This is a genomic window from Arthrobacter sp. WCS2018Hpa-7 (genome assembly GCF_031843805.1).
Classification (GTDB): domain Bacteria; phylum Actinomycetota; class Actinomycetes; order Actinomycetales; family Micrococcaceae; genus Arthrobacter.
The window spans coordinates 57,672-173,014 of record NZ_JAVTJB010000007.1; the positions used below are offsets into that span (position 1 = coordinate 57,672).

Annotated in this window: 98 protein-coding genes and 2 tRNA genes (2 of these 100 cut by a window edge); 62 read left to right on the forward strand and 38 right to left on the reverse strand. The window is 63.9% G+C overall.

Annotated features, from left to right (window positions below):
• From RQH14_RS10050 to RQH14_RS10130, 17 genes are all read left to right on the forward strand, one after another.
• Positions 1–594: the 3' portion of an ABC transporter permease gene (locus RQH14_RS10050; protein ID WP_311213117.1), read on the forward strand. Its footprint begins 762 nt before the window's first position; only the last 594 of its 1,356 coding nucleotides appear in the window; its start codon lies off the left edge, out of view; its stop codon occupies positions 592–594.
• On the forward strand, positions 591–1,880 hold the full coding sequence (locus RQH14_RS10055; protein WP_311213118.1) for an ABC transporter permease: 1,290 nt from the start codon (positions 591–593) through the stop codon (positions 1,878–1,880). Before RQH14_RS10050 ends, RQH14_RS10055 begins: the two co-directional genes overlap by 4 nt.
• Positions 1,881–1,882: 2 nt before the next feature.
• Complete coding sequence (locus RQH14_RS10060; RefSeq protein ID WP_311213119.1) at positions 1,883–2,287, forward strand: cytidine deaminase; 405 nt, start codon at positions 1,883–1,885, stop codon at positions 2,285–2,287.
• Positions 2,284–3,594: a thymidine phosphorylase gene (locus RQH14_RS10065; RefSeq protein ID WP_311213120.1), complete on the forward strand. Its 1,311-nt coding sequence runs from the start codon at positions 2,284–2,286 to the stop codon at positions 3,592–3,594. The genes RQH14_RS10060 and RQH14_RS10065 overlap by 4 nt, the downstream gene beginning before the upstream one ends.
• A gap of 88 nt (positions 3,595–3,682) precedes the next feature.
• Positions 3,683–4,333 carry a DedA family protein gene (locus tag RQH14_RS10070; RefSeq protein ID WP_261608898.1) on the forward strand — a complete coding sequence of 217 codons (651 nt, stop codon included), beginning with the start codon at positions 3,683–3,685 and terminating at the stop codon, positions 4,331–4,333.
• 192 nt (positions 4,334–4,525) lie between these two features.
• On the forward strand, positions 4,526–5,209 hold the full coding sequence (locus RQH14_RS10075; RefSeq protein ID WP_311213230.1) for a DedA family protein: 684 nt from the start codon (positions 4,526–4,528) through the stop codon (positions 5,207–5,209).
• Between the two features lie 48 nt (positions 5,210–5,257).
• The gene (locus RQH14_RS10080; protein ID WP_311213121.1) at positions 5,258–6,400 is read left to right on the forward strand and encodes an adenosine deaminase; all 1,143 of its coding nucleotides are present in this window, start codon (positions 5,258–5,260) and stop codon (positions 6,398–6,400) included.
• Positions 6,378–7,103, forward strand: a complete 726-nt coding sequence (locus RQH14_RS10085) for a MazG nucleotide pyrophosphohydrolase domain-containing protein (RefSeq protein WP_311213122.1) — start codon at positions 6,378–6,380, stop codon at positions 7,101–7,103. The genes RQH14_RS10080 and RQH14_RS10085 overlap by 23 nt, the downstream gene beginning before the upstream one ends.
• Positions 7,104–7,219: 116 nt before the next feature.
• Positions 7,220–8,500: a phosphopyruvate hydratase gene (eno, locus tag RQH14_RS10090; RefSeq protein WP_026542844.1), complete on the forward strand. Its 1,281-nt coding sequence runs from the start codon at positions 7,220–7,222 to the stop codon at positions 8,498–8,500.
• A 132-nt stretch (positions 8,501–8,632) separates the two neighbouring features.
• A complete protein-coding gene (locus RQH14_RS10095) occupies positions 8,633–9,451 on the forward strand; it encodes a septum formation initiator family protein (protein WP_311213123.1) in 819 nt (272 codons plus the stop codon).
• Between the two features lie 67 nt (positions 9,452–9,518).
• Positions 9,519–10,202 (forward strand): DUF501 domain-containing protein, encoded by a 684-nt coding sequence (locus tag RQH14_RS10100; RefSeq protein WP_311213124.1) that lies wholly within the window; start codon positions 9,519–9,521, stop codon positions 10,200–10,202.
• Positions 10,199–11,155, forward strand: a complete 957-nt coding sequence (locus tag RQH14_RS10105) for a Ppx/GppA phosphatase family protein (protein WP_311213125.1) — start codon at positions 10,199–10,201, stop codon at positions 11,153–11,155. Before RQH14_RS10100 ends, RQH14_RS10105 begins: the two co-directional genes overlap by 4 nt.
• Entirely contained in the window at positions 11,152–12,543 is a 1,392-nt protein-coding gene (locus RQH14_RS10110) for a S8 family serine peptidase (protein WP_311213126.1), read from the forward strand. The genes RQH14_RS10105 and RQH14_RS10110 overlap by 4 nt, the downstream gene beginning before the upstream one ends.
• 38 nt (positions 12,544–12,581) lie before the next feature.
• Positions 12,582–14,042, forward strand: a complete 1,461-nt coding sequence (locus RQH14_RS10115) for an FAD-dependent oxidoreductase (RefSeq protein WP_311213127.1) — start codon at positions 12,582–12,584, stop codon at positions 14,040–14,042.
• 106 nt (positions 14,043–14,148) lie between these two features.
• On the forward strand, positions 14,149–15,069 hold the full coding sequence (locus RQH14_RS10120) for an N-acetyltransferase (protein ID WP_311213128.1): 921 nt from the start codon (positions 14,149–14,151) through the stop codon (positions 15,067–15,069).
• Positions 15,070–15,090: 21 nt separating this feature from the next.
• A tRNA-Leu gene (locus tag RQH14_RS10125) sits at positions 15,091–15,164 on the forward strand.
• 324 nt (positions 15,165–15,488) lie between these two features.
• The gene (locus RQH14_RS10130; RefSeq protein ID WP_311213129.1) at positions 15,489–16,844 is read left to right on the forward strand and encodes an ABC transporter substrate-binding protein; all 1,356 of its coding nucleotides are present in this window, start codon (positions 15,489–15,491) and stop codon (positions 16,842–16,844) included.
• A 153-nt stretch (positions 16,845–16,997) separates the two neighbouring features.
• Here RQH14_RS10130 and RQH14_RS10135 read toward each other — a convergent pair whose 3' ends face one another.
• From RQH14_RS10135 to RQH14_RS10155, 5 genes are all read right to left on the reverse strand, one after another.
• Complete coding sequence (locus RQH14_RS10135; RefSeq protein WP_311213130.1) at positions 16,998–17,813, reverse strand: aminoglycoside phosphotransferase family protein; 816 nt, start codon at positions 17,811–17,813, stop codon at positions 16,998–17,000.
• A 151-nt stretch (positions 17,814–17,964) separates the two neighbouring features.
• Positions 17,965–18,735: an ABC transporter ATP-binding protein gene (locus tag RQH14_RS10140; protein WP_311213131.1), complete on the reverse strand. Its 771-nt coding sequence runs from the start codon at positions 18,733–18,735 to the stop codon at positions 17,965–17,967.
• On the reverse strand, positions 18,732–19,724 hold the full coding sequence (locus RQH14_RS10145) for an ABC transporter ATP-binding protein (RefSeq protein ID WP_311213132.1): 993 nt from the start codon (positions 19,722–19,724) through the stop codon (positions 18,732–18,734). The genes RQH14_RS10140 and RQH14_RS10145 overlap by 4 nt, the downstream gene beginning before the upstream one ends.
• Positions 19,721–20,689, reverse strand: a complete 969-nt coding sequence (locus RQH14_RS10150; RefSeq protein WP_311213133.1) for a branched-chain amino acid ABC transporter permease — start codon at positions 20,687–20,689, stop codon at positions 19,721–19,723. Before RQH14_RS10150 ends, RQH14_RS10145 begins: the two co-directional genes overlap by 4 nt.
• A gap of 9 nt (positions 20,690–20,698) precedes the next feature.
• Entirely contained in the window at positions 20,699–22,033 is a 1,335-nt protein-coding gene (locus RQH14_RS10155; protein ID WP_311213134.1) for a branched-chain amino acid ABC transporter permease, read from the reverse strand.
• A gap of 418 nt (positions 22,034–22,451) precedes the next feature.
• Between RQH14_RS10155 and RQH14_RS10160 the strand changes: the two genes are divergently transcribed.
• Entirely contained in the window at positions 22,452–23,363 is a 912-nt protein-coding gene (locus tag RQH14_RS10160; RefSeq protein WP_311213135.1) for a Bax inhibitor-1/YccA family protein, read from the forward strand.
• A gap of 155 nt (positions 23,364–23,518) precedes the next feature.
• Here the strand turns inward: RQH14_RS10160 and RQH14_RS10165 are convergent, their stop codons facing one another.
• The 3 genes from RQH14_RS10165 to galT all read right to left on the reverse strand — a co-directional run bounded on the left by RQH14_RS10165 (position 23,519) and on the right by galT (position 27,129).
• Positions 23,519–24,757 carry an acetyl-CoA C-acetyltransferase gene (locus RQH14_RS10165; protein ID WP_311213136.1) on the reverse strand — a complete coding sequence of 413 codons (1,239 nt, stop codon included), beginning with the start codon at positions 24,755–24,757 and terminating at the stop codon, positions 23,519–23,521.
• 63 nt (positions 24,758–24,820) lie between these two features.
• Complete coding sequence (galK, locus tag RQH14_RS10170) at positions 24,821–25,981, reverse strand: galactokinase (RefSeq protein WP_311213137.1); 1,161 nt, start codon at positions 25,979–25,981, stop codon at positions 24,821–24,823.
• Positions 25,978–27,129 (reverse strand): galactose-1-phosphate uridylyltransferase, encoded by a 1,152-nt coding sequence (galT, locus tag RQH14_RS10175; protein ID WP_311213138.1) that lies wholly within the window; start codon positions 27,127–27,129, stop codon positions 25,978–25,980. The genes galK and galT overlap by 4 nt, the downstream gene beginning before the upstream one ends.
• 99 nt (positions 27,130–27,228) lie before the next feature.
• Between galT and RQH14_RS10180 the strand changes: the two genes are divergently transcribed.
• The 4 genes from RQH14_RS10180 (at position 27,229) to RQH14_RS10195 (ending at position 31,419) form a co-directional block, all read left to right on the forward strand.
• The gene (locus RQH14_RS10180; RefSeq protein WP_311213139.1) at positions 27,229–28,179 is read left to right on the forward strand and encodes an aldose 1-epimerase family protein; all 951 of its coding nucleotides are present in this window, start codon (positions 27,229–27,231) and stop codon (positions 28,177–28,179) included.
• 85 nt (positions 28,180–28,264) lie between these two features.
• A complete protein-coding gene (locus RQH14_RS10185; RefSeq protein WP_311213140.1) occupies positions 28,265–29,545 on the forward strand; it encodes an AI-2E family transporter in 1,281 nt (426 codons plus the stop codon).
• Positions 29,546–29,548: 3 nt separating this feature from the next.
• A complete protein-coding gene (gene ilvA, locus RQH14_RS10190; RefSeq protein ID WP_311213141.1) occupies positions 29,549–30,787 on the forward strand; it encodes a threonine ammonia-lyase in 1,239 nt (412 codons plus the stop codon).
• A 14-nt stretch (positions 30,788–30,801) separates the two neighbouring features.
• Positions 30,802–31,419 carry a rhomboid family intramembrane serine protease gene (locus tag RQH14_RS10195; protein ID WP_311213142.1) on the forward strand — a complete coding sequence of 206 codons (618 nt, stop codon included), beginning with the start codon at positions 30,802–30,804 and terminating at the stop codon, positions 31,417–31,419.
• A 159-nt stretch (positions 31,420–31,578) separates the two neighbouring features.
• Here RQH14_RS10195 and greA read toward each other — a convergent pair whose 3' ends face one another.
• Both greA and RQH14_RS10205 read right to left on the reverse strand, forming a co-directional pair.
• A complete protein-coding gene (greA, locus tag RQH14_RS10200; RefSeq protein ID WP_024820099.1) occupies positions 31,579–32,073 on the reverse strand; it encodes a transcription elongation factor GreA in 495 nt (164 codons plus the stop codon).
• A gap of 152 nt (positions 32,074–32,225) precedes the next feature.
• A complete protein-coding gene (locus tag RQH14_RS10205) occupies positions 32,226–32,684 on the reverse strand; it encodes a DUF4307 domain-containing protein (protein WP_311213143.1) in 459 nt (152 codons plus the stop codon).
• 74 nt (positions 32,685–32,758) lie between these two features.
• Here RQH14_RS10205 and mca point away from each other — a divergent pair, with 74 nt between their 5' ends.
• From mca to RQH14_RS10220, 3 genes are all read left to right on the forward strand, one after another.
• The gene (gene mca, locus RQH14_RS10210; protein WP_311213144.1) at positions 32,759–33,664 is read left to right on the forward strand and encodes a mycothiol conjugate amidase Mca; all 906 of its coding nucleotides are present in this window, start codon (positions 32,759–32,761) and stop codon (positions 33,662–33,664) included.
• Between the two features lie 103 nt (positions 33,665–33,767).
• Complete coding sequence (locus RQH14_RS10215) at positions 33,768–34,124, forward strand: hypothetical protein (protein ID WP_311213145.1); 357 nt, start codon at positions 33,768–33,770, stop codon at positions 34,122–34,124.
• A complete protein-coding gene (locus RQH14_RS10220) occupies positions 34,102–36,144 on the forward strand; it encodes a thioredoxin domain-containing protein (protein WP_311213146.1) in 2,043 nt (680 codons plus the stop codon). The genes RQH14_RS10215 and RQH14_RS10220 overlap by 23 nt, the downstream gene beginning before the upstream one ends.
• A gap of 16 nt (positions 36,145–36,160) precedes the next feature.
• Here RQH14_RS10220 and RQH14_RS10225 read toward each other — a convergent pair whose 3' ends face one another.
• Positions 36,161–36,802 (reverse strand): hemolysin III family protein, encoded by a 642-nt coding sequence (locus RQH14_RS10225; RefSeq protein WP_311213147.1) that lies wholly within the window; start codon positions 36,800–36,802, stop codon positions 36,161–36,163.
• 107 nt (positions 36,803–36,909) lie between these two features.
• Here RQH14_RS10225 and RQH14_RS10230 point away from each other — a divergent pair, with 107 nt between their 5' ends.
• Entirely contained in the window at positions 36,910–37,716 is an 807-nt protein-coding gene (locus RQH14_RS10230; protein WP_311213148.1) for an isoprenyl transferase, read from the forward strand.
• Between the two features lie 42 nt (positions 37,717–37,758).
• Positions 37,759–39,348 carry a PhoH family protein gene (locus RQH14_RS10235; RefSeq protein ID WP_396136276.1) on the forward strand — a complete coding sequence of 530 codons (1,590 nt, stop codon included), beginning with the start codon at positions 37,759–37,761 and terminating at the stop codon, positions 39,346–39,348.
• Between the two features lie 104 nt (positions 39,349–39,452).
• Here RQH14_RS10235 and RQH14_RS10240 read toward each other — a convergent pair whose 3' ends face one another.
• A complete protein-coding gene (locus RQH14_RS10240) occupies positions 39,453–40,118 on the reverse strand; it encodes a GNAT family protein (protein WP_311213150.1) in 666 nt (221 codons plus the stop codon).
• 128 nt (positions 40,119–40,246) lie between these two features.
• Entirely contained in the window at positions 40,247–41,008 is a 762-nt protein-coding gene (locus tag RQH14_RS10245; protein WP_311213151.1) for a hypothetical protein, read from the reverse strand.
• Positions 41,009–41,069: 61 nt separating this feature from the next.
• Between RQH14_RS10245 and RQH14_RS10250 the strand changes: the two genes are divergently transcribed.
• From RQH14_RS10250 to RQH14_RS10260, 3 genes are all read left to right on the forward strand, one after another.
• Entirely contained in the window at positions 41,070–41,621 is a 552-nt protein-coding gene (locus RQH14_RS10250; RefSeq protein ID WP_311213152.1) for an A24 family peptidase, read from the forward strand.
• A 122-nt stretch (positions 41,622–41,743) separates the two neighbouring features.
• The gene (locus RQH14_RS10255; RefSeq protein WP_311213153.1) at positions 41,744–42,283 is read left to right on the forward strand and encodes a hypothetical protein; all 540 of its coding nucleotides are present in this window, start codon (positions 41,744–41,746) and stop codon (positions 42,281–42,283) included.
• Between the two features lie 4 nt (positions 42,284–42,287).
• Positions 42,288–42,764, forward strand: a complete 477-nt coding sequence (locus tag RQH14_RS10260) for an NUDIX domain-containing protein (RefSeq protein WP_311213154.1) — start codon at positions 42,288–42,290, stop codon at positions 42,762–42,764.
• 2 nt (positions 42,765–42,766) lie between these two features.
• Here RQH14_RS10260 and RQH14_RS10265 read toward each other — a convergent pair whose 3' ends face one another.
• From RQH14_RS10265 to RQH14_RS10285, 5 genes are all read right to left on the reverse strand, one after another.
• Positions 42,767–44,443 carry an MDR family MFS transporter gene (locus RQH14_RS10265; RefSeq protein WP_311213155.1) on the reverse strand — a complete coding sequence of 559 codons (1,677 nt, stop codon included), beginning with the start codon at positions 44,441–44,443 and terminating at the stop codon, positions 42,767–42,769.
• Positions 44,440–45,126: a TetR/AcrR family transcriptional regulator gene (locus RQH14_RS10270; RefSeq protein ID WP_311213156.1), complete on the reverse strand. Its 687-nt coding sequence runs from the start codon at positions 45,124–45,126 to the stop codon at positions 44,440–44,442. Before RQH14_RS10270 ends, RQH14_RS10265 begins: the two co-directional genes overlap by 4 nt.
• Before the next feature lie 187 nt (positions 45,127–45,313).
• A complete protein-coding gene (locus RQH14_RS10275; RefSeq protein WP_311213157.1) occupies positions 45,314–46,741 on the reverse strand; it encodes a class II fumarate hydratase in 1,428 nt (475 codons plus the stop codon).
• Between the two features lie 87 nt (positions 46,742–46,828).
• Positions 46,829–47,443 (reverse strand): carbonic anhydrase, encoded by a 615-nt coding sequence (locus RQH14_RS10280; protein WP_011774029.1) that lies wholly within the window; start codon positions 47,441–47,443, stop codon positions 46,829–46,831.
• 51 nt (positions 47,444–47,494) lie between these two features.
• Positions 47,495–48,196 (reverse strand): DUF4245 domain-containing protein, encoded by a 702-nt coding sequence (locus RQH14_RS10285; RefSeq protein WP_311213158.1) that lies wholly within the window; start codon positions 48,194–48,196, stop codon positions 47,495–47,497.
• A 200-nt stretch (positions 48,197–48,396) separates the two neighbouring features.
• Between RQH14_RS10285 and glpX the strand changes: the two genes are divergently transcribed.
• Positions 48,397–49,419: a class II fructose-bisphosphatase gene (glpX, locus tag RQH14_RS10290; RefSeq protein WP_017198677.1), complete on the forward strand. Its 1,023-nt coding sequence runs from the start codon at positions 48,397–48,399 to the stop codon at positions 49,417–49,419.
• 300 nt (positions 49,420–49,719) lie between these two features.
• On the opposite strand, the gene RQH14_RS10295 is transcribed toward glpX, so the two are convergent.
• From RQH14_RS10295 to RQH14_RS10315, 5 genes are read right to left on the reverse strand one after another with little or no spacing between them, the layout of a single operon-like run.
• A complete protein-coding gene (locus RQH14_RS10295) occupies positions 49,720–50,655 on the reverse strand; it encodes a peptidoglycan bridge formation glycyltransferase FemA/FemB family protein (RefSeq protein WP_311213159.1) in 936 nt (311 codons plus the stop codon).
• Positions 50,656–50,658: 3 nt separating this feature from the next.
• Positions 50,659–51,909: a mannose-6-phosphate isomerase, class I gene (manA, locus tag RQH14_RS10300; protein WP_311213160.1), complete on the reverse strand. Its 1,251-nt coding sequence runs from the start codon at positions 51,907–51,909 to the stop codon at positions 50,659–50,661.
• A 53-nt stretch (positions 51,910–51,962) separates the two neighbouring features.
• Positions 51,963–53,579 (reverse strand): LCP family protein, encoded by a 1,617-nt coding sequence (locus RQH14_RS10305; protein WP_311213161.1) that lies wholly within the window; start codon positions 53,577–53,579, stop codon positions 51,963–51,965.
• A gap of 20 nt (positions 53,580–53,599) precedes the next feature.
• Positions 53,600–54,163, reverse strand: a complete 564-nt coding sequence (purE, locus tag RQH14_RS10310; protein ID WP_311213162.1) for a 5-(carboxyamino)imidazole ribonucleotide mutase — start codon at positions 54,161–54,163, stop codon at positions 53,600–53,602.
• Complete coding sequence (locus tag RQH14_RS10315) at positions 54,160–55,347, reverse strand: 5-(carboxyamino)imidazole ribonucleotide synthase (RefSeq protein WP_311213163.1); 1,188 nt, start codon at positions 55,345–55,347, stop codon at positions 54,160–54,162. The genes purE and RQH14_RS10315 overlap by 4 nt, the downstream gene beginning before the upstream one ends.
• A 191-nt stretch (positions 55,348–55,538) precedes the next feature.
• Between RQH14_RS10315 and RQH14_RS10320 the strand changes: the two genes are divergently transcribed.
• Entirely contained in the window at positions 55,539–56,102 is a 564-nt protein-coding gene (locus tag RQH14_RS10320; RefSeq protein ID WP_311213164.1) for a GtrA family protein, read from the forward strand.
• Here the strand turns inward: RQH14_RS10320 and RQH14_RS10325 are convergent.
• A complete protein-coding gene (locus tag RQH14_RS10325) occupies positions 56,089–56,784 on the reverse strand; it encodes a TIGR03089 family protein (RefSeq protein ID WP_311213165.1) in 696 nt (231 codons plus the stop codon). The two genes, RQH14_RS10320 and RQH14_RS10325, sit on opposite strands and share 14 nt — an antisense overlap.
• A gap of 378 nt (positions 56,785–57,162) precedes the next feature.
• Between RQH14_RS10325 and RQH14_RS10330 the strand changes: the two genes are divergently transcribed.
• From RQH14_RS10330 to RQH14_RS10340, 3 genes are read left to right on the forward strand one after another with little or no spacing between them, the layout of a single operon-like run.
• A complete protein-coding gene (locus RQH14_RS10330) occupies positions 57,163–57,708 on the forward strand; it encodes a WhiB family transcriptional regulator (RefSeq protein WP_311213166.1) in 546 nt (181 codons plus the stop codon).
• 29 nt (positions 57,709–57,737) lie between these two features.
• Positions 57,738–61,088, forward strand: a complete 3,351-nt coding sequence (locus RQH14_RS10335; protein WP_396136277.1) for a glycosyltransferase — start codon at positions 57,738–57,740, stop codon at positions 61,086–61,088.
• Positions 61,081–62,733: a DUF5719 family protein gene (locus tag RQH14_RS10340; protein ID WP_311213167.1), complete on the forward strand. Its 1,653-nt coding sequence runs from the start codon at positions 61,081–61,083 to the stop codon at positions 62,731–62,733. Before RQH14_RS10335 ends, RQH14_RS10340 begins: the two co-directional genes overlap by 8 nt.
• Positions 62,734–62,739: 6 nt before the next feature.
• Here the strand turns inward: RQH14_RS10340 and RQH14_RS10345 are convergent, their stop codons facing one another.
• Entirely contained in the window at positions 62,740–63,258 is a 519-nt protein-coding gene (locus tag RQH14_RS10345; RefSeq protein ID WP_311213168.1) for a metallopeptidase family protein, read from the reverse strand.
• Between the two features lie 121 nt (positions 63,259–63,379).
• Here RQH14_RS10345 and RQH14_RS10350 point away from each other — a divergent pair, with 121 nt between their 5' ends.
• From RQH14_RS10350 to RQH14_RS10370, 5 genes are all read left to right on the forward strand, one after another.
• A complete protein-coding gene (locus tag RQH14_RS10350) occupies positions 63,380–63,778 on the forward strand; it encodes a DUF3499 domain-containing protein (protein WP_311213169.1) in 399 nt (132 codons plus the stop codon).
• 144 nt (positions 63,779–63,922) lie between these two features.
• On the forward strand, positions 63,923–64,141 hold the full coding sequence (locus RQH14_RS10355) for a Trm112 family protein (protein WP_311213170.1): 219 nt from the start codon (positions 63,923–63,925) through the stop codon (positions 64,139–64,141).
• Positions 64,142–64,186: 45 nt separating this feature from the next.
• A complete protein-coding gene (gene ahcY / locus RQH14_RS10360; protein ID WP_311213171.1) occupies positions 64,187–65,665 on the forward strand; it encodes an adenosylhomocysteinase in 1,479 nt (492 codons plus the stop codon).
• Between the two features lie 119 nt (positions 65,666–65,784).
• Complete coding sequence (locus RQH14_RS10365) at positions 65,785–67,005, forward strand: Ig-like domain-containing protein (protein WP_311213172.1); 1,221 nt, start codon at positions 65,785–65,787, stop codon at positions 67,003–67,005.
• A gap of 198 nt (positions 67,006–67,203) precedes the next feature.
• Entirely contained in the window at positions 67,204–68,049 is an 846-nt protein-coding gene (locus RQH14_RS10370; RefSeq protein WP_311213173.1) for a pentapeptide repeat-containing protein, read from the forward strand.
• Positions 68,050–68,160: 111 nt separating this feature from the next.
• Here the strand turns inward: RQH14_RS10370 and RQH14_RS10375 are convergent, their stop codons facing one another.
• On the reverse strand, positions 68,161–68,964 hold the full coding sequence (locus tag RQH14_RS10375; RefSeq protein ID WP_311213174.1) for an RDD family protein: 804 nt from the start codon (positions 68,962–68,964) through the stop codon (positions 68,161–68,163).
• A gap of 107 nt (positions 68,965–69,071) precedes the next feature.
• Between RQH14_RS10375 and RQH14_RS10380 the strand changes: the two genes are divergently transcribed.
• Both RQH14_RS10380 and RQH14_RS10385 read left to right on the forward strand, forming a co-directional pair.
• Positions 69,072–70,064, forward strand: coding sequence for a stage II sporulation protein M (locus tag RQH14_RS10380; RefSeq protein ID WP_311213175.1), 993 nt, complete (start codon positions 69,072–69,074; stop codon positions 70,062–70,064).
• Positions 70,065–70,203: 139 nt separating this feature from the next.
• Positions 70,204–71,403, forward strand: coding sequence for a TIGR01906 family membrane protein (locus tag RQH14_RS10385; RefSeq protein WP_311213176.1), 1,200 nt, complete (start codon positions 70,204–70,206; stop codon positions 71,401–71,403).
• On the opposite strand, the gene RQH14_RS10390 is transcribed toward RQH14_RS10385, so the two are convergent.
• From RQH14_RS10390 to RQH14_RS10400, 3 genes are all read right to left on the reverse strand, one after another.
• Positions 71,400–71,693, reverse strand: a complete 294-nt coding sequence (locus RQH14_RS10390; protein ID WP_311213177.1) for a hypothetical protein — start codon at positions 71,691–71,693, stop codon at positions 71,400–71,402. The genes RQH14_RS10385 and RQH14_RS10390 overlap by 4 nt on opposite strands.
• Positions 71,694–71,775: 82 nt before the next feature.
• A complete protein-coding gene (locus RQH14_RS10395; protein WP_311213178.1) occupies positions 71,776–73,608 on the reverse strand; it encodes an AMP-dependent synthetase/ligase in 1,833 nt (610 codons plus the stop codon).
• Positions 73,609–73,618: 10 nt separating this feature from the next.
• A complete protein-coding gene (locus RQH14_RS10400; protein WP_311213179.1) occupies positions 73,619–75,436 on the reverse strand; it encodes a phospholipid carrier-dependent glycosyltransferase in 1,818 nt (605 codons plus the stop codon).
• 125 nt (positions 75,437–75,561) lie between these two features.
• On the opposite strand from RQH14_RS10400, the gene rsmI reads away from it, so the two are divergent.
• Entirely contained in the window at positions 75,562–76,437 is an 876-nt protein-coding gene (gene rsmI / locus RQH14_RS10405) for a 16S rRNA (cytidine(1402)-2'-O)-methyltransferase (protein ID WP_311213232.1), read from the forward strand.
• Between the two features lie 160 nt (positions 76,438–76,597).
• Complete coding sequence (locus tag RQH14_RS10410) at positions 76,598–78,079, forward strand: NAD-dependent succinate-semialdehyde dehydrogenase (RefSeq protein WP_311213180.1); 1,482 nt, start codon at positions 76,598–76,600, stop codon at positions 78,077–78,079.
• 107 nt (positions 78,080–78,186) lie between these two features.
• Here RQH14_RS10410 and RQH14_RS10415 read toward each other — a convergent pair whose 3' ends face one another.
• The 3 genes from RQH14_RS10415 to RQH14_RS10425 are packed head-to-tail and all read right to left on the reverse strand — an operon-like array spanning position 78,187 to position 83,210.
• The gene (locus RQH14_RS10415; protein WP_311213181.1) at positions 78,187–80,688 is read right to left on the reverse strand and encodes a DUF3488 and transglutaminase-like domain-containing protein; all 2,502 of its coding nucleotides are present in this window, start codon (positions 80,686–80,688) and stop codon (positions 78,187–78,189) included.
• Positions 80,685–82,112 carry a DUF58 domain-containing protein gene (locus RQH14_RS10420; protein ID WP_311213182.1) on the reverse strand — a complete coding sequence of 476 codons (1,428 nt, stop codon included), beginning with the start codon at positions 82,110–82,112 and terminating at the stop codon, positions 80,685–80,687. The genes RQH14_RS10415 and RQH14_RS10420 overlap by 4 nt, the downstream gene beginning before the upstream one ends.
• Positions 82,113–82,121: 9 nt before the next feature.
• Positions 82,122–83,210 (reverse strand): MoxR family ATPase, encoded by a 1,089-nt coding sequence (locus RQH14_RS10425; protein WP_311213183.1) that lies wholly within the window; start codon positions 83,208–83,210, stop codon positions 82,122–82,124.
• Between the two features lie 197 nt (positions 83,211–83,407).
• Here RQH14_RS10425 and RQH14_RS10430 point away from each other — a divergent pair, with 197 nt between their 5' ends.
• The 5 genes from RQH14_RS10430 (at position 83,408) to RQH14_RS10450 (ending at position 89,500) form a co-directional block, all read left to right on the forward strand.
• Complete coding sequence (locus tag RQH14_RS10430; RefSeq protein ID WP_311213184.1) at positions 83,408–84,295, forward strand: TatD family hydrolase; 888 nt, start codon at positions 83,408–83,410, stop codon at positions 84,293–84,295.
• A gap of 291 nt (positions 84,296–84,586) precedes the next feature.
• Positions 84,587–85,738: a transglycosylase family protein gene (locus RQH14_RS10435; protein ID WP_311213185.1), complete on the forward strand. Its 1,152-nt coding sequence runs from the start codon at positions 84,587–84,589 to the stop codon at positions 85,736–85,738.
• Between the two features lie 26 nt (positions 85,739–85,764).
• Positions 85,765–86,646 (forward strand): 16S rRNA (adenine(1518)-N(6)/adenine(1519)-N(6))-dimethyltransferase RsmA, encoded by an 882-nt coding sequence (gene rsmA / locus RQH14_RS10440; protein ID WP_311213186.1) that lies wholly within the window; start codon positions 85,765–85,767, stop codon positions 86,644–86,646.
• On the forward strand, positions 86,643–87,635 hold the full coding sequence (locus RQH14_RS10445) for a 4-(cytidine 5'-diphospho)-2-C-methyl-D-erythritol kinase (RefSeq protein ID WP_311213187.1): 993 nt from the start codon (positions 86,643–86,645) through the stop codon (positions 87,633–87,635). Before rsmA ends, RQH14_RS10445 begins: the two co-directional genes overlap by 4 nt.
• A 35-nt stretch (positions 87,636–87,670) precedes the next feature.
• Entirely contained in the window at positions 87,671–89,500 is a 1,830-nt protein-coding gene (locus RQH14_RS10450) for an ABC-F family ATP-binding cassette domain-containing protein (protein ID WP_311213188.1), read from the forward strand.
• Between the two features lie 294 nt (positions 89,501–89,794).
• Here the strand turns inward: RQH14_RS10450 and RQH14_RS10455 are convergent, their stop codons facing one another.
• Positions 89,795–90,196 (reverse strand): VOC family protein, encoded by a 402-nt coding sequence (locus tag RQH14_RS10455; protein ID WP_311213189.1) that lies wholly within the window; start codon positions 90,194–90,196, stop codon positions 89,795–89,797.
• A gap of 298 nt (positions 90,197–90,494) precedes the next feature.
• Positions 90,495–91,094: a TetR/AcrR family transcriptional regulator gene (locus tag RQH14_RS10460; RefSeq protein ID WP_311213233.1), complete on the reverse strand. Its 600-nt coding sequence runs from the start codon at positions 91,092–91,094 to the stop codon at positions 90,495–90,497.
• 299 nt (positions 91,095–91,393) lie between these two features.
• Between RQH14_RS10460 and RQH14_RS10465 the strand changes: the two genes are divergently transcribed.
• The 10 genes from RQH14_RS10465 to sufU all read left to right on the forward strand — a co-directional run bounded on the left by RQH14_RS10465 (position 91,394) and on the right by sufU (position 106,103).
• Positions 91,394–91,465, forward strand: a tRNA-Gln gene (locus RQH14_RS10465).
• A 120-nt stretch (positions 91,466–91,585) separates the two neighbouring features.
• The gene (glmU, locus tag RQH14_RS10470) at positions 91,586–93,079 is read left to right on the forward strand and encodes a bifunctional UDP-N-acetylglucosamine diphosphorylase/glucosamine-1-phosphate N-acetyltransferase GlmU (RefSeq protein WP_311213190.1); all 1,494 of its coding nucleotides are present in this window, start codon (positions 91,586–91,588) and stop codon (positions 93,077–93,079) included.
• A 2-nt stretch (positions 93,080–93,081) separates the two neighbouring features.
• Entirely contained in the window at positions 93,082–94,062 is a 981-nt protein-coding gene (locus RQH14_RS10475) for a ribose-phosphate diphosphokinase (RefSeq protein WP_011774071.1), read from the forward strand.
• A 316-nt stretch (positions 94,063–94,378) separates the two neighbouring features.
• Positions 94,379–94,948 carry a 50S ribosomal protein L25/general stress protein Ctc gene (locus tag RQH14_RS10480; protein WP_026542774.1) on the forward strand — a complete coding sequence of 190 codons (570 nt, stop codon included), beginning with the start codon at positions 94,379–94,381 and terminating at the stop codon, positions 94,946–94,948.
• A gap of 149 nt (positions 94,949–95,097) precedes the next feature.
• Positions 95,098–95,682 (forward strand): aminoacyl-tRNA hydrolase, encoded by a 585-nt coding sequence (gene pth / locus RQH14_RS10485; protein WP_311213191.1) that lies wholly within the window; start codon positions 95,098–95,100, stop codon positions 95,680–95,682.
• A gap of 141 nt (positions 95,683–95,823) precedes the next feature.
• Complete coding sequence (locus RQH14_RS10490) at positions 95,824–98,556, forward strand: LuxR C-terminal-related transcriptional regulator (protein ID WP_311213192.1); 2,733 nt, start codon at positions 95,824–95,826, stop codon at positions 98,554–98,556.
• A 32-nt stretch (positions 98,557–98,588) separates the two neighbouring features.
• The gene (locus RQH14_RS10495) at positions 98,589–101,261 is read left to right on the forward strand and encodes an AAA family ATPase (RefSeq protein ID WP_311213193.1); all 2,673 of its coding nucleotides are present in this window, start codon (positions 98,589–98,591) and stop codon (positions 101,259–101,261) included.
• Between the two features lie 472 nt (positions 101,262–101,733).
• On the forward strand, positions 101,734–104,166 hold the full coding sequence (locus RQH14_RS10500) for an ATP-binding protein (RefSeq protein ID WP_311213194.1): 2,433 nt from the start codon (positions 101,734–101,736) through the stop codon (positions 104,164–104,166).
• Between the two features lie 89 nt (positions 104,167–104,255).
• The gene (locus RQH14_RS10505; RefSeq protein WP_311213195.1) at positions 104,256–105,581 is read left to right on the forward strand and encodes a cysteine desulfurase; all 1,326 of its coding nucleotides are present in this window, start codon (positions 104,256–104,258) and stop codon (positions 105,579–105,581) included.
• Between the two features lie 69 nt (positions 105,582–105,650).
• The gene (gene sufU / locus RQH14_RS10510) at positions 105,651–106,103 is read left to right on the forward strand and encodes a Fe-S cluster assembly sulfur transfer protein SufU (protein WP_311213196.1); all 453 of its coding nucleotides are present in this window, start codon (positions 105,651–105,653) and stop codon (positions 106,101–106,103) included.
• A gap of 30 nt (positions 106,104–106,133) precedes the next feature.
• Here the strand turns inward: sufU and nhaA are convergent, their stop codons facing one another.
• From nhaA to RQH14_RS10530, 4 genes are all read right to left on the reverse strand, one after another.
• Positions 106,134–107,453 carry a Na+/H+ antiporter NhaA gene (gene nhaA, locus RQH14_RS10515; protein ID WP_311213197.1) on the reverse strand — a complete coding sequence of 440 codons (1,320 nt, stop codon included), beginning with the start codon at positions 107,451–107,453 and terminating at the stop codon, positions 106,134–106,136.
• 163 nt (positions 107,454–107,616) lie between these two features.
• A complete protein-coding gene (locus tag RQH14_RS10520) occupies positions 107,617–107,838 on the reverse strand; it encodes an SCO4848 family membrane protein (RefSeq protein ID WP_089594213.1) in 222 nt (73 codons plus the stop codon).
• 1 nt (position 107,839) lies between these two features.
• Positions 107,840–108,337 carry a DUF2505 domain-containing protein gene (locus tag RQH14_RS10525; RefSeq protein WP_089594214.1) on the reverse strand — a complete coding sequence of 166 codons (498 nt, stop codon included), beginning with the start codon at positions 108,335–108,337 and terminating at the stop codon, positions 107,840–107,842.
• Between the two features lie 47 nt (positions 108,338–108,384).
• A complete protein-coding gene (locus RQH14_RS10530; RefSeq protein ID WP_311213198.1) occupies positions 108,385–109,926 on the reverse strand; it encodes an SDR family oxidoreductase in 1,542 nt (513 codons plus the stop codon).
• 109 nt (positions 109,927–110,035) lie between these two features.
• On the opposite strand from RQH14_RS10530, the gene mfd reads away from it, so the two are divergent.
• From mfd to RQH14_RS10545, 3 genes are all read left to right on the forward strand, one after another.
• Positions 110,036–113,668 carry a transcription-repair coupling factor gene (gene mfd / locus RQH14_RS10535; protein ID WP_311213199.1) on the forward strand — a complete coding sequence of 1,211 codons (3,633 nt, stop codon included), beginning with the start codon at positions 110,036–110,038 and terminating at the stop codon, positions 113,666–113,668.
• Positions 113,669–113,672: 4 nt separating this feature from the next.
• Positions 113,673–114,482 (forward strand): metal-dependent hydrolase, encoded by an 810-nt coding sequence (locus RQH14_RS10540; RefSeq protein ID WP_311213200.1) that lies wholly within the window; start codon positions 113,673–113,675, stop codon positions 114,480–114,482.
• A gap of 230 nt (positions 114,483–114,712) precedes the next feature.
• Positions 114,713–115,343, forward strand: partial view of a glycosyltransferase gene (locus RQH14_RS10545; protein ID WP_311213201.1) — the 5' portion only. The gene runs 167 nt beyond the window's last position; 631 of the gene's 798 nt are visible here — the first part of the coding sequence; it begins with the start codon at positions 114,713–114,715; its stop codon lies off the right edge, out of view.

The following is a 115,343-nucleotide window of genomic DNA, read 5'->3' on the forward strand; positions in this document are numbered from 1 at the left end:
CCCATCTCGCCACGCCTGGACGAATCGGCAACGTATCCCGTCCTCATCCCCGGCTCCCGTCTCCACCTCGGATTCCTCGTGGCCATAGCGCTGACCTTCGGCGTGTGGTGGCTGCTGAACCGGTCCACCATCGGCTTCGAGTTCCGTGCCGTCGGCGCCAACCCCATCGCCGCCCGGACCGCCGGCGTCAAGGTATCCCGCGCCACCATCCTGGTGATGGCCATGGCCGGTGCCCTCGCCGCCTTCGGTGGTATTGCCCAGGTGGCCGGTACGGAAAAGGTGCTGACGGGCGGGGTCGCTGCCCAGATCGGCTTCGACGCCATCACGGTTGCCTTGCTGGGACGCAGCACGCCGTGGGGGACGTTCTTCGCCGGCCTGCTGTTTGGGGCTTTCCGTGCAGGGGCAGTTCAGATGCAGATCCAGACGGGAACTCCCATCGACATCGTGCTGGTGGTGCAGTCCTTGATCGTGCTCTTCATCGCAGCGCCTCCGCTCATCCGGTCGATTTTCCGGCTTGAGTCCAAGAAGAAGAACAAGACACCAAAAGCGGCTCCCAAGGCTGCCCTCGTCAACGCCTCCGGAGGTGCCAAATGAGCGTGACAACCACCGCTCCGAAGTCGGGTTCTACGGCCCTGCCGGCGTTCCGGCCTTCCATGAAAGTCCCGCTCTCGCTCGGCATCCTTGCCCTCATAGCCTTGGTCTTCTTCGGCTTCCTCGGCCCGGACCAGACCGCCGAGATGAAAATCAGCGACGCCGGTGACGCTGTTGCCGTCCCGGCGCTCATGATTCCGGGGCAGGTGGGCGGGGTGGTCTTCGGCATACTGCTGCTGGCCATGGCCGCCTATTCCATCTACCTCTGGACGCAGGGAGAGCGGTCACCCAAGTGGCTGCCCATCGCGTTTGCCGTGGTGTTCGTGTTCGCGTTGCTCGTCTGGATCGTGGCCGGCGCACGGCAGCCGTCCATTTCGCTGGCCGGCCTTGTGGCGGGGTCGGTAACACTGGCCGTGCCGCTGGTGTTCGGTTCATTGTCAGGCGTGCTCTGTGAGCGCGTGGGCGTGGTCAACATCGCTATTGAGGGACAACTTCTGGGCGGTGCCTTCACCGCTGCGCTGGTCGCCACCATGACGGGCAGCCCCTACATTGGCCTGATCGCAGCAGCTGCCGCAGGTGCCGCTGTCTCCATGGTCCTGGCGGTCTTCAGCATCAAATACCTCGTCAACCAGATCATTGTGGGCGTTGTCCTCAACGTGCTGGTCTCCGGCCTCACGGGCTTCCTTTACGGCACGCTGATGGTCCCCAACAAGGAGCAGTTCAACACCCCGGGGCGCCTGGACATCCTGCCGATCCCGCTGCTCTCGGACATCCCCATCATCGGGCCCATCCTGTTTGAGCAGTCCATTGCCGGCTACCTCATGTACATTGCCGTGGCCGTGGTGTGGTTCGGCTTGTTCAAGACCCGGTGGGGCCTGCGGGTCCGCGCCGTCGGCGAGCACCCGCAGGCTGCCGACACCCTGGGCATCAACGTCAACGCCACCCGCTTCTGGAACGTCACCCTGGGTGGTGCCATCGCAGGTATCGGTGGCGCCGTCTTCACCCTGGTGACCATCGACTCCTTCACCAAGGACATCTCCGGCGGCCGCGGCTTCATCGCCTTGGCAGCGTTGATCTTTGGCCGGTGGAACCCGATCGGCGCGTTCCTGGCATCGCTCCTGTTCGGCTTCGCGTACAACCTGCAATCCATCCTGGGCATCATCGGTACCCCGGTGCCCAGCCAGTTCATGGCCATGCTGCCGTACTTGGTGACCATCTTCGCCGTCGCCGGTTTGGTGGGTAAGTCGCGGCCACCGGCCGCAAGCGGCATACCGTACGTGAAGGGTTGACGATGCCGGCGAATGACATCGATTGGCAGGCACTGGAAGAGGCAGCACAGCAGGCCATGCGCCATGCCTACGCGCCGTACTCCAAGTTCCCGGTGGGGGCTGCGGCCCTCACCGAGGACGGCCGGATCGTTACTGGCTGCAATGTGGAGAACGCCAGCTACGGACTCACCCTCTGCGCCGAATGCGCACTTGTTGGCCAGCTCCATATGACCGGCGGTGGCCGGCTCGCCGCGTTCTACTGCGTGGACGGCCAGGGCAACATCCTCATGCCGTGCGGGCGTTGCCGCCAGTTGCTCTACGAGTTCCGGGCGCCCGGCATGCAGCTCATGACCACGCAGGGAATCAAAACCATGGACCAGGTGCTGCCTGATGCCTTCGGTCCCGAAAACCTGGAGGAAACCACGTGACCACCACTGAAGCGTTCGACGCCGTCCAGATTATTTCCATCAAGCGGGACAAAGGCACCCTCACTCCCGAGCAGATTGACTGGACCATCGATGCCTACACCCGGGGTGTCATTGCCGAGGAACAAATGGCCGCGCTGAACATGGCCATCCTGCTCAACGGAATGGACCGCGCCGAGATTTCGCGGTGGACCTCCGCCATGATCGCCTCGGGCGAGCGGATGGACTTTTCGTCCCTGACAAGGCCCGACGGCGGCATGAAGGCTACCAGCGACAAACACTCCACCGGTGGGGTCGGGGACAAGATCACGCTCCCTCTGGCGCCGCTCGTTGCCGTGTTCGGCGTCGCGGTTCCACAGCTGTCAGGCCGCGGCCTGGGCCACACGGGTGGAACGTTGGACAAGCTCGAAGCCATCCCCGGGTGGCGCGCCAACTTGAGCAACGACGAGATCATGTCCCAGCTCCAGGACGTGGGCGCCGTCATCTGCGCGGCAGGTTCCGGGCTGGCTCCTGCCGACAAGAAGCTCTACGCACTGCGTGATGTCACGGGCACCGTGGAGGCGATCCCGTTGATTGCATCCTCGATCATGAGCAAGAAGATCGCCGAAGGCACGGGCTCGTTGGTGCTGGACGTCAAGGTGGGTTCCGGCGCCTTCATGAAGGATGAGGCCCGTGCCCGCGAGCTGGCCGAGACCATGGTGGCCCTGGGCAAGGATGCCGGAGTGCACACCGTCGCCCTGATCACCGATATGTCCACGCCGTTGGGTTTGACCGCCGGAAACGCGATCGAAGTTGAGGAATCCGTGGAGGTCCTTGCCGGCGGCGGTCCGGAAGACGTCGTCGAACTGACCGTCCGCCTGGCTGAGGAGATGCTGGCCGGTGCCGGCATCCACGACGCCGACCCCGCGGCCGCCTTGAAGGACGGCCGGGCCATGGACGTCTGGAACCGGATGATCACAGCACAGGGTGGCGACCCGCGTGCTGCGCTTCCGGTGGCAAAGGAATCCGAAGTTATCTACGCTCCCGCGGACGGTGTCTTGGTGGAACTGGATGCGCTTTCTGTGGGCGTAGCTGCCTGGCGCCTTGGCGCCGGGCGGGCCCGTAAGGAGGACCAGGTCCAGGCCGGTGCAGGTGTCCGCATGCACGCCAAACCGGGCGCGTTGGTCCGTGCAGGGGAGCCCCTGATGACGCTCCTGACGGACACTCCCGAGAAGTTCGAGCGGGCCAAGGAAGCGCTCCAGGATGCTGTGGTGATCGCCCCCGAGGGTTCACGCCCGGCGCATCAGCTCATCATCGACCGCATCGCCTAGGCTTAAGTGTTCCGGGCCGTTCGCCAAGGACGGCCCGGAACACCAGTCATCCGGCGCCTGTGGGGGAGCCGGCTACCGTAAGGAAACCGTGCAGGGCATCAACGATTTCATCCTCGCCGCGGCGGAGCAGCCATGGGTGTTGTTCCTGGTGCTGGCCTGCTGCGTGATAGATGGCTTCTTCCCACCGATTCCGAGCGAATCGGTGGTGGTGGGCCTGAGCGCCGTGTCCGGGAGCAGCGGCTCGCCCAATGTATGGCTGCTCGGCGTGATGGCAGCCCTGGGGGCGTTCTCGGGGGACAACATCGCCTACATCATCGGCCGCCGCATCGGGATCCAGCGGTGGCGGTGGATGCGCACGCAGCGGATGCAGGGCGCCTTCCGCTGGGCAGGCAAGGAACTTCGACGCCGGTCGGCCTCGCTCATCATGGTGGCCCGCTTCATCCCCATTGGCAGGGTGGCCGTCAACCTGACGGCCGGCGCCACGCACTTCCACCACCGACGCTTCGTGGCCCTTACAGCCATGTCCGCCGTCCTGTGGGCCACGTATTCGGTGATCCTGGGCTACTTCTTTGGTGTCTGGTTCGAGGACAACCATCTCCTGGGTGCTGTCATCGCGATCGTGGTTGCCGTGATCCTGGGAATCATCATCGATCGGATCATCAGCAAAGTCCGTGGATCCGTGCCGCTGGACGGCAAGAACATCCCTGAGGAAGACGCCCCGACTCCACCCACGGTATGACGCTTCAGGCCCCGGAAGATCAGCCCGGCGGTTGACGACGGCACCTTATCAGCACCTATAGCGTTAAGCGTGTGATCCCAAGGCTGGGACGTAGCGAACGACGTCCCGGCCGTGGGACACTAGAGCGACTTCCGTCACACCGTCAAGTCATATTCGTCTAGGAGCTACCGCCGCGTGGAGTTTTTGAACCAAATGCTCGAGCATGCAGCCGGGCAGCCCTGGATATACCCGGTCCTGCTGGTCTTCTTCTTCATTGACGGATTTGCCACCATCCTTCCCAGCGAAACAGCCATCGTTGGCCTCTCGGCGCTGTCCCTTCACAGCGGAGAGCCCAACCTGTGGATCCTGGGAGCCACTGCACTGGTAGGTGCCATGGCAGGCGACAACATGGCCTATATGCTGGGCCGGAAAATCGGCCTCACCCGCTGGAAGTGGATGCGACGGCCCAAGGTCCAGAAGATGTTCGCCTGGGCGCAGTACGAGCTGGACAAGCGCGGCGCAGTCCTCATCTTCACGGCCCGCTACATTCCATGGGGCCGCGTGGCCGTGAACTACGTGGCCGGACAAACCGGCTTCCGCCACCGTACATTCTTCTGGTTGGACGCCTTCGCCTGCATCACGTGGGTAGGTTACTCCATCGGTATCGGCCTCCTCGCGGGCCAGTGGGTGCATCACAACCCGCTCCTGGGAGTCGGCATCGCGGTTGCCTTCGCCGTGGTCCTGGGCATTGTGGTGGATCACGCCCTCCGTTGGTGGCACAAATACCTGGAAAAGAAGGACCTCGCCAAGGAAGCTGCTGCCAGCACCGAAACGGCAGCCGTTGATCCCGCGGAAAAGGCGATCGCCGGCGTCGACCTCTCCAAGCCCGCCAGCTAGGCCACCAGCAGTATCAGCCAGATTGGCTGTGGGGACTAGTCTTAGTACGTGACTGAGCCCATACTTGACGCCGCCCCTGCCCTCGACTTCGATCTGAAGAGCCTCCCCAAGGTTTCCCTCCACGACCACCTGGACGGAGGCCTCCGCCCCGCCACCATCATCGAGCTCGCTGAGGCGGTCGGCCACACGCTGCCGTCCACCGACCCCGTTGCGCTGGGTGAATGGTTCCGCGAATCAGCCGACTCCGGCTCTCTGGTCCGCTACCTCGAAACGTTCGACCACACCATTGCTGTCATGCAGACCAAGGAAGGCCTCTTCAGGGTCGCCAAGGAATTCGTGGAAGACCTCGCCGAGGACGGCGTGGTGTACGGCGAAGTCCGCTGGGCACCGGAACAGCACTTGCAGAAGGGCCTCACCCTGGACGAGGTTGTTGAGGCCGTCCAGACCGGCCTTGAAGCCGGCGTCGACGCTGCCGACGAGCGTGGCCAGCAGATCCAGGTGGGCCAGCTCATCACCGCCATGCGCCACGCCGATCGTGGCCAGGAGATCGCAGAGCTCGCTGTCCGCCACCGTGCCAACGGCGCTGTGGGCTTTGACATTGCCGGCGCGGAAGACGGCTTCCTCCCGTCCCGTTTCAAGGACGCCTTCACGTACCTTGCCGAAAACAACTTCCCGGCCACCGTCCACGCCGGTGAAGCAGCGGGCCTGGAAAGCATCCAGTCAGCCCTGGTCGATGGCCGCGCCCTGCGCCTTGGTCACGGCGTCCGGATCGCCGAGGACATCTCGGTGGAGTTCGAGGACAATTCCGACGACGACGGCGAGGACACCATTGGCATGGTGACCATCGGCAGCGTGGCAGCCTGGGTCCGCGACCGCGGCATCGCCCTGGAAATCTGCCCTTCCTCCAACCTTCAGACCGGTGCCATTTCCGGCTTTGGCGATGGGATCGAAAGCCACCCGGTGGACATGCTCTTCCAGCTCGGCTTCAACGTCACCATCAACACGGACAACCGCCTCATGAGTGGCGTCACTCTGACGGATGAGTTCGAGCTGCTGGTGGAAACCTTCGACTACGACCTCGATGACCTCCTCGAACTGACGCTCAACGCCGCCGAGGCAGCCTTCCTGCCGCTGGACGAGCGCGAAGCCTTGGTTGAGTACATCAACGATGCCTACGCCAACCTCGACTAAGGACTCCAAAGAGCTCGAAAAGCTCATCCGGACGATCGCAGCCCTGCGTGAGCACTGCCCCTGGATGGGTGGGCTGACGCACGAAGCGCTGGTGGAATACCTGATCGAGGAAGCCTACGAAGTGGTGGATTCGATCGAAGCAGGCGACTCCCCGGAAAGAGACAGCGAGCTCCTCGGCGAGCTGGGTGATGTATTGCTTCAAGTAGTGCTTCACGCCCGGCTCGCCGAGGAGCGCGGCAGCTTTGATTTTGCTGACGTAGCCCGGGGCATCAACGCCAAAATGGTCCGGCGAAACCAGCACGTCTTCAAGGCGGACGGTTCCCTCCGGGAGAGTTTTCCGGCCAGCGTCGAGGAAATCATCGTCAAGTGGGATGCCGCCAAACGTGCCGAGAAGCCGGAACGGAAGGATCCCTTTGAGGGCATCCCGCCGCACCTTCCTGCCTTGGCAGCAGCACAGAAGTCCCTGGACAGGGCAGCCCGCGCAGGGTTGGACGTTTCAGGGCTTGATGGTGATGCACGGTTGGTCGATCCACAAGGTGCGCCGGCCGCCGTCGGACTTCCCGTCATCCCGGCCTCGGAAGAGGCGCTCGGTGAGCTGCTGCTCGCCGTCGTGGCCGGTGCCCGGGAGCAAGGACTCGACGCCGAACGGGCCCTCCGTTCCGCAGTTCGATCGTTTCAGAACAGCCGGGCCCAGCCTTCATGACGTGAGTCTTTGGAAGTTGTTCCGTAACCTAAGCCACTCTCGACTACGCTAGTAGCGACGAGGACGTTGAGAATTTCCCTCCTCATTCCTGTAATTTGCCCATAAGGAGCACATCCATGGCGCTTATCGATGCCATCCACGCACGCGAGATCCTTGATTCCCGCGGAAACCCGACCGTAGAAGTTGAGGTCCTGCTCTCCGACGGCCAGATCGGCCGTGCAGCAGTTCCCTCCGGTGCTTCCACCGGCGAGCACGAGGCCGTTGAGCTTCGCGACGGCGACAAAGGCCGTTACCTCGGCAAGGGTGTCCAGAAGGCCGTTGACGCCGTCATCGACGAGATCTCCCCGGCCCTGATTGGTTTCGACGCCACTGACCAGCGCAGCATCGACCAGGCCATGATCGACCTCGACGGTACGCCCAACAAGGGCAAGCTCGGCGCCAACGCCATCCTGGGTGTTTCCCTGGCCGTTGCCAACGCTGCCGCAGCTTCCGCTGACCTGCCGCTCTACAAGTACTTGGGTGGCCCGAACGCCCACGTCCTGCCCGTTCCCCTGATGAACATCCTCAACGGTGGCTCCCACGCCGACTCCGATGTGGACATCCAGGAATTCATGATCGCCCCGATTGGTGCCGAGACCTTCTCCGAGGGCCTGCGCTGGGGCGTTGAGGTCTACCACAACCTCAAGGCTGTCCTCCAGGAAAAGGGCCTCTCCACTGGCCTCGGCGACGAAGGTGGCTTCGCCCCCAACCTGCCGTCCAACCGCGCTGCACTGGACCTGATCCAGGAAGCCATCAAGAACGCCGGCTACACCCCGGGTACGGACATCGCCCTGGCACTGGACGTTGCCTCTTCCGAGTTCTACAAGGACGGTGCTTACCAGTTCGAGGGCAAGGCACTTTCCGCCACCGAGATGAGCGCCTACTACGCTGAGCTCGTTGCCGACTACCCGCTGGTTTCCATTGAAGACCCGCTGGACGAGAACGACTGGGAAGGCTGGAAGACCCTCACCGACACCATCGGTGACAAGGTCCAGCTGGTGGGCGACGACCTCTTCGTCACCAACCCGGTCCGCCTGCAGCAGGGCATCGAGACGGCCACGGCCAACTCCCTGCTGGTCAAGGTCAACCAGATCGGTTCCCTGACCGAGACGCTGGACGCCGTTTCCCTGGCCCAGCGCTCCGGTTACACCACCATCACCTCGCACCGCTCCGGCGAAACCGAGGACACCACTATTGCTGACATCGCCGTTGCCACCAACGCGGGCCAGATCAAGACCGGTGCCCCGGCCCGCTCCGAGCGCGTTGCCAAGTACAACCAGCTGCTGCGCATCGAAGAAGAACTCGACGACGCCGCACGCTACGCCGGCCGCAGCGCGTTCCCGCGTTTCAAGGGCTAGCCTTCAGCGAAAACACGTAACCGGTGGCTATGGTGGAAAGACCATGGCCACCGGTTCTGTTTAACGCGGGCCAGGTCAACAACAGCAAGCGCAGCAACCCGCCAGGCAAGCACCGGGCATTACAGGAGTGTCATGGCCACCCGTCGTCCAAAGGTCCCCAGGGCGGACGCACTGGGCCCCTCCAGTGCAGGCCGTTCCTCCGGTGCGGGCCGCCCCGCCGGCGAAACCAGGGCTACCGGCGCCAGTCCGCGGACTGCTGCCAAAGGCACCGCGGGTGCAGGGACGACTGGTTCAGCTTCCGGTAGCGGCGATGTCATCAAAGCCGAGTTTGGTGGCCCACAGATTACCGCCAAAACCTCGACGCCGGCAGGCGGCACCAAAGCACCCGCCGCCGGCAGGGAAGCCGCTGGTCTGAAGACTCCCACGGCGGGCAAAACCACCGGCAGTACGGCAACTGGCAAGACCACCGGCAAGAAGCCAACCGTGGGCCCATCGAAGCCCGTGGACAAGACTTCCGGCAAGCCGGGCGCCAAGGCCAATGCTGAACATGATGTGGATCCAGTACCGGCCAAAGCGTTCTCCGGCAGGATGCTGGCGCTGGCAGTGGTCATGATTGCGATCACCATTATGCTGGCCCCCACCGTGAAGATTTTCCTGGAGAAGCGCGCCGAAATTTCGGCCTTGGAGGCCGAAATTGCAGGACGGAAAGCAGAGCAGACCGAGCTCAACAAGCAGCTTTCCCGGTGGCAGGACCCCAACTACGTGAAACAACAGGCCCGCGACCGCATTAACATGGTTATGCCGGGTGAAACGGGTTACTGGGTGTTTGGGGGAGAAGAAGCCGCCGGCACGCCGGGTGGCCGCACCGGCTCCGGATCGTCTGCAAACCCGGAGAATCTGCCCTGGGTGGATGCTCTTTGGGAGTCAATCAGACGATCGGCAACTGACTAGACGCGGTGCCCACCGCCGTCGTGTCCGCAGTGGACACGGCAACAAGGGCAGGAAGGGTGGCAGCGAAGTGGAAGAGAACACGGCAGCCGTGCCGCAGGAATCCCGCCAGCCATCAGCACATGATCTTGAGGTCCTCAGCCGCCAGCTCGGCCGGCCGGTTCGGGATGTCGTTGAGATCCCTGCACGGTGTGTCTGCGGCAATCCGCTGGTGGCGGCTACTGCACCGCGGCTCAGCAACGGAACACCGTTTCCCACCACGTTCTACCTGACCCACCCCGTTATCACCTCCGCGGTGTCGCGGTTGGAAGCGGGCGGGCTCATGAACGAGATGAATCACCGCCTCACGGCCGAACCGGACCTGGCGGGCGCCTACCACAGCGCCCACGAGGCCTACCTCCAGGCCCGCAATGACATCGCCGGCCGTTCCGGAACCGGGGCTGTCCCTGAAATCGACGGCATCTCCGCCGGCGGCATGCCAACACGGGTGAAGTGCCTCCATGTACTGGTAGGGCATTCCCTGGCTGCAGGGCCGGGGGTCAACCCGTTGGGAGACGAAGCCCTGGACGCCATCACGGAGTGGTGGACCAAGGACCGTTGCTACTGCGATGGCGCGTGGGACACTTCCGGTGAGGCACCCTCCCGGGACCTGAGCCGGCACGGGCCGCAGGGGCTGCCGGAGATGGTGGGCCGCCCGGCACCGGTTCGCAAACCGAAGACGGATACCCCGGTCCATGAGGAAGGCACTGCATGAGCCGCGTTGCAGCGATCGACTGCGGAACCAACTCCATCCGCCTCCTCATCGCCGATGTTTCAGCACACGGCGCACCGGGCCCGCTGGCCGACGTCGTGCGTGAAATGCGCGTGGTTCGGCTCGGCCAAGGTGTCGATGCCACCGGCGAGCTTGCACCTGAGGCTTTGGAACGCACGTTCGCAGCAACACGCGACTACGCCGAACTCATCAAGGTGCACGGCGCCGGGCGAGTCCGTTTCGCGGCGACGTCCGCCACCCGTGACGCCCGCAACCGGCAGGTTTTCGTGGACGGCATCCGGGATCTCCTGGGTGTTGAGCCTGAGGTCATTTCCGGGGACGAGGAAGCCGCGCTGTCCTTCGTCGGGGCCAGCAGCGTCCTGCCGGCCATGGGGGAGGACCCCATCCTGGTGGTGGACCTCGGTGGCGGCAGCACTGAGTTCGTCCTGGGCGACTCCACTGGCGTCATCGCAGCACGCTCGGTGGACATCGGCTGCGTGCGGCTCACGGAACGCCACCTTCGCAGCGATCCGCCCACCGCTGCGCAAATCGCGGCGGCAGAGGCCGACGTCGACGCCGCACTTGATCTTGCCGCGCAGACGGTACCGCTGGACCGCGCCACGGCCGTGGTGGGCGTTGCGGGTTCCATCACCACCATCACCGCGCACGCGCTGGGACTGAGTGAATACCAGCCGAACCGGATCCACGGTGCGTCACTGGATCTCGAAACCATCACCGACGCATGCACCAACCTGCTGGAAATGACGCGGGACGAGCGCGCAGCGCTTCCGTACATGCATCCGGGCCGCGTGGACGTTATCGGCGCCGGCGCCTTGGTGTGGCGCCGGATCCTGGACCGCCTGGCCAATGTCAGCAGTGGCAGGATCGCCACCGCCGTCTCCAGCGAGCATGACATCCTGGACGGCATTGCCCTCAGCATCCGGGACGCCGAATGACGTTGCGTTTTCGCCGTACCCTCTCCGCTGCCCTTGCCACAGTCTTGGCAGGCGGGGCGCTGGCGGGTGCGTTGGTGACGGCTCCTGCCGCCACTGCAGACGCGTGGCGCGACAAAGAGTTCTGGCTCAAGGATTCGGGTGTCACCAACGCCTGGCAGGTATCCAAGGGTGCCGGCGTCAAGGTGGCGATCATCGACAGCGGCATTGACGGAAACCACCCGGACCTCAAAGGCGTAGTGGTGGGCGGGACGGACGTGTCGGGAGCGGGAGCACCCAACGGGCAAAAGAGTATTGGTGCCAAGACCGAACACGGGACCCTGGTTGCCACGATGCTCGCCGGGCGCGGCCACACCACCCCCACGGCCTCGCCTTCACCAACAGCGTCAGCGACCCCTCCGGGGCCACCCACGGTCCCTCCCGCCGGGGGCCCGGACGGGATCACCGGTGTAGCTCCCGAAGCGCAAATCCTGGCAGTCTCCACCTGGCTCGGATCACCCAACCCGGGCGGCAAAACGGATCAGGAGCAGATTCCGGACGCCGTGCGCTGGGCCGTGGACAACGGCGCCAAGGTCATCAACATCTCCTTGGGCAGTACCTCGCCGGACTGGCCGCAGAGCTGGGACGCGGCGTTCCTTTATGCAGAGCAGAAGGACGTGGTGATCGTCGCCGCCGCCGGTAACCGCGTGGGCGGCAACGTGCAGGTCGGAGCCCCGGCGACCATTCCCGGTGTCCTGACCGTCGCCGGACTCGACGGTGAGGGGCGCGCCAGCGTCGATTCCTCGTCACAGGGCATCAGCATCGGCGTCGCCGCGCCGGCCGAGAAGCTGGTAGGCGGCATCCCCGGCGGCGGATACGCCGAATGGGCGGGAACGTCCGGTGCTGCCCCCATCGTTTCCGGTGTGGCCGCCCTCATCCGTTCCAAATGGCCGGAGATGAGTGCCAACCAGGTCATCAACAGAATAGTGAGCACGGCCAAGGACGCGGGAGCTCCGGGCAAGGATCCCCTCTACGGCTACGGCATCCTTAACGCCGAGGCTGCCCTTAAGGACGATGTGGCTGCCACCAGCAGCAACCCGCTGGGTTCCATCGCTGACTGGATCCGCGTCCACCGCCGGGGAGATTTCAGCGAGCCGTCGCAGGCTCCGGTGGCGAGCCCCACCAGCGCAGCACCCACGCTCGCCGATCCGACTGTCCCGGCAGCGAAGACGCCGGCGACCGTCGACGACGCCCTGCCGGCCGCCGTCGTGCTTGGTTTTGGAGCCTTGTTCCTTGCCCTGGTGACGGGCGCCGCGATCCAGTTGCGGAGGGTCTCCAAAAACGCGCCAGCGGTGGCCGAGGAGGCCGAAACGGGCGCGCTCCTCAAAGTGGATCCGCCCGCCCGGACGTAGTTAGTGAAGATTTTCACAAAGTACTGTACTCTGGACTCATGGCAACCACCCCAGAGCTCATTGACCGTCCCCGGGTTCTCGTCGTCGGCGGCGGCTACGTCGGCCTGTACGTAGCCCTCAAACTGCAGAAGAAGATCGCGAACGCCGGCGGCATCGTCACCGTCGTTGATCCACTGCCGTACATGACCTACCAGCCCTTCCTCCCGGAAGTAGCCGGTGGCAACATTGAGGCACGCCACGCCGTCGTCTCCCACCGTCAGCACCTGAAGCAGACTGAGCTCATCCAGGGCCGCGTCACCAGCATTGACCACGCCAACCGGACCGCGGTCATCGCCCCGTCCGACGGCGGCGACAACTTCGAAATCCCGTACTTCGATGTCGTCATCGCAGCAGGCGCCATTACCCGTACCTTCCCCATCAAGGGCCTCGCGGACAAGGGCATTGGCCTGAAGACCATCGAGGAAGCCGTTGCACTGCGCAACAAGGTGCTGGAGCGCATTGAAGCTGCTTCCACCATGACCGACCCCGCAGAGCGCGCCAAGGCACTGACCTTCGTAGTGGTCGGTGGCGGCTTCGCCGGCATCGAGTGCCTCACCGAAATGGAAGACCTCGCCCGCGCCGCGGTCCGCAACAACCCGCGCATCCGCCAGGAAGAAGTCCGCTTCATCCTGGTCGAAGCCATGGGCCGCATCATGCCCGAGGTCACTGCCTCGCAGGCCGAGTGGGTTGTGGAGCACCTCCGCAGCCGTGGCATCGAAGTACTCCTCAACACTTCCCTTGACAGCGCCGAAGGCAACCTCAAGCTGATCAACCTCCCGGACAAGACCCCGGCTCAGGAAGTTGAAGCAGACACCCTGGTATGGGCTGCCGGCGTGCAGGCCAACCCGATGATCCGCTCCACGGACTTCCCGCTGGAACCCCGTGGCCGTGTGCGCGTCCTCCCGGACCTGCGCATCGCAGGCGACGAAGGCATCGTGGAGAACGCCTGGGCTGCCGGCGACATCGCTGCTGTTCCGGACCTCACGGGCAAGGGCCTGCCGGACGGCACCTGCGTCCCCAACGCCCAGCACGCCCTTCGCCAGGCCAAGAAGCTTGCCAAGAACCTGTGGGCTTCCCGCTGGGACAAGCCGCTGCACGACTACAAGCACAAGAACCTTGGTGCTGTGGCCGGCTTCGGCGAGTGGAAGGGTGTTGCCAACATCAACCTGCTCGGCCGCATCGGCCTCAAGGGCGGCCTCGCCTGGCTGGCGCACCGTGGTTACCACGGCATGGCCATGCCCACGGTGGAGCGCAAGTTCCGCGTGGTCTTCGGCTGGATCCTGGCCTTCTTCGCCGGCCGCGACACCACTCAGCTGATCGACCTCGACAACCCGCGCGGCGCGTTCGTAGCCGCTGCGACGCCGGCTCCCAAGCCCGCAGCTGCTCCGGCACCTGCTCCGGTGGAAGCCAAGCCGGTTGCCGAGGAAGTCAAGACTCCGGTAACTGCTGACGCCAAGTAGTCCACGCACGACGGCGGTCGCTCCCTGTGAGGGGAGTGGCCGCCGTCGACGTTTAAGCAGGTGTGCTCACCTCGGTGCCGGGTTGCTGGGCCCCTAGACTGTTGCCATGTCCGGCGAAACCGATCTGAAGACACTCCTGGAATCCCTTCACCCCGTAGCCCGCGATGGCGACTACGTCTACGCCCTATGGCCGCACGGCAAACCGCTGGAGGGCGGGATCGAGGCGGCTGTCCGCGAGGCGGAGGGCCTTACGGTAGTCCTCCGCCGGGACGAGGCTGACTCGCTGGGTCTCAGCTATGACTTCGTGGCCACGTGGATCACGCTCCAGGTCCACTCGGCGCTCGAAGCGGTGGGTCTCACAGCTGCCGTGAGCGCCGCGCTGACCCACGCGGGAATCAGCTGCAACGTCCTGGCGGGCTTCCATCACGACCACCTCCTGGTGCCTTCCGCCGACGCGGGCCGGGCCATGGATGTGCTCCGGCTTTTGGGTAAAGGTCTGGTGCTCAGAAGTGAGCGTCCCGAGGACCGCGCCGAGATCCTGGACCTGACGGCCCAGGCCTTCTCCATCTCGCCGGTAACCGGTGAGCCCGTGGAAGGCGTGCCGATTGAAGTAGGCCTGTTGCGCAAGCTTTTTGGGTGCCCTGAGTATCTTCCGGAGTTCAGTATCGTCGCCGAAATGGGTGGGGAGATTGTGGGTCATGCCATCAGCACCCGGGGTTGGATCGGTGACCTGGAACTCATAGCCCTTGGCCCCATCGGCGTGCTTCCCCATTTTCAGAAGCGCGGGGTCGGTTCAGCCTTGATGCGCGAGACCGCGGCCCGTGCCACAGCCGCAGGGGAGCCCGGCATTGCCCTGCTCGGCAGCCCCCTGTACTACCCGCGCTTCGGTTACGTGCCGGCAACCTCTGTGGGTGTGCAACCGCCGGAGGCGATGTGGGGCGATCACTTCCAGTTGTTGGCGCTTCCCGGATGGCCCGACGACGTCCGCGGCACCTTCCGCTACGCCGGGCCATTCAATGAGCTATAGCTGGGATACCATGGTGCGGGCGCCCCAGTAGCCCAATTGGCAGAGGCAGCGGACTTAAAATCCGCGTGTTGTGGGTTCGAGTCCCACCTGGGGCACACACGAAAAAGCCTCCGAAATCCCTTGCGAACCAAGGGGATTCGGGGGCTTTGCCGGTGCCTCGGGTTCGGCGCGCCAAGAGGGCCTTGGTGGCCTGTCTGGTGGTTGGCTGCCCCGCCGGAATCGCTTCCGCTGTGCCCAAGAGGATCCTCCGCGGAAATTCCCAGCCGGCTCGTAGATTCCCCACAGGCAACGAGTGTTATAGGGATGTGACCTGAATCACTTATGTTCGCCGCCCAATTGCATTAGTTTGAGTCTTAATCAGGAACACCTGAGTAATCGCATCAAAGGCAGTTCGCACCTTTCGATCGAGGAGACAACGCATGTTTGATCTTTCCCCAGCGGCGCCCCGAGCCGCCAAGCTAACAGCGCTTGGCATTGGGGTCGCTCTCTTGGCCACGGCTTGTGGTGGGTCTTCGACCCCTACCCAGACCGGGTCTTCCTCCGCCGCGGCCGCAGGCATTTCCTGCCCGGCTCCCAGCGGCGGGGCGGGAGCCGGCAACAGCCAGGCTGCCACCAACACGGGACCAGTACCTCCCTCGACCACCACCACTGACGCCCCACTGAAACTTGGATCGCTCCTGCCGACGACGGGGTCGCTGGCGTTCCTTGGCCCGCCCGAAATTGCCGGCGTCAACCTCGGCATCAAGGAAGTCAACGACGCCGGTGGCGTGCTCGGCGCGCCTGTCTCCGTTGTCCACCGCGACTCCGGTGATACCAAGACGGACATCGCCACCCAGTCCACCACCGCCCTCCTGGGCCAGGGCGTGAGCGCCGTCATCGGTGCTGCATCCTCCGGCGTTTCCAAGACGGTCATCAACCAGATCACGGGCGCCGGTGTCATCCACTTCTCGCCCGCCAACACCTCGCCTGACTTCACCACGTGGGACGACAAGGGCCTCTACTGGCGAACTGCACCGTCCGACGTCCTGCAGGGCAAGGTCCTTGGCAACTACATGGCTACCTGTGGAGCACAGACCGTTGGCATGATCGTTCTGAACGACGCTTACGGAACCGGTCTCCAGAAGAACGTCAAGGAAGCCTTCGAGGCAGCCGGCGGCAAGGTTGTTGCTGAGGAACTCTTCAACGAGGGCGACTCCCAGTTCAGCAGCCAGGTGGACAAGGTCCTCGCAGCCAAGCCGGATGCGATCGCACTGATCACCTTCGACCAAGCCAAGAGCATCGTCCCCCTGATCACCGGCAAGGGCATCAAGCCCACGCAGCTGTTCATGGTTGACGGCAACACCTCCGATTACAGCAAGGACTTCCAGGCCGGCACCATGAAGGGCGCACAGGGAACCATTCCCGGTACGTTCGCCAAGGACGACTTCAAGAAGAAGCTCCTCGCCATCGATCCCGCCCTGAAGGATTACAGCTACGCAGGCGAGTCCTACGACGCCGTGAACCTGATCTCGCTGGCCTCCGAGGCCGCCAAGAGCACCAAGGGCACGGAAATCGCAGCCAAGCTGAAGGAAGTCTCTGAAGGCGGCGAGAAATGCACCACCTTCGCAGCCTGTGTCACGTTGCTCCGCGAAGGCAAGGACATCGACTACGACGGCCAGTCCGGTCCGGTCACGTTCTCCGACGCTGGTGACCCCACCGAGGCATACATCGGCATCTACGAATACCAGGATGACAACACCTACAAGCCGGTCCGTGAAGAGTTCGGCAAGCTCTAAGCCGCAGCTGATCTGAACCGCAGTCGGTAACAGGCCCCCTTCCTCATCTGGAAGGGGGCCTGTTCTGTGCTTGGCCTGTTCTCTGCTGGGCTGCGATCGCTATCCGCCGCGATCGTTACCCGCCGAAGGGGAGGAACCCTTCAAGGACCCGGGTCACCATTTCCACGCCCTGACGCTCAAAGACTGCGTCACCCACGTGGTGTGCCCACACCACTGTGCCCACTGACTGGTTGAGGTTCTCCAGCGTCCACAGGTGGTGCTCCTGCTCAGTGGTGACAACCTTGCCCAAACCCTCATGGCAGCGGCAAGCTTTGGCTGAGCGAGCAGCTGCTGGTGGCTGAGCCGGACCAGGTCATGAACCCAGGGGCGAAGCTCAGCACGGCCAAAATCGATCACCTTGATCAGTCCGTCGTCGTCCAGCCAATTCCTGGGCTGGTAATCGCCATGGGTTGTCACGAGCGCGGCAGGTCCCGGCTCCAGCGCATCAAGGGTATCTTGCAGCCTTCTCTGCGTCTCCGCGGGCAGGAGGCCGTGGGCGCGTTGAATGAGGGAGCCCGTCCTGGCAGCCAGTGCCCTTGCGTAGCTGCGTGAGGATCCCGCCGGCAGGTGCATCCTGGAGAGCAGCACGCCTGCGTCGCGGTACGTCCTGGGATCGGACTCGGAAGAGGTTCCGGCCACCAGGGTCCCGGGCAAGTACCCGGTGACCAGGAGGCCTGCCTCAGGCGCCGCGTGCCTCAGGGTGGGTACCCTGCCGTGCAGCCCTGGCAGGCCCCGCGAGTAGGCTGCAATTTCCCGCCGGATGTGGTGGCTCGTGGTGCTGGCTTTGACGATGTACTCCTGGCCATCCGGGGCAGCGACCTGAAGGACGGTGGTGTCCTGGAGGGGCCATGAGTGGTCACGAACCACGGTGAAGCTACCAAGCCATGACGAGAGGAGGTTTTGCTGCAGTTCCGTGATGGTTGCCGTCATCAGTCCAGCATGCCATTGGGTGTCATTCCGCATTGGCTGAAGTGTCCAACCGGTCTATCCAAGGTCCCGAGCACTTGGTAGGAGTATGTCTTAAACAGCGGAAGACCCCGGGTGTTGTCCCGGGGCCTTCCGTGGTGTGTGGATGCGGTGCTTAGACCTCGTCCGCCAGGGTGCCCAGATAGAGCTGAATGACCTTGGGGTCCTTCATGAGCTCACGGCCGGTACCCGTGTACGCGTCCTTGCCCTGGTCCAGCACGTAGCCGCGGTCGCAGATCTGCAGGCAGCGGCGGGCGTTCTGTTCCACCATGATGACCGAGACACCAGCACGGTTGATCTCATGGACCCTGAGGAAGGTTTCGTCCTGTTTGACGGGGGAGAGGCCTGCCGACGGCTCGTCGAGTAGCAGGACGGCCGGGTCCATCATGAGCGCCCGGCCCATGGCCACCATCTGGCGTTCACCGCCGGAGAGTGACCCCGCCCGCTGGGCGCGACGCTTTGCCAGTTCCGGGAAAAGGCTGGTCACAAAGTCAAAGCGCTCAGCGAAGGCCTTGGGACGCTGGAACATGCCCATCTGGAGGTTCTCTTCGATGGTCAGTGCAGCGAACACGTTGTTGGTCTGCGGGACGAAGCCGACGCCCTGGGTGACCAGCTTGTTGGCTTTCAAGCCCGTGAGATCCTGGCCCCGGACCACCACGGTGCCGGAGTGGACCTTCACCAGGCCGAACATGGCCTTCAGCAAGGTGGACTTGCCGGCGCCGTTGGGGCCGATGATGCCGATCAACTCACCCTTGCGGGCCTCGATGCTGCAGCCGTTAAGGATGTTGACGCCGGGAATGTACCCGGCTACGAGGTTGGTGACTTTGACGACGGAATCGCCTGCCGGAGCATCTGCTGAGGCGGGCATTGCGGCGGGGCTGCTCATTTCCCATCCTCCTTCTTGGTTTCAACGATGTCGGACAGGATGCCGGCGTCCTCAGTACCCACCACCGACTCTTCGTCGGCCTCGAGCTCTGCCTCAAGCACCTTAATACCCTCTGCGTCTCCGAGGTCGACGTCGTGGTGGGCGCCAAGGTAGGCGTCGATGACGGCAGGGTTCTTCATGACTTCGCCCGGAGGGCCTTCAGCCACCACCTTGCCTTCGGCCATGACCACAACCCAGTCCGCGATATGCCGGACCATGTTCATGTCGTGTTCTACGAAGAGCACGGTCATGCCTTCAGCCTTCAGGTTCTTGATGTGGTCCAGCAGTGACTGCGTCAGCGCCGGGTTCACGCCGGCCATGGGCTCATCGAGCATCACCAGCTTGGGCCGCACCATCAGGGAACGTGCCATTTCCAGCAGCTTCCGCTGGCCACCCGAGAGGGACGCAGCGTAGTCGTCCTTCTTGGAATCCAGCTTGAACTTCTCCAACAGCACGTTGGCCTGGGCCGTGATTTCCTTCTCGCGGCCTCCCCACATGCCCTTGAACAGGGCCTTGGAGAGTCGTTCGCCGGGCTGGTCCGCTGCGCCGAGCCGCATGTTCTCCATGACGGTCAGCTTGCCCATCACCTTGGTCAGCTGGAACGTGCGCACCATGCCCATGCGTGCCACCTTGTAGGAGGAAACGCCTGCCAGGCTGTTGCCCTCGAACTGCCACTTGCCCGTATTGGGAGTGTCAAAGCCCGTGAGCAGGTTGAACAGGGTGGTCTTGCCGGCGCCATTGGGACCGATCAAAGCGGTAATCTTGTGGCGCGGAATCTCGAGGTACTCGACGTCCACTGCGTTGATGCCGCCAAAGGACCGGGTGACGTCCTCTGCCACCACAATGGGATCGCGCTTCTTGCAGCCGGGGGTGTTTTCCCCGACGGCGATGGGCCGCGAATCGGTCATGTAGTCGATATTTTCGGTATTGCGTTCGTTGGTCTCACTCATGCGAAAGCAAGCTCCTTCTTATTGCCGAAGACGCCTTGCGGGCGGAAGATCATCAGGAGCATCAGCGCGACACCCACCAGGATGTAGCGCAACTGGCCGGCCTGGACGGTGGTCAGCCAGGTGACTGCCCCTGATTCGATAAGGCCGTAGAGCAGGCTCTGGGTCAGGGACAGGACAACCCAGAAGATCATGGCTCCGATGACCGGCCCCAGGACAGTGGCCATGCCACCGAGGAGGAGGCAGGTCCACAGGAAGAACGTCAGTTCCGTGCCGTAGTTGGACGGCTGGACAGCGCCGCGGGGGAGCGTGAAGATCATGCCCGCCAAAGCGCCCAGCACACCACCGATGATCAGCGCCTGCATCTTGTAGGCGTAGACGTTCTTACCGAGCGAGCGGACAGCATTCTCGTCTTCGCGGATGCCCTTCAGGACACGGCCCCACGGGCTGCGCATGAGGAGCCACACCAGCACGCAGCACACGATCACGAGTCCCCAGCCGGCTACGCGGATGAAGAAGTCTCGGTTGTTCATGCCCATGTAGGACCCCTCGGGGAAGGGATTCATGGCGTAGAACGTGTTCTCGAATGCTGCCAAACCGTTGGCCGAGCCCGTGACGCTGGTGAGCTGGTTGGTGGTGACTACGTAGCGGACAATTTCCGCCGCTGCGATGGTGACAATAGCCAGGTAGTCGGCGCGTAGCCGGAGGGTGGGAATACCGAGGATGAAGGCGAAAACCACCGAGCAGAGAATGGAAATGATCAGTGCAAGGAAGAACGGAGCGTCGAAGCTCAGGGTAGAGATGGCGAAACCGTAGGCACCAACCGCCATAAAGCCGGCCTGGCCGAAGTTCAGCAGGCCTGAGTAGCCGAAGTGAACCGCAAGGCCCAAAGCGGCAAGTGCGTACGCCGCCGTCGTCGGACTGAATAATTCGCCAAGGGCGCTGGAGAAAATGAATCCGAAGTCCATGGCCCGCTCCTAACCCACACGCTCACGCCGGCCGAGGATACCCTGCGGTCGGAACAGAAGAACAACAATCATGATGAACAGTGCACCGACGTACTTGAGGTCGGCGGGAAGGCCGAACACAGTAGTCAGTTCCACGAAGATGCCGACGACGATCGAGCCGATCAAGGCGCCGAAGACGGTTCCCAAACCACCGAGTGTCACGCCGGCGAAGATGAGAAGCAGGATCTGCGAGCCCATGTCGAAGGTGACGCCCGGACGGTAGTACGCCCACAGGATGCCACCGAGGGAGGCGAGGACGCCGCCAACGATCCAGACGATGCGGATGACTGAGTCGACGTCGATGCCGGAGGCAGCTGCCAGTGCCGGGTTGTCCGCTACAGCGCGGGTTGCCTTGCCCAAACGGGTCTTCAGCAGGACGATGCCGATCAAGGCGATGACCACGGCGCTGATGACCAGCGACCACAGGTTGTTCGGGGAGATGGATACAGGCCCTATCTGGATTTCCGCGCTTTGCGCGCCGGGCAGCTGCTGGGTTGCTCCACCGAAGAAGAACTGGATGACGTAGCGGATGGCCAAGGCCAGGCCAATGCTGACGATCATCATGGGAACGAGGCCGGAGCCGCGCTTCCGCAGTGGACGCCAGAGTCCGGCGTCCTGGACGTAGCCGAAGAGCCCGCCACCTATCAATGCCAGCAGGATCGCCAGCCAGAAGGGGAGTCCGAATCCGTTGAACATGAAGACGAGGACGGCGCCCAACGTCACCATCTCGCCGTGGGCGAAGTTGGTCAGGCCCGTGGTTCCGAAGATCAGGGACAGGCCCACGGAGGCAAGGGCAAGAAGGAGGCCAAAGCTCAGGCCCGCTACCAGGCGGTTGAGGAGGTTCTGGCCAAAGTCCTGCTGTTGGACCACGATGCCCTCACCGAAGGCGAAGATCACCGACAGGTTGGAGGTCTGGCTGAACGTGACATCGCGGGGATTGTCCTGGCCCTCGGCCAGTGCGATGCCCTCCGGCAAGGTGGAGGTGTCCAGCTCGATGGTGTAAGTACCTTGGACGGGGACACCGATGGTCCACGCGCCATTGGCTCCGGAGGTGGCGTCACCTTCGAACCCGTTGCCTGAGGCTTTGATTTTGACGCCGGGTATGGGTGCCCGGGCATCATCGCGGAGGAACCCGCTGATGTTGTTTTGGAATGTCGTCGGTGACGGCGAAGGCGATGGGGTGGTTGCCTGTGCCGAGGGGGCGGCGATCAACAGAGTGGCGATGAGGGCTGCGAACAGCGCCCCCACAACTCTCTGTAGTCCCTTGGACCGTCTGATGGACGGGTCGCGCAGTGTGCTTCTCAAAATGGAAACCTCCACAGTGGGGGTGGTCCCGGCTGCGCCATTGCAGCCGGTGCGAACGGTAAATGGGGCTTGTGAACAGTTCTTGCCTAGCTGCCTCGATTGTGATCTAAGTCACCCATGTGTGGCCTATGTTACCGCTCAGTGGGCTGAATAAATGCCCAGTTCGGGGGTGCAAACATCGCGATCGGATAACAACTGTGAAGCTATAGGCAACTTATGATGTAGCTGTACTTAAGTAAACCTTTGTTGAGTAAGGGTGCTTCTAAACGTTCCGGCGGGTCCCCGCCGCTGCCACTCTGCCGCTTTCGTGTCACGGTTGCGTTTCGTCTGGGTGAACAAGGGAACTTTCCCTGCCACGCGCGCGTGGTAATTGGTACCGTGAATTATCACTTAGCCCTTTTTCAGGAGGACACCCGCAATGGCACTTGGCGGAAACCCAGTCTTCAACGGAAAGAATTTCCGTGGAGCAAAGCAGGCCCCGCCTGTACCGCAGAACCCGTACGGCCAGCAGTTTAACCAGGCACCCGGTCGGGCGCCTGCCCAGGTGATGGATGGCCAGGCCGCGTGGTCTGCCCAGCAGCAGAACATGACCAATGAACAGCTGCAGCAGATGTACAACCAGCCGGCTGCCGGCCCCGCCGACACCGGCCGCATGACCTATGACGACGTCATCATGAAGACTGTCGCCTGCCTCGTGGTCCTGGTGATCGGCGCCGGTGTGACGCTCTTCGTAGCTCCCGCCCTCTCCACCATGCTCATGATCGTTGGCGCACTGGGCGGCTTCGTCCTGGCACTGGTCAACACCTTCAAGAAGCAGCCTTCACCGGCACTGATCCTTGCTTACGCCGGTCTGGAAGGCCTGTTCCTGGGCGGCCTCACCCGCATCCTCGACGGCATGTACCCCGGCGTCGGCCTCCAGGCTGTCATCGGTACGCTGGCAGTCTTCGGCGTCACCCTGGTGCTCTTCAAGAGCGGCAAGGTCCGCGCCACCCCCAAGATGGTGCGTTTCTTCATGATCGCCACTATTGGTTACGCGGTCTTCGCGCTGATCAACATGGTCATGATGTGGACCGGCGCTGTCCAGGAGCCGTTCGGCCTCCGGACCAGCATGGAAATCGCAGGCATCCCGCTGGGTGTCTTCATCGGCATCCTGGCCATCGGCCTGGCAGCTTTCTCGCTGATCATGGACTTCACCAGCATCGAAGAAGGCGTCCGCGCCGGCGCCCCGGAGCGTTACTCCTGGGTTGCAGCCTTCGGCCTCACGGTCACGCTGGTTTGGCTCTACGTCGAAATCATCCGCCTCCTGGCTATCCTGCGAGGCGACGACTAACTGCTGCAGGCCCAACCTGCAAAGTAAGCCAACGCGAAATGCCCCCGATGACTCTTCGGGGGCATTTTTGTGTCCGTGAGGGGCGAGGTCTCGGCTGTAAGCGAAGGCTCAAAGAGGCGAGAGCCAACCCCTCGCGGTCAGCCAACCCCTCGCGGTCAGCTCAGGCGCTCGAAAACCACGGCCATTCCCTGCCCGCCACCAACGCACAGCGTGGCAAGCCCCAGGGTTCCGTCGCGCTCCTTGAGCCCGTTCAGGAGCGTACTGGTCATCCGTGCACCGGTCATGCCAAAGGGGTGTCCCAAGGCGATGGCGCCACCGTGGACGTTGAGCTTGGCAGGGTCGATGCCCAGCTCACGTGCACTTGCCACCACCTGCACGGCGAAGGCTTCGTTAAGCTCCACAAGATCAATGTCGTCCATGGTCAGCCCGGCCAGTGCCAGGGCCCGCCGGGTGGACTCAACGGGGCCCATGCCCATGAGCTCTGGGGAGAGGGCGCTCACTCCGGTGGACACCACCCTGGCCAGTGGTTGCAGGCCAAGCTCGCGGGCCCGGGTATCGCTCATGACCACCACGGCTGCGGCGCCGTCGTTGAGGGGGCACGCGTTTCCGGCGGTGACCGTCCCATTGGAACGGAAGACGGGCTGCAGGGCGGACACTGCTTCAAGGGTCACTCCCGCCCGCGGAGAATCGTCCCGATTCACCACGGTGCCGTCTTTGCGGGTGTAGGGGGTGATGTCGCGGGAGTAGAAGCCGGAGGAGATGGCCGCCTCGGCGCGGTTCTGGCTCAGGACGCCCCACTCATCCTGCTCGGCCCTGCTGATGCCATGGCTGGTGGCAACGTTCTCTGCTGTCTGGCCCATGGAGATGTAGATGTCCGGCAAACGGCCTCCCAATCGGGGATCAGTCCACGGGATATTGGATGCGGCGCGGGACGCCGTGCGTTGGGCCGCCGACTCGAAAAGAGGGTTGTGGTTGGCGGTGTCCGTTTCGCCGGCACCTGCCCAGTTCTGGTAGCGGGATACGCTCTCCACCCCGGCGGAAACGATCGCGTTGGCTTCCCCGGCTTTAATGGCGTGGAAGGCCATCCGCAGCGTCTGCAGACTTGATGCGCAGAAGCGGTTGATGGTGGCTGCCGGTACCCGGTCCATTCCGGCCAGGACGGCCACCACGCGTGCCATGTTGGAGCCGGCTTCCCCGCTGGGTTCGGCGCAGCCCAGAAGGAGGTCGTCCAGCCCCCGACCATCCTCGGCGCCTGGCTCAAACGCCGGAATTTTAGCGAGGGCGGCCTGCACCATGGCGGTGGCGAGATCATCGGGGCGCTCGTCCCTCAGGGCACCTTTGAAGGCGCGGCCAATGGGGCTTCTGGCAGTGGAAACAATGACAGCCTCAGTCATGGCCACAGCTTACGCCCGGCGCCTGCACCAGCGCCGGGCGGTTACTGGAAAAACACCGAAGTGTCAGGCCAAACGGCGGGCGCCTGCCGCCGGAGTCACCGTGAAGATGTCCGGCGCGGTGTAACCGGCCTCAGCGAAGGAACGCACGACGGCGTCGCGCACCTGCTGCTCCTGGCCCACCGGTGTCAGCGCGATGGCCGAGCCACCGAACCCGCCGCCGGTCATGCGGGCACCGATGGCGCCGTTGGCGCGCGAGGTGTCCACGGCGAGATCCAGTTCAGGGCAGGAGATCTCAAAGTCGTCGCGCATGGAAACGTGGCTCGCATCCAACAGGGGACCAATGCTGGCGGGTCCTTGGCTGCCGAGAGCGTCCACGGTTTGCAGCACGCGGTCGTTCTCGGTAACCACGTGGCGCACGCGCTTCATGGTGGTCTCATCCAGCAGTCCGGAGGCTTCCTCCAAACGTTCCACACCGACGTCGCGCAGTGCTTTGACGCCCAGGATCTCGGCACCCAACTCGCAGGACGCGCGTCGGGATGCGTAACCGCCGTCGGCATGTGAGTGCGAGACCTTGGTGTCGATGACCAACAGGACCAGGCCGGAGGCTTCGGCGTCGAACGGGACCAGGTCCACGTGCTGGTCGCGGCAGTCCAGGAAGACAGCCTGTCCCTTGGCGCCACGCAGGGACGCCGATTGGTCCATGATTCCGGTGGGTGCGCCAACGTACACGTTTTCGGCCCGCTGGGTGGCCAGTACAAGGTCCTCGGCGGCGAGTCCGGCTCCGGTCAGCTCATTCAGGGCGCTGATGACGGCGCACTCAATAGCGTGGGAGGAAGAAAGGCCGGCGCCAGACGGAACGTCAGAGTCGAGCAGGAGGTCGAACCCGGGCACCGTGATTCCACGCTCCGTGAGGGCCCAGGCGACACCCAGCGGGTAGCGGGACCAGCCTTCGCCCGAGCCCGGCTCCAGCTCTGAAAGGTCGGCCTCCACCAGTCCGTGACCGCCGAACGTGGACAGCATGCGCACCCTTGAGTCGTCGCGGACGCGCAAGGCCACTTTTGCTGTCTTGTCGATGGCGAAGGGCAGCACGAAGCCCTCGTTGTAGTCGGTATGCTCGCCGATCAGGTTGACGCGTCCCGGTGCCTGCCACACGCCGTCGGGGGCTGCTCCGAACGTTTCCTGGAAGCGGGCGGCGAGGACGCTGGTATCGGTAGTGGTGGTCATGCTCGGGTGCCTTCCAGGGTCTTGGGGGATGCCGGTGCTGCGGCAACGTTGCGGAGACGCTCCGCCACGGCTTCGGGGGTGGTGTCGTTAATGAACGCTCCCATCGCGGCCTCCGAGCCGGCCAAGTACTTGAGCTTATCGGCTGCGCGACGGGGCGACGTCAACTGCAGGTGGAGCTGGCCCGCAGGCCGCAGGGACGGCTCCAGCGGTGCCTGGTGCCATGCGGAGATATACGGCATGGGGGTTGGGTAGAGGGAGTCGAGGCGCTTGAGCAGGTCAAGGTAGACGTGCGAAAGTTCATCGCGTTCTGCACCCGTGAGCGCTGCGAGGTCCGGGACACTGCGGTGGGGGACCAGGTGGATTTCCAGGGGCCAGCGCGCGGCGAAGGGGACGTAGGCGCTGAAGTGTTCGGCCTCCAGCACCATGCGGCTGCCGTCTTGGCGTTCAGCCTTGAGGAGCGACGCCGCCAGCGTTTCCTTCCCGTCGACGTCGTCGTAGTACTTCCGGGCGACAGCACCGAGCTGGGCGGCGCGCGGCGTGACGTACGGGTACGCGTATATCTGTCCATGCGGGTGATGCAGGGTGACGCCGATGTCCGCGCCGCGGTTCTCGAACGGGAAGACCTGCTGGATGCCCGGCAAGGCACTGAGCGCTTCGGTCCGCTGCGCCCACGCCTCAATGACCGTGCGTGCGCGGGTCTCGCCGAGTTCTGCGAAGGAGCCGGTGTGCTGCGGGGTGAAGGCGACTACTTCGCATCGGCCGAATGCCGGCCCGGTGGTCCCGTGGCCACTGGCGCCCGGTGCGGGCAGCGGGGGAATGTCACCCAGGGCAGGGCCCAGGGAGGGGAAGCGGTTCTCGAACACCACAACGTCGTAATCCGATGCCGGGATTTCCGAGGGGTTCGCCGCCGTAGTGGGGCAGATAGGGCACTGGTCCGCAGGCGGCAGATGCGTGCGGGCCTGGCGGTGCGCAGCGACGGCGACCCAGTCACCCGACAGGGCGTCGTACCGGACTTCGCCGGGCTCGCCACGGGCTGGAAGCTCGCGGTGGTCCACCAGTGATTCCGGTGTTCGCTCCGGAGTGCCGGGGTCGTCGAAGTAGATCAGCTCGCGGCTGTCCGCAAGGCGGGTGCTGGTGATGCGACTCATGGGTTTATTATTCCACAAGTGACCAAAAACGCATAGTTTCTAACAAAAGCTAACATTTGACGTTGAGCTCCGGATTTCGGAATGAAGTACGGTATTGCCATGTCTGCCTCGCCTTCACCCGCCGATAACCCGCTCACGTCCGAATCCCGCCGCTTCGCCACGGGCAGGCAGTTCGAGCTTCGCAGGGGCGATGCGCTCGCCGTCATCACCGAACTTGCTGCCGGGCTGCGCCTCTACTCCCGTGGCGGCGTGCAACTGACGGAAAGCTACGATGACCACCAGATCCCCCCGGGCGCCACGGGCATCACCCTGGCGCCATGGGCCAACCGCGTGGAGGACGGGGTCTGGTACCTCGAGGGCAAGAAGCAGCAACTCGATATCACCGAGGTCTCCCGCAACAACGCCAGCCACGGGTTGCTGCGGAACGCCGCTTACACCCTGGTGGACGAATCAGAGTTCAGCGTGACGCTCGAAGCCAGCGTCTTCCCGCAGCACGGCTACCCTTTCCTGGTCCGGCACCTGGTCCGCTATGAGCTGGACGAGGCACTGGACCTCCGCGTCCGACAGACCTTGGTTAACGATTCCGAGGACAGGGCGCCCTTTGTGCTCGGGGCGCACCCCTACCTGCGCCTGGGCGACGTCGCTACCGAGGACCTGGTCCTGACGGTGCACGCCCGTACCCGGCTGGTGGCCGATGAGCGGCTGATTCCCCGCAGCACAGCTGCGGCTGACGGCCTGTACGATCTTTCCGCCGGCACTGCGGTGAATGACCTGTTGATTGATGTCGCCTTGACCGACCTGGCGTACGACGGCGGCGTGGCCCGCCATACGCTGACAGCGCCTGATGGCCGCAGCGTCAGTCTCGAACAGGACGAGCTGTCTCCGTACGTCCACGTTTTTGTCACAGATACCTTCCCCGGCCGCTCCAAAGCAGTGGCCATTGAGCCCATGACGGGCCCTGCCAACGCCTTCAACAGCGGTGACGGCCTGCGATGGCTGGTCCCCGGCGAGGCGTTCACCATGAGCTGGGGTGTTACCGCATCCCTCTAGGCATTTGGTACGTGCTGCCTCATCGTTTGCTGCCGGCTGCGCGGGCCGGTTTCCCATACGGCGTGGCCTACGGAATTATGGGTTCATGACGCCAACACCGGACGCCAAATCCCGCTCTGACCGCCAAATTGCCGAAGACATCCCCTACGGGGTGCGAATTGCTGCTGCCTGGTCGTGGCGGGCAGGGCTGATCCTGCTCATGATCGGTGCCCTGGTCTGGCTCCTGGGCAAGGTCAGCTTCCTCATCATCCCGGTCATGGTGGCTGCCCTTCTGGCCGGCCTGCTGTATCCGGTGGTGGCCTGGCTCCGCGGCCGCAAGGTGCCTAACGGGGCTGCCGTCGCCATCACCGTGGTGGCCTTCATCGGCGTCATCGCCGGCGCCCTCGCCCTGGTGGGACGGCAGCTTGCCTCCGGCTTCGGCGAGCTCTGGCAGGAGGCTTTGGCCGGCATCCAACAGATCCAGACGTGGCTGGCAGATGGTCCCCTCCACCTGACGGCAGACCAGATAGACCAGTACATTGCCGATGGTGCCAACGCGCTGCAAAACAACAGCAGCAGCATCCTCAGTGGCGCCTTGTCCTTTGGCAGCACCGCCGGACACTTTGCCGCGGGACTCGTCCTGGCACTCTTCATCCTCATCTTCTTCCTGCTCGAGGGCAGCCGCATTTGGGCCTTCCTGGTCCGTCTCCTGCCCAAGACCGCGCGAAAGGCCACTGACGGCGCCGGGCGTCGTGGGTGGACGTCCATGGTCAGCTACGTGCGCATCCAGATGTTCGTGGCGTTCGTGGATGCTGTGGGCATCGGTGTGGGCGCTGCCATCATCCAGGTTCCCCTGGCACTTCCCTTGGCGGTCCTGGTGTTCATCGGCTCGTTCATCCCGGTAGTGGGTGCCCTTGTTACGGGAGCCATTGCGGTGCTTCTTGCGCTCGTAGCCAACGGGCCCATCAACGCCCTCATCATGCTGGCAATCGTCCTGCTGGTCCAGCAGCTCGAAAGCCACATCCTGCAGCCGCTGGTGATGGGCAAGGCCGTGTCGCTGCACCCCGTAGCCGTGATCCTCTCGGTGGCAGCAGGCTCCTACCTCGCAGGCATCCCCGGAGCGCTGTTCGCGGTCCCGTTGCTCGCCGTAGTAAATACGGCGGTTCGGTACATTGCCGGGCGGACGTGGGAACATGATGAAGGATTGGGCGGTTTGGAGCTTCAACCGGCTACCGCTTCTGCGGGGCCGGGCGGAGACGCCAATTTCAAGGAGGTTCACCTCCCCAAGCCCGAATCCCGCCTCGGAAGAGGCATCGCAGGCAAGAACAAGGCCGCAGGACGCCCCTCTGCTGAGGACCCTGCCGCCGACACCACTAAAGGAGAATAGTCAGTGAATACCCTCGAAACCCTGCCCGTCACGCTGGACGATGTCCTCAAGGCGCAGGAGCTGCTCGAGGGCATTATTACCAAGACTCCGGTGGAGTCGTCCCGTGCTCTTGGCAGCCTCGTGGGCGGCAACGTCTTTTTCAAGTGTGAGAATCTGCAGCGTGCAGGGTCCTTCAAAGTCCGCGGCGCCTACGTCCGCATGGCCCGGCTGACGGAGGAAGAAAAGAAGCGCGGCGTGGTGGCCGCCTCCGCAGGCAACCATGCCCAGGGCGTGGCGGTGGCCGCAAAGAGCCTGGGCATCAACGCCCGCATCTACATGCCCCTCGGTGTGGCCCTTCCCAAGCTGGCAGCTACCCGCAGCCACGGCGCGGAAGTCATCCTCCACGGCCACAACGTGGACGAAGCACTCGCCGAAGCGCAGCGCTACGCCGACGAGACCGGCGCTGTGTTCGTCCACCCCTTTGACAATGTGGACGTCGTTGCAGGCCAGGGAACCATCGGACTGGAGATCCTGGACCAGATCCCCAACGTGGACACCATTCTCATGGGCGTCGGCGGCGGTGGACTCCTGGCCGGAGTGGCAGTGGCCATCAAGGCCAGGGCCAAGGAGCTCGGCCGTGAGATCCGGGTGATCGGCGTCCAGGCGGAAAATGCCGCCGCCTACCCGCCGTCGCTGGCCGCTGACGCACTGGTACCGCTCAAGAAGGTCACCACCATGGCTGACGGCATCGCCGTGGGCCGTCCGGGGCAGCTGCCTTTCAGCATCATCCGCGAACTGGTGGACGATGTTGTCACTGTCAGTGAAGACTCCCTGGCGCGGGCGCTGATCTTCCTCCTGGAGCGGGCCAAGATGGTGGTCGAGCCTGCCGGTGCCGTCGGAGTAGCCGCGCTGATGGATGGCAAGATCGAAAACCCGGGGAACACCGCCGTCGTGCTTTCGGGTGGCAACATCGATCCCATGCTCATGCTCAAAGTCATCCAGCGCGGCCTGTCGGCCGCAGGGCGGTTCATGACCGTCCGCATGATGCTGGATGACCGCCCCGGCTCCTTGGCCACGATCGCGCGGATCATCGCCGAAAACGACGCCAACGTCACCGGGCTGGATCACACCCGCTTGGGTGGTTCCATCAGCATGGGCGACGTCTCCATCACCATCAACCTGGAAACCAAAGGCCACGAACATGGGGAGCAGGTTCTCGGCGCACTGCGGGCCGAGGGCTTCCAGCCGATCGTGGTGCACTGACGGGAGGAGCACCCATGGTGCTGGGAACGCCTGAAGGATCCAAAGAAGCGGACCGGGAGTCGCTGGCCGGCCGGGCGAAGGGTGGCCTGCTCTTCATGGGCGGCTTCGTCGTCCTGCTCTATGTCATCGAGATTCTCAACACGCTGATGCGCCACGGCCTGAACTCCACCTTTGGCCTGCGCTCCCGTTCCATGGACGGTGTGCTGGACATCCTGACGTTCCCGCTGTTGCACGCGAACTTCAACCACCTGCTCTCCAACACTCTGCCTCTGATCATCTTCGGCTTCCTGGTGTTCCTGTCCGGCCTCCGTGTCTTTATCACCGCGCTGGCCTTCAGCTGGCTGGGCTCCGGGCTTGCTGTGTGGCTGATCGGCGGGGGAGGGGTGACGGTGGGAGCGTCCGGACTGGTGTTCGGATTCTTCGCGTTCTTGCTGGTCCGCGGTTTCTTCAACCGGAACTGGTGGCAGATCCTGCTCTCTGTGGTGCTGTTCATGGCCTACGGCAGCATTCTCTTTGGCGTGCTGCCCACGGTGATGGGTTACGTATCCTGGCAGGCGCACCTCGGCGGAGCTATTGGCGGCATCATCGCAGCCGTCCTGTTACGTCCCAAGTCCACGCCCGCCGCCCTCTGACCCAACTGAGGGACAGCACCTGCTCTATTGAGTGCTCATTGGAGCATGTGCTGTCCCCTAGTTGGGTGAATGCGCGCCTGGGTGCCCGCACGAAAAACGCCGGCCCGCCCCGCTAAGGGGTGGGCCGGCGTCGTGTGTTTCGGGCCGGTGAGCCGCTGATCAGGCGACGTAAGGCTTGGCGGAGACGATCTCCACCGGAATTTCCTTGCCGTTGGGGGCGACGTAGCTCAGGCTGTCGCCTTCCTTGTGGCCGATGATGGCAGCACCCAGGGGAGACTTCTCGCTGAAGACGTCCAGGTCGGAGTCCCCGGCGATTTCGCGGGAGCCCAGCAGGAACGTCTCTTCGTCACCGGCGATGCGGGCAACGACCAGCATGCCGGGCTCGACGATTCCGTCATCGGCAGGGGCCTCGCCAACATGGGCGTCGCGAAGCAGGGCTGTGAGCTGGCGGATGCGGGCCTCGATCTTGCCCTGCTCTTCCTTGGCTGCGTGGTAGCCGCCGTTTTCCTTCAGGTCGCCTTCCTGGCGGGCAGCTTCGATCTTCTGGACGATTTCCGCCCGGCCAGCGCCGGAAAGGTGGTCCAGCTCAGCCTGCAAGCGGTCGAAAGCTTCCTGGGTGAGCCAAGCCGCAGTGGCGCTATTGGTGGTAGACACGGATTTCTCCTCTAGATCTGACAATGCAAAAGACCCCGCCGAGGTGGCCACTAGTGGAACTCAGTAACCAACTTAACGGGGTGAAGGTTTCATCCATTGTAGTAAATCCTTTGGACGAACCCAAACCGGTTGAGGCATGGGTCACATGAATGTTATTTACCGCTGTCCGTGATCCAGCAGTTGTCCACCACTCCTGAAACAGCCGGTGACTCGGTACGCAGGACCGTGCGCTGAACGGTAGTGCTGCCGCCGTCGGGGTCGTCCTGGGGATCGTTCGGACCGATTTCCACGACCTTCCAGCCCACTACCGCGAACTTGGAATCCAGCGCTTTAATGGCGCATTGGGCCGTGGCTCCGGGATATTTAGTGACCTGGTAGTCCACCTCCGCCTGGGTTCCGTCCACGGTGCTGTACCCAATGTCCTTGAAGGTGACAGGGGCTTGCGCGGAACCGGTGGCCACATAGGCGGCGAACCCAATCCCGATGACCAGGGCACCGATGACGATGTTCCGCTTGGTTTTGCGGGTCATGGCGCGCTTTTGACCGCCGTAGCGATTGGCTAGGCTGGTGCTTGCCGGTACTTGGGTGGCCGATAGGTCCTCTGAAGTCACCCGTCCAGTTTAGTGCCGATCCCGGCGCCCCATCACCGCCCACACAGCTTGATCCACGAAAGAGGAGCCGTCACGTGACAGCGTCCAGCAGTTCCGACCAGCAGCTGCGGCTGCTCGCCGTCCACGCCCACCCGGATGATGAGTCCAGCAAGGGCGCGGCAACCATGGCAATGTACGCCGCCGCGGGAGTGGACGTGATGGTCGCTACGTGCACTGATGGCTCACGCGGTGACATCCAGAACCCCGCCATGGAAGACGCACCCCACCCCAAAAGGGATATGGCCGGTGCCCGGCGTCTGGAGATGGCCAACGCCGCTGCCGTCCTGGGAATCCAGCAACGGTGGCTCGGTTTTGTGGATTCGGGCCTTCCGGAGGGGGATCCGCTGCCGCCGCTGCCGCCGGAATGCTTCGCGCTCCAGCCCCTGGAACGGGCCACGGCGCCCCTGGTCCGGCTGGTCCGCAGTTTCAAGCCACACGTGATTCTGAGCTACGACGAAAACGGGGGCTACCCGCACCCGGACCACATCATGGCCCACAAGGTGGCGGTGGAAGCCTTTGATGCGGCCGGCGACCCGGACCGCTATCCGGGCATGGGGGAGCCGTGGGCCCCGAGCAAGCTTTACTACGACCGTGCCTTCAGTCCGGAACGTTTCCGCGCGCTGCACTTTGCGCTGGAAGAGGCCGGATTGCAGTCTCCCTACGCCGAGCGACTGGCCGCGTGGCTGGAAGCCGATGCCGAGGGGCATACTCCCGTTCCCCCGGGACACCAGACCACCACCCAGGTGGACTGCGGCGATTTCTTCGAGGCGCGCGACGACGCTCTCCGGGCGCACCGGACGCAGATCGATCCTCTCGGGTTCTTCTTCGCAGTATCGCCGGATCTGCAGCGCACTGCGTGGCCGTGGGAGGACTACACCCTCATCAAGTCCACCGTCCCGTCCGAGCTGCCGGAGAAGGACCTGTTCGCGGGGATAAGATAGACACTCCGGCAGTTTCTATCGCCCGTAGAAATTGCCGCCAGGCCAACCAGCTTCCGGCTACGCTGCCTGTCGGCATGCATCAGCTCCCATAGAAGGTTTGAACGTGCACCACTTGATTCTCGCCCTGACCGTCACTCCGTCGCCCAACCCCTCGGGCACGCTGCGGCCCGGCCTGTCCGAGGACCAGGTGACGCCCGGTACGTGGGGCTTTGTCCTCACGGCCTTCATCGTCATCCTGACCACGTTCCTCATCGTGGACATGGTTCGACGCATCCGACGCGTCCGGTACCGGGCACAGGTGGAGGAAGCACGCATGGCGGCCGAGGAAGGCCCGGCTGCGGAGGACCAGGTTGCGGAGGCCGGCAATCAGGCCGACGACGGCATTCTCGGAGCGCCTGGCGCATCGTCTGTCGGCCGCGCCTCGGATGAGAACGACGATGCCGGTCCCCGGACCCGCTGAATCCTCCGGTAGCGGTTCGCCCTGGGCCAGCAACACCCTGGGCTCGGAACCTTCTGCCAATTTGCGGCAGCACGCGGACAACCCCGTGCACTGGCGCCCGTTCGGCGACGAAGCTTTTGCTATCGCCGCCGAACGTGATGTCCCGGTTTTCCTTTCCATTGGCTATGCGGCATGCCATTGGTGCCACGTCATGGCCCACGAGTCCTTTGAAGACACGAAAACTGCCGGCTACCTCAATGCCCACTTCGTCCCGGTGAAGGTGGACCGGGAGGAGCGCCCGGACGTCGATTCCGTCTACATGGCCGCAACGCAGGCCATCAGCGGTGAGGGCGGCTGGCCGATGTCCGTCTTCCTCACGCCTGACGGACTCGCCTTTCATGTGGGAACCTATTTCCCGCCCGTTCCGCTGCCCGGCAGGCCGTCCTTCCGCAACGTCCTCGAGGCCGTCCATGAAGCCTGGATGGAGCGTCGTGATGGAGTGGAACAGAACGCCCGCGGACTGGCAGCCAGCATGGCCGATGGGCACGTGTCCGCGGCGGTGCGGCTCGACGACCCACCCGGGTTGCTGGATGCTTCCCTCCTTCCGGATGCCGTGGCGCTGCTGGCCCGCTCTGAAGACCCCGACGCCGGTGGGTTCGGCAACGCGCCCAAGTTCCCGCCGTCGGCCGTTATGGAATTCCTCATCAGGCACGCGGTTGTGCTTTCCGATACCGCTGACGCCGCCAGGGATATGGCTGGACGAGCCTTGGCGGGCATGGCGCGCTCGGCCCTGCGCGACCAGCTCGACGCCGGATTTGCCCGCTACTCGGTGACGGCGGACTGGTCCGTCCCGCACTTCGAGAAGATGCTTTACGACAATGCCCAACTGCTCCGTGTCTATGCGCACTGGGTGCGGTTGGGTGGCAACGAGGTCTATTCAGCCGACGAAGCGGCGGCTGTGGCGTCACGATGCGCAGACTGGATGCTGGAGTCGCTGAGGCTGCCGGGCGGCGCTTTGGCTTCCTCCCTGGACGCCGACACGGTTTTTGACGGCGTTCATCACGAGGGCGCCACGTATCTGTGGACGCTGGAATCCTTGACCGACGTCCTGGGCGCCGATGACGCCGTGCAGGTGGCGCGCATGATGAACATTGGACCTGAAGGGACAGTCTCGGAGTTTGGCTCGCCGCTTCACCCGGCACGGAAGCTGTCCGACGCCGATCGGCGGCTTTGGGAGCGTGTGGCGCCCGTATTGCTTTCGGCGCGCAACCTCAGGAACCAGCCAGCCAGGGATGAGAAGGTGGTGGCCGGCTGGAACGGGCTCGCGGTAGCCGGACTCGCCGAGGCGGGGGCCGTACGTGGAATTGGCGGTCTGTTGGAGGACTACGCGTTCTGCGCTGATGGCTTCCTTGCCCTCTATGCGGTGACGGGCAATACACGCTGGTACCTGCTGGCGGAGAAGTTGGTGCTCGCTGCGTGCGCGCGGTTCGTGGAGAACGGACAGCTTGCCGACTCGACAGGGGAGTCCGCGCAGGTCTTCAACGCCCAGGGTCAGCACGTGGGCCTGGACCCATTCGACAACGCCACGCCCAGCGGTGCCGCGGGGCTTGCCGGTGTTCTCCTGTCCTATGCCGCCTATTCCGGATCCCACGGGCATCGGCTCATGGCAGGCAGCATCCTGGGCCTGCTCCCGGCCCTCGCAATCCGTGCACCGCGCGTTGCCGGATGGCTCCTGGCCACCGCGCAAGCCGCGCTCGCAGGGCCGGTGGAGGCCGCCGTCGCAGGCCCTGATTCGCCGCTGAAGCGCCAACTGCACCGCACGCTGTTGACGTCTCCCAGCCCCGGGCTGGTGGTCGCCGTGCAGGCGGACGACGGCGGGGTACCGGCACGGGATCCCAGCGTGCCGCTGCTTCTCCACCGGGCGGGCACGCCGGACGGCTTCCCGCAGGTCTACCTGTGCCGGGACATGGTGTGCGAACGGCCGCTGGGGGACGCAGCTGCTGTCCGGGCCCGCTTGGCGGCCATGGGAGCAGGCGACTGAGTCGGTCGATGTCGGCCTAGCTCAGCACTGCCATCATGATGGCGATGAAGTGGGCCGCGAAGGCCAATACGGTGAAGGCGTGGAAGAGTTCGTGGAAGCCGAAGTGCTTGACGCTGAAGTTGGGCTTCTTGGTGGCGTAGAACACCGCGCCTGCGATGTACAGGGCGCCGCCCACGCAGATCAGGATCGCGGCAGGGGCGTTGGCAGTGAAGAACTGCGGCAAGTAGAACAACGCTCCGCAGCCAAGGGCGATATAGACGGGAACGTAGAGCCAGCGCGGTGCGTGCGTCCATAGGATCCGGAAGAGCACTCCCACGATCGCCCCGGACCAGACAAGCCACAGCAGAGTGACAGCCTCGGAACGTTCCAGCAGGGACCAGGCCAGCGGGGTGTAACTGCCGGCAATGACCAACATGATGTTCGTGTGGTCCAGCCGCTTCAGGACCATGCGGACCTTGGGGGACCAGTTTCCCCGGTGGTACACGGCGCTGACTCCGAACAGGAGGAAGCCGGTCAACGCGTAGATGGCGGAGGTGATTTTGCGGTCCGGTGTAGGTGCCACTGTGATCAGGGCGATCCCCGCAGCGAGGGCAAAAGGAGCCGCAACAGCATGGATCCACCCGCGCCAGACGGGCTTGGTTTCGAGGAGCTCAGCCATGGTTAAACCATAACTTACGTTCCGGTAAGTTACTGCACGGTAACAACGGGTGGGGGGAATTTGACCCCCGGCTGCACCAGCTCGCCAGCTGGGGACGGTAGCCTAGGATGTGCGTCGTCGTCGTACAAGCAAGGAAGTCAGGTGAGAGTCCGGTGGAGCTGCCCGGTTTCCTCTATGGCTTCTATGAGCGCAAGCTCCTGCGCTCCCTCAAACAGGACCAGATCCCGCGGCACATCGGTGTCATGGTGGACGGCAACCGCCGGTGGGCACGCCAGTTCAACGCACCCACCAGCCAGGGACATCAGGCCGGAGCGGACAAAATCCACGAATTCCTCGGCTGGTGCCAGGAGCTTGGCGTCAAAGTAGTGACGCTCTACATGCTTTCCACAGACAACATGAACCGCTCCGGTGAAGAGCTGGACCTCCTCATGGGCATCATTGCCAACACCATGGACCGTCTCGATGAGGACTCGGACGTCTCTGTCCACGCCATGGGTGCTCCCGAGCTCCTGCCTGACTATCTCGCCGAACGCCTCAACAAACTGACGGCCCGCACGCCGGTCCACGAAAAAATCCACGTCAACGTTGCCGTGGGCTACGGCGGCCGCCGCGAAATTGTCGACGCCGTACGGGAACTCCTGCACGACGCCGCCGCCAAGGGGCGGAAAATGACCGACGTCGCAGATGAACTTTCGGTGGACGACATCTCCCGGTTCCTCTACACCCGCGGCCAGCCTGATCCTGACCTGGTCATCCGCACGTCCGGCGAGCAAAGGCTCTCCGGCTTCCTGATGTGGCAAAGCGCTTACAGCGAGTTCTACTTCTGCGAGGCTCTCTGGCCGGCGTTCCGTAAGGTCGATTTCCTTCGCGCGCTCAGGGATTATGCCGGGCGCCAGCGCCGCTACGGAGCCTAGGGCTTTCCGGTTCATCAAAAATTAGCGAGCCGGACATGCGACTTGCCGGGCGTGGGTTGTGGAAATGAATGTGTCCGGGATTACGTTAATCACATCAGCAGGCAAAACCGCCCGCTGATCGGGGAGGCCAGTACATGGAGCGGATCATCGCACCAGTTACATGGGAGGCCACGCCCGGCCTTCCGGCCGAGCCGCTTCACCATTAGGCCGGGCGAACTGCCCGGGGCTGGAGTCGATGTGGCTATTTCTGAGCAACTGCCCGCAATGGTTTCCGACGGGGAAAGTGCAGCTACCTCTCGCGCCAAGAGGGTCCCACAAACAGCGCGGACCAAAAAGTCCGTCACAGGCCGGAGCTACGTGATCGATACGTCCGTCCTGCTGTCCGACCCCCATGCCTTGCTGCGATTCGCTGAACACGAAGTCATCGTCCCCATCGTGGTCATCAGCGAACTGGAAGGAAAACGCCACGATCCCGAGCTCGGATATTTCGCCCGCAAAGCATTGCGGCTCCTGGACGATCTGAGGATCGAACACGGCGGCCTTGACCATTCCATTCCCATCGGGAAGGACGGCGGAATGCTGCGGGTGGAAATGAACCATATTTCCCCCGAGGTGCTGCCGGCAGGATTCCGTGGAGGCGACAACGACAGCCGCATCCTGGCTGTGGCCAAGAACCTGGCCAACGAAGGCCACAACGTTACCGTGGTCTCCAAAGACCTCCCCATGCGCGTCAAGGCATCCGCCATGGGACTTCAAGCCGACGAGTACCGCAACGAACTCGTCAAGGACTCCGGCTGGACCGGGATGGCTGAGGTGGAGGCCAACGACGACGAAATCACCACCCTTTACGGCCACGAACCGGTGTTCATCCCCGCTGCCGCAGAACTCCCCGTCAACACCGGACTGGTCCTTCTCTCCAATCGCGGATCCGCGCTGGGCAGGGTAGGGGCGGACAAACAAGTCCGCCTCGTCAAGGGCGACCGCGATGTCTTCGGCCTCCACGGACGCTCGGCCGAGCAGCGGCTCGCCATTGACATGCTCATGGACCCCGCCGTCGGCATTGTGTCCATCGGTGGGCGAGCGGGCACGGGCAAGTCCGCGCTGGCCCTCTGTGCGGGCCTGGAAGCCGTCCTGGAACGCCGTGAGCACCGCAAAGTGGTGGTCTTCCGCCCCCTGTACGCCGTAGGCGGCCAGGAGCTCGGCTACCTCCCCGGATCCGAGTCCGAAAAGATGAACCCCTGGGCCCAGGCCGTGTTCGACACCCTTGGCGCCTTGGTGAGCCAGGAAGTCGTTGAGGAAGTCATGGACCGGGGCATGCTCGAAGTCCTGCCCCTGACCCACATCCGCGGACGTTCCTTGCACGACGCCTTCGTGATCGTGGACGAAGCACAATCACTCGAGAAGAACGTCCTCCTCACTGTCATGAGCCGTATCGGGCAGAACTCCAAGATCGTCCTCACCCACGACGTCGCCCAGCGCGACAACCTCCGGGTAGGGCGGCACGACGGTGTTGCGGCCGTCGTCGAGACGCTCAAGGGCCACCCGCTGTTCGGACACATCACGCTGACCCGTTCGGAGCGGTCGCCGATTGCAGCGCTGGTGACGGAGCTGCTCGAAGGGGCTGAAATCTAACCCCATCGACGCCGTGCCCGCCTAAGGCGAAGGCCAGACATCCTCTGCGTGCTAGCTCGTTCCTCGCTTCTGACGCACGCTGCCGGATGCCTGGCCTTCGCCTTTCAGCCACCCCCCGGACGTTGTCCGATTCCGAGGTAGGAGGAGAAGGCTTCGTGGCCTTGGACTTTGAGGGTCCAGTCCGGGCGTTTGAAGGTGCTTGGCGTGAGGCGGACTTTGTGGACTTCCTGGACTGAGTCTCCCCAGCCATCGCGGAAGATGCCGTTGGGTTCGTAACCAAGGCTGGTGGAGACGCCCAGCGACTGTTGATTCCAGGAGGCAGCCTCGGACTCGGCTACTTCGGCGCCCAGGTAATCAAAGGCATAGCTGACGACGGCGGCCCGCATCTCCTTGCCGAACCCTTGCCCTTGGGCGGACTGCTTGAGCCAGGAGCCAGTGCCGACTGTTTTCAAGGTGTTGAAGTTCTTGGCGCCGATGTCCTGGACGCCGAGGAACTCGTTGTCATTCCAGACCGCCAGGAGGAGGGTCCAGGATTCCTTGGTGAAGTTGGCGCGGCAGCGCCAGTACCACTGGGCCATATTGGGAGCGAGTTCATTGTCCGGGAGATCGGTCCACGGGGTGCTGAACGGGCTCTTGCCGGGCTCGTGGACACCTGAACGCGCCGCGGCGACGGCGGCCGGGATGTCGTCGTCGAAAACTGGGCGGATGATCAACCTCGGGGTGGTGAGGGTAAGTCCGAACGGGGGCCAGATGTCTGCCAGCGATGTCATCGCCGTAGCTTAGCCCGGCGGCGGGAGCCATGCGAGTCACGTCGCAAGAAGCTCGTCGAGGGGTTGGGTCTCGGGACTTTGGAGCTTCGATACTGCCGAGAGCTCGCTCCTCGGCGAGGGGCGGGCGCTCAGGCGGCCGGGCCGATGTCCCACGGGATGTGGCGTCGAACGTCCGTGAGGTTCATGGACTCAGCCAGGAAAAGGTCGTCCAGCATGTACTCGTCCACGGCCAGGATCTTCAGCCAATGTCCTTTTCCCGACGAGTCCCCGTCGAGGCTTTGGCTGGCAACGCAAACCCCTGTGCCGGCGTCGATCCTGATCAACGTTCGTCCGGTGTGGGCCAAAGGCTCGGCAGGATCCGAGGGAACATAGGTCCTGCTGCGGGTGACGATGGTTTCCAACGCGAGGCGGCCTTCGTGGTCCACTTCCCGGGGTTCCTCCAGGAAGACGCGGTTCGTGTCCGGGAATTCGAGGGGAACCGGCGCGTTGCCGGCTAGTTCCACGGGATCCAGGGCAGCGGCAAGTCGGCCGTTGCCGAAGGAGGGCTCACCGTAGGCAGCCTCTGGACGCCGCCTGACCAAACCGGCGTCGTCGTAAACGGGTGTCACCAGATGGGCCGGAAGCAACCATGAGCGGCGTGTTGAGGACACGTACAGATCATCCCGGGAGTCGTTGATGCCCGTGGTGCTGTGCAGCAATTGGCCGTCCGGTGTTTCCAGGCGAAGAGCGCCCGGCCGCCTCAGCCATGCGCGGACCATGGTGGCGCCCGTCCCGGGCCGTTCCAGGTATTCGAAGCGGAGGCTCGTCCATTTCCACGGCGAAGAACGGCAAAGATTCCGGAATGTGGAGGACAAGTCGAATCCCTGTCCTCTTGCGCTGTAGCTCCCCATATCCACAGTTTACCTAGCCATTCAAGCGTGCCCTGCGGCCAAAGCGGGATAGCATCCGAGGGTGATCCGACGACTCTCCGACCTCTGGGACGCCAGCCCGCTGGGCTTCTGGCTGGTGATGGCCGCGTGCCTGTACTTCGTGGTGATGGCTGTTCGGCTCACGGTGATAGACGTGCGGAGCCACCTGTTGCCCAACCGCATTGTGTTTCCGTCGTACGCCGTGGCAGGGGCGTTGTTGCTGGCGGCATCGCTCCTGACATTCTTCGCCGATGCCGGTCCGGACCGTCACCTGTTTGCGGACCTGTTCGCTGTGCCCGGACTCAGGGTCCTCGCGGGAGGCGCTGTGCTATGGCTCTTCTACTTCGTGTTGAGGCTCATCCACCCGCCCGGCATGGGCTTTGGTGACGTCAAGTTGGCGGGTGTCCTGGGCCTCTACTTGGGGTACCTGGGGTGGAGCCACGTGTTCGCGGGGACATTCGCCGCTTTCATTCTGGGCGGACTGTGGAGCCTGGCCATCCTGATGTCTCGCCGCGGTACCCTGCGTTCGGCCATTCCTTTTGGTCCGTTCATGTTGGCGGGGGCGGCAGCTGCCATGGTGCTGATACCCGCATGAGTCTTCCCACCGCGCCAACTGCGGCCGAACTGCAACCGTGCCCGTATTTTCGCGTTCACCGTGCTGCGGCATGCTTAGCCCAGCGAGTGTTTGGATGTGCTTGAAGGCAGCAGGAGGGCGCTGTGGGACGGATCAGGTTGAAGCTCATGCTGGGAGCCTGCCTTTTCTTTGCGCTGCTGCTGACCGGATGCGGGCAGGCCATCCACAGTCCTGACCAAGCGGCCCTGTCCAGCAGCCAGCAGGGTACTACGCATCAGCCCGGCACTACCGAACAGCCCTACCCCACGCGAGGGCAGGAAACTCCCTGCGAAGGAGGACCGTTGGGCTGTTCCGAGTTCACGTCCCTGCGGGGAACCGACGACACGGGAGACGTGGCGTGGCTCGGAACGGAACCGCTGGAGATCAGTTCGTCGCAGGTGAATGGTGAATGGATCTTGTACGTTACGACACCATGCAACTGGCTGCAGGTGACAGTTTCGGTAGGCGATGATGTCCTGACACCGCTTTGGAGGGTCGCCACTGACAAAGGCTGCGAGGGGTCAACCGCCAGCTATCAGGCCTGGACAGAGGAGCTCTTTGAGCAGCCCGTGCAGTGGAAGCTCGACGGCGACACCCTCACCTTGAAGAACTCACATGCCACGATCGAATTGAAGGAAAGCTGACACCATGGGTGCACCAGAGTTCGTGCTGAAACTGCGGGAAAAGATCGGCAACGATCCTCTCTGGCTGCCGGCCGTGCGGGGAGTGGTCCTAGACGACGAAGGCAGGGTGTTGTTGGGCCAGCGTGCCGACAACGGTCATTGGGCACTGATCACCGGCATGTTGGAACCGGGGGAGCATCCAGCACCTGGGCTCGTACGGGAAATCTTCGAAGAAACGGCGGTGGTGGCCGAGACTGAACGGATCATCGGCGTCGGGGTTGTGGGGCCGGTGACCTTCCCCAACGGCGACGTCTGCGACTTCCTGGACATCACCTTCCGGTGCCGCTACGTCTCCGGGGAAGCCCAGGTCAACGACGACGAATCGCTCGCCGTGGGATGGTTCGGGTTGGATGACCTTCCGGAGATGAGCGCCGGAAACCTTGAAGCCATCAGGCTTGCCACGGAGCCCGAAGGCCCCGTGGCGTACCAAGTGGAGGACTAGCGTTACCGACGTCCCGCATCGGCTGTTGGGCGGTCCTTGTCAACGCCATCCGAAGCTTCAAGTTCCGCTTCCAAACGCGCGGTCTCGAGTCGCTCGGCCTCAAGGCGGTCAGCTTCCTCACCGCCCACAGCCTCACCGCGTGCCACCATTCCTGCAGTGTCGGAGAGAGGGATCTGCTTGAGCGTGATGGCCAGGATCAGAGCGATGGCAATGAACGGCACCAAGTACCAGAACACGGGCGCGAGGGAATTGGCGTAAGCGTTGACGATCGCGTCCCGCAACTGCTCAGGGAGCTGTGACAATGCCTGCGGATCCAACGTGCTGGTGGACTGCGAAGCCTGCTCGGCAGACGCGCCGGCGCCGGTGAAGGCCTCGGTCAACGATTCGGACAAGCGGTTGGTGAAGATCGCACCGAAGACTGCGACGCCCAGCGATGCACCTACCTCACGGAAGTAGTTGTTGGTGCTGGTGGCCGTGCCGATCTGGTCAGCCGGAACAGAGTTCTGCACAACCAGGACGATGACCTGCATGATCAGGCCCAGGCCTGCGCCGAAGATGAAGAGCTGGACACAGATCACCCAGATGGGCGTGGAGGCTGCGAGAGTGGTCAGCCACAACATCGCCGCGATGGTCAGGGCCGCACCGAGGATGGGGTACATCTTGTACTTACCGGTCTTGGAAATCCGGATACCGGAGTAGATGGACGTACCCATCAGGCCAACCATCATGGGGAGCATCAGCAGGCCCGACTCAGCCGCCGAGGTGCCCGAGGACATCTGCAGGAACGTCGGGACAAAAGCGATGGCAGCGAACATGCCCAGGCCCAGCGTGAAGCCGATAGCCGTTGCGTTGATGAAGATGGGGTTCTTGAACAGGCTCAGGGGAATGATGGGATCCTCGGCCCGGCGTTCAACCATCACAAAGGCGAAGGCAGCCAGGACCATGCCGGCGCCGAACGCCCAGGTAAGCGGCGAGTCCCAGCCCTCATCCTTCTTGCCACCGAAGTCGGTGAAGAAGATGAGGCACGTGGTGGCTGCGGAGAGGAACAGGACACCCAGGATGTCGATCTTTTTTTCGGCCTTCTTGTTGGGCAGGGTCAGGGTGAACCACGCGGTGATGAACGCCGCGATGCCAATGGGGATGTTGATGTAGAAAGCCCACTCCCACGTGAGGTGGTCCACGAAGAACCCGCCCAGCAGCGGTCCGGCCACAGCGGAGAGACCGAAGATGGCGCCCAGCGGGCCCATGTACTTGCCGCGTTCCTTGGCCGGAACGATGTCCGCGATGATGGCCTGCGACAGGATCATGAGGCCACCGCCGCCCAAGCCCTGGATGGCACGGAAGATGACGAAGCCCCAGAAATCGGTGGCGAAGGCGCAGCCCACGGACGCGAGCGTGAACAGGGCAATGGCAATGAGGAACAGGTTGCGGCGCCCCAGGATGTCACCAAACTTGCCGTAGATGGGCATCACGATGGTGGTGGCAAGGAGGTAGGCCGTGGTGATCCAGGCCTGGTGCTCCACCCCGCCGAGCTTGCCCACGATGGTGGGCATGGCGGTGGAGACGATGGTCTGGTCGAGGCTGGACAGGAGCATGCCTGCGATCAGCGCCGAGAAGATGATCCAGATGCGTTTCTGGGTCAGCAACAGCGGTTCTGCTGCCTTCGAGAGTGTACTCATGCGGGGTCCTTCGAGGTTTCAAGGGGGTTGGGGCCCAATTGCTGGTTCGTGGCCAGTGGCTGGGCAAAGAGTTTCCGTGCGGCGTTGAGGTTCTGTTCGAGGATCCCGCGGTACGGGCGGGTGTTCTGCTCCGAGAAAAACTGCTGGGCTGCCTTCTTCGAGACCGCCCCGAACAACGCCGTCGCAGTCATGACTTCGGGATGCTCAGGATCCAGCCCTTCGCGGGCGGCCACCAGAGCAGCGAATTGCCGTTCCCGGGCTTCCCCTTCCAGCGTCAGGCGTGCCAGAAGTTGCGGTTCAGCTGTGATGGCGGCGATGAACTGTTGGACCTCGGTGCGGCTGATGGACGAACGCTCCATCAGGGTCACGGTGAGTACATGCAGAGCTGCCAGAAGAGTCCCGGAGATGCTGTCCGGCGTGCGTGCAGAGTTCTGGTTGAACGACTCCAAGGCGTCTGCGGGCAACTCATCCGAGAAGGAGCCGATCACAGCGTCTTCTTTGGAATGGAAGTAGTTGAAGAACGTTCGGCGCGAAATCCCCGCCGCTTCGCAGACTTCCTCAACAGTGAAACCGCTGAGGCCATGCTCAGCGGTCAGGGAACGCGCGACGGCGGTGATTGCCGTCCGCGTGGCAGCCCGCTTGCGCTCGCGGAGGCCGCCGTCGATATTTGCACTATTGCTCACAAAGTAAAGTTTTGCACTCTAAGCTGTAAAGTGCAAAAAGAGTAGGAAGTTCTTGTACAGCAGATGCCCTTGAGGGAGGGTCTTAGGGGCATCTGCTGTGCAAAAACTCCGGGGGACGACGACGGCCGGCACCTTTTCGAAAAAAGGTACCGGCCGTCGTCGTGCTGTTGAGTTTTTAGACCAGGAGTCAGGCCTTGTGTGCCGGTGCCGTCATGGTGGTGACGTCCAGGGCTTTGTCGAGCTCGGCCTCAGTGACCTTGCCTTCGCCCTCGCCGACGAAGCCGAGCTTCTCGGTGGCCTGGCGGATGGTCAGGCCTTCCTTGACAGCGATCTTGGCGATCTTGGCAGCGTTTTCGTACCCGATGAACTTGTTCAGCGGGGTGACGATGGACGGGGAAGCCTCGGCCAGGAAGCGTGCACGCTCCACGTTGGCGGTGATGCCGTCGATCATCTTGTCAGCCATGACGCGGCTGGTGTTGGCCAGCAGGCGGATGGACTCCAGGAGGTTGGCGGCCATGACGGGGATGCCGACGTTGAGCTCGAAGGCGCCGTTGGTGCCGGACCAGGCGATGGCGGTGTCGTTGCCGATGACCTGGGCGCAGACCATGATGGACGCTTCGCAGATAACCGGGTTGACCTTGCCAGGCATGATCGAGGAGCCGGGCTGAAGGTCCGGAATGGCGATTTCGCCGAGACCGGTGTTGGGGCCAGAACCCATCCAGCGGAGGTCGTTGTTGATCTTCATGAAGGAGATCGCAATGTTGCGGAGCTGGCTGGAACCCTCGATGAGGCCGTCGCGGTTAGCCTGTGCTTCGAAGTGGTCGCGGGCCTCGGTCAGCGGCAGGCCGGTGTCGGCTGCGAGCAGTTCAATGACGCGCTCCGGGAAGCCGGCAGGGGTGTTGATGCCGGTGCCCACGGCGGTGCCGCCCAGGGGAACCTCGGCAACGCGGGGGAGTGCTGCGTTGATGCGCTCGATGCCGTAACGTACCTGCGCAGCGTAGCCGCCGAACTCCTGGCCCAGCATGACAGGTGTTGCATCCATGAGGTGGGTACGGCCGGACTTGACGACGTCCTTGAACTCCACGGCCTTGCGGTCAAGGGAAGCAGCCAGGTACTCGAGGGCCGGGATCAGGTCGTTGATCAAGGCCGACGTAGCGGCGACGTGCACGGACGTCGGGAAGACGTCGTTGGAGGACTGCGAAGCGTTCACGTGATCGTTCGGGTGGACAACTTTGTCACTCCCGGCGGTTGCGAGGGCGCGCGATGCCAGCTCGGCAATGACCTCGTTGGTGTTCATGTTGGAGGAAGTGCCCGAACCGGTCTGGAAGACGTCGATGGGGAAGTCGCCGTCGTACTTGCCGGTGGCTACCTCATCGGCGGCAGCGGCGATAGCCTCGGCGAGCTCACCATCGAGCACCCCCAGTTCGGCGTTCGCCAGTGCAGCGGCCTTCTTGACGCGGGCCAGGGCTTCGATGTGGGTGCGCTCAAGCGTCTTGCCGGAGATCGGGAAGTTCTCCACAGCACGCTGCGTCTGGGCGCGGTACAGGGCGTTCACGGGGACGCGAACTTCGCCCATCGTGTCATGTTCAATACGGAACTCAGTGGTGGAAGTCATGGGGCTAGCTTAGGGCGATTGGACGCCGCACAAAAAACCCGGAGGGGAGTGCTACGTGCTCCGGCGCCGAGGCCGGAGCACGCGCTCCTAGAGCTTGCCGATCCCGGAAACGAGGGCCGCACGGCCCTCATCGAGCTTGTAGGACAGGCCAATGACAGCCACCCGGCCGTCGTCGATGGCGTCGGAAATCACACGGGAGCTGTCAGCCAGGCGGGCGGCGGTCTGCTTGACGTGCTCCACCACCATGTCGTTGACGTCTTCCTGGCTGTTGCGCTTGGCCGTCAGTACCGAGGGCGTGATGCGCTCCACAAGGTCACGGATGAAGCCGGGAGGCATCTCGCCCGTTTCCACCGCAGCCTTGGTGGCCTTCACTGCGCCACAGCTGTCATGGCCCAGGATCACAATCAGCGGAACCCGGAGTTCGCTGATGCTGTACTCGAGGGAGCCAAGCACGGCATCGTCAATGACCTGGCCGGCGGTGCGGACCACGAAGGCGTCACCGAGGCCCAAGTCAAAGATGATTTCGGCGGCCAGCCGTGAATCCGAGCAGCCGAAGATGACAGCAAACGGATTCTGGTTCTCAATGAGTGAGGATCGTCGCGAAGCATCCTGGTTGGGGTGCAGGGATTCGCCGGAAACAAAACGTTCGTTGCCCTCGCGGAGACGGCGCCACGCCAGGGCTGGGGTCAGGTAAGTAGGCACGAGCCTTACTTTACGACGCAGACAGGGCAGTCCGTGAAACTGTTGCGAGGGTTAAGCGGACGGTTGCGTCGAAGCAGGGGCCGAGGCGGGCGCACTTGCCGGCGCCGCCTGCTCTGCAGACTTCACGACGGCGGCAGCGAGCGTTGCGAACTCGTCCAGGCTCGCGGTGCCGCTCAAGATGATGGTGGTACCCCGGTACTCCAGGACCATGCTGCGCTTCTCCTTGCCGGAGTCCCGCAGCTCCCAGTCCTGGCCGCCGGCGTTGCGAGTGCCGGTGACGGGCAGGTTCTCCGTCTGCTGCAAAACCCAGGTGGGGTTGGCCTGGGTGGTCTGGGTGAGGCCAATAAAGGCCTCCTTGGGGGTCAGGAACCCAATTTCCCAAGTGGGGACGCCACTTCCCGTGCCTGATTCCCACCGGGCGTAGTTGGGCTTGAATGTGTCGCCCGTATCCGGGGTCACCGGTGTGAATCCTGCCACACCTGTGGCGTTGCGGGCGACGGCTGCCACGTCGACATCGGGCCTGAAGCCCTCGCCCTTGGGAGCCGGGTTCATCAAAACGATGGGGAGGAAAGCCAACACGCAGACGAGCAGCGCAATGACCATGCCAATGACCGACGCATTGGCCCGCTTGGCAGCTTTCGCCGCAATGACGGGTTTGTAGGGGGCATCCGGGATGGCCTGGGCATCGTTTTGGCTGGCCGCTGCAGCGTCCGATTGGTTCTCGGCTGCGGGCTTGTCCTGCGTTTCACTCACCTGTCCATGATCCCTTATCCCGACGGGGAACACACATCCGGGAACCTCACCACCGGTATCGGGGGCTGTGGTCATCCAACGACTCCGGGACCACGTGGCGACTATGATCGTTGATAGAGGAACCCCGGGTTGCCCAGCGCAACCATGTCCGGTCCCGTGAATCGTCACTCGAAGAAGAGGTTCAAGTGTCTCCTGCACCAATGACCCAGCAGTATTCCACGATTTCGCCGTCGCTCGCCGTCGGCCTCGACGAACCCGACCGCAACCTTGCGCTTGAACTCGTCCGTGTCACCGAGGCCGCGGCAATTGCCGGTGGCCACTGGGTAGGATTCGGTGACAAGAATAAGGCAGACGGCGCCGCCGTCGATGCCATGCGTTCGTTCCTTCACACTGTCCACTTCAACGGCGTTGTGGTCATCGGTGAAGGCGAAAAAGATGAAGCCCCCATGCTGTTCAACGGCGAGCAGGTAGGTGACGGCACCGGTCCCGAGTGCGACGTCGCCGTCGACCCCATCGACGGAACCCGCCTGACCGCCCTCGGCATCAACAACGCCCTCGCGGTGCTGGCAGTTGCTGAGCGCGGATCCATGTTCGACCCCTCCGCCGTGTTCTACATGGAGAAGCTCGTTACCGGTCCTGAAGCTGCCGACATGGTGGACCTTCGCCTGCCGGTCAAGCAGAACCTGCACCTCATTGCCAAGGCCAAGGGCGTCAAGGTCAACCAGCTCAACGTCATGATCCTGGACCGCGACCGCCACCGCCCCCTCGTGGAGGAAATCCGCGAAGCCGGTGCACGCACCAAGTTCATCATGGACGGCGACGTCGCCGGGGCCATCGCCGCAGCCCGCTCCGGCACCGGTGTTGACGCCCTCATGGGTATCGGTGGCACCCCGGAAGGCATCGTTGCAGCGTGTGCCATCAAGTCGCTCGGTGGCGTCATCCAGGGCCGCCTGTGGCCGACGTCGGACGAAGAGAAGCAGAAAGCCATCGACGCCGGACACGACCTCGACCGCGTCCTGTCCACCAACGACCTCGTCACCTCGGACAACTGCTACTTCGCAGCCACCGGCATCACCGACGGCGACCTCCTCCACGGCGTGCGCTACCAGAAGGACCGCGTTATGACGCAGTCCATCGTGATGCGCTCCAAGTCTGGGACGGTCCGCTTTGTTGAGGCCGAGCACCACGCATCCAAGTGGGAGACGTACGCGCGCAAGCCGTAGCCCCCCGTTGCTGTCGCGTCTTTGACGCGAAAAGCGCCCTATCGCTCTGCGGCTATCTCCTCGTACCTCGTCGATTTGATGCCGCTGACGCGACAGGGCGCTTTTCGCTGTCCGGGCACGTTTGCTTACGCGGCTCCGGTTGGCGCGATTTAGATGGGGTGGGGCATTAAGCCGGGGTGTTCCTTCGCCACCTACTTTGATTGCGCAGTCCTCGGGGCGCGCCGGGAAGCAGGGTGTGCCGGGGGCCGGACGGGCTCAAAGTGGGTGGTGGCGGTACGCGACGATTTGAGCGCGAACGGCTTAGCGGAGCTTGTCCCGGAGGCTTCTCGCTAGTTGGTAGGCACCGTAGCGGAGTTTGTTGACCGGTAGGTCCCAGGTGCCGGGGTAGGAGACTTCTCGGCCGCCGAAGGACTTCTTGAACGCCGTGAACCCGGCCCACTTGTGGTCCGGCCGGTCCTCGGGCGCCACGCCCCAGAGGTCCACATGCTTCAAACCCTTCTCCTTGGCATCAGCCATGAGTGTCACCAGGAGGGGGATGCCCGCGCTGAGCTTGCGATGGGTGTCGTCCAAGGCCGCATGGGCGTAGACACGGGTGTCATCGGAGTCGTAGGCGAAGGCAGCAGCGATGGGTTCCCCTTCCAACTCCGCTATGAACAGTGTTCCGGCGCCGGAGGGCAGCAATGACGCAGCCACCTGTGTGAGGTACTCATCGCTTTGGGGTTTGAAGCCATTGCGGGCGGCGGTCAGGTGGAGGAAGTGCAGGAGGACCGAGATGTCGGCGGGATCCTGCGAAGCCCTGAAGGTCACACCCTTTTTGTGGATGTTCCGGTACAGGTTCCGGTTGGTCGGCTTCATGCCTGCCAGGACGTCCTTGAAATCACCGTCGAGGTCCACGATCCAGCTGAGCTCAGGCTGCTGGTTGACCGGCGCGGGCCGCAAGCCGCGCGCGCGAAGGAGGGGGCCGGCGTCGGAAGCTGAAAAACCGGCCGCTGCAGGTTCCATCCGGACGAAGACTGCATGTTCCTTCGTGGCCAAAACCACCAGGGCAGCAGTGGCGGCATCGAACGCTTCAACGGATTCTGCCACAGGACCGTAGGGGGCGTAGATGACCTTGCCGGCGGGGTTCTTCTCCTCAATGGCGAGGAAGCTCCAGCCCGGACCGGACTGTTCGTGGACACGGCGGCCCAGGGAACGCTGGACAGCAGCCCACGCAGGGGTTTGCAGGAAAAACTCCATGGATCAGTTCCCCAGCCCTGTGGTGACGGCAAAGGCGATGCTGGTTTCGGTGGCTCCCTGGACAGGATGGACGTTCACGGGTGCCTCGAGATCGGGGATGAAGGCGGCCGCGCCGCGCTGGAGGCGGAGGTCGCTCTTGGGCGAGTCAAGCAGCACCGAACCGGATACGACCACGACGACGGCCGGTCCGGTTTGCGCCAGGGGAACCGGCTCGGCACCCGGGCGAAGTTCAATGCGCTGCAGCTGGAATTCCTTGAAGGGCGGCCGGTAGAGCTCCTGCCCGAATTCGGTGCCACTCGCTTCGACGCGCGGCACGCCGAGGGCTTCGAACCGGACCGTCTTCAGCAATTCCGGAACGTCCACATGCTTGGGGGTGAGCCCGCCTCGAAGCACGTTGTCGGAAGAAGCCATGACTTCCACGCCCAGCCCATGAAGGTAGGCGTGAATGTTTCCCGCAGGCAGGTACACCACCTCGCCGGGCTCCAGGGTGAGGTGGTTGAGGAGAAGTGAGTTGAGGACGCCGGGATCGCCCGGGAAGGCCTCGTTGATGTCCAGCATTGCCGTCAGTGCTTCCCGATGCGGCTCCAGCGGAGCACCGGCGGACAGGACGGCCACTACCTCGTTGATAGCGTCGGAGATGTCGCTGCCACCTTTAATCAGGCGGCTGAAAGCAGCCTTGAGGGCAGTAGTTTCGTCCTTGTCGGTGAGATCGGAGATGACGTCCTGGATGATGGCCGGGATTTCCACCGCCGCTGAATCGAGGACCTGTGCCAGGTGCTTAAAGATGCTTCGCGAATCAGCAGGGGAGCGGAAACCACACAGCGCCCTGAACGGAGTGAGCGGAAAGATCATCTCCGGTTTGTGGTTGTTGTCGCGGTAGTTGCGATCCGCCGCGTCGGGGGAGATGCCGGCTGCGTTCTCCCGGGCAAAGCCTTCCTGTGCCTGTTCCAGGCTGGGGTGCACCTGCAGCGACAACGGCTGTTCCGCTGCCAGCAACTTGGTGAGGAACGGCAGCCGCGGTCCGAACTCGGCCAGGCTCTCCGATCCCAGGAACCGCTGGGGATCGGACTCGATCAATGCGTTCAGGGGCTGGGTTACGCCGTTGGGGTGAAGGGCTGTGGAGGGGGAGTCCGGGTGGGCGCCGATCCACAGTTCGGCTTCGGGGCCACCTGAGGCCGGCCGCCCCAGCAAGTCTGCGATCGCCGTCGTCGAACCCCACGCGTAGGGTCGCAAAACATTCTCAATCTGGTACACGAAAGAAAGTCCTTATCGTTGCGCTGGACGTGGGGTGGAGGGGACCTGCACGCTTACAGCGGTGCGCACTGTCCGTTGGTGGCTACGAGATCCCGGATGCCTTGCTCATCGCCCTGGGCCTTGAGGCCGTTCAGGAGTTCGATGGTGATGGGAGTACCGTCCGGTGTGGTGGTCACCGGGGTGAAATCGGCCGACGGCGAGGGAAGCTGGCTTGCGGGAAGGCCCCCTGCAACTGGCCCAGCCGCCACGATGGTGCCGGCGGCAGCGCCGTTGGGGGTCACGACGGCGTCATCCGCCTTGGGCGCGTTGGACGACGCCAGGACTTCCTGGACCTTGGAGTGGATGAGGTCGAAGTCCGGCACCGTGGAGAAGGATGCGTCGAAGTCCGGAGGGCCGATGGTGAGCCGCTTGACGGGCTGGTTCTTGGACTTCAGGGCGAGGTCCACGAAGCTGCCCAGCTGGTTGGAAGAAATATTGGAATCAACAACCTTGGTGCCGGCGTTGGCGATGTCCTCGAACTTGGTCAGGAGGGTGGCCGGATCCAGTTGCTTGAGCATGGCCTGCTGAACGCACTGCTGGCGGGCAATGCGGGCGTAGTCGTCCACGAATTCGCGGGAGCGGCCGTACCAGAGGGCATGGAAGCCATCCAGGTGCTGGTCACCGGCCGGGATCCAGCCGTCCGGCATGCCGTGGATCCCGTTGGCTTCATCAGTCACGGGACCACTGATGGGAACCCAGCCGCCGGCCTTGATGCGGATGCCGCCCATGGCGTCGATGAGTTTGGCGAAGCCATCCATATCCACCAGGACGTAGGCCTGGACGGTGATTCCGAGCGTGCCGGAGACCGCCTCCAAGGTAGCCTGGGCGCCAGGATCGGCAACGCCCGGGTAGAGGTTCTGGTAGTTGTTGGTGACCTCGGTATTGACGGCGTTGATAAGGCATTCGTCACCGCAGTTGTAGCCCTCAGGGTAGATCTCACGCATGGGTGAGCCTTCGCTGAACTGGGCGTTCTGAAGGTTGCGGGGGACGGAGATGATGGCGCTCTCGCCAGTCTTGGCGTCGACACTGATAACGGAGAGGCTGTCCGGGCGGCGCCCCGTCCTGTCATCCCCGGCGTCGCCACCCATCATGAGGAAGTTGTAACGGCCGTCCACGGGATCGATCGCAGGGCCGGCATTGAAGATACTGCCGATGGCGTTCCGGCTGACGTTCAGGACGTAGGCGATGTAACCCAGCGAGCCACTGGCAAGCACCGTTGAGGCTGCCAGGACCACGGCAATGATGGGCCGCATCCCTGGAGCCAGCAGGGCCGGCCTGATGATCCGCAAGGTGTTGAGGAACAGATAGGCCCATCCCAGCGCCAAGGCCACGAGGACCACGATGATGAAGAGTGAACCAACCGGATGGGTGAAAATACTGAGCAACAGAGTGCGGTTCACCAACGCGATGAACAGGGTCACCAGCGCCAGGGCCCAGACGGTGAGCGTGACGCGCAGTGCCACCCGGCCAAGTTTCCGGTCACCGGCAACAATCTGGGCGCTGCCGGGGATAAAGAGCGTGAGGAGCACCAGCACGAAGGCGCGTTTGGTCCGCACCGGGGCGCTGGCCCCGGACGGATGGCGGACGGGATCAGTCAGGGCGGAACCGGGCTGATTCGAAGTCTTGTGCATGGTAGTCAACCGCTGCCTTCCTAGCGGGAGCTCCGGCCTGAAGCGTTGGCAGGGGAAAAGACTTCCTCTACTTTGCGGCGCAGGTTATCGCCCTTCTTGGTGGCGACGTCATTGAGCTCCTGGGCAAAATCGAGCAGATCGGCGCGGAGCTTGGCGGCGAGTTCGTCCGTTCCCGAGGCCAGCATGCGGACAGCAAGGAGTCCGGCGTTGCGTGCCCCGGCAATGGAGACCGTGGCCACGGGGACACCGGCAGGCATCTGGACGATGGACAGCAGGGAATCCATGCCGTCCAGGGTCTTGAGGGGCACGGGGACTCCGATGACGGGGAGCGGTGTCACCGAGGCCAGCATGCCGGGAAGGTGGGCGGCGCCGCCTGCACCGGCGATGATGACCCGAAGTCCACGCTCGTGGGCAGTCTGGCCGTAACGGATCATTTCCGTTGGCATGCGGTGCGCAGAAACCACGTCCGCTTCAAAGGGGATACCGAATTCTGCCAGGGCGTCCGCTGCAGCTTCCATGACGGGCCAGTCTGAATCGGAACCCATCACGAGCCCTACCAACGGGGCTGTTGCTTCTGACGTCATGCGGTCTCCTCAAGGGTGGTCTGCTCGGGCTTGCGGCCGTCGCGGATGATGTTGGCCACGACAGTGGCGCGCTGGCGGACAGAGTCGACGTCGGAGACTGAACTGCCTACGAGGTTCACGTGGCCGATCTTGCGGCCGGGGCGAACGGACTTGCCGTAGGAGTGGACCTTGGCCGCGGGCTCATAGGCCAAGGCCATGGGGAAGGCCTTGAACAGGTCCTGGTTCTCGCCGCCGAGGAAATTCTTCATGACCACTACGGGCGCCAACGCGTCGGTAGCGCCAAGCGGCAGGTCCAGCACAGCCCGAAGGTGCTGTTCGAACTGGCTGGTGATGGATCCATCCTGCGTCCAGTGGCCCGTATTGTGCGGGCGCATGGCAAGTTCGTTGATGAGGAAGCCTGCTCCGACACCCGGCGTTTCAAAAAGCTCTGCAGCCATGACGCCGGTGACGCCAAGCTCGTTGGCGATGCGCAGCGCAGCTTCCTCGGCGGCAGCGGCCACCTCAACGGGGATGTTCTGGGCCGGTGCGATGACTTCGTCGCAGACACCGTCCACCTGGATGGTGTGGACCACGGGCCAGGCCCGCGATTCGCCGCTGGGGGTGCGGGCGACCAGTGCCGAGAGTTCGCGGCTGAAGTCCACCTTGGCCTCTGCCAGCAAAGGGCTCATGGCCTGGAACCAATCGGCGGTGTCCGCGGCGTCCTCTGCTGAGTGGACAATCCTGACACCCTTGCCGTCGTAACCGCCGCGCGGTGTCTTCAGGACAACGGGCCAGCCGATGCGGTCGCCAAAAGCCACCAGCTCTTCAACGTTGTTGACTGCCGACCACTCAGGGTTGGGAAGGCCGAGGCGGTCAATGGCAGCCCGCATCACCAGCTTGTCCTGGGCGTTGACCAGCGCGTCGGGACCCGGCTGGACGTTGACGCCGGCATCCAGAAGGGCCTGCAAATGTTCAGTGGGAACATGCTCGTGGTCAAACGTCAGCACGTCCAGGCCCTTGGAGAACTCAAGGAGAGCGTCCAGGTCCTTGTAATCGCCGATCGGGGCTGTGGCCACCGCGGCAACAGCCGAAACGTCCTCACCCTCAGCCAAAACACGGAGTTCGAAGCCCAGGGCGGTAGCGGGCGGAGCCATCATTCGTGCGAGCTGGCCGCCGCCAACAACGCCAATTACTGGAAAAGTCACAAGGTTCAGCCTACCGAACCGGCGGCGGGATCACTGATTCTGCCGCTCTCGCGATTGCTTTTCCACAGGTTCCGGCGGCCTCAGGGGGCCAGTATCGGCGTTCTCACAGTCACCTCAAAGGCAGCGCGGGGAAATCGGCGCTAAAATGGACTTGGCCCATCGGCCCACCTTTTCAACGGCCATGGAGGGTCATGATCACCACACTTGCAGATCGCATCCGCGGACTCGCCTCGCTTTTTTGGCGCGAAGTAGCGAAGTTCGGCGCCGTCGGCGGTGTTGCTTTTGTCATTGACTCGGCCGTTTTCATCTGGCTTTTCTCCGGACCGATGCACGGCAGCGAAGTGTGGGCCAAGGCCATTGCAACCATCGTTGCAAGTGTTTTCTCGTGGGTCGCAAACCGTTTTTGGACCTTCCGCCACCGCAAGCAGGCGAATGTGGTCCGTGAGGCCGTGCTGTTCGCGATCATGAACCTGGTAGGGCTCCTGATTGCTTCGGGTTGTGTGTGGTTCGCCAAGTACATCCTGGACCTGAATGACAAGCCCTCGCTGTTCATCGCCGGGAGCGTAGTAGGCCTTGTCCTGGGCACCATCTTCCGCTTCTTTGCGTACCGCTTCTGGGTGTTCAACGAAGAACTGGACGCCGAGCCCGAATTCTCGCATGACCACGAGATCATCGAACTCCACCACAAAGCCAAGAGCGAGGCCGGAGCTGCCGGGCCCGCCACCGGCGAGTTGCCGTCCGCTAAGAACGGCTGACCCGCTCGTTCTCCAGCAGGTGCTCGGTTACCTCGAGATCAGGGTGCACCAGCACTACCGAACCATCGCCGTGCCAGGCGCCCAGTGAAGCGGCCAGGCAAGTTTCCAGGCCGTCTGTTGCGCGTACCAGCAGGCGGACGCCGGGTTCCTGGCCAGCGGCAAATTCCTCAATGAGTGCTTCGTGTGCGAGTTCCGAGGTGCCCCGCACTGCGGGCAAATCTGGGGCGGGCTCGTTGTGCGCCATAAAAACGTCGCCGTGGGAGCGGACTTCCGCCGCGTAATCCACGACCCCGGATGGCAGCTCACCGGGCCAACGCATCGCGAGTGCCGCGAGCGGTACGGCTACCACGGCGTCGAAGCCGGACGCGTCACCGTCGTCGGGACCGTCGGTCACCAGGAAATCCGCGGGGGTGCGGTCAAAGACCACCTCCATGCCCAGCTGCCATGCCGCCAACGCCCAGACGAATGACTTCCAGTGCGCGGGGAGGTCAAGCCGGATGGTCATGCCGGGTTCCGCGTCCAACTCGTCCTGCAGGAGATTGCTGGTCTTGGCCACCCAGTTGTCCAGGACGCGGCCCGAAAGCTCCACCCGTTCAGAGTCAGGCCCGTACCACGTGAGCCGTGGTGAGGTTGAATGGCCGGACCGCAGGGCGGTCATCAGGTTCGCTGCCGGGATGCTCATGCGTCAATCTTGCCACGGTGGCCCCGCGCCGTCCGTGGGATTATCGCCGGGATTGTGAATTGCGACACATGCCATTTTCTCCAATCGGTGGGCCCTTCGCGTCCCAAGGCTTAATTTTCCGCGGAAATTCAATGAAAGTTCACGTAAATCGATCCGGGCCTCCCGTTTTCCGCGGAGACGCGCAGCGGCACGGGCAAAATGTTGGGCGTGGCGCATCCCACGTTTCTACGGATTCTTGATTATTATCCCGGCGCAGCTTGACTGACGGGTAGTTACACGCGTGTAATTAGTAATCAAACGCCGCTGCACAGATGACCGGAACGTCGCCGGGAATCGGAAACACATCCACGCAGCAGCTGCAAAATCAGGAGGGACGCCATGGGGCAAGCGTTGCGTATCCAGGAAGATGCAGTCGTCGCAGAAAATGCGTCGGTGAAATACCGTTCGCGGGAAGTACCGGGGGATTGGTACGTCGACCCAGCGGATCCGGAAGCGGCAGACCGCTACAACCAGAATGTGCAGGACGCTTTGGAGGATCAGGCAACTGCCCTCTTGGCTGCACATGAGGCGCTGATCGGCGATCTGCCTGCAGGGCCGGAAGAAGACCTGGACGACCCTCCCATGGAGGTGCGTCGTCCGCTGGAGACACCGGGGCAGCCCGTATGGATCGGCCTTCCGGGCCAAGGCGACTTCGATGACGAAGGCGAACTTGGTTGGCAGACTGATGCGCTGTGCGCACAAACCGATCCGGAAGCTTTTTTCCCGGAAAAGGGTGGATCCACCAGGGACGCCAAGAAAGTTTGCGGGGCGTGCAACGTCCGTTCGCAGTGCTTGGAATATGCCCTGGCCAATGATGAGCGGTTCGGTATTTGGGGCGGACTCTCTGAGCGGGAGCGTCGTCGGCTAAGGAAGCGAGCGGTCTAATTCTCAAGGAAGTTCACGTTACCGCTGTTGTGGTTTCCCACAACGGCGGCAACTATCTCCCCAGGACACTGGCGGCACTGTCGGACCAAACACGTCCGGCAGATGCCGCCATTGGCATTGATGCAGGTTCCACGGACAATTCGCTGGACATGCTCCGCGAAGCTTTCGGCCAAGGCAATGTCACCACCTTCCAGCAGGCGAAATCCGGCTTTGGCGCAGCAATTCAGGCAGGCCTCCATGAGTTGGCCCCGGACAAAGGTGCAGCTGGCGAGGACCAGGTAAACCGAGCCGGCCCTGTTGACTGGATCTGGCTCCTTCATGACGACGCCGCTCCGGCGCCCGACGCCTTGGCGGAACTTCTGCACGCCGTGGAACGGGCCCCTTCGGTAACGGTGGCCGGTTGCAAGCAACTCGGCTGGGACAACGAGCGGCACTTGGTGGACGTAGGACTCTCCACGAGCCGTTGGGCCGAGCGCCTGACCCTGATCGATGCCGACGAAGTAGACCAAGGGCAATACGACGCCCGGACGGACACCTTCGCCGTGAACTCTGCCGGAATGTTGATCCGCCGCGATGTTTGGGAGTTGCTGCAGGGCTTTGATCCCGCGCTGCCCGGAAGCGGCGATGACGTGGACTTCTGCTGGCGCAACTGGCTGGCAGGCAATCGCGTGGTGGTGGTTCCCAGCGCCAGGATGTTCCACGTGGAGCACCGACCCCATGGGTTGGGCACCTCCTCAGCCGCGCGCAAAGCCCAGATCCATCTGCGGCTCAAGCACACTCCCTGGTGGAAGGTTCCGTTCCAGGCCGTGGGAGCCCTGTTTGGTGCCGTCGTTCGACTCATGCTGAGCATTTTGGTCAAGGAGCCGGGCTACGGCTTCTCGCAGTTCACAGCAACCGTTGCTGCCTTGGTTCGACCGGTCGCCGTTGCCCGGGGACGCCGCGTTGCCGCCAAGACACGCCGTGTGCACCGTTCCGTGGTCCGCGGCCTGCAAACATCAACCCGTGAAGTCCGCGCCAACAGGCGGTCTTTGCTGGAGGCGATCCGCCCCAGTGACGACGCCGCCGCGGTTTCGGACCTTCTGGCACCCGAACCCAGCGGAGATGCCGCGGACGACTTCGCCGCTTTGGCAACCAATGAACGCGGTTGGGTAGGAACAGGCGCCGTCGCGGCGGCCTTGTTGGCCCTTGCCGCAGCGTTTGTTGGATTGCTTGGGCTGCTCCGATCCGGCGTTGTGGCCGGTGGCGGCCTCATCCCTCTCTCTGCAGCGCCCGGGGACATCTGGGCCAACGCCTCCACGTGGTGGATTTCCCTCGGCGCAGGATTGCCGGGCCACGGGGATCCTTTCGGCTACGTGCTGTGGCTTCTCTCGCTCTTTGGCGGGGGAGACGGCAACTCGGCCATGGCTTGGCTGCTGATCCTTGCCATGCCGCTCTCCGCCGTTGGCGCATGGTTCGCCGCGGGCGCGTTGACCACAAAGCGTCGATTCCGGACTGTTGCCGCCTTGGCCTGGTCTGCCGCCCCCGCTCTGCTGGTCGCGATCAATGAGGGCCGCGCCGGGGCCTTGATTGCCCATGTGATGATGCCGCTGTTGCTGCTGGCAGTGCTGCGCGCCTCAGGATCCGCGGTGGGACATGGGCGTTCACACCCGGCCACTTCACTGAGCCGGCGCCCTGCTCCGATTCTCGGAAAGCCGGGCATCAACGGAACACCATCGTGGACCGCTGCCGCGGCCGGAGGGCTGGCCATGGCCATCGTCACCGCCTCGGCACCATCTCTTTTGGGACCGATCGTTGTTTCTGTGATCCTGGCGGCCGTCATCCTGGGGCAGCGCGGCAAGACATTGTGGTGGTCACTCCTGCCCACGGCTGCCTTGTTCGTGCCGTATGGAATTTCGGTGCTGGACAGGCCGCGCGCCCTGCTGGCCGACCCCGGACTGCCGTTGACCTTCGAAGCCGCGCCGCTCTGGCAGCAATTGCTCGGACAGCCGTTGGCCTTCGACCTCGACGGCGGCCTGACCGGCTTGGTCTTCTTCGGACCGGGCGCCGTGCCCTGGGCTTTGCTGCTGGCGCTGTTGCTCAGCGCGCCGGTCCTGGTGCTGGCAGTGACTGCACTGTTCCTCCCCGGCAAGCGAACGGCCTTGGCAAGGGTGTTCTGGTTGGCAGCACTGGCCACCTTGGCGAGTGGTTGGTTGGTGGGACATGTAGCCACCGGTGTCAACAACAACGTCATCGTTGGACCCTTCACCGGCCCCGCAGTGTCAGCGGCGGGAATCTTGTTGCTCGGAGCTGCGGTGATTGGCGCGGACAAGATTTTCCCGGCTCCCCGCCGCATGACCGATTCCAGTCGTCAAAAGCTGCCCTTGCGGCGCGTGGCTTCCGGGCTGGTCCTGACATTCCTCGTGGCTGGACCCCTTGCGGGGATGGGAGCCTGGGCAGCTCAGAACGTCCTTCAACCTTCGCCCGCGCCAGGGACGACGTCACCCAATGCGGCCGAGCCGTTGGTGTCCCTTGGTGCTAAGCGCCAGGTATGGCCAGTGGACTTCGGCACCTTGCCGGCCACCGCCGTCGATCGCGGACAGGGACCGGAACGGACCCGGACGCTGGTCATTACCAGCGGCGAACAGGGCGCGTTTACGTCCTCGTTGATGCGCGGCGCCGGCACCACCTTGGACAGTTTGTCCACCATCGCGTCGGCCCGCACCATCATCGGTGCACCGGGTCGCGAAGAAATAGTGGATGACGATGCCGCCACCGCCTCGCTTCGACGGGCAGTGGCCACCATCGTGGCCAGTAGTGGAGTGGACCCGCGCGGTGACTTGGAACAGCTGGGGGCCGGCTTCGTGGTCCTCAAGGCCGCGGATAACGCAGCCCAGTTGACGGCGAGCAGGATCGACGCCGTCCCGGGCCTGGTTGCCGTTGGACAGACCGACGCCGGCTGGCTGTGGCGTGTCTCGCCACGGAACCAGCCTGCCGCTACGGCTGCTGAGACCGCGCACCGCGTCAGGATCATTGATTCCGAAGGCAACACTGTGGCCAACCTTCCGGCAGAAGAAGTGTCCGTGGACGCTGCCGTCCCTGCGGGCGGGGAGGGCCGCAAGCTTGTCCTTGCTGAACGGTCCGATCCCGGCTGGACGGCCTGGATGGATGGCAAGCAGCTCAAAGCTGCCACGTCCGGATGGTCGCAGGCCTTTGAACTCCCGGCCACCGCCGGCGAGCTGGAAATCCGCTATACCAACCCCTGGGCCTTGTGGTTCGGCATCATGCAGGCCGTGGTGATCGGGCTGACGCTCCTGTTGGCCATACCGATGCCGGCGCGCCGCACCCGAACCGGCATGTCGAGGGATGAAGTCTCCCTCCGTAAGGAGTACAGCAGTGTCTGAGGACCAGAAGCAGGCTGTCGACGGAAAACCGTCGCGCAGTTCCGGTAAAGGCAGTTCCGGTAAAGGTTCGCGAAGTTCCAACCGGGGCGTCGTCACGGGTGTGCTCTCCGCAGTGGTCATCCTGGCCGCCGGCGGTGGTGCTGTGGCGGCGACGTCGATGATGCCGGAACCATCCGGCGGGACCACCATGGACATCCAGCAAGCCGATGTTCCGGCAGGTCGAGCACTGGGTGTGTGCCCGGAACCTGCGAGGCTGGTCAATGGAACGGTGGTGGGAACGGACGCAGATTTCAGCCCTGTCTCCACTACGGCCGTCAGCGCCCTCAACGCAGTGGTGCTGAGTAATCCGGCCGGTACGGTTCCTGGAAGCAAGGTGACGTCGCTGGAAGGTGACGCAGTAGCTGAGATCGCCAAAACGCCGTCCAGTACTCCCACGCCAACGGCCGGACCTCCGGTGTTGTCTGCCGGTGTGGCCTCCATCTCCCCGGTGACGGCTCCAGCCGTGGTGGGGGCAGAACCCTTGGGGAATGAGCAGGCCTCCCTCGCTGCCAATCTCAGCTACGCCGCCACCGACGGAGACCTCCGAGGCCTGGCTTCGGCACAATGCCAATCGCCCGGAAACGACGCCTGGCTGTTGGGGGCCAACACGGCGGTGGGTCGAACGGCAGTCCTGAACCTGAGTAACGCCTCGGAGACTCCGGCCACGGTGAACCTGGACCTCTTTGGGGAGAAGGGCCAGATCCAGGCGCCGGGAGCACGCGGACTCCTGGTAGCTCCCGGAACCACCCGCTCGGTGAACCTCGCCGGCCTGGCCCCCAGCGAATCCGAACTTGCCGTCCACGTCCGCAGCACGGGCGGCCCGGTGGCTGCGACCATTCAGCAAAGCGTATTGCGCGGCCTCGCTCCCGGCGGCGTCGAATACCTTTCGCCGGGCTCAGGGGCTTCGAACCTGCAGGTCATGTCCGGCGTCGACATCCAGGATCCGGCGGCCACCAAGGCGCTCGCCACCAAATCCGGTTTCGCCGACGCAGCACCCGCCCTGCAGATCGCCGTTCCCGGCTCCACCGATGCCGTAGTGCAGGTCAGCCTGTACGGGGCCAACGGCGAACGCAAGATTCCCAGCGGCGGAGTGGTGACAGTCAAAGGCGGATCCGTAGCCACCGTGAACCTGGAAGGCGTCCCGGCCGGCACCTACACCGTCAGGGCCAGCTCCGACGTTGCCTTCGTGGCCTCGGCCAGGGTTACGCGGGGAGCCAAGGCGGAGGAGGCCACTGACTTCGCGTGGTCTCCCTCCTCGGCCCGTCTCGGCAGCCAGCACCTAGTGGCCGTTCCGCGCAACGGGCAGCGGTACCTGAGTTTCGGCGTCCCCGAGGGGCGCGGCACGGTCACCTATGCCCCCGTCACCGCAGACGGCTCAGTGGGCAAATCCGTAGACGTAGACATGTCCGGAGGCACCACCTCGTTGATCGAACTTCCCTCTAAGTCCGGCGATTCGGTGGTAGCCGGGTATGTAGTGTCAGCCTCCGGAGACCCCATCTATGGTGCACTGGTCCTCGGCACGCAAGGCCGCCCGGACATCTCAGTGGTGGCCATCCAGGACGCGGCCGCCGGACTTGAGAAGGTCCCGGTCTCGGTTGGCTACTAGCGGGCGTTACTGATATCTGCGGCGGTATACGGGATCCAGTGTCTCCGGGGGTACGCCCAGCATTTCAGCGGTGTACTCCACTACGACGTCATGCACCAGGTCCTGCAGTTCCTCGCGGGTGTTGCAGCCTTGCTCCACCACCCTGCGGTACACCGTGATCATGGGGGCTTCGCCGCGGCCACCGGGCGTATACGAGCCCAGGGGAGCCGTGCTTCCCATGGCGACAAGTTGTTCCAAATTGGGCGGGATCTCGTCGACGGCAAAAAGGACGCCGTCGAGCTGCTTGCCCCACATGTCCTGAAGCCGCTCTGCGGAGTCCAGCACCATGTCATCGAAGCGTTCTGCCCGGGTGCGGAAGCCGGGAAGGCTGGGGAGCATCAGTTCTCCGCGCAGTCCCCGCCCATGCCGGTTGCGCCGGCGCCGCCGGAAACCGCGCACACCCGAACCGGCGTGTTGCTCTGCCTGATCGCCATCGGCGTCAGTCCACCGGATGCTGAATCCGGGAACATGTGGCTGTGACTGCATATATCGACTTTAGTCCCGAGGAACCGCCAGCGCGACATCATGGCCTGCACCGCGCCGGAGTTGGTGACCAGCCGCCGGGTTCAGGGAGGCACGGGCAGCCAATGCGCAACACTGGTGCCAAATGGCGCTAATCTGGGATGTTGTGGGTGCTATTCGTCAATGTTCAAGATCAGCCTGCCGCCAGTCCGCGGTGGCCACTTTGACGTACGTGTACGCCGAATCGACCGCCGTCCTTGGTCCCTTGGCCACGTATGCCGAACCGCACGCCTATGATCTTTGCTCGCAGCACGCAGCGAGCCTGACGGTTCCGCGTGGCTGGGAAGTCCTGCGCCTGGCGATGCCAGCCACGCCGCCTGAACCAGGGCCCGACGACCTGCTGGCCCTTGCCAATGCCGTCCGCGAGGCGGCGTCAGCGGCTCCCGAAACACCTGCCCGGCAGAGCCACGGTCAGATGGAGCCGCCTGCAGCAATCGAGGGAACCCGGCGCGGCCACCTGCGCATCCTCCGCGAACCGTCCTGACCCGGCCCACTGTGGTGTCCCATTTCTGCTTCGGACGCAATTCGTCGCCCTGCTCCAAACAGGCTGATCTTGCGCGGTAGTCTGGAATCTGCAGATAACATCCGCCACCTGCGCCATGACGGCGCCACCCAGGGAGCATCATTCATGCCAAAGGTCAGTCCTGAACTGTTGTCCATCCTGCGCTGCCCCGTGACGGGTTCACCGCTGGTCCAGGAGGGCGAGGAGCTGGTCTCCACCGCTGAAGACTCAACCGGTAAAAAGCTCCGCTACGCAATCGAGGACGGTATCCCGCTGCTCTTGCCGCCGGAGCTCCTCGCTGCGGCCCATGCAGCCACCTCCGGCCAGCACGATTCCAAGGCCTGACCCACACTTCTTCTTTCAATCCGCACGGCACCCCTAAGGACTTCCATGACTTTCGACTTCAAAGTGGCTGACATCACCCTTGCGGAGGCTGGTCGCCACCAGATCCGCCTTGCCGAGCACGAGATGCCGGGCCTGATGTCCCTCCGCGCCGAATTCGGTGCTTCGCAGCCGCTCAAGGGCGCCCGCATTGCCGGCTCCCTGCACATGACCGTACAGACGGCGGTCCTCATCGAGACCCTCACGGCCCTGGGCGCTGAGGTCCGTTGGGCTTCCTGCAACATCTTCTCCACCCAGGACGAAGCCGCTGCCGCCGTCGTGGTCGGTAAGGGAACCCCGGAAGATCCGCAGGGTGTTCCGGTTTTCGCCTGGAAGGGCGAGACGTTGGAGGAATACTGGTGGACCGCGGAGCAGATCCTCACCTGGCCTGGCGCTGACACCAACCCGGAGTTGGGTCCCAACATGATTCTCGACGACGGCGGCGACGCCACGCTGCTGCTGCACAAGGGCGTGGATTTCGAGGCCGCTGGCGCCGTTCCTACCGCCACTGAGGAAGACCCGGAAGAATACGTCCTCATCCTGGACCTCCTCCGCAGGACGCTGGCAGCTGATCCGCAGAAGTGGACCCGCCTGGCTGCCCGCATCGAGGGTGTCACGGAAGAAACCACCACTGGTGTCCACCGCCTCTACCAGCTGGCCGAACAGGGCAAGCTGCTGTTCCCGGCCATCAACGTCAACGACTCCGTTACCAAGAGCAAGTTCGACAACAAGTACGGCATCCGCCACTCCCTTCCCGATGGCATCAACCGTGCTACTGACGTCCTCATGGGTGGCAAGGTGGCTGTCGTCTGTGGCTACGGCGACGTCGGCAAGGGCGCTGCAGAGGCCCTGCGTGGCCAGGGTTCCCGCGTCATCGTCACCGAAATCGATCCCATTTGCGCCTTGCAGGCCGCCATGGACGGCTACCAGGTGGCCAAACTGGAGACGGTTCTGGCCCAGGGTGACATCTTCATCACCACCACTGGCAACAAGGACGTCATCATGGCCGAGCACATGCTGGGCATGAAGAACAAGGCGATCGTTGGGAACATCGGCCACTTTGACAATGAGATCGACATCGCCGGGCTGGCGAAGATCCCCGGTGTCAAGAAAGTGGAGATCAAGCCCCAGGTCCACGAATGGGTGTTTGAAGAGGGTACGGATTCCGAGCGGTCCATCATCGTGCTGTCCGAGGGCCGCCTGCTCAACCTGGGCAACGCCCCGGGACACCCGTCCTTCGTGATGAGCAACTCCTTCGCCAACCAGACCATCGCGCAGATTGAGCTGTGGACCAAGAAGGACCAGCCCGCCGGCGAACGCGAGTACGGCAAGCAGGTTTACGTGCTTCCCAAGATTCTCGACGAGAAGGTGGCGCGGCTCCACCTGGACGCCCTGGGCGTAGAGCTGACAGAACTCAGCAAGGACCAGGCCGATTATCTGGACCTGGATGTTGCCGGTCCTTACAAGCCGGAGCACTACCGCTACTAAGCGGGCCAGCACTACCCAAATCGATGGCGAAAGGCCGGACACGCGACCAGCGTGGCCCGGCCTTTCGGCTAGAATTGGGTGTTCAGTATTGCTTGCCGGGGGACAGGAAGACGGAAACCATGACGGAAGTCGCCAAACGGAAGACGGGCAAGATCCTTGCCATCGCAGGGATCTGCGCCGCTATTGCCGTGGGCGGAATCGGCGTAGTTACCGTGCCTGGACTGCTGGCCGGCTCCTCGCAGGACGGCGGTGCTGCGGCCTCTCCCACGCCCACGGTGGAAGCCAAGCCCGTGGAGTTGGGCATCACCCCGCTGGACGGTGCCATCGAGTGGAATCCTGTGGTGGGCCCTCAGATCAAAGCAGTCAACGGCAAGGTTAAAGACGTCGTCCTGGCTCCTGCGGCCGGCGGCACGGCCGTCCAGGGCAAGACCAGCCCGGATGGAAGCACCTGGACCACCTCGGAAGTACTGAAGTTCAAGACCCAGTACAACTATTCCTTCACAGTGGTGGATACCGCCGGGAAGGAAACCAAGAAAACCCAGACCTTCACCACCGTTTCCGCGGCCTATGAGGCGGACGCTTCCATCTACCCCCGCAACGGAACCACTGCCGGTTCAGGCCAGCCGATCGAGATCAACTTCAGCGAGCCCGTGGTGGACAAAGCAGCCATGGAGAAGCGCGTGGCCATCACGGTGTCCTCCGGCCAACCAGTGGCGTGGCATTGGTATTCGGACACGAAGGTCCGGATCCGTCCCGAAGCTTTCTGGGCTTCGGGGACCACTGTCACGGTGGACATGAAACTCCTGGGCGTCGACTTCGGCAACAAGATGATCGGCAACGCTGATGTGGTGTCGACGTTCACTACCGGCCCTCAGCGCGTGGCCGTGGTGGATGACAACACCAAGACCATGAACGTGTACTCGGACGGGCAGTTGGTGCACACTGCGCCTGTGTCGCTCGGCGGCGAAGACTGGTTGTCTCCTACCGGCTACGCCGTGATCATGGAGCAGGAACGCCACTCCAACTTCAACGCGGGGACCATTGGCCTGAAGCCGGGTGACAAAGGCTACTACCCGCCGCTGGTGGTGGAGTACGCCAACCGGCTGACCTGGTCCGGCGTCTATGTCCATCAGGCCCTTGAAGCGGCCTGGAGCTCCATCGGGGTTGCCAACGTTTCGCACGGTTGCGTGGGACTGCTGCCAGCGGATGCTGCCTGGTTCTTCAACAATATGAAGACCGGCGACGTCGTGCAGATCCTCAACACCGGAGCCCCCGCAGTTGAGCCACTGGAGGGCTTCGGGGACTGGAATATCCCTTGGGCGAGCTACGCCCAGCGCTAGTCCAGCGCTAGTCCAGCGGTTACGATGATGGCAGTGATTATTTCCTGCGCTCTTTGACCCACATTTCCTGTGCCGACCACGTGTTGGCCCTTCACTTTGTGCTGCCCTCCGCGGTGATTCCGGGTGTCCCTGAGGGGAACCCGCCAGCGGGTTCCCCGGCTCTTCCCACCGGACCCTCTTTCATCACCTGGAGCACACATGACTCTTCAACCAACCCTTCGCCCGGACTGCGGCAACTGCTTTGCCCTCTGCTGTACAGCCCTGGGATTCGCCCGCTCGGCTGACTTCGCCATCGACAAACCAGCGGCGACGCCATGCCCGAACATGTCCGCCGATTTTTCCTGCGCCATCCATGAACGTCTCCGGCCGCGCGGATTCCGCGGCTGCACCGTTTTCGATTGCTTCGGCGCAGGCCAAGTGGTCTCCCAGCACACCTTTGGCGGTACCAGCTGGATGGACAACCCCTCGTCCACATCCTCGATGTTCGCCGCGTTCAAGGTGGTGAGGCAACTCCACGAAATGCTCTGGTACCTGGCCGAAGCCCAACAACGGACGTTCGACCCCCATCTCGCTTCAGCGGCAGGCCATCTGTCCGGGCGCATAGCGTCCATCGCCCAAGGCGACGCAACCGCGATCCTGAACACCGACGTCGAAACCCTGCATGAAGCAGCGCGGGCCCTCCTGATGGACGTCAGCGAGGAACTACGGGCTTCCTACGGAGCCGAGGACACGCAAACGCCCGACGACGGCCCTCACCTGGACGGTGAACACAGCGGCGCCGACCTGATGGGCGCGAACCTGGCGAACCAACGCCTCTGCGGATTCAACTTCCGCAGTGCTTACCTGATAGGAGCAAGTCTCAGGAACAGCGACCTCACGGCAGCCGACCTCCTGGGAGCCGATCTCCGAGGAACCCACCTCCACGGCGCGGACCTCTCAAAGGCCCTGTACCTGACCCAACCCCAAATCACCGCCGCCGAAGGCGATCTCACCACCCTCCTGCCACAAAGACTCACAAAACCGGAACACTGGAGATTTGGCTGATGCAGCGGTAATCGGCTGGTGGGCGGTATCCGGCAGCGTGCGTCTAAGCGAGGAACGAGCGAGCACGCCGAGGATGCCGGCCACCGGCCGTGGCCAACTGGGGCACCAACACTAACCTTCAGTGAACGGCAGCTTTTGTAGTCGCTCGCCTACGGTCGCGTTCCGCTTCTCCGCCTGGCGCAGGCGCACAAGTTCGCGGTTGCGCCGTTCCCCGAGGACTGCCCCGATGTAGTCTTCGGGGATGGTTCCGGAGGGCGGGGGAGGGGCCACGTATTTGGCCAGTTCGGAGGCGATGGCCGTGGCCATGTTGACCCGGGATGCCGGGGCCATGAGGTAGGCCTGCTGCACGAAGGTACCGGCCCTTCGTGCAGTGGCGTCCGGGACCCTGCCGATGTCCGCCATGGCGGCCCAGGCCTGGAGGTAGTGCGGTGCCACGGGCATGATGCGCGGTTTTGAGGGTACCCTCTGGCGGAGCGAATAGGTGCCGGCCACGATGTCGCCGAGGCGCTTGGATTTGTCGTTGAACAGTGCCACGCCGATCGCGAGGCCGCCGAAGGTCAGATAGATCTCAAGGACACCAAGCAGCCCCCGGATGACGGCGTGCCGGAAGCGGATGGAACCGCCGTCGTCGCGCACTATGCGAAGTCCTGTTGCGAGCTTTCCCAGGGATCGTCCGCGGGTGAGGGTTTCCACGGCAACGGGAACAATGACGATGGAGAACACAACGCTGCTGAGGATCAGTGCACGGATCGCGGCGTCGTCGAGGTCCTCCGAAGCCATGCTGATGAGGATGATCAGGAGTATCGCGAGGGCTACCTGGGAGATGACGTCGAGGATGAGGCCCAGCGCGCGGGCAGCAAAGGATGCCGGTCGCAGCTCGAGGACCACTGCCTCGCCTGTAATGATTGAACTCATGCCAGCCCCCATGCCTCGCAAACGCTGCGGGCGCTTGGCGTGCCCGCATCACCGAGTCTAGCGGCGGGACCCACCCCGTGCGTGGACTCAGGCGCTAGGGTGGTGCCGTGGACATCGACGCCTTCTCGGCCGTACATGGGGACAAATGGTCCAGGCTTCATTTTCTTGCGCATAAGCGCCGTCTCACGGGAGCCGAAGCCGATGAGCTGTTGCGGCTCTATCAGACGGTGTCAGGGCATTTGTCCCTGATCCGCTCAGTGGCTCCGGAGACAGCGTTGTCCGCCACGCTGTCCGCAGGGCTGGCGCAGGCCCGGACCCGGTTCACCGGGGCGCGCTCGAATTTCATGGAGGACCTGGCCCGGTTCTTCGTCATCGCCTTGCCCGCGGCGTTCTACCGGATCCGCTGGTTGACCGTATGGTGCGGACTGGCTTTCGTGGTGGTGGCAGGGGCGTACGCCCTGTGGATTGGAACGTCGGCGGAGGCTCTGAGGGCCGTGGGCAGTGATGCCAGGATCCAGCAGTACGTGGACGAAGACTTCATTGATTACTACTCGGAGAACCCGGCTGCCTCGTTTGCCGGCGCCGTGTGGACCAACAACGCCTGGATTTCTGCCCAGGCCGTGGCATTCGGAGTCACCGGATTCTGGGTGCCGTACATCCTGTTCATGAACGCCCAAGGCCTGGGCATCGCCGCGGGCCTCTTCCTGGCGACGGGGAAGATGGACGTCTTCTTCAGCTACATCCTTCCGCACGGTCTGATGGAACTGACTGCAGTGTTCATCGCCTGCGCAGCGGGCCTCAAAATCTTCTGGGCCATGGTGCGGCCCGGGCCCCGCACACGGCTGCAGGCTGTGGCTGACGAGGGGCGTTCCCTGATCACGATTGCGCTTGGGTTGGTATTGGTCCTGCTGGTTTCCGGCATGGTGGAAGGATTCGTGACGCCCAGTCCGCTGCCCGTGTGGGCGAAGATCACCATCGGTGCCTTGGTTCTGGCCGCGTATTGGGTCTACACGTTGGTGCTCGGTGGCAGGGCGGCCCGGACCGGTGTTACCGGGGACCTGGACGCGAACGACGCCGGATATCGCAGCATCGCTGCGTAGACCTTACAGTTACGTTTCGATCTGGGCGCAGCCGGGGTGGCACAGCGTGTCGGCGGAAGGCCGGGCGGTAGGCTCGAATGCAGACAAGAGAGCCGGCAGTACGCATTCGCCGGTGGATGCCTACGGAAGTGAAACCGCTGTGAGCGACAAGAGCCCAAAACCACAAGAACCGGACACGGACGTCCACGAGGACCCCAACGAACCGGCCTTCGACTGGATGAAGCCGAAGACCTCCGGTGGTGCCTCTGCGGCGGCTCCCGCCACGACGGCTACGCCTACGCCAACGCCGGGTAAAGCGGAGCCGGCATCAGCGACGACGCCTTCCACCACGGGGGCTGCTCCCACTACCGTGACGCCGGCAGGCGGTCAGCCTGAAAGCCGCGCCGACCGGAAAGCTGCAGAAGCGGCCGACGTCGAGCCCGAACCCCCGCTGTTCGCTGACACTCTTGCGGGCAACTCCGCTGAGAAGCAGGCGTCGCACTATTCGGAACCTTTGCCGACGTCGGCCCTTCAGGTCCGACCCCCGGAGGACGAAGTAGCGCGACGCAACGCGGAACGCGAGCAAGCCGCAAAGGTAAAGCCAATCGGACCGCGCGTTTTCCAGGTCCTGTTGGCCGTCTTCTACCCGGTGATCCTCCTGGTGCTCGCCGTCCGGGCGGTCACCAGCCCCCTGTTCCTGTGGGTGGAGTACAACCGGCCGGGTTTCCCGGGTGACGGCTACGGGTTCAGCACCGATGACCGTATGACGTACGGCTCGTACGCCGTGGACTACCTCAGCAACTGGGCGGGTCCCCGTTACCTGGGTGGCTTGGTCCACCAAGACGGTGCCAAGCTCTTCAAGGACAGCGAAGTGGCGCACATGGCTGACGTCAAGCTGGTCATCCTGTCGTCCTTCGGTGCAGGGCTGCTGCTCATCATCCTGAGCATCATCGCCATCCTGTACCTGCGAAAGCGCAGCAACGGCGGAATCCGTCGAGGCCTCTTTGCCGGATCCATCGTCACGCTGGTCATCATCATTGGCCTCGCTGTCCTGGCGGCACTGAGCTGGCAGCAGTTCTTCACCGAGTTCCACCGGATCTTCTTCGCCAACGGCACTTGGACGTTCTCGTTGGAAGACACCCTCATCCGGCTCTTCCCGGGACAGTTCTGGGTAGACGCAGGCATCGTCATCGGCGCCTTGGTGTTCCTAGTAGCTACAGTGACGTTCATCTTCACGTGGCCCACCAAGCGGCGTCGGGGTGCTGACACAACGGTTGATCAAGCCCAGGTCTCGGACAATGACGCTGCCACAGATGATGCCGACAACCTCGGCAGAGAATCAGCTGACTCCAAGCGCTAGCGGAGTTGGCTCCCCGGCGTACTCCGGGGCGTCAGAACACGAACGAGCTGCTCAGGGCGGTCTGTGCTGGCGACGACGACCCTCCCGTTCTTCATTTCAATGTTGATTTCGGGCCCTCCGACCAAATAGCCGACCATTCCAGGACCCATGATGCGATATCCATATCCGCTGGCCCCGGCAGTGTTGTCGGTGGTGACAGCGGCAATATCAGCCCTGGACAGTGTCCGTTTGAAAACGTCGCAGAAGACGATCACGACGCGGTGTTCGTCCACCCTGACGGTGACGCTCATGAACGCGATGAATGAACCAGCCGCGGTGGTCAGCGGTGCCGGTTGTACTAGGTGGTGATTCGAGCCGGCCTAGGTGGTGCCGTTACTTCGCGTAGAGCTTCTCCACGAGAGCCGGGAAGTCGTTGACCACGGCGGCCCGCTTCAGTTTGAGCGACGGCGTCAAGTGCCCGGAATCGACGCTGAGCTCGGCGGTGATGAACGCGAACTTCCGGATGGACTCGGCCGCGGAGACGAGCTTGTTGGCCTCATCCACTGCGGACTGAACGGCCGCTTTCACACGGTCGTCGCCGGCCGCTTCGGCAGGTGACAAATCACCGATCTTGTTCTCGGCGCACCAGTCGGCAAGTCCCTCGGGGTCCAGGCTCACCAGTGCAGCGACGAAGGGACGGCCGTCCCCCACCACCACGGCCTGGCCCACCAGAGGGTGCTCGCGGAGCTTCTCCTCAAGAGGTGCGGGGGCCACGTTCTTGCCACCGGCAGTGACCAGGAGGTCCTTCTTCCTGCCCGTGATGGTGAGGAAGCCGTCGGCGTCGAGTTCGCCGAGGTCGCCGGTACGGAAAAAGCCATCAACAAACGCAGCCTCGGTGGCCGCTTCATTGGCGTGGTACCCCTTGAAAACACCGATGCCTTTGACCAGTACCTCGCCGTCCCGGGCCACCCGGATGGTGGTGCCGGGAAGGGGAATCCCGACCGTACCGATACGGGTCATGCTGGGAGTGTTGACGGTGCAAGGCGCAGTGGTCTCCGTCAGCCCGTAGCCCTCCAGTACAGGAACGCCGGCACCATGGAAGAAATGGTTGTCACGGAGGCTCAGGGGACTGGCACCGGAAACCGTGTAGCCCACATCGCCGCCGAAAACCTCGCGCACCTTGGGATAGAGAAGCTTGTTGAACGCGGCGTGCTTCATGCCCAAAAGCCACCCCGGACCGGGTCCCTGCCCACGCGCGGCGAGGTCCACCGCCGTCGAATATTCCACAGCGGTTGCTGACGCTGCGGAGAAGAGCGCCGACTTTCCGCTCATGGCGGCTTTGTGGCCGGCACCGGCGTAGACCTTTTCAAAGATGCGCGGCACGGCGAGCAGGAAGGTGGGCTTGAAAGTACTGAGGTCTGCAATCAGTCCACTGGCGCCCGCGCTGTGACCGAGCGTGATCCCCGCGGTGAGGCACACCACTTGGACGGCCCTGGCGAGGACGTGAGCCAACGGCAGGAACATCAGCGTCCGCGCCCCCTGCTGCATCAGCAGCTCGGGGAGGAACGGGATGACGTTCAGTGCCACCAGGACAAAGTTGCCGTGGGTGATTTCGCAGCCTTTGGGCTTGCCGGTGGTTCCGGAGGTGTAGACGATCGAGGCGATGTCGGAGAGATTCGCTGCGCTGCGCTGGCGCTCCAGCTCGGCGTCCATGATGCCGACCCCGACGGCGGAGACGCTGGTCAGGTTGGGGGCGTCGCCGTCGTGCTCCATCCGCATGATCGCCACGGGATCGTCCCCGAGTGCGTTGGACCGGTTCACCAAGGCGTGCACCAGGTCGGCTTTGGCCGTGTCTTCCACGAAGATGCGCCGGGCGCCCGAATCGGCCAGGATCCACTCGATTTGGCTCGGGGACGACGTCTCGTAGATGGGCACTGTCACGCCGCCGGCCATCCAAATGGCGAAGTCCACCAACGTCCACTCGAAACTGGACCGGGAGAGGACCGCTACGGGGTCGCCAGGGTTGAGGCCTCCAGCGATCAGTCCCTTGGCGAGGGCAGTGACATCTGCAAGGAACCTGGCCGCGGAAACATTCAGCCAACCGTTCGCCGTCTTGTGGGCGTACAGGATGCCGAACGGATCCTTGGCGCAGCGTTCCAGGAGGAGGTCGGTCACGTTGGTGTCAGGGTGGGCCTCGACCAGAAGCTCCGTGCTGGCTTCCCTCACTGCTTGCCTCCTAGATCCACGATGGCATCCACATTCTCATCCGCCACTCCTGGTAGCTGATCACATCCGCGGTCAGGACCGGATAGAAGAACGCTGTTGCCAGGACCGCCAGGACAAGGATCAGGCCCACTACATACAGCCCGGACCGTCGCCGCCAGGGAGGATCAGTGCTGCGGCCGAGCACCAAGCCCAGGACGTAGGTCAGGCCAAGCACCAGGAACGGTTCGAAGGACACAGCGTAGAAGATGAACATGGTGCGTTCCGGATACATGAACCACGGAAGGTAGCCGGCGGCGACTCCGGCGAGGATGGCACCTGCCCGCCAATCCCGCCTGCCGGCCCACCAGAACAACAGGATGACCAAGGCGATGGTCCCGCCCCACCACACCACCGGATTACCCACCGGCAGGATGGCCGAGGAACAGGTCTCCACCACGCAGCCCGGAGTGCCCTGCTTTGGTGTTTGGTAGTAGAACGAGGTAGGCCGGCCCATGAGGAGCCAGGTCCACGGGCTGGACTCATACGGGTGGTCCGAGCTGAGGCCTTGATGGAATTTGTATGCCTCGAGGTGGTAGTGCGCCAGGGACCGCACGGAGTTGGGCAGCCAATCCCAACCCGCGGAGGGGTTCGTGGCGGCCCATTGGCGATAGTAGGCGTCCTTGGACAGGAACCACCCCGTCCACGTAGCCGCATAGGTCAAAGCCGCCACCGGAATGATGGTGACGAAGGCCAAGAGGCCGTCCTTGAGAATGCCGGCGCTGAACCAGCTGCGGATGCCGGCAATGCGCCGGGCGTTCAGGTCCCACAGGACCGTCATCAGGCCGAAGGCGGCCACGAAGAACAACGCTGACCATTTGGTTCCCACAGCCAGACCAAGGCAGATCCCGGCAACCAGGCGCCACCAGCGCATTCCGAGCCAGGGGCCGGCCACCAGTTGCGTGGGGGATGGTCGGCCCCGCGGCGAAGCAGCCGCCTGCGCGGCGAGGCGGGAAGCCAGACGACGGCGGCCGTCGTCGCGGTCCAACAGCAGGGCGCCGAAGGCGGCGAGGATCCAGAATGCGAGGAAGACGTCCAGCAAAGCCGTCCTGGAGAGCACCAGGTGGTGGCCGTCAATGGCGAGCAGGAGCCCGGCAACGGCGCCGAGGGTGTGCGAACGGAAGAGCTTCAAAGCGATGAGGGAGACGAGGAAAACGGTCAGGGTCCCCGTCAGTGCTGCACCGAAGCGCCAACCGAAAGGATTGTCACCGCCGAACAGCCACATGCCAAAGGTGATCATCCACTTGCCCACAGGCGGATGCACAACGTACTCCGGGGTGTTGAGCAGGACGTTCGGGTTGCCGGCATTGAAGGAGTCATTGGCGTTGGCGGGCCAGCTGCGCTCGTAGCCGCTCAGCAAATAGGAATAGGCGTCCTTGACGTAGTACGTCTCATCGAACACCAGGCTGTGCGGAGCATCCAACCGGAAGAACCGGAGAATGCCGCCCAGCACGGCAGTGATGGTGGGAATCAGCCAAAACCAGAGTCGCAACGAGGCCGGGTAGTCACGCCAGCTCTGGATCCCGCCGATCAGGCGCTCCCTGAGAGCCTGCGCTGTGTAAGCCTCGGTTGGCCGGGCGATCCACCGGTGGTGTTCAATCCCTCGGCCAGGGAGGGGCGTTGCCCCGGTGTCGTCCAATGCTGTGGTCCGCCGCGATCGCGTCACGTCCCCCGTGGGCGGGGCAGATGGTTGCCCGCCGCTGCCTGCGGCAGCTGGCGCATCGGATCCACCGGTTGCAGGGGACGCCACAGGGGTTCCGGAAGCGGTGGCAGGAACGGGCGACTGGTTCACCCGCCCATGCTACCTTTCCATCCTTGCCGCAGCGTTGAGGTGCGGTGTTGGAGGCACCGCGGCATTAGGCTTGGCAGGTGGACGAACAGCGCAGCACCCCGGATGAGGCTCCCTTCAGCGACGACCTGGACGAGGCAGTTCCTGCTGCCGGTGCCGGCGCAACTCCGGGTGTAGGCAGGATTGTGCTGGCAGCCACCCCGATCGGCAACGTGGGCGATGCATCGTCCCGGCTGATTGAGCTTCTGGCCACCGCGGACATTGTTGCCGCTGAGGACACCCGGCGTTTGCACCGGCTGGTGACGTCCCTGGGCGTTGAGGTCTCCGGACGGGTCATCAGCTACCACGAGCACAACGAGGTGGCCAAGACCGGCGAACTGCTGGACCATGTTCGCGCCGGAAAGACCATCCTCATGGTCAGCGACGCTGGAATGCCCGCCGTCTCGGACCCCGGGTTCCGCTTGGTGGAGGGCGCTGTTGCTGCGGGCCTGACCGTCACGGCCGTCCCGGGCCCGTCTGCCGTGCTGACAGCCCTGGCACTCTCCGGGCTTCCCACCGACCGTTTCTGTTTTGAAGGATTCCTGCCACGTAAATCGGGGGAGCGGAACTCACGCCTCGCCGACCTCGCAGACGAGCGCCGCACCATGGTCTTCTTCGAGGCCCCGCACCGGCTTGAAGTGATGCTCCGGGCACTGCGCGAGCGGTTTGGAGCCGAGCGCCGTGTGGCTGTGTGCCGTGAACTGACCAAGACGTACGAGGAAGTCATTCGCGGAACGCTGCGCGAACTGCTGGAGTGGGCAGAGAACAACGAAGTCCGCGGCGAAATTGCGGTGGTGGTGGGTGGTGCGCCTGAACAGGAGCCCGGTAAACCCGAGGACCACGTGGCAGCGGTGAACGAACTCATTTCCCAAGGCATCCGCCTGAAGGAAGCCGTGGCAGCAGTGGCTGACGATGCCCGCGTCAGCAAGCGGGAGCTGTACTCGGCGGTACTCGCAGCCCGCTGATCCGCGCTGTGCAGCTGCACAATTTGGCGCCTGCATGGCAGTGCGTGAAGGCGTAGACACTCCTTCTCGCGGGGCAGTACCGTGGCAGTAATTCACGCCACTTCCGGCAACGAACCCCCGTGGTGCAATTCTCCAAAGCACCCAAGACGAAGGAGTCGCCATGACTGTCACGGTTGAACGCGAAAGCGAACTGCTGGCTTCCGTCCCCACCGGCCTGCTGATCAACGGTCAGTGGCGCCCGGCCGGATCCGGAAAGACCTTTGATGTTGAGGACCCGGCCACCGGCAAGGTCCTGCTCAGCATCTCCGACGCCGGCGCTGAAGACGGCGCTGCCGCCCTCGACGCCGCTGCTGCAGCCCAGGCCGATTGGGCACGCACTGCACCGCGCGAACGCGGCGAGATCCTGCGCCGGGCCTTTGAACTGGTCACCGAACGCGCCGAAGATTTCGCGCTGTTGATGACCCTGGAAATGGGCAAGCCCCTGGCCGAAGCCCGCGGTGAAGTTACCTACGGCGCCGAGTTCCTGCGCTGGTTCTCCGAAGAAGCGGTCCGCGTCTCCGGCCGCTACTCCGCAGCACCTGACGGCAAGAACCGCCTCCTCGTTCAGAAGAAGCCGGTGGGCCCCTGCCTGCTGATCACCCCGTGGAACTTCCCGCTGGCCATGGCCACCCGCAAGGTAGCCCCCGCCGTCGCGGCCGGCTGCACCATGGTGCTCAAGCCCGCCAACCTGACCCCGCTGACCAGCCTGCTCTTTGCACAGGTTATGCAGGAAGCCGGCCTCCCCGCAGGTGTCCTGAACGTCATCCAGACCTCCACCGCCGGTGCTGTCACCGGCCCGCTGATCAAGGATGACCGTCTCCGCAAGATCTCCTTCACCGGCTCCACCCCGGTGGGCCAGGCCCTGATCCGCGAAGCCGCAGACAAGGTCCTGCGTACCTCCATGGAACTGGGCGGCAACGCCCCGTTCGTCGTCTTCGAAGACGCCGACCTGGACAAGGCCGTTGAGGGCGCTATCGCCGCGAAGATGCGCAACATGGGCGAGGCCTGCACCGCAGCGAACCGCTTCATTGTGCACGAGTCCATCGCCGACTCCTTCGCGGAGAAGTTCGCCGCCAAGATCGGTTCCCTCACCACTGCCCGCGGCACTGAGCCCGAGTCCAAGGTGGGCCCGCTCATCGACGGCAAGGCCCGCGACGGCGTTCACGCCCTGGTATCCGAAGCCGTAGCAGGAGGTGCCACAGCCGTCACCGGTGGTGCCGCCGTCGAGGGTCCCGGCTACTTCTACCAGCCCACCGTGCTGAAAAACGTCGCAGCCGATGCCCGCATCCTCCAGGAAGAAATCTTCGGACCGGTAGCGCCGATCATCACCTTCTCCACCGAAGACGACGCCGTCCGGCTGGCCAACAACACCGAATACGGCCTGGTTGCCTACGTCTTCACCAAGGACCTCAACCGTGGCCTGCGCATCAGCGAACGCATCGAGACCGGCATGCTCGGCCTCAACGCCGGCGTCATCTCCAACGCAGCCGCACCGTTCGGTGGCGTCAAGCAGTCCGGCCTGGGCCGCGAAGGCGGATCCGAAGGCATCGAAGAGTACCTCTACACCCAGTACGTAGGTATCGCGGACCCGTACGCCGTCTAGGCCGTACTGGATCCCGTCCGCCGCTCTCGCAACAAGAACGGCTGAGACACGCAAGGGCCCGGCTCCTGGAACCACAAGTTCCGGGGGCCGGGCCCTTTGCTGTCGCGCTAGCGCCGTTGGGGAAGCACGCCGCGGAGCGTCCTCCACCACCGCGCGAGCCCGCGCCCAACAGCCGTAGCGAGCGACCCCACCGCCCGGAACGGCGCTCCGAGCGCGTGGACCCACCGGCGCATCATCGACGGCGGCAGCCAGTCCGCGCGGAAGCGCACCAGCCAGCGGGCGTTGTTCCGCAACGTTTCACGCACGACGGCGATACGCGTCGCCGCTGCTGGTGTCGCCACTGGTCCCACCTGGCGGCCATAACGCTGCCGTTCGAAGTCCGAGGTGAGCGAGGCAACCGCCACGTGGGCGGCGTCGTCCATTCCACCCGCTTCTCCGAGGGCGGCACTGGAGCGAAGCCTGGTGGAGAAGTGCCGCGGCGTTTCGCTGGGCGTCGAGGATAAACCGTAGTCCGTCGCCAGGTCCTGCAGTTCCGCCCAGGCCAGCTCCGGGGCCGGATCCTTGTAGCCGGGCTGCAAGGCGTCGGCCTCATCCGGGGGCTTTTGGTTCAGGCGACGCCGCCGCAGGATGGACCTGCTCAGCCGCGGAGACCACAGGAAGGCAAGCAACAACGCCACGGCGGCGGCGGCCCCGCCGATGACCGGCAGCGGGTTCACACTGGTGGAACCCGTCGCCGGGGTTTCCACGCCAGGAAGTGGAACAGGGGCCGGAGTGGCCGGGGCTGGTGTGGTCAGGACTTCTTTCTCGTCCGCATTGGTGCTGAGGTTGCTGGGAACAGAGGATTCCGTGGCGTACTCGGGAACCACGCCGCGCGAAGGAGTGGGCTCAAACGGAACCCAACCGAGTCCTTCGAAGTACAACTCGGGCCACGCGTGCGCATCCCGGGCGTCTACCTCGTACTCAGGGAAAGAACCTTGGCCGACCAACGCCACGGACTCGCCCGTGAGCCGGCCTGGTGCGTAGCCCACGGCGATGCGGCTCGGAATACCTTCAGCCCGGGCCATGACGGCCATCGCGGAGGAGAAATGGACACAGTAGCCGCTCTTCACGGCCAGGAAATCGGCCAGGACGGAGAGCCCATTGCCGTCATACCCGTTCTGCACGGGCGCCTGCAGCGAGTAGGTGAACTCCCCGGAGCGCAGGTACTTCTGGATGGCCAAGGCCTTGCCGTAATTGCTCCCCGCGGACGCCGTGACGGAATCGGCCGTTTGCCGCACGATGTCAGGCAGGTTGCCCGGAATCCGGAGGAAGTCCTCTGAAATGCCCTGCGGAGTTGCTGTGGCCTGGGACAGGGAGTCTGCCGTGATCTTTGGGGCGCCGGAAAACACCACATACCGTTGCGCGCGGGTAGTGGTCTCGGTGCTCATGATGCTCAAGGTCGCCGGATCCCAGGTCCAGCGCCCATTGAGGCCGTTCACCGATGCAGGCGCAAACGGGGCAGGGAGGTAGGGGCTGGTGAACAGGCCGGCATTCACGGACGTCACCGTGTTCACTACTTCGGCCTGGACGGAGTATCCGGTTTCAATCCTGTCGGCCCCCGCGCGCCGCTGGGCCGAGCGGTCGTCCGGGGCCCAGGTTTCGCCGTCGAAGTGGTCAATGGTGACGGACCTCAGGTACAGCGGCCCGCTGGCGCTCGTGGCGTAAGTAATGCGGCCCGATCCTGTGGGGCTCCGGAGGCTGTTGCCCAGGGTGATCATGGGATTGAGCCCGTTTGAAGTGCCCCACGGACTGAGCCGGGATCCTTGGGGGAAGGTCCCTGTCTCGAATCCCGGGATGGCCAGCGGAACCACCATGGTCAGGGCCAGCGCCAGGCCGCCTGTGACCAGTGAACGCCTGAACTGGCCGGCACCCCGCCCGGAACCGGACTGAAGCCTGGCGTCAGGGGCGAACCAGTGGCTGCATCCGAGAATCAGCAGATATCCCAGAGCAGCGCCGACGAAGCCTGCCATCCCCACGCTCTGGGGTTTGATGGTGGCTGGAACCACCATGACCGCGAGGAGCCCGATGCCGCTGGCCGCGGGCATCGCCAAGGGAACTGCCAACGCGTCGATCAAGATCACCAGGAGTCCCAGGCAGGCGCAAACGACGAACACGATTCCGGCGTTGGGCGCCACAGGGGCGCTTTCGGAGACCACCGTCTCGGCAGCACGCTTGATCAGGCGTCCGACGGCGGTGAAGGTCCCGGCCGTGGGGATGAAACCCGCCAGGCTTTCCTGCCGGAAGAACGTGAAGCTGAGAATCCCCGCGAGTGAGGCAAAGGAACCAAAGGTGGCCAACAGTGGCTGGGCCCGGAGTGCCCGAAGAAGAGCCAAGGTCAGCGCGACAACCAGCACCGTGGTGATCAGGGGCATGAACCAGGCCCAGCCCCTGAGGACGCCGTTCAAGGACAAGGCAGCGCCCAGAACGGCAACAACGATCGAGCCCGCCATGACCCAGGGGTAAGGCCCGGGCCCCGGGGTTTGCGGCCGCGAGGACCCGGAGGGCTTTTGGCCGGACGTTCCGCCGGGTTGGACCGGGGCAGGGGATCCGCGGTGGGAGGTGGCAGTCATCGGGGCACCGCCGCCCCACGACGGACGTCCATGGCTGATCCTGCCGCGGCCACGATTCCCCCTTCGTCAAAGGAGGACCAAGCAGCCGCCAGTTGGGTCCTGGACGTCACCACGGCCACGCGCCAACCGGCCAGGCGCAGGATCTCCAGGACGTCGTCATTGTTCCGGGCGGCGTCAGTGACCATCAGGGCGAAAGCATTGGCTCCGTAGGCTGCCGCGGGGGCCAGGGACTTGGCTTCAGCGGGAGTCAGCGTGCCCAGCAGCGCAAGAAGGGGGCCGCGAAGGCGGTGGGCAGCGAGCTTATCCATGAGCCGGTCATCGAAAACAGCATCGGCGGATTCCGAGGTAGCTGGACCCGTAGCGGTGTCTGCCCTGTGATGCTCCGCCCGGACATGCCGGGGACCGCTGAGTTCAATTGCGGCCAGTCCTTCAGCGATGGCCTGCAAGCCTCCGATGCCCGAGAACTCTTCGGTATCCGGCTCCGGCGCCGATCGCGAACGGATGAACGCCGGGCTCCCGAAAACATCCAGCACCCGCAACGAGTAATTCCACTCCGCCAGATGTGCCGCAATGGACATCGCTGCAGTCACCACCCATTCAAAGCCGGGGCTGGTGACCAAGTCGGAGTCCTCGTCATGGGCTCCGAACATGGAACCTGTTCCTGCGGCAAAAGCTGTGAAGCGCTGGTCCAGGATGAGGGTGGCTTCCGGGGTAGTCACCGATTCCTCCTGGCGGACCATCAGCTGTCCGTGGCGTGCCGTAGCCGCCCAATGCACGCGGCGCATGGGATCCCCGTGCCGGTACTCACGGGTCATGATGTCGTCGTCGCTGGGGTTGGCCCTGATGCGCGTGGCCGTCACGCCATCGTTGCCGCGCGCACCTGCAAGCCCGGTGACGGGAAGTTCTACGGCGGCCGGCGTCACGGTGAGGATGTCGCCGTCGTCGATGGCATGCCGCCGCAGCGACAAGCCGAACGGGTCACTGAACTCTGCCGTGACCGGGCCGATGCGGAACTGTCCGCGCTTGCCGGAGCGAAGATGGTATTCGTAACGGCTGGTGCCTCCGGACGCTGAGCGGGCCGGAAAACGGAACGCCGGTGGTTCGCCGAAGCGGGGAGGCAACTGCTCCTCCATGATCACGTGCCCCGTGGAAAACGAGGATCGGGCTACGGCCAAACGAACGGTGGTGGTGCTGGCAGTTTCCACGGTGGAAGGATTGAACTCCCGGTACACCTGGAATTTTGGCTTCAACACCCGGACCCCGGCGAGGGCCACCAGCGGCAGGACAAGCAACAAGACCGCGAGCGTCAGGAGATCCCGCCTGCCCATGACCCAGGCACACCCGAGCGAGACGGCTCCGGCCGCCAGCAATCCCCAGCCACGGTTGGTAAACAAGTGCTTGGGGAGCCGATCCACGAGCGCCATTCCTGCCTCCTAGGCGGTGTGCCTGTCCCTGCGCCACGCGTTGGGCGGTTCCTGGGCAACCGGCAGGGCCGCCAGGATGCCCCGAAGGATGCTCTGCGGCGTATCACCTGAGCTTGCCGCTTTGCGGTCCAGGATGATTCGGTGCGCAAGCACCGATTCGGCCACGTCCACGACGTCGTCCGGCAGCACAAAGTCCCGGCCGTCCAACGCCGCGGTTGCCTTGGCAGCACGCAACAGCTGCAACAGGGACCGTGGGCTGGCACCGAGGCGGAGGCGTGCGCTGTCGCGGGTAGCCCGCCCAATGGCCACTGTGTACTCCTTGATGGCCGTGGACACATACACCTGCTGGACGGCGGCGATCATGGCTGCCACGTCCGCGGCAGTGACCACGGGGGTCACTTTGGCCAGGGGAGAGGACGCCTGGTGCGTCTCCAGCATTTCGATCTCGGCTTCCTTGTCCGGATAGCCCATGGAAATCCTTGCCATGAAACGGTCGCGCTGGGCTTCGGGCAACGGGTAGGTGCCCTCCATCTCAATGGGGTTCTGGGTGGCGACCACCATGAAGGGCAGTCCCAGTTGATACGAATGCCCGTCAACGGTGACTTGATGCTCTTCCATGCACTCAAGAAGTGCGGACTGGGTCTTGGCCGAAGCCCGGTTGATTTCGTCGCCAATCACGATGTTCGCGAACACTGCGCCAGGCCGGAACTCAAATTGCCGGGACGACTGATTGTAGATGGAGACACCGGTGACATCGGAGGGCAGGAGATCCGGCGTGAACTGGATGCGTGAGACAGTACAGTCCACGGTCCGCGCGAGCGTCTTTGCCAGCAGGGTCTTGCCGACGCCGGGAACATCTTCCAGCAGGAGGTGGCCTTGGGCCAGTAGAACCGTCAACGCGAGTTTCGCGGCGTCGGCCTTGCCATCAATAACCTTGTTGATGGACCCCAGGATGCGTTCGCTGGCATCGTGGAACCGCTCCGCGTCCATGACCTGCGGCCTGTGTCCATTGAGTGCTGCACCATCCCGCGGCAGCGTACTGTAAGCCTCGCCCTGGAGCGGGGTAGGTTCAACGGATACTTGTCGCTTGGACTCCATGGATTGCCCTTCAGCCGTGGCCACTGCATCAGCAATCCTGATGATGTGTTGCTGTTGTTGACCGTCTGTCCGTTCCAGACTACCCAGACATTGGCCGCCGCTGACATAGTGCTCAGGAATTTATGTGCCGAGTGGAATTTATCTCTGCCGACCCGGCCGCTGCCTCAGGGGGACCGTGGTCCGATTAAGGTGGGAACATGTGTAATTCGCTCGCCCCTGCTGCGTACCGCGCGTCCTCCGAGGAAACAGAGTCCCGCAAGGAGTACCCGCCGGCACCGGAAGCCCTTCCCGTTCCCGTCATGGACAACCACACGCATCTGGATTTCCGGCACGGACTGATCGAGGTCTCGGTCCGGGACGCGATGGACTCGGCTGAGGCCGTCGGCGTGCACGGCGCTGTGCAGGTGGGCTGCGACCTGGAGTCGTCCCGCTTCACCGTGCAAGCAGTAGACGCGGATCCGCGCCTTCTCGGTGCCGTAGCAATCCATCCCAACGATGCCCCGGTGTACGCCGGTCGCGGCGAACTGGAGTCAGCGCTCGCCGAGATCGAAGAGCTGGCAGCCCACCCGCGGATCCGCGCCATCGGTGAAACAGGACTGGATTTCTTCCGGACCCACGGGGAAGGGTTGGTGGCCCAGCGGTACTCTTTCCGGCGCCACATCGACATCGCGAAACGGCTGGGACTGACCTTGCAGATCCACGACCGCGATGCCCACGACGACGTGGTGCAGGTGTTGATGGAGGAAGGAGCCCCGGAGCGTGTGGTGTTCCACTGTTTCTCCGGAGACGAAGAATTGGCCCGGATCTGCAACCAGAACGGGTGGTACATGTCATTTGCGGGCACCATGACGTTCAAGAATGCGGGAAACCTTCGCGCAGCGCTGGCCATCGCCGAGCCACAGCGGATCCTGGTGGAAACCGATTCGCCATTCTTGACGCCCCACCCGTACCGTGGCCGGCCGAACGCGAGCTACATGGTTCCCTACACGGTGCGGTCCATGGCGGAAGTGACAGGAGATGACCTCTCCGAGCTCTGTTCGCGCTTGGCGGAAAACACGCTTGAGGCCTACGGCTCGTGGGCCTAGGGTGCTCCTTCGATGGGCCTTTGACGTCCCCGGCATGAATACCCGGTATGCAGAAGTCTTGGTTGGTTTATAACGGATCGGTTACTGTGTTAAACAAGTAGCCGGGGTCGGGGAAGGCCTTCGGACAGCTGGGCCGGTTCATTCCGGCCTCCATCAGTTGAATGTAATTGGCGGCGCAGATGCCGGCAGCAAGTGTGGGACCAGGCTTTGTGCCTGGCCCCTCCGTTTTGCGGCTGGCATTATTTCTGTGCTTTTCCCCGTGCCCGGATGGTCTGAGAGTTATGGGCAATCGTGATCAAGTTCTTCACAACGGATGGCAAGTTCAGCTTCCTCAAAGTCGGTGCCCAGTTGCTGGTTGTTGCAGCACTGGTGGTCGGAGTTGTCGCCTTTGTGGGCAACAACAAGACAGTCACCCTCAACGTGGACGGCAAGGTAAGTTCCATCCAGACCTTCGGCGGCACTGTTGACCAGGTGGTCAAGGCAGCCAAGGTTGAGTTGAAGGACGCGGACCGGGTTTCGCCCGCCCTCGACGCCCGTGTGGATAACGGCTCCGTGGTCAACATCAACCTCGCGAAGGCGGTGTCCATTGAATTGGACGGCGCGCGCAAGACGGTGAACACGAACGCCCCCGACGTCGCCGCACTGGTGAGCGAACTTGGAGTGGCAAGCTCCTCCGAGGTCTCCCAGCCGAAGGAAGCATCGCTGGAAGTCACCGGTTCCTTCGTCTCCATCTCGACTCCCAAGACCATCAGTGTTGTAGCCGACGGCAAGGACACCAGCACCACCACGACGGCGGCAGACGTCGCCACCGTACTCAAGGACACCGGCATTACCGTCGGCGCCAACGACCGCATCTCCCAGCCTGGCAACGCGCCCATCGTCCAGGACATGGTGATCAAGGTCTCCCGCGTGGACACCAGCAAGACCGCCGAAGCCACTGAGGAAGTGCCCTTCGAAAGCGTGAAGACCGAAACCGCCGAACTGTTCAAGGGCGAAGAGAAGGTCACCCAGGAAGGCGTAGCCGGTTCCCTGGTCAAGAAGTTCAAGCTGGTCATGGTCGACGGACGCGAAGCATCACGCGCCCTCGTCTCAAGCGATGTCACCACCAAACCGGTCACCGAAAAGGTCAGCGTTGGCACCAAAGCCCGCCCCGTAGCAACTCCGGCCAAGGCAGCAGCAACGTCCAGCGGCCCCACCGGTGCCCCGAACGAAGGCATGTGGGACAGGATTGCCCAGTGTGAGTCCGGTGGAAACTGGTCCATCAACAGCGGCAACGGCTACTACGGCGGCCTTCAGTTCTCCAGCCCCACGTGGCTTGCCAACGGTGGCGGAGCCTACGCTCCCAACGCCAGCCTTGCCACCAAGGCGCAGCAGATTGATATCGCCAACCGCCTCTACGCCAAGAACGGCCTCCGCGACTGGGGCTGCGCCCACGCGGCCTGAGCCTCCACAGGCGATACGATACCTAGGTGACTGAACCGAATTCCGAACCCGCCGCCGTCGCGCCTTTGCTGGGCGCCACTGACATCCGACGGCTTGCCGAGGAAATCGGTGTACGCCCTACAAAGACCCTGGGGCAGAACTTTGTGATCGATGGCAACACCATCCGCAGGATTGTGGCGGCCGCCAATATCGACTCCAACGAAACCGTGCTGGAAGTCGGCCCTGGGCTTGGCTCGCTGACCCTTGGCTTGCTTGACGCAGCCAAGACTGTTGTGGCGGTGGAGATCGACCCCGTGTTGGCGGAGAAACTGCCGGCGACTGTGCGCGCCTGGCGGCCCGGAGCGGAAGACAACTTCCACTTGGTGCTTTCCGACGCCATGAAGGTCACCGAACTGCCCGTGCCTCCCACGGCCCTGGTAGCCAACCTGCCCTATAACGTCGCCGTACCAGTGGTGCTTCACCTCCTGCAACACTTCCCGAGCCTGCAGCACGGCCTGGTCATGGTCCAGGACGAGGTAGCTGACAGGCTTGCCGCGACGCCCGGGTCCAAGATCTACGGTGTTCCGTCGGTGAAGGCCGCTTGGTATGGCCACATGCGCAAGGCCGGTGTCATCGGCATGAACGTGTTCTGGCCTGCACCCAAGATCCATTCGGGACTCGTGGCTTTCACTCGCCACGATCCGCCCCAAACGCATGCCACCCGTGAGCAGGTCTTTGCCGTCATCGATGCCGCGTTTGCCCAACGCAGGAAGACCCTCCGGGCTGCACTGGCCGGCTGGGCCGGGAGCGCTGCCGAGGCCGAACGTTGCCTGGTTGCGGCCGGCGTTGACCCGACCGCGCGCGGCGAAGTCCTGGACATCTCCGCCTACGTTAAGATCGCCGAAGCCCGCCACCCCGTGGACGCATGAACCCGGGCACCCGCAAACCCAGCAGCCTCCCGTTCGTGGGGGACCGCTTCCATGCCCGGACCGTCCGGGTCAAAGCGCCCGGGAAGGTTAACGTCTCCCTGAGCGTCGGCCCGCTGCGGCCGGATGGCTATCATTCGGTGGCCAGCGTCTACCTTGCCGTTTCGCTCTATGAGGAAGTAGCGGCCACCAGTACCGAGACTGAGGGAATCACTGTCAGCATCAGCCCCGACAGCACGCTTGACCTTGACGGTGTGGACATTCCGCTGGATGAGCGGAATCTTGCCTACAAGGCCGCGGCCATCATGGCCGAAATGTCCGAGAAACCCACCGGCGTGCACCTTGAGATCACCAAGCGCGTGCCGGTGGCCGGTGGCATGGGCGGAGGGTCAGCGGACGCAGCGGCAACCCTGCTGGCCTGCGACGCCCTGTGGAACAGCGGGCTGTCCCGCGAGGAACTCGCGCATCTGGCGGCCGAATTGGGCGCAGACGTACCGTTCTCGCTCCTGGGAGGCACCGCCGTCGGGCTTGGCGTGGGCGACAAACTCTCCCCGGCCTTGGCGAAAGCCCAGATGGACTGGGTGCTGGTCTTTGCTGATTACGGGCTCTCGACACCTGACGTTTTCCGTACCCTTGACGGACTGCGCGATTCCGAGGGCGCGGACATCCCGGAACCCGTGGCCGTGGACCCCACCATTCTCCAAGCGCTCCGCCATGGAGACCCTGAGACCCTGAGCCGGGTGCTGATCAACGACCTCCAGAGGGCTTCCATCGCGTTGGCGCCACAACTCCGCGACACCATCGGACTGGGTGAAGCACGCGGTGCCTTGGCCGGAATGGTCTCCGGCTCCGGCCCCACCATCGCGCTGCTTGCCCGCGACTCCGTTTCAGCCAGGGTCCTCGCCGACGAGTTGACCCACCGCGGCCACACCGCCTTGGCAGTCCACGGCCCGGTGCCCGGCGCCCGGATCATCTCCGATACCCTCCTTTAGTACCTCCGCATTCCAGCAGTAGAAAGTAGTACCCATTGGCCCACCTGCTTGGCGGCGAAAACCTCACCGTTTCGTTCGCGACCCGCACTGTCCTCGACGGCGTCACCCTCGGTTTGGAGGATGGCGACCGCATCGGCATGGTGGGCCGTAATGGCGACGGCAAATCGACCCTTATGCGCCTGCTTGCCCTGCGCTCGACGCCGGACTCCGGACGAGTCACCAAACGGGGCGATGTCAACGTCGGCTACCTGGACCAAGGGGACGTGCTCGACGGCGACCTGACAGTGGGCGCCGCGATCGTCGGCGACCGTGCGGACCACGAATGGGCCGCCAACGCCAAGATCCGCGAAGTCATGGGCGGACTGGTGGGCGACGTCGACTGGCACGCCAACGTCCACGCCCTTTCTGGTGGGCAAAAGCGCCGTGTCGCGCTGGCTAAACTCCTCATCGAAGACCACGACGTCATCATGCTGGACGAACCCACCAACCACCTCGACGTCGAAGGCGTCGCCTGGCTGGCCCGGCACCTGAAGACGCGCTGGCGCGCCAACCAGGGCGCCTTCCTGGTGGTGACCCACGACCGCTGGTTCCTCGACGAAGTCTGCAATTACACCTGGGAAGTCCACGACGCCATGGTGGACATGTTCGACGGCGGATACGCCGCCTACGTTCTGGCCCGCGCCGAGCGTGACCGCATGGCATCCGTCGTCGAAGGTAAACGCCAGCAGCTCGTCAAAAAGGAACTGGCCTGGCTCAGGCGCGGCGCTCCTGCCCGAACGGCCAAGCCCAAATTCCGCATCGAAGCTGCCAACGACCTCATTGCCGACGTGCCCGATCCCCGCGACTCGGTGGCCCTCAGCAAGATGGCCACTGCCCGACTGGGCAAGGATGTGCTGGACCTTGAGAACATCACCCTTGACTTCTTGGGCGGCGAGACCGGGCAGAAGCTCTTTGACAACATCACGCTGCGGCTCGCACCGGGCGAACGACTCGGCCTGGTGGGTGTCAACGGTGCTGGGAAGTCCACGCTGCTGAAACTGCTCAACGGTGAAGTCCAGCCGAGCTCGGGCAAAGTCAAACGCGGGAAGACCGTGGTCACCGCCGTGCTCACCCAGGACGTCAAAGAGCTCGACGACGTCTCCGACCTGCGCGTCATTGAGGTCATCGAACGCGAAAAGCGGTCCTTCAGTGTGGGCGGCAAGGAATTCACCGCCGGCCAGCTGGTGGAACAACTGGGGTTCACCAAGGAAAAGCAATGGACACCCGTCAGCGACCTCTCCGGTGGTGAGCGCCGCAGGCTCCAACTCCTGCGTCTGCTGGTAGGGGAGCCCAACGTCCTCATGCTCGACGAACCCACCAACGACCTCGATACCGACACCCTGGCCGCCGTCGAAGACGTCCTGGACGGCTGGCCCGGAACGCTGGTGGTTGTCAGCCACGACCGTTACCTGCTGGAACGCGTCACCGACAACCAAATGGCGTTGCTCGGCGACGGCAAACTCCGCGGCCTGCCCGGCGGCGTAGACCAGTACCTCGAGCTGCGTGAAGCCGCACTGGCGTCCGGCGCCATTGGTGGGGGCTCCGGCGCACCTACCACTGCCAGCGGCTCTTCTTCCGCTGCTGCTCCGTCCGGTGCCAGCGAAGCGGAAAAACGCGAAGCCCGAAAGGACCTCAACAGGATCGACCGCCAACTCGGCAAGATCTCCCAGCAGGAGGAGAAGCTCCACACCCAGATGGCAGCGAAGTCCGAATCCGGCGACTTCGATGCCCTGGGCGAGCTCAACGCCAAGCTGCAGGAGTTGCTCGAGGAAAAGGAAGGGCTGGAGCTGGAGTGGTTGGAGGCCGCTGAAATCCTCGGAGAGTAGGGCGGGCCGCTGCTTTCGTGGTCCTTTAGCAGCGGCAGAGCGGCAGAGCGGCACAGCGGCACAGCGGCAGAGCGGCAGAGCGGCACGCATCCTCCGGGCGCTGGCTCGTTCCTCACCTTAACGCACGCTTCCGGATGCCTGCCGCTGACCGCCAATCACCAACGCTCTCTCACATCCCTCAGGTTTGTGGGCGACCGTCTCTCACATCCCTCGGGGTTTGTGGACGACCGTCTCTCACATCCCTCGGGGTTTGTGGGCGACCCTCCTGCACGTCCCTCGGGTTTGGGGTGGAAACTAATGCGCTGGTTCGTAGCCGATGAGCCAGCGGAGGCCGTGGCGGTCCACTACTTGACCGTCTGATGCACCCCAAGGCTTCGGTGCCAGTGGGTCCAGGATGCGGCCTCCGTCCGCCAGTTTGTCGAACCATGCGTGTAGAACTTCGGGTTCGGCAGCTCCGAGCAGCGAGAGCATGGCACCTTGAATTTTGACTGTCTTTTCACCGGTGGCAGCGTCAGAACCGAACAGAGAGACCGCACCACTGAGGACCCCATGGGCGATGGCGTCCGAAGGGCCGTCCGTGCGGTTGAATTCCTCAAAGCTGTACAAGGAAAGCTCCCCGCCGAAGATCTTCGCGTAGAAGCCCAGCGCCTCGCGGGCTGTCCCGGGAAAAGTGATGTAGAGCTGGGGTGCAGTCATGAGCTCATCCTACAAACTGGCCACCTGGGCACATGGCGCTGACGCGTCGACAACCCGCCTTCCCGTTGCAGCCCAACCACGACAGAGCCTTGACGGCCGAACCCGAGCCCACCTGGGAGGTGAGAGAGGGCTGGTTTTAAGGGCGTGGGAGGTGAGAGAGGGTTCGGTTCGAGGGCGTGGGAGGTGAGAGAGGGGTCGGTTTAGGGGCGTGGGATGTGAGAGAGCGTGCCCAAGCGACGGCGACGAGTGCTGGCGCCGCGGAGGTGACCACGGGCGGGACCTAGGCCTCGGAATGCGGCTAGGCCTCGGAACGCAGTCCGGGTTCCTTCTGCAACCCGGTGAGGCCGTTCCAGGCCAGGTTCACCAGGTGGGCGGCGACGGCGCGCTTGTCCGGTGTGCGGCTGTCGAGCCACCACTGGCCGGTCATCGCCACCATCCCCACCAGCATCTGCGCGTACATGGCACCGTCTGCGGCGCTGAACCCGCGGCGGGCGAATTCATCGGACAGCAGGTGCTCCACCCGGGCAGTGACGTGGGAGAGCAGCGTGGAGAAGGCACCTTCGGGTTGTGACGGCGGGGCATCCCGCATGAGAATCCTGAAACCGTCGGTGCGGTCTTCGATGTAGCCAAGGAGGGCCAGGGCTGCGCGTTCCACCAGTACCCGGGGTTTGGCTTCGGTGCTGAGCGCCTCGGTGATGGAGTCCAGAAGGATCCGGAATTCGGTCTCCACAACCTGCCGGTAGAGCCCCTCCTTGGAGCCGAAGTGCTCGTAGATGACGGGCTTGGAAACTCCCGCGGTGGCAGCGATCTCCTCGATGGTGGTGCCGTCCAGGCCGCGGGCAGCGAAGAGCGCGCGGCCAATGCCGATGAGCTGGGATTTGCGCTGCTGGCCGGTCATCCTGATGCGGACTGCGGGGCCAGTGGAAACCTGTTCCAAGGGCTCGGCGGTGTCCTCGGGCCGGGGGAGTTCAGTGCGCTTGCTCACGTGACCATCATGCCTTACGGACCGGTTGCGGGCCTGGCGCGGCGGGTCGGAAAGGGGTCCGGGGCGCGTCCCGGGGTGCGCCGGGGAAGGGGTGGTGGGCGGTCAAGTCGCGAAGCACGCAATGGTCATGGCAAACTAGATTCTTGTGTGTGCATCCCGGTAGCCCGGGAAACCGTCAGGCCCTGCTGCTTGATGGTGTGAATCATGCACGGTCCGCTCTGGTGTAATGGCAGCACCCCGGCCTTTGGAGCCGTGGAGTATAGGTTCGAATCCTATGGGCGGAACGGTCGGAAAATGCGCTCCTCTCTGTACCTGGAACGGCTCGAACGGTGCCTGGGTCCATTGGGATGGCAGCATTCCGAAGCCGGGTTACCCGGGACATACCGAGCAAGGAGAGCCAGTACGTGAGCCCCGAATCCACCGGTCCCGCAGCGGTCATAGTTTTGGCTGCAGGCGCTGGAACGCGCATGAAGTCCCGGACCCCCAAGATTCTCCACGAAATTGGCGGACGCTCCATGGTGGGCCACGCTCTCCTCGCAGCCCGTTCCATCACTCCGCTGAAGCTGGCACTTGTTGTCCGTCACGAGCGCGACCGCGTGGCCGAGCACGTCACCGGGCTGGATCCCGAAGCACTGATTGTTGACCAGGACGATGTCCCCGGTACGGGGCGCGCCGTGGAGGTGGCTCTCAAGGCCCTCGACGCCGCTGCTGAACTCACCGGCACCGTAGTAGTGACGTACGGCGATGTTCCGCTGCTGACGGGCGAACTGCTTGGGGAACTCGTTACGACCCATGAGGCCGAGGGCAACGCTGTCACGGTACTCACCGCGGTCCTGGACGACGCCACTGGCTATGGCCGGATCCTCCGCGCCGACGACGGAACTGTCACCGGCATCCGCGAGCACAAAGACGCCAGCGAGTCCGAGCGCAGCATCCGCGAGGTCAACTCCGGCATCTACGCCTTCGACGCCGCCGTGCTGCGTACCGCTTTGGCAAAGGTGACCACGGACAACGCCCAGGGCGAGATGTACCTGACTGACGTCCTGGGGTTGGCGCGCGACGCCGGTGGCCGGGTTGCCGCCGTCGTGACCGAAGACCGCTGGCAGGTTGAAGGCGCCAACGACCGCATCCAGTTGTCGGCGCTTGGCGCCGAGCACAACCGCCGCATCATCGACTCCTGGATGCGTGCCGGTGTGACCGTGGTGGACCCGACCACCACTTGGATCGATTCGACGGTGACCCTAGACGAAGACGTCCGTCTGCTGCCCAACACCCAACTTCACGGTTCCACCACGGTGGCGCGCGACGCCGTCGTCGGTCCTGACACCACCTTGACCGATGTCAACGTGGGCGAGGGCGCGAAGGTGATCCGCACGCATGGCTCCGGTTCCACCATTGGTGCCAAAGCAAGTGTTGGACCGTTCACTTACCTCCGCCCGGGCACGGTGTTGGGGGAGACCGGCAAGATCGGCGCGTTCTACGAAACCAAGAACGTGACCATCGGCCGCGGTTCCAAGCTGTCCCACCTGGGCTACGCCGGCGACGCGGAAATCGGTGAGGACACCAACATCGGCTGCGGCAACATCACGGCCAACTACGACGGCGAGAAGAAGCACCGCACGGTGATCGGCTCGGGCGTCCGCACCGGTTCCAACACGGTCTTCGTAGCTCCCGTGACTGTAGGTGACGGCGCCTACAGCGGCGCCGGTGCCGTCATCCGCAAGGATGTTCCCGCAGGCGCCCTCGCCCTCAGCCTGGCCGCACAGCGGAACGCCGAAGGTTGGGTCATTGCCAACCGTCCGGGTACAGCTTCCGCCACTCTGGCCGAAGCCGCCCAGGAACCGGCCGCCACCCCCACATCTTCACAATCCCCGGCAACCATAGAAGAAGGCAAATAGGCATGAGCGAAATTACCGCACACGGAGAGAAGAAGTTGATTCTCGCCGCCGGAAGGGCGCATCCGGAGCTGGCGCAGGAAATCGCGAAGGAGCTGGAGACTGAGCTCCTGCCCATCGACGCCTACGACTTCGCCAATGGGGAAATCTACGTCCGTTCGGCCGAGAGCGTGCGAGGCACCGATGCCTTCGTCATCCAGGCCCACCCGGCGCCGCTGAACAACTGGCTGATGGAGCAGTTGATCATGATCGACTCCCTCAAGCGCGCCTCTGCCAAGAGGATCACGGTTGTTTCGCCGTTCTACCCGTACTCCCGCCAGGACAAGAAGGGCCGCGGCCGCGAGCCCATCTCTGCCCGCCTGGTCGCCGACCTGTACAAGACCGCCGGCGCGGACCGCATCATGTCCGTGGACCTGCATACCTCGCAGATCCAGGGCTTCTTCGACGGTCCCGTTGACCACCTCATGGCCATCCCGCTGTTGGCTGACTACATTCGCACCAAGGTTGAGGCTGACAACATCACCGTTGTTTCCCCCGACACCGGCCGCGTCCGCGTTGCCGAGCAGTGGGCCGAGCGATTGGGCGGCGCCCCGCTGGCGTTCGTGCACAAGAGCCGCGACCTCACCGTTCCCAACCAGGCTGTCTCCAAGACTGTTGTTGGCCAGGTTGAGGGCCGCACCTGCGTCCTGATCGACGACATGATCGACACCGGTGGAACCATCTCCGGCGCTGTCCAGGTCCTGAAGAACGCCGGTGCCAAGGACGTCATCATCGCCTGCACCCACGCGGTCTTCTCCGACCCTGCCGCGCAGCGCCTGGCCGATTCCGGTGCCCGCGAAGTCGTGGTCACCAACACGCTGCCCATCCCGGCCGAGAAGCGCTTCCCGTCGTTGACGGTGTTGTCGATCGCACCGCTGATTGCACGCGCCATCCGTGAAGTGTTCGACGACGGTTCGGTCACCAGCCTCTTCGACGGCAAGGCATAAGAATCTCCGTACCAGAACGGGCCATCCGCAGCCTCCGGGCTTGCGGGTGGCCCCTTTTGTTGCCCGTTTTCATGTTGGACGCGTTCCGCTGCTAAACTCTTGGGGATACCTTGGCGAGGGAGAGCACATCCGGTCCACATTGCGTGGACCAGGGTTGCGGGTCTCCGTTATCGACTGGGTCTGCATCTCCTTCGACACAGGCGGAACGGCTGCTCAGCGGCCGATCTCGGCCGGGCGTAGAAGGTCTCCAGACCTCCGCCCTTGCTGATAGACAAGCCCGGATTTTTTCGGGCGCCACAGTAATCAAGGAGTACACATGTCTGAGCAGAAGCTCACCGCAGAACTGCGCACCGAATTCGGCAAGGGTTTCGCCCGCCGTGCACGCATGGCCGGCCAGATCCCGGCTGTCATTTACGGCCACGGCGCAGAGCCGATCCACATCAACCTGCCGGGCCGCGCCACCACGCTGGCAGTGCGCGTTTCGAACGCCCTCCTGGCGATCGACGTCGACGGCGAGCAGCACCTGACGCTCGTCAAGGACATCCAGCGCGATCCCGTAAAGCAGATCATCGAGCACGTTGACCTGCAGACCGTGAAGGCCGGCGAGAAGGTTACCGTCGACATCGCGATCCACGTTTCCGGTGAAGTTGCTCCGGGTGCTGTTGCCAGCCTCGAAGCCACCACGGTTTCCCTCGAGGCTGAGGCAACCCACGTTCCCACCGCCGTCGAGGTCAGCATCGAAGGCCTCAAGGCCGGCGAGAGCATCCACGCTTCGGACCTCGTCCTGCCGAAGGGTTCCACCCTCCTCACCGAAGGCGACACCCTGGTGGTCCGCATCGCTGAGACCGCTTCCGAGGCTGAAGAAGAAGCACCGGCCGCTGAGTAGTCTTATGACTGCTTGAGGCGCAAAGCCATTGAGTGGCCGGGTACCTTCGGGTCCCGGCCACTTTCCTTTGTCCTTGCACTGCTCAAGAACAGTCCCGCCGGTACATCACGTCCCCACTGATACAACCAAACGTTCCCTAGGATGAGACCATGAGTGACACTTGGCTGATTGTCGGCCTCGGCAACCCCGGCAGTGAGTACAGCAACAACCGGCACAACGTGGGCCAGATGGTGCTGGACGAACTCGCTTCCCGCATGGGCGGAAAGTTCAAGGTCCACAAGGCCCGCGCCCAAATCGTGGAAGGCCGGTTGGGCATAGGTGGCCCCCGTGTGGTGTTGGCCAAGCCCATGACGTACATGAACACATCCGGGGGACCGGTTGCGGGCCTGTGCAACTTTTTCGACATCGCTCCGGACCATGTCATAGCGGTCCATGACGAAATCGACATCCCATTTAACACAATCAAGCTAAAACTCGGCGGCGGCGAGGGCGGACATAACGGCCTGCGGGACATGTCCAAAGCACTGGCCACCAAGGATTATTTGCGCGTCCGCGTAGGAGTAGGGCGGCCTCCGGGCCGGATAGAGACCGCTGATTACGTCCTCCGGGATTTCGGCACCGCCGAGAAAAAGGAACTGCCGTTCCTGCTGGACGAGGCGGCCGACGCCGTGCAGTTGCTCATGGACCAGGGCCTGTTGTCTGCGCAGCAGAAACACCACCCCGCCAAAACTTGAGCGAATCTTGAGGAAAGCCTGAGGAAAGCCTGACGGTCCCGAGGACCCTAAGGTCTACAAACTGTCGGCGCCCGGCGGTAGTGTGCATGATACGCAGGTAAGCGGTGGGGGACTGTCGCGGATGTGTAGCGAAGGATGCGAATGTCGGCGGAGTTGCTAAACAAGGGCGGGGGAGGCGCAGCAAGGGCTGCGGCTCCCGATCTTGTGGGCGGATCAACGGACAGGCAAACGTGGTCACTGCTGGCCCGCAGCCACGATCTGTCGAAGGCGGGGAAATTCCTCGAGTCACCCGAATCTTATGGCGTGGTCCTCACCGGCCAACGCGGAATCGGCAAATCCGGCCTCGCCCGTGCCGTGGTCTCCTCCCTGGGCTCCAAGGTCCACAGCCTTCAACTGCGGAACACCGTTGCCAACGGCCAAACCCCTTACGGATGCCTGGGTTTCCTGCTGGCCCGCCTGCCATCCGAAGCGGTCAGTTCTCCTACCGGCATCCTGCACGCCGTGACAAGCCTGATCAGGAAAGAAGCGGCGGGACGGGACACCGTTCTCATTGTGGACAACGCCGGCGGCATGGACCCCATGAGCACGGGCGTGCTGTTGAACCTCATGGCCACCGGCACCGCCAAGGTAGTTGCCACAGTCCAGCGCGCCAGTGACCTCCCCGCGGACTTCCACCGCCTGGTCCTGGAAGGGGAACTGGGCGAGGTCCACCTCAACACCCTGAGCGAAGAACAGACCAAGCAGGTGTTGGGATCGGTCCTTGGACACTACGTATCATCAACGCTGGTTGGTTCACTGCACTCGGCCGTGGGCGGAAACCCCATGCTGCTGCACGCCCTCCTGGAAGAGCAGCGGCATACCGGCAACCTGGTGCTCAACGATTCTGTCTGGACGCTCCGGGACCGGATCAAACTGGAGGGCGCAACGGTGGTGGAGGACTTCGTCCGCTCCAAACTGGCGCGCGAAACGCAGGCCAGCAGGACCGTCGTCGAAATACTCGCCTGTGCTCAGCGCGCAACCCTGGTGGACCTGGCAGCCATCTTTGGCACCGAAGTTCTGGTGGAGATGGAAGACTCCGGGCTGCTCACCGTTGAACGGGGTAATGACCACTGGGTATCCCTCCGGGATCCCTATGTGGGAGAGGTAGTCCAGGGCTGGCTGAGCACCCGCCGCAGGCGCGAGCTCCGGCTGATGCTTCATGGCCCCAAGGAGCCTGAACTGTTGGGTCTCGCCGCACAGGATCTACTGAGCTACGCAGCATGGATGCATTCGTGCGAGGACGAGCCAATGCCATCGCCGGCCCACGCACTGGCAGCCGGACGTGCCGCCCTGGACAACTACGATCCCAACTTTGCCATCCAGTGCACCCTGTCCCTGGATCCCAAGGACGAAGAGTGGGTCCCGGGACAGCGGCTGAAGGCTGCGGCGTACCTCATGCTGGACCTGCCGTTGCACGCCGCCCAAGCTCTGGATGAGGTGTCCGGGTCCCACCTCGCGGCGCTGGACCCCGTGGAGTTCGCGGAAGTAACGGCCGCGAAATGCCAGGCAATGACGTGGATTGATGGTCGTGCGGGCATGGTGCCGGGGGTCATATCCGACGGACTTGAGACTCTTGGGGCCATGGCGGAAAACTACCCGGCAGAGACAGTGGCCAAGGCGCTCAATCGCCTCCACCTGTGCAGTTACGAGTACAACACCTACATGGGTGAGTACGCCTCAATCATCGACCACTTGGAACAGGAACTGGCCAAGGATCCCGAAGCGGACCGGGAGCACTGGCTCAGGTCCGCGTTTTTCCTGGTTGAGGCCCGCTGCATTCTTGGCCGCGAGCTTGAGGCACAGGAACTCGCGCGCACCGTTTCACGGCATTTGGGCGATACTGAACGGCCAGCCCAGCTTGAAGAAGCCTTCGCAAAGCATGCCTTCCTGGTCCTGTTGTTGTCCGGGCAGTGGCGGCAATGCATCGAACTCATGCGGCGCGCACCCTCCAGGTCGTCACGGCTTCAGTACAGGGGTGCCTTGACTGAACTGGGCATCGGCCTCGCCTACGCCTACGCCGGCAAGCCTGCCAGCGCCATTGAACCCCTCCGGTCCGCGGTTGCGCAGCTGGAACTGCGCCCGGCCATGAACATGAACAAGGTGGCCTACGCTGCCACCGCTTTCGCTTATGCCCAGGTGGGCAATTCCGTGGAAGCGGGCCGTTACCTGGACCTGTACAGGACGTGCCGCGGAGACGGGACGTACTTCTCCGAGTCCGTGGCCGATTTCTGTGCCGAGATGGCCGGGCGATGGATGGGGGATCCCGACGTCAAGCAGCGGCTCCTGGCCCGGGTCCACAACGACGTCGAGAAGCAGCGGTTGACCACAGCCGGCATCTGCCTCTTCGGCGCCACAGTTGAAGGCACCGACGACGAGTACCGGCTGCTCGCAGATATTGCCGGGCGCAGGCAAGGTCCACTGGCCCAGATATCCGGCAACCTCGCCCGCGGTGCACTGACCAAGAGTTCCCGGGCCATGCTGGAGGCAGCTGACGCCGCAGCAACCCTGGACCTGCTGGTGGTTGAAGCCAGATGCGTCGCCATGGCGCTGGACTTTGCCCGGGATGCGGGCGAGACAACTGCTGCCCGCACGGCGCAGCTGAGGCTGGAACGACTGGAGCATTCCGTGTCCGCATTGCCGATCCAACCGCGAAGCGACGCGCCGGTATTGACGGAGCGAGAACGCCAGATTGCTAAACTCGCCGGGAAGGGTGTCAGCAACCGTGAAATCGCGATGGATATTGGGGTGTCTGTGCGAACAGTCGAAGGCCATTTGTATCAGGTGTTCACAAAGTTGGGTGTTTCGTCCCGAGGCGAGCTCAATGGACTCCTATGAGGCAGGCAGCGCCGTAGAAGCACGGAGCGCCCATGCAGGCTGAGCACCTTGTAGGCCGGGGCGCCGAGCTGGATCTTGCCACGAAGATTTTGCGCCAGGAAGGCGCGGGGGCTGTACTCCTGGTAGCGGACCCCGGCATCGGAAAGACGGCCTTGGCGGCCGAAATTGGGGCCCGCCTGGCAGGGGAAATGGTGGTGATGCGGGTCCACGGAAGCCCCGCGTTGTCTGCTGTGCCCTACGGTGTCCTGGCGCCCTACTTACTGGACCTGCCGGTGGAACAAGCCACCTCGCCGGTGGCGATCCTGCGGGAGTTCTGGGCGCAGTTTGAGAAGCGTCGTGGCGGCGAAGGCGCACGGCTTCTGCTGATTGTGGACGATGCCCACGATCTTGACGAAGGCAGCACCCAGATCCTGGCCGAATTGGTGACGGCAGGGTGGGCCAGGCTCGTGGCCACGGGCAGGCCCCGCCCCGGTCTGCCCGCCGCGCTGCTTCAGCTGTGGTACGACGGCCTTGCCGAGCGCCTGGAGCTTCATCCCCTGAACCATGAGGGCGTCACTGAACTCGCGGAAAAGACGCTGGGCGGAACTGTCATGGCCAGTGCCGCGGACGTGCTGCACTCCGTTTCAGAGGGAAACCCCCTGCTCCTTCGCTGCCTCCTTGATGACTCACGGGCGGACGGAAACCTGGTGCGGCGGAACGGTGTCTGGTTCCTCACCCGTGCCCTCTCGGGCAGCGGCGAGGGTTTGGCCGAGGTAGTGCGGAACCGGGTACTGCGGACCAGCGAGGCTGAGAGGGAAGCGATGTACGTTATTGCCCTCTCCGAACCCGTCCCACCCGCCGTGCTGGACACGCAGGTTGGAAGGGAGACTGTGCGGGCACTGATGGACAGCCGGTTGGTGCTATCCACCAACGGGCCCGGAAGTCCCCTCAGAATGTGGCACCCCATGTACAGCGAGGCGCTGCGCCAGATTGTTTCGCCTGCCCGCAGCCTCCAGATCCGCCAGCGCATGGTCCAGCACCTGCTCGCGGAGCAGCCCACTGCTGAAGGGCTGCTCCGGTTGGTGAGCTGGGCACTGGACTGCGGCGCCGACGTCGATGATGAACAGCTGCTTGAGGCCGCCTTCCTGGCTGCGAAGCTGCTCCAGAACCCCTTGGCGCTGGCAGCAGCCGGTAAGGTCCGCTCCGAGGCGCTGCGGCCGCGCGCCCGGGCAGTCATGGCCATGGTCAGTTATAACGACGGCGACTTCCGCAGTGCCGTGCGCCTGTTGGAAGAGGATTTGGGGTACTTGGACGCCGATCCGTCGGGCCCACTGGGAGCAGGGCTGTTGTGGGCCGCTGCGCGGGCGGCCACGGGGGACTCCGCGGCGGACATTGTGGCCGATGCCCGGAGCGCGGCGGCAACCTTTATCAAGGACCTTCCGGAATCTGACCCCACGGCAGGACTCGTGGGACGGCATGCCAGGGCACTCGAGTTGGCGGCGCTTGCCCACGAGGGCCACTACGCAGAACTCCGCGAAGGCCTGGACCGGTTTGAGGCAGCGCTCAGCGCAGATGAACCGGATTTTATCATGAACCGGGTGTTCCTCCTGGCCATGCAATGCGAACTCCTGACAGCGGAAGGCCACGCCGTGGAGGCGCTGGACGCCGGCCGTGAAGCGTTGGTGCTGCTGGACGAGCCGGCTGATGACCTCCTGTACTTCAGCGACTTTGTGCTGGCGCGCTACACCTTCGCCGCACTGGGAGCGGGGGACTGGGGCGCCGCCGGGACTGCCCTTGAACGTTACTCCGCGAGATCGGCCATGGGACTCATTGTCTTTGGTGGCGACATCCAAACACTCAAGGGGTTGTCGATGCTGCGTCAGGGCAGGCTGGAGCAAGCCGCGGAGCTGGTGACTCCCGCCGTCGAGGCGCTCAGGGTCAGGGACCCCCAGCAGCTGAAGAACCTCGGCACTGCATTGGCGTTCTACGCCGCGGCCCGGTCCGGCGATACTGCGCTTGCCGAGCGCCTGGCCGGTGAACGGGCCGGTGAACAGGCCGGTGCTGCGGCGGGAGGAGCCTACGTGGAGGCGCTCGCGGAACTGTTTACCTTGGCCGGCCAGGAGCTGGTGGCCAAAGGTTCAGGGCTGGACAAGCTCAGGAAGCTCCCGGAATCCCTGCGGTTGCATCAGTTGCCGGGTGTCCTGCTGCAAAATCTGGTGCTCCGTGCCGAGCTTGGCGACGTACAGGCCATGGAATCCATCGCGGGGATCACACCATCCATGTCCGGTGCCTGGGCCGCCGGTTGGCTCTCCCTGGCGGAAGCACATCAGGGCGCTGACGGCCAAGGCTTCGTCAACGCCGGCAACCTTCTGGCCGCCGCCGGCATGCCCGGACCAGCTGCCGTGGCCTTCGACAAAGCGGCACTGTCCTTCGACGCCGAAGGAAAGCGCCCGGAGGCCCGCCAGGCAGCGGTGCTGCGCGATGTCAGCGAAGCCAGCCTCGGTGATGCCCTGGTTCATGACCCCAGCACCGAAGCGGACCGCTCGGTGCCGTTGACGCGCCGTGAGCAGGACATCGTGGCGTTGGCAGTCTCAGGACTGACCGACCGCCAGATCGCAGAGAAGCTCATGGTGTCCGTACGCACGGTAGAGGGCCACCTTTACCGCAGTTACGCCAAGTTGGGCATTCGCCGGCGCGAAGATCTCGGAGCTGCTGTCCGTCATTGACGCCAGCGCTCTTTGAGTACTCATTTACCACGCATCACGCCACTTGGGCCCGCCGCTGCGCGGATTTTGGCCAATCAATGGAGTAATCCGCGGGAGTGTTGTGCCAAAACCAAGTAGTGCCCCTCCGAGGGACTGAGTACAACAAGGTATAAGCCCGGAAAAAGCCCCGGACTAATCGAGTACCAACTACTGGTGTACCCGGTTCGCCACCCCGGCAGTATTGATCTTGGAAGAACGGTTCAGCCCCAAGCATCACCGGGATTCCGAAAGTCGCATCATCCGCATCGGTGGTCTCTTTGAGCCGATGCACCGGGCACCGCAAGGTGTTCCGGCCCTGGACGAAGCCGGCGGCGACAGAGTCTTCTGAGACCGAGACTCTCCCCCCAGCCGCCGCCGGCTTCTAGGCCAGGTAGCCCGCACTTCGCGGAAACCACACCTCCCGGACCATGGGACTGCTGCTATTGGAGTGCGCATGCTGCCGGATCCCTGGCTGGACGAAGACACCGTCACAGTCGGGCTGAGGCCATCACCCTTCCCGGACCGGACGAGGCTCCTGGACATCATTCTTTCCGCAGTACCGTCGCCCTCCACCAGTGGCATCGTGGTGGTAGGGGACCGAGGAACCGGAAAGAGCCACCTGTTGCTCTCCATCAAAGAGGGCCTCCCGGAAACCATGGACGTCAGAAGTTTCGCCGGAAAGCCGGAGCTGAAGGCCACCAGTTATGGCGCGTTGGGTGCGGTACCTGAAACCAACGGGGAAGACACGCTGCCGCCGGGACTCCACGTCCTCCGCGCCCTGACCAGCACCCTGGGCGCCGCTGAATACTTGTACACTCCACAGATCGGCCGACGCCGGAACAAACGGCGGCCCCAAACGGCAAGGCCGCCTCTGGTGCTGTTGGTGGACGACATCCACTACGTCGACCCAGCCTCCTTGGCCGTCCTGCTGCAACTGATACCCGGTTTTGGGGCAACGTTGGTCGCTACGGCCGACAGCCGTCGGCCCCTTCCTCCGGACCTCTACCAACTCTGGGAAGACGGCTTCCTTGAGCAGTACTTTCTTCCGCCCTTTACCTTCACCGAGGCGCATGCCCTGACCGAAGCCGTCCTGAGTGGAAAAGTCCAACGCCGTGCCAGCAGCCTTCTAGCCGCCATGAGCGGCTTCAATGTGGGGCTGCTGGAGATCGCCATCAACGATTCACGTCGTGCTGGTCTGCTGGTGCAGAAGGACGGCTTCTGGACCATTGATGTGCGCGCCCACTGCGACTGGCCGGGCGTGGTGGCGCATGTGCAGTCCGAGAACGCCGCCAGGCCCTCCGAGGAACGGCACGCCTTGGAGCTGATAGCGCTCGCTGAACCTGTGGCGCTGGACATTGTGGAACACCATTTTGGCCGAAGCGCCGTAGAACACCTTCTGGCCAACCACCACATCAGGCTGTTGGCGGGGAGGCCGCCAATGGTCAGGATGAGTTCCTGGCTGCGTGGCGAAGGTACCCGACTGGCCGTGCCCCGCCCCAGGAGCCTGGCCCTCCGCCTTGGTGTTGAGGAACCCGTGCTCACGCGCGAATCAGCCCCCACCCTGCTGCGGTGGATGACCTGGACCCTTGACTGCGGCCTGACACTCTCCGATGAACTTCTCCTGGCCACAGCCCCGGCCGCAGACAGGCCGTCAACAGCAGAACTGGCCATGCGGGCCGCCGCAGCAGTGGCAGGGCCGGGCCGGAAGGACGAGGCCAGGCTCCTCAGGGCGCGGGCCTTGGTTGCCGAAGGCCTGTTGGGCGAAGCTGCCCCGGAACTGCGGGAGTTGGCAGCGGGTGGGGGATCGCCGGAAGTGAAGGCCGAGGCCGGCAGCCGACTGATGGCCTTGGAACTCCTGGGGGCTGTCCCCAGTGAAGCCCTGGGCGTTCCGGAGGACGCCGGTTCAGAGGGGACTGTTTCCGGCCACGTGGTGTGGAACGTCCGGGAAGCTGAACGGTTCTTACTGACCGGATCCGCCCCGGAAGCGTTGGAGCGGTCAACTGCGGCCATGGCGGTCGTTGACGAGGACCCCGCCCTGGAGATGTTCCGGCCGGGGGTACTGCTCCGGCACGTAGTTTGCCTTCGCAGCAATCTGGCCTGGAGCCAAGTGGACTCACTCCTGGAGTGTCCTTCCGCCTTTGTGCTCCCCACCTACCTTGCCGTGTGCATGGAGGTTGCGCGCGGGTACGCCGAACTCAGCCAGGGGCTTCCCCGCGCCGCGCGTGGAACCTTGGAGCCGGTCCTTGCGGAACTGTCCGACGCCGGCCTTCCGCCGGTACTGGCTTTCGCTGCGGCCGCGCTGGCCTACTCCGAAGCGCTGTGCGGAAACCCTGTGCAGGCGATGGAGCGTAGTGGGCAGAGCCTGGCCGCTTTGCAGGAAGTTGAGGATCCCGAGGGCCTCCTTCCCCAGCTCAGCTCCCTCTATCTGGCGGCGGCGCAGGACCAGATTGCCGGTAAGCCGGGCCATCTGTTGGCGTTGGCAGAACAACTCCACCTCCAGGGCAGCACGTTGTTGGAAGCCGAGGCAGTCTCCCTCCTGACACTCAACGCAAGCAGTGCCGCCGTCGACGACCTTGTGGTCCAGCGGCGGCTGTCAGGACTTGCGGCGGAAGTTCACGGAGCCGGAGGAGCCGCCCTGGGAGCGTTTGCCTCGGCATTGTTGGACAACGACCCCAAGACGTTGGAAGCGGCGGGAAGAAGCCTGTCTGCCGACAGGCTGTTTGCCCATGCTTCCGTGTGCTACTCGCGTGCTGCCAGCGGGTATGAAGCCCGAACCCGGAGTGCGGCAAGCCGGCGCGCATCGGTCCTGGTTGAACGGCTGCGCCATGCGTTCGACAGCGAGGCTGTTCCGCCGCTGGGCTGGGTGCCCGGGAGGGCCGGCGGCTGAACGTGCTGTACGGCACACCTGGGGCAGCGCACGCAGGGGGCCATCGTGGGATAATGGGAAGTCCCTGAAGGATTTCCAAGGAGCGCCCCTTGACTGCCGTATCAACCCCCGCCTCACTGCTGCGGTCCGTGCACGCCATGGACAATGCGGAGGTGTTGCGGATCCGGAATGACTTCCCGGTGCTGGACCAGCTGGTCAACGGTAAACCCTTGATCTATCTGGATTCGGGCGCCACGTCGCAAAACCCGCTCAGCGTCATCGAGGCCGAGCAGGAGTACTACGAGCAACGCAATGCGGCCGTTCACCGTGGAGCCCACCACCTTGCCGTGGAAGCCACGGAGGTCTTCGAGGACGCACGCCAGACCGTGGCGGACTTCATCGGCGCGCAGTACGAGGAAACCGTGTGGACCTCCAACGCCACCGAGGGACTCAACCTCATCAGCTACGCGCTGTCCAACGCAGGGTTGTGGGCGGCGCAGGGCCGCGGCGATTCACGCTTGAAGGACCTCGCCATTGGTCCGGGCGACGAGATCGTGGTCACCGAAATGGAGCACCACGCCAACCTCATCCCGTGGCAGGAACTGGCCTTCCGGACGGGGGCCACCCTCAAATACATCCCCGTCACCGATGACGGGACGTTGATGCTCGACGCCGCAGCCGGGATCGTGGGGGAACGGACCAGGCTCCTGGCCTTCACCCACGCTTCCAACGTCCTGGGTACCATCAACCCGGTGGCCGAACTCGTGGCACTCGCCCGCAAGGTTGGTGCCTTGGTGGTCCTGGATGCCTGCCAGTCCGTGCCGCATCTGGCTGTGGACGTCAAAGAGTTGGACGTCGACTTTGCTGTGTTCTCCGGGCACAAGATGCTGGCGCCCACAGGTGTTGGCGTGCTCTACGGCAAGCAGGAACTCCTTGATGTCATGCCGCCTTTCCTCACCGGCGGTTCCATGATCACCACGGTCACCATGGAGCGGGCCGAGTACTTGCCGGCCCCACAGCGGTTCGAGGCCGGTACCCAGCGGATCTCCCAGGCCGTGGCGCTTGCTGCCGCCGTAAACTACCTCACCGAGACCGGCATCGACCGCATTCATGCCTGGGAATCGACGCTTGGTCAGCGCCTCGTCAAAGGGCTCGAGAGTATCGACGGCATCCGTGTGGTGGGTCCTGCCTCCGGGTCCGAGCGGATCGGCCTGGCAGCGTTCGACGTCGCCGGTGTCCACGCGCACGACGTCGGGCAGTTCCTTGATGATCGCGGCATTGCCGTTCGTGTCGGTCACCACTGCGCCCAGCCGTTGCACCGCCGCCTGGGCCTGACGGCCACCACCCGGGCGAGTACTTACCTTTACAACACCACGGACGACGTCGATGCTTTCCTTGACGCTGTTTCCGGGGTTCGGGCATATTTCCAGGCCTGACTTTCGGCAGCCCTGAACAGCCGGGCAGCCTCACACCAACGATTTTTCGCAGAACAGGCAACAACCACCATGAGTCTTGACCAGCTGTACCAGCAGATCATCCTGGACCACTCCAAGCAGCGGCACGGCAGCGGCCTGGCTGAAACGGCGGCCCCCGAAGGGGCGTCCACCGGCCAATCACACCAGCTGAACCCGGTGTGCGGGGATGAAGTGACGCTGCGGCTCGCCGTTGCTGACGGAACCGTCCGGCAGATCAGCTGGGACGGTGCGGGCTGCTCCATTTCCATGGCCTCGGCCTCGGTGCTCACCGACCTGGGCGAGGGCATGTCCGTGGAGGAACTGCGCTCTGTGATCGAGAACTTCCGCGAGGTCCTCCGGTCGCGTGGCAAAGTCCAGGCGGACCCGGAGATCCTTGGCGACGCTGCCGCTTTCGAGGGCGTTGCCCGTTACGCGGCCCGCGTGAAATGCGCCATGATCTCCTGGGTTGCTGCCGAGGACGCACTCAACCAGGCCACCGCCTAACCTCCCAGCAGCGCCCCAGCACCCCGCGCGTCAGGCGCGGGCAAAGACGTCAGGCACGCCATCGCCGTCGTCGTCCCGTTCTTCATCCGCCTGCACCTGACGGTACCGCCGGTTACGGGCCTTGAGCACGACGGCGGCCAGCAGCGCCGCGATCAGGGAACCTGCGAGGATGGCCACCTTGGCGTGGTCGTTGTGTGCCGAACCGGTCCCGAAGCTCAGCTCGCCGATCAGCAGCGAGACGGTGAACCCAATGCCGGCCAGGAGCGCCAGTCCGAAGAGGTCGATCCAGGCAATGCTGGAATCGAGGCTTGCGCGGGTGGTCTTGGTGACCAGGAAGGTGGTGCCGAAGACGCCCACGGCCTTGCCCACCACCAACGCTGCCACAATGCCGACGGCCACGGGATCCCTGAGGGCTGCGCCCATGCCATCGAATCCACCCAAGGCCACGCCGGCTGAGAAGAACGCAAAGACTGGTACGGCAAACCCTGCCGAGAACGGGCGCAGCCGGTGCTCGAAGTGCTCAGCCAGCCCTTCAGCAGGCTCTCCCTTCCTGCCGCTGGCCAGGACCGGAACGGCGAAGCCCAACAGCACTCCGGCCACCGTGGCGTGGATCCCGGAAGCGTGGACGAAACCCCACGTGGCCAAGGCGAGGGGGATGAGCAAATACCAGCTGCGGATCCGCTTTTGGACCAGGAACGTGAAGAGAGCCAGCGGCACCAAGGCGGCCAACAGCATGAGCGGCTGGAGTCCCGTGGAATAGAAGAAGGCGATGATGCCGATGGCGATGAGGTCGTCCACCACGGCGAGGGTCAGCAGGAACGTCCGGAGGGCGGCCGGCAGGTGGGTGTTGATGACGGCCAGGACGGCGAGGGCGAAAGCGATGTCCGTCGCGGTAGGAATGGCCCAGCCCTTGAGCGTTTCCGGGGACCCGAGGTTGAACAGGACAAAGATGAGGGCCGGAACCACTACGCCGCCGATCGCTGCGGCCACGGGAACAACTGCCTTCGCGGGTTTGCGGAGTTCGCCGGCGACGAACTCGCGTTTGAGCTCAAGGCCTGCGAGGAAGAAGAACACCGCCAACAGACCGTCCGAGGCCCAGTGGCCGAGGCTCAACTCAAGATGCCAGGGCTCGAAGCCGATCTTGACGTCGCGGAATGCGAAGTAGCCGTCCGCTGCTGGTGAGTTGGCCCAGATGAGGGCAACTACGGTGGCTATCAGGAGGAGGGCGCCGCCCACTGTTTCCGTACGGAGGATCGAGAGGATCCTGCGGTACTCGGGGTAACTGGAGCGCGAGAAAACAGCGCTTGGGCTGCCGGGTTGCTGAGGGGCTGCAGGGGGCTTCCGGGCCACGGGGGCTCCTTACTTGCAAGAATCAATCGGTCTAAGGGGAGCACAAAGACTCCGCCGACCAGACTTCCCGGCACACCAGTAACCCATCTTACCCATCTAAGTAGCAGTTCAGGTCGTTCTCAGTGCCGGGAACGACCTGAACTGCGACTCAGTTGGGTGAAACCTAGGCGACGAGGCCCGCGATCCCGATGGCGGCCGTCGCGAGTCCCAGCACCATGGAGATGGTGACCAGGACAACGTGGACCGTGAGGAATTTAGTGGCCTTGCCTGCGGCATCGCGGGCGCGGGGGTCCTTCATGACGCGCTTGAGGAACTGCGGCCACACCACCAAGGACCAAACCCCGGCAACGATCAGGACAACCGCGAGGATCGCGGGGATCTCCACGCTAGTGGCTTTCGAGCCAGGCTTGGGCCTGCTGCGACTGGATGTTCAGGGCCTTGCCCACCATCGGCTCAGCGGCGTCTGCGATCTTGCCGCCGAGGAACGGCACCGAGGAGGACACGTTGCCTTCGAGCTCGATCCGGGTGTTGCTGCCATCGGCCACGAGCCGCTGAACGGCTGTGACGTCCAGGGGGGCACCCGAGATCTTGAGTGCGATGTTGCTGGCGCGTGAACCGTCGGCGGCGGGAGCCTCCCACTGCTCGGTCTGGGTGACCTTCAGGGTTTCGCCAACGAACTTGCGGGCAATGTCCGGCAGGCGGGTGGTGGGCAGGGTGCGGACAGTGGTGGTGCTGAAGGCACCGGCGGGGTCGCCGTCGATCGTGAACGATTCCAGGGAGCCGCCCACCAGTTCGCTGGTGTGACGCAGGAAATCTTCGTTGACGAATACGGCAGCTACGCGGTCAACGCTGTGCGGCAGGGTGGTGGATGCGCTCAGGGCCATGGGTCCTCCGTGAATGGTGGTGGTGAAGCTTTTTAGCTCCCAACATCCTACGGGGTCCCGTTGGCCACCCCTGAACCGGCGGTCTTGGGCGAGCTTTCCTGGAGGGTGATGGCCGCTGCCGAGATGTTGCGGGCCATGGACGGGAAGATGAAACCGTGGAACGGGTAGACACCCAGCCAGTAGAGCCGCCCGGCCAGGCCGCGCGGGAAGAAGATGGCGCGCTGTTTGTAGAGGCTGCCGTTACCGTCGGGCTCCACCGCCAGCTCCAGCCACGCCCCTCCCGGTGCCCGCATCTCGGCCCGCAGGCGCAGCAGGTGCCCGCGGTCAATGGCCTCCACCCGCCACCAATCCACTACCTCACCGGTGTTCAACGTCTTGGGATGCCGGCGGCCCCGCAGCAATCCGGCCCCACCCTGGAGCTTGTCCAGCCACCCACGGATCCGCCAGGCCAAAGGCAACGAGTACCAGCCGTTCTTGCCGCCGATGCCCTCGATGATGGTCCACACCTGCTCAGGCTTCGCTTCGCTGTGGAAGGTCCGTTCGTCGAGGAAGACTTTGTAACCGGCCCAATCTGGGTCGCTCGGAAGCGGATCGGCGTCGATGCCGGCGTTGGCCCAGGTGGTCTCCACCTGCCCGTCCCGTTCCTTGCCAAGTGCCAAAGCGACGGCGCGGCGGTAGGGCGTCAGGCCGCCGTCGGGCTGCGAGAAGTAACGGTCGACGTCGTGCTCCCGCGACACCGCGTCATGCTGGAGTGACTGCACCAGGGGCAACGACATGGACAAAGGAATGGGGGTCACCAGGGCAACCCACAAACCGGCCAGCTTCGGTGCAGGGACCGGGAGCGCAATGACCAGCCGCCGGGGGAGCCCACGCTCCACGGCGTACTCGTTCATCATCTCCTTGTACTTCAGGACGTCCCTGGACCCAATGTCGAAGGAACGGTTCACTTTCTCCGGGAGCGCTGCGGCAGCTACGAGGTAATGCAGGACGTCACGGACCGCGATGGCCTCAACCCTGTTGCCAACCCAACTGGGCGCGGGCATCACGGGAAGGGTTTCGGCGAGGTGCCGGATCATCTCGAACGACGCAGACCCGGAACCAATCACCACACCTGCCTGGAACACGATCGCGTCAACCGGCGAATCGAGGAACACCTTTCCCACGGTCTCGCGGGACCGCATGTGAACGGAAAGTTCCTCGTTCTCCGGGTGCAGCCCGCCGAGGTAGACGATCCTGTCCACACCGGCCTCTGCCGCCGCCCCGGCCACGAGCCGGGCCATGGCTTCCTCCTTGGCCTCGAATCCGCTGCCGGACGCCATGGAATGGACCAGGTAATACAGGACGTCCACGCCAGCCAGGGCTTCGGCGAGGCCGTCGGCGTCGGACAAGCTGTTCTCGACGATCTCCACGCGGTCATGCCAGGGAACATCGGCGATCTTCTGCGGCGTGCGGACCAGGACCTTGACCCGGTGGCCGGCCTCGAGGAGCCGGGGGACCAAGCGGCCGCCGATGTACCCGGTGGCGCCGGTCACCAGTACGGTCTTGGTGTCCTGCGGGGTGTTGGAATGGGTGGCTTCCGAAGGCTGCAAAGGAACTCCTGGGGCTGGGGGTAGAGGTAGGCTGGAATGACCCGGCGTTCATCTGAATTTCCGGGCATTTGTGTTGCCTGCCCTTGGACCCACCCTAGGAGTTTCTGCCATGAGCCTCAACGGTCTGCGCCGCGCATTGGCGGAGGACAAGACTTTCGCGCGCGTCCGAACGGAAGCTCAGCGGCCCTTCAGCGACCGCAACACTGACTACCAGATCAGCGCGCCAACGGGCATGCGCGCCGTGCTGCTCGCCGAAATGGCCCAGGCGCTTGCTGATGCCGGTGCAGACGGCGCCGGCACTCCCGTGGTCCTCGCCGTCACCGCGACCGGCCGCGAAGCCGAAGACCTCACTGCCGCTCTGGCCTCCTATCTCCCCGCCGAGTCCGTGGCAGCCTTTCCCAGTTGGGAAACCCTCCCGCACGAGCGGCTGTCACCGCGCTCGGACACCGTGGGCCGCCGCCTTTCTGTCCTGCGCCGCCTGACCCACCCTGAAACCTCGACGGCGGCCCCCTTGCGTGTAGTAGTGGCTCCTGTTCGCGCCGTGGTCCAGCCCCTTGTGGCCGGGCTGGGTGACCTGGTTCCGGTGACGCTGCAGGTAGGACAGGAACGCTCTTTCAGCGAGGTAGTCCGGGCACTGTCCGATGCCGCGTATGCCCGCGTGGACATGGTGACGCACCGTGGCGAATTCGCCGTCCGCGGCGGCATCCTTGACGTCTTCCCACCCACCGAGGACCACCCCATCCGCGTCGAATTCTTCGGCGATGAAGTGGACCAGATGCGGTGGTTCGCCGTAGCCGACCAGCGCTCGCTGTCCGCCCCCGGCATCCACCACCCCACTGAACTGCACGCCCCGCCGTGCCGCGAAATCCTGATTACGCCCTCCGTGATGTCCCGCGCGTCGAAGCTGAAGGCGGACATGCCGGCAGCTGCGGACATGCTGGAGAAGATCGCAGGCGGCATCGCCGTTGAAGGGATGGAATCGCTGGCGCCCGTGCTGGTGGACGCCATGGTCCCGTTCGTGGATCAGCTTCCGGCCGGCTCCTTGTCCGTCGTCATCGAACCCGAGAAGGTTCGCACCCGCGCGCACGATCTCGCAGCCACCAACGAGGAATTCCTTGAAGCGGCTTGGTCAACAGCGTCCGACGGCGGTGCGGCGCCCCTTGACCTGTCGTCCCAGGCCTCCACGGACCTGCACGCCGCCAGTTTCCGATCCCTCACCGACACCCGATCGGCCGCCTTGGCACACGACGTGTCCTGGTGGTCCATCACCTCGCTGGCCACTGACGAGGACCTGGTCCTGGACATCGACGTCCTGAACATGCGTGCCCGCGAACCGCGCGGATACCAGGGCGAAGTGGCCGAAATGCTGGAGTTCATAGGCTCCCGCGTCCGCGAGCAATGGCGGGTTGTGGTGGTGACCGATGGTCCCGGGCCCGCCCAGCGCTTGGCCGAGCTGTTCCACGATGCCGACATTCCGTGCTCCCGCGTGGAGTCCCTGGACCAGGAACCCCAACCCGGCATCATCGAGGTGACCACCGCCGCCGTCGGGCGTGGTTTCGTGGTGGACGGCCTCAAACTGGGCCTCTTGACCGAAGCTGACCTGCTGGGCCGCGCGACGGCCAGTTCCACCAAGGACATGCGGCGCATGCCGTCCAAACGCCGCAACGCAGTGGACCCCTTGCAGCTGCATGCCGGTGACTCCGTGGTCCATGAACAGCACGGCATTGGGCGGTTCGTGGAGCTGATCCAGCGCAAGGTGACGGGCACCTCGGCCTCGGATGCCGGGCTGCGGGAGTATCTGGTCCTGGAATATGCGCCCTCCAAACGCGGCGCCCCCGGCGACCGGCTCTTTGTGCCCACCGACCAGCTGGACCAAGTGACCCGCTACGTCGGCGGGGACACCCCTGCGTTGAGCAAAATGGGTGGTGCCGACTGGGCCAGTACCAAGTCCAAGGCCCGCAAGGCCGTCAAGGAAATCGCCGGTGAGCTGATCCGGCTGTACTCCGCCCGCATGGCATCCCGCGGACACGCCTTCGCCCCCGATACCCCGTGGCAGCGCGAACTCGAAGAAGCCTTCCCCTATGTGGAGACGCCCGACCAGTTGACCACCATCAACGAGGTCAAAGCGGACATGGAACGCGAGATTCCCATGGACCGGCTGGTGTCCGGTGACGTGGGCTATGGCAAGACTGAAATCGCGGTCCGTGCAGCGTTCAAGGCCGTCCAGGACGGCAAGCAAGTAGCTGTGTTGGTGCCCACCACACTGTTGGCCCAGCAGCACTACGAAACGTTCACGGAGCGCTTCTCCGGTTTCCCGCTGCGGGTGAAGCCGCTGTCCCGTTTCCAGAGCACCAAGGAAGCCAAGGAAACGGCCGAGGGCGTCAAGAGCGGCGCCGTGGACGTCGTGATCGGCACGCACCGGCTGCTGTCCAAGGACTTCGAGTTCAAGGACCTGGGCTTGGTGATCGTGGACGAAGAACAGCGCTTCGGTGTTGAGCACAAGGAAGCGCTCAAGAAGATGCGCACCAACGTTGATGTACTGGCGATGAGTGCAACGCCGATTCCCCGAACCCTCGAAATGTCCCTCACCGGTATCCGGGAAACTTCCACCCTGGCCACGCCGCCTGAGGAACGCCACCCCGTGTTGACCTACGTGGGGCCCTACACGAACAAGCAGACCTCTGCAGCGATCCGTCGTGAACTCATGCGCGAGGGCCAGGTGTTCTTTGTCCACAACCGGGTTTCCTCGATCGAGCGCATCGCAGCACAGATCCGCGAACTGGTTCCCGAAGCCCGTGTGGAAGTTGCCCACGGCCAGATGTCCGAAAGCCGCCTCGAGAAGATCATCGTGGACTTCTGGGAGAAGCGTTTCGACGTTCTCGTCTGCACCACCATCATTGAGACGGGCCTGGATATTTCCAACGCCAACACCTTGATTGTGGATGGCGCGGACAAGTACGGGCTCTCGCAACTCCACCAGCTCCGTGGACGGGTTGGCCGCGGCCGTGAACGTGCTTACGCCTACTTCCTCTATCCCTCAGAGAAGCCGTTGGGCGAGGTAGCGCTGGAACGCCTCAAAGCCGTGGCAGCGCACAACGAACTCGGTGCCGGAATGCAGTTGGCCATGAAGGACCTCGAAATCCGTGGCGCGGGCAACCTCTTGGGCGGTGAGCAGTCAGGTCACATCCAAGGCGTCGGCTTTGACCTTTATATTCGCCTGGTGGGCGAGGCTGTGGCCGAGTACCGCGGCGAGGCCGAGGAAAAGGCGGCGGAAATGAAGATCGAACTCCCCGTCAACGCCCACCTCCCGCACGACTACGTGCCAGGGGAAAGGTTGCGCCTGGAGGCCTACCGTAAGCTGGCCTCGGCCATCACGTATGAAGCGATCGACGAAGTCCTTGCCGAACTGGTGGACCGCTACGGCGAGCCACCGCTGCCGGCGCAGAACCTCATTGCCGTGGCGCGCTTCAGGGTGGGTGCCCGCGAAGCCGGCCTGTCCGACGTCGCGCTCCAAGGCAATTTCATCCGTTTCTCGCCGGCGCAACTGCCGGAATCCAAAACCATGCGCCTGAACCGGATGTATCCGGGCTCCCAGGTGAAGCCTGCACTGGATGCCGTCCTGATTCCCAAGCCCAAAACGGCCAGGATCGGTGGACGCGATCTCCAGGATGCCGAGATCCTGCAGTGGGCCAACAACGTCATCGAAGCGATCTTTACCGACGTGCCCGTCAAGGCAGGCTAACCGGATGATGGGAGGACATCACGCCGCGTCAGGAGCCGCGGCGTGGATAGCTATTGCCTCGACCGGCCCGTACGCATTGGGTTGGTACCCCCTGGATTCCACCGGAATCCTGATCGGCGCCATGGCGACGGCGGGAACTGCTTTGGTGGTCGACTGGGACCACCGCCACAGCACCATTGCGAACTCCTTGCCGCCGTTGTCCAACGTGATCGCGGTGGGCATTGAGAAGGCCAGCGGCGGGCACCGCCAAGGGACTCACTCCCTGTTGGGTGCCTCGGCCTTTGTAGTGCTGGCAGCAATGGCCGCACAGTTCCAGATGGTGACGCCCATGGGGAAGCTGTCTGTGGGCGCGGGGCTGCTGTGTATGTTCATGATCAACCTGGCGGCCAAAGCACTGAATCTCTTCCCCAAATCGGGCTGGATCACCAACTGGCTGTTCGCGTTGGTGATGGCCGGCCTGGTGACCTGGTTCGCGCCGGATCAATGGGGTTGGTTGCCACTGTCCATGCTCACCGGCGTAGTGGTGCACATTGTGGGGGACATGATCACTGTTGGGGGAGTGCCCCTGTTGTGGCCGATTGTCATCAAGCCACCAAAATTCCTGCGCAAATCGATCATCAGCGGAATTTGGCGGTCAAACGGGGCCTTTTCCATTCCACTGCTGGGGAGGGCTGGTTCCCGGCGCGAATGGCTGGTCCTTATTCCCGTGAGTGGATATGCCATGGTGGGCATGGGAGCCGCGGCGTGGACGCTGGCGCATCAGCACTGGCCCGGATTCCTTGCGGCTTTGGGAGGATTCTTTCCCTTGCAATAGGGCAGGGGGAAGCCTACTATTACGACACCTGCCGTGAGGGATATGTAACGTGGCTGGAATATTCGTTCTGACCCTATACAAGTAGTGGTCGGTCCCTAAAACTGCGTACTCAGCGGCCAGACCAAGAGATGGTCCCTCAGATTTCGAGTAGTGACTACTCGTGCCTTCGATGCGAAACCCCTAATAGCTTGGACCTCGACGTCAATTTGTTTGACTAATGGGAGGTTCACATGGATCTGCTCCACTCGCACAGTATCCATACAGGCACCAGGGGAAATATTCAGGCACCGAGGGGGACCGACTCCCTCCGCCGTTCAACGGTAGATCTGGAAGTTGTTATTCCGGCCTATAACGAGGCTGCCCGAATTCCGGGCACTCTGATCCAGGCCGTGGATTTTTTGGCCGGCCAGCCGTGGTCTTCACGCATTGTGGTGGTGGATAACGGCAGCGTTGATGAAACGGGAGCTGTTGTCCGCCGGATATCACGCGATAGGGGAAATGACGTACCCATTTCCGTGGTGGGGTGTTCGCGCCGGGGCAAGGGCGCAGCAGTGAGCAGGGGCCTGCTCAGCGGAACATCCCGGTACACGGGTTTCTTCGACGCCGATTTGGCGACGCCACTCGAGACGCTGATCCCGACGATGGCCCACTTGCAACAGGGAGCCTCGGCAGTCATCGCTTCCCGACACGCGCCAGGATCCACCTTTGTGCAGCCCCAGCAGTTGGGGCGCCGGGTGGGTGGAACAGCTTTTCGTGTCCTGACAAAGTCAAAAGTCAAAGGCATCTGGGATACACAGTGCGGCTTTAAGTTCTTCGAACGGGCATCCCTGACAGCGGCCATGGTTCAATGCCGCACCTCCG

Bases quoted from the DNA above. Each gene is read 5' to 3' on its own strand.
- RQH14_RS10055 (WP_311213118.1), top strand. From the start codon at position 591: ATGAGCGTGACAACCACCGCTCCGAAGTCGGGTTCTACGGCCCTGCCG.
- RQH14_RS10060 (WP_311213119.1), top strand. From the start codon at position 1,883: ATGCCGGCGAATGACATCGATTGGCAGGCACTGGAAGAGGCAGCACAG.
- RQH14_RS10075 (WP_311213230.1), top strand. From the start codon at position 4,526: ATGCTCGAGCATGCAGCCGGGCAGCCCTGGATATACCCGGTCCTGCTG.
- RQH14_RS10085 (WP_311213122.1), top strand. From the start codon at position 6,378: ATGCCTACGCCAACCTCGACTAAGGACTCCAAAGAGCTCGAAAAGCTC.
- eno (WP_026542844.1), top strand. From the start codon at position 7,220: ATGGCGCTTATCGATGCCATCCACGCACGCGAGATCCTTGATTCCCGC.
- RQH14_RS10095 (WP_311213123.1), top strand. From the start codon at position 8,633: ATGGCCACCCGTCGTCCAAAGGTCCCCAGGGCGGACGCACTGGGCCCC.
- RQH14_RS10105 (WP_311213125.1), top strand. From the start codon at position 10,199: ATGAGCCGCGTTGCAGCGATCGACTGCGGAACCAACTCCATCCGCCTC.
- RQH14_RS10110 (WP_311213126.1), top strand. From the start codon at position 11,152: ATGACGTTGCGTTTTCGCCGTACCCTCTCCGCTGCCCTTGCCACAGTC.
- RQH14_RS10115 (WP_311213127.1), top strand. From the start codon at position 12,582: ATGGCAACCACCCCAGAGCTCATTGACCGTCCCCGGGTTCTCGTCGTC.
- RQH14_RS10120 (WP_311213128.1), top strand. From the start codon at position 14,149: ATGTCCGGCGAAACCGATCTGAAGACACTCCTGGAATCCCTTCACCCC.
- RQH14_RS10130 (WP_311213129.1), top strand. From the start codon at position 15,489: ATGTTTGATCTTTCCCCAGCGGCGCCCCGAGCCGCCAAGCTAACAGCG.
- RQH14_RS10135 (WP_311213130.1), bottom strand. From the start codon at position 17,813: ATGACGGCAACCATCACGGAACTGCAGCAAAACCTCCTCTCGTCATGG.
- RQH14_RS10140 (WP_311213131.1), bottom strand. From the start codon at position 18,735: ATGAGCAGCCCCGCCGCAATGCCCGCCTCAGCAGATGCTCCGGCAGGC.
- RQH14_RS10145 (WP_311213132.1), bottom strand. From the start codon at position 19,724: ATGAGTGAGACCAACGAACGCAATACCGAAAATATCGACTACATGACC.
- RQH14_RS10150 (WP_311213133.1), bottom strand. From the start codon at position 20,689: ATGGACTTCGGATTCATTTTCTCCAGCGCCCTTGGCGAATTATTCAGT.
- RQH14_RS10160 (WP_311213135.1), top strand. From the start codon at position 22,452: ATGGCACTTGGCGGAAACCCAGTCTTCAACGGAAAGAATTTCCGTGGA.
- RQH14_RS10165 (WP_311213136.1), bottom strand. From the start codon at position 24,757: ATGACTGAGGCTGTCATTGTTTCCACTGCCAGAAGCCCCATTGGCCGC.
- galK (WP_311213137.1), bottom strand. From the start codon at position 25,981: ATGACCACCACTACCGATACCAGCGTCCTCGCCGCCCGCTTCCAGGAA.
- galT (WP_311213138.1), bottom strand. From the start codon at position 27,129: ATGAGTCGCATCACCAGCACCCGCCTTGCGGACAGCCGCGAGCTGATC.
- RQH14_RS10180 (WP_311213139.1), top strand. From the start codon at position 27,229: ATGTCTGCCTCGCCTTCACCCGCCGATAACCCGCTCACGTCCGAATCC.
- RQH14_RS10185 (WP_311213140.1), top strand. From the start codon at position 28,265: ATGACGCCAACACCGGACGCCAAATCCCGCTCTGACCGCCAAATTGCC.
- RQH14_RS10195 (WP_311213142.1), top strand. From the start codon at position 30,802: ATGGTGCTGGGAACGCCTGAAGGATCCAAAGAAGCGGACCGGGAGTCG.
- RQH14_RS10220 (WP_311213146.1), top strand. From the start codon at position 34,102: ATGCCGGTCCCCGGACCCGCTGAATCCTCCGGTAGCGGTTCGCCCTGG.
- RQH14_RS10225 (WP_311213147.1), bottom strand. From the start codon at position 36,802: ATGGCTGAGCTCCTCGAAACCAAGCCCGTCTGGCGCGGGTGGATCCAT.
- RQH14_RS10230 (WP_311213148.1), top strand. From the start codon at position 36,910: ATGTGCGTCGTCGTCGTACAAGCAAGGAAGTCAGGTGAGAGTCCGGTG.
- RQH14_RS10240 (WP_311213150.1), bottom strand. From the start codon at position 40,118: ATGACATCGCTGGCAGACATCTGGCCCCCGTTCGGACTTACCCTCACC.
- RQH14_RS10245 (WP_311213151.1), bottom strand. From the start codon at position 41,008: ATGGGGAGCTACAGCGCAAGAGGACAGGGATTCGACTTGTCCTCCACA.
- RQH14_RS10260 (WP_311213154.1), top strand. From the start codon at position 42,288: ATGGGTGCACCAGAGTTCGTGCTGAAACTGCGGGAAAAGATCGGCAAC.
- RQH14_RS10265 (WP_311213155.1), bottom strand. From the start codon at position 44,443: ATGAGTACACTCTCGAAGGCAGCAGAACCGCTGTTGCTGACCCAGAAA.
- RQH14_RS10275 (WP_311213157.1), bottom strand. From the start codon at position 46,741: ATGACTTCCACCACTGAGTTCCGTATTGAACATGACACGATGGGCGAA.
- glpX (WP_017198677.1), top strand. From the start codon at position 48,397: ATGACCCAGCAGTATTCCACGATTTCGCCGTCGCTCGCCGTCGGCCTC.
- RQH14_RS10295 (WP_311213159.1), bottom strand. From the start codon at position 50,655: ATGGAGTTTTTCCTGCAAACCCCTGCGTGGGCTGCTGTCCAGCGTTCC.
- RQH14_RS10305 (WP_311213161.1), bottom strand. From the start codon at position 53,579: ATGCACAAGACTTCGAATCAGCCCGGTTCCGCCCTGACTGATCCCGTC.
- purE (WP_311213162.1), bottom strand. From the start codon at position 54,163: ATGACGTCAGAAGCAACAGCCCCGTTGGTAGGGCTCGTGATGGGTTCC.
- RQH14_RS10320 (WP_311213164.1), top strand. From the start codon at position 55,539: ATGATCACCACACTTGCAGATCGCATCCGCGGACTCGCCTCGCTTTTT.
- RQH14_RS10325 (WP_311213165.1), bottom strand. From the start codon at position 56,784: ATGAGCATCCCGGCAGCGAACCTGATGACCGCCCTGCGGTCCGGCCAT.
- RQH14_RS10330 (WP_311213166.1), top strand. From the start codon at position 57,163: ATGGGGCAAGCGTTGCGTATCCAGGAAGATGCAGTCGTCGCAGAAAAT.
- RQH14_RS10345 (WP_311213168.1), bottom strand. From the start codon at position 63,258: ATGCAGTCACAGCCACATGTTCCCGGATTCAGCATCCGGTGGACTGAC.
- RQH14_RS10350 (WP_311213169.1), top strand. From the start codon at position 63,380: ATGGCGCTAATCTGGGATGTTGTGGGTGCTATTCGTCAATGTTCAAGA.
- RQH14_RS10355 (WP_311213170.1), top strand. From the start codon at position 63,923: ATGCCAAAGGTCAGTCCTGAACTGTTGTCCATCCTGCGCTGCCCCGTG.
- ahcY (WP_311213171.1), top strand. From the start codon at position 64,187: ATGACTTTCGACTTCAAAGTGGCTGACATCACCCTTGCGGAGGCTGGT.
- RQH14_RS10365 (WP_311213172.1), top strand. From the start codon at position 65,785: ATGACGGAAGTCGCCAAACGGAAGACGGGCAAGATCCTTGCCATCGCA.
- RQH14_RS10370 (WP_311213173.1), top strand. From the start codon at position 67,204: ATGACTCTTCAACCAACCCTTCGCCCGGACTGCGGCAACTGCTTTGCC.
- RQH14_RS10375 (WP_311213174.1), bottom strand. From the start codon at position 68,964: ATGAGTTCAATCATTACAGGCGAGGCAGTGGTCCTCGAGCTGCGACCG.
- RQH14_RS10390 (WP_311213177.1), bottom strand. From the start codon at position 71,693: ATGAGCGTCACCGTCAGGGTGGACGAACACCGCGTCGTGATCGTCTTC.
- RQH14_RS10410 (WP_311213180.1), top strand. From the start codon at position 76,598: ATGACTGTCACGGTTGAACGCGAAAGCGAACTGCTGGCTTCCGTCCCC.
- RQH14_RS10415 (WP_311213181.1), bottom strand. From the start codon at position 80,688: ATGACTGCCACCTCCCACCGCGGATCCCCTGCCCCGGTCCAACCCGGC.
- RQH14_RS10420 (WP_311213182.1), bottom strand. From the start codon at position 82,112: ATGGCGCTCGTGGATCGGCTCCCCAAGCACTTGTTTACCAACCGTGGC.
- RQH14_RS10425 (WP_311213183.1), bottom strand. From the start codon at position 83,210: ATGGAGTCCAAGCGACAAGTATCCGTTGAACCTACCCCGCTCCAGGGC.
- RQH14_RS10430 (WP_311213184.1), top strand. From the start codon at position 83,408: ATGTGTAATTCGCTCGCCCCTGCTGCGTACCGCGCGTCCTCCGAGGAA.
- RQH14_RS10445 (WP_311213187.1), top strand. From the start codon at position 86,643: ATGAACCCGGGCACCCGCAAACCCAGCAGCCTCCCGTTCGTGGGGGAC.
- RQH14_RS10455 (WP_311213189.1), bottom strand. From the start codon at position 90,196: ATGACTGCACCCCAGCTCTACATCACTTTTCCCGGGACAGCCCGCGAG.
- RQH14_RS10460 (WP_311213233.1), bottom strand. From the start codon at position 91,094: ATGACCGGCCAGCAGCGCAAATCCCAGCTCATCGGCATTGGCCGCGCG.
- RQH14_RS10475 (WP_011774071.1), top strand. From the start codon at position 93,082: ATGAGCGAAATTACCGCACACGGAGAGAAGAAGTTGATTCTCGCCGCC.
- RQH14_RS10480 (WP_026542774.1), top strand. From the start codon at position 94,379: ATGTCTGAGCAGAAGCTCACCGCAGAACTGCGCACCGAATTCGGCAAG.
- pth (WP_311213191.1), top strand. From the start codon at position 95,098: ATGAGTGACACTTGGCTGATTGTCGGCCTCGGCAACCCCGGCAGTGAG.
- RQH14_RS10490 (WP_311213192.1), top strand. From the start codon at position 95,824: ATGTCGGCGGAGTTGCTAAACAAGGGCGGGGGAGGCGCAGCAAGGGCT.
- RQH14_RS10495 (WP_311213193.1), top strand. From the start codon at position 98,589: ATGCAGGCTGAGCACCTTGTAGGCCGGGGCGCCGAGCTGGATCTTGCC.
- RQH14_RS10500 (WP_311213194.1), top strand. From the start codon at position 101,734: ATGCTGCCGGATCCCTGGCTGGACGAAGACACCGTCACAGTCGGGCTG.
- sufU (WP_311213196.1), top strand. From the start codon at position 105,651: ATGAGTCTTGACCAGCTGTACCAGCAGATCATCCTGGACCACTCCAAG.
- RQH14_RS10525 (WP_089594214.1), bottom strand. From the start codon at position 108,337: ATGGCCCTGAGCGCATCCACCACCCTGCCGCACAGCGTTGACCGCGTA.
- mfd (WP_311213199.1), top strand. From the start codon at position 110,036: ATGAGCCTCAACGGTCTGCGCCGCGCATTGGCGGAGGACAAGACTTTC.
- RQH14_RS10540 (WP_311213200.1), top strand. From the start codon at position 113,673: ATGATGGGAGGACATCACGCCGCGTCAGGAGCCGCGGCGTGGATAGCT.